General features: G+C 73.7%; 55 protein-coding genes and 1 pseudogene (1 of these 56 running past the window's edge). 24 read left to right on the forward strand and 32 right to left on the reverse strand.

Features of this window, described 5'->3' with window-relative positions; all coding sequences use genetic code 11:
* The 3 genes and pseudogenes from ACFW9Z_RS27900 to ACFW9Z_RS27910 form a co-directional block, all read right to left on the reverse strand.
* A pseudogene (locus ACFW9Z_RS27900) lies at positions 1-83 on the reverse strand (electron transfer flavoprotein subunit beta); the annotation flags it as partial.
* A gap of 205 nt (positions 84-288) precedes the next feature.
* The gene (locus ACFW9Z_RS27905) at positions 289-798 is read right to left on the reverse strand and encodes a flavin reductase family protein (RefSeq protein ID WP_384645334.1); all 510 of its coding nucleotides are present in this window, start codon (positions 796-798) and stop codon (positions 289-291) included.
* 196 nt (positions 799-994) lie between these two features.
* The gene (locus ACFW9Z_RS27910; RefSeq protein ID WP_384645335.1) at positions 995-1,321 is read right to left on the reverse strand and encodes a TlpA family protein disulfide reductase; all 327 of its coding nucleotides are present in this window, start codon (positions 1,319-1,321) and stop codon (positions 995-997) included.
* A 230-nt stretch (positions 1,322-1,551) separates the two neighbouring features.
* Between ACFW9Z_RS27910 and ACFW9Z_RS27915 the strand changes: the two genes are divergently transcribed.
* Positions 1,552-2,274, forward strand: a complete 723-nt coding sequence (locus tag ACFW9Z_RS27915; protein WP_384645336.1) for a lysophospholipid acyltransferase family protein — start codon at positions 1,552-1,554, stop codon at positions 2,272-2,274.
* 104 nt (positions 2,275-2,378) lie between these two features.
* Here the strand turns inward: ACFW9Z_RS27915 and ACFW9Z_RS27920 are convergent, their stop codons facing one another.
* The 4 genes from ACFW9Z_RS27920 to ACFW9Z_RS27935 all read right to left on the reverse strand — a co-directional run bounded on the left by ACFW9Z_RS27920 (position 2,379) and on the right by ACFW9Z_RS27935 (position 6,311).
* A complete protein-coding gene (locus ACFW9Z_RS27920; RefSeq protein WP_384645337.1) occupies positions 2,379-2,978 on the reverse strand; it encodes a transglutaminase family protein in 600 nt (199 codons plus the stop codon).
* 83 nt (positions 2,979-3,061) lie between these two features.
* On the reverse strand, positions 3,062-4,123 hold the full coding sequence (locus ACFW9Z_RS27925; RefSeq protein WP_384645410.1) for a threonine aldolase family protein: 1,062 nt from the start codon (positions 4,121-4,123) through the stop codon (positions 3,062-3,064).
* Complete coding sequence (locus tag ACFW9Z_RS27930; protein ID WP_384645338.1) at positions 4,120-4,887, reverse strand: SDR family NAD(P)-dependent oxidoreductase; 768 nt, start codon at positions 4,885-4,887, stop codon at positions 4,120-4,122. Before ACFW9Z_RS27930 ends, ACFW9Z_RS27925 begins: the two co-directional genes overlap by 4 nt.
* Positions 4,888-4,913: 26 nt before the next feature.
* Positions 4,914-6,311 carry a DUF6421 family protein gene (locus ACFW9Z_RS27935; RefSeq protein WP_384645339.1) on the reverse strand — a complete coding sequence of 466 codons (1,398 nt, stop codon included), beginning with the start codon at positions 6,309-6,311 and terminating at the stop codon, positions 4,914-4,916.
* A gap of 294 nt (positions 6,312-6,605) precedes the next feature.
* On the opposite strand from ACFW9Z_RS27935, the gene ACFW9Z_RS27940 reads away from it, so the two are divergent.
* Positions 6,606-7,289: a glycerophosphodiester phosphodiesterase gene (locus ACFW9Z_RS27940; protein ID WP_384645340.1), complete on the forward strand. Its 684-nt coding sequence runs from the start codon at positions 6,606-6,608 to the stop codon at positions 7,287-7,289.
* Positions 7,290-7,338: 49 nt separating this feature from the next.
* Here the strand turns inward: ACFW9Z_RS27940 and ACFW9Z_RS27945 are convergent, their stop codons facing one another.
* A complete protein-coding gene (locus ACFW9Z_RS27945; RefSeq protein WP_384645341.1) occupies positions 7,339-7,896 on the reverse strand; it encodes a GNAT family N-acetyltransferase in 558 nt (185 codons plus the stop codon).
* Between the two features lie 186 nt (positions 7,897-8,082).
* Here ACFW9Z_RS27945 and ACFW9Z_RS27950 point away from each other — a divergent pair, with 186 nt between their 5' ends.
* From ACFW9Z_RS27950 to ACFW9Z_RS27965, 4 genes are all read left to right on the forward strand, one after another.
* Positions 8,083-8,697, forward strand: coding sequence for a DUF5134 domain-containing protein (locus ACFW9Z_RS27950; RefSeq protein WP_384645342.1), 615 nt, complete (start codon positions 8,083-8,085; stop codon positions 8,695-8,697).
* 97 nt (positions 8,698-8,794) lie between these two features.
* Positions 8,795-9,730 (forward strand): M56 family metallopeptidase, encoded by a 936-nt coding sequence (locus tag ACFW9Z_RS27955; RefSeq protein ID WP_384645343.1) that lies wholly within the window; start codon positions 8,795-8,797, stop codon positions 9,728-9,730.
* 133 nt (positions 9,731-9,863) lie between these two features.
* Positions 9,864-10,580, forward strand: coding sequence for a phosphatase PAP2 family protein (locus ACFW9Z_RS27960; protein WP_384645344.1), 717 nt, complete (start codon positions 9,864-9,866; stop codon positions 10,578-10,580).
* Positions 10,581-10,669: 89 nt separating this feature from the next.
* Positions 10,670-10,849: a hypothetical protein gene (locus ACFW9Z_RS27965; protein ID WP_384645414.1), complete on the forward strand. Its 180-nt coding sequence runs from the start codon at positions 10,670-10,672 to the stop codon at positions 10,847-10,849.
* Positions 10,850-11,159: 310 nt separating this feature from the next.
* Here the strand turns inward: ACFW9Z_RS27965 and ACFW9Z_RS27970 are convergent, their stop codons facing one another.
* Positions 11,160-12,653, reverse strand: coding sequence for an LVIVD repeat-containing protein (locus ACFW9Z_RS27970; protein ID WP_384645345.1), 1,494 nt, complete (start codon positions 12,651-12,653; stop codon positions 11,160-11,162).
* Between the two features lie 160 nt (positions 12,654-12,813).
* Between ACFW9Z_RS27970 and ACFW9Z_RS27975 the strand changes: the two genes are divergently transcribed.
* Together ACFW9Z_RS27975 and ACFW9Z_RS27980 are read left to right on the forward strand one after the other, a co-directional pair.
* A complete protein-coding gene (locus ACFW9Z_RS27975) occupies positions 12,814-13,500 on the forward strand; it encodes a DUF305 domain-containing protein (RefSeq protein ID WP_384645346.1) in 687 nt (228 codons plus the stop codon).
* Between the two features lie 124 nt (positions 13,501-13,624).
* Positions 13,625-14,992: an FAD-dependent oxidoreductase gene (locus ACFW9Z_RS27980; RefSeq protein WP_384645348.1), complete on the forward strand. Its 1,368-nt coding sequence runs from the start codon at positions 13,625-13,627 to the stop codon at positions 14,990-14,992.
* A 26-nt stretch (positions 14,993-15,018) separates the two neighbouring features.
* Here the strand turns inward: ACFW9Z_RS27980 and ACFW9Z_RS27985 are convergent, their stop codons facing one another.
* Entirely contained in the window at positions 15,019-15,747 is a 729-nt protein-coding gene (locus ACFW9Z_RS27985) for a class I SAM-dependent methyltransferase (RefSeq protein WP_384645349.1), read from the reverse strand.
* Positions 15,748-15,839: 92 nt separating this feature from the next.
* A complete protein-coding gene (locus ACFW9Z_RS27990) occupies positions 15,840-16,244 on the reverse strand; it encodes a hypothetical protein (RefSeq protein WP_384645350.1) in 405 nt (134 codons plus the stop codon).
* 134 nt (positions 16,245-16,378) lie between these two features.
* Here ACFW9Z_RS27990 and ACFW9Z_RS27995 point away from each other — a divergent pair, with 134 nt between their 5' ends.
* The 5 genes from ACFW9Z_RS27995 (at position 16,379) to ACFW9Z_RS28015 (ending at position 21,058) form a co-directional block, all read left to right on the forward strand.
* Complete coding sequence (locus ACFW9Z_RS27995) at positions 16,379-16,951, forward strand: GNAT family N-acetyltransferase (RefSeq protein WP_384645352.1); 573 nt, start codon at positions 16,379-16,381, stop codon at positions 16,949-16,951.
* Positions 16,952-17,060: 109 nt separating this feature from the next.
* Positions 17,061-18,146 (forward strand): WD40/YVTN/BNR-like repeat-containing protein, encoded by a 1,086-nt coding sequence (locus ACFW9Z_RS28000; RefSeq protein ID WP_384645353.1) that lies wholly within the window; start codon positions 17,061-17,063, stop codon positions 18,144-18,146.
* 68 nt (positions 18,147-18,214) lie between these two features.
* Positions 18,215-18,892, forward strand: coding sequence for a uracil-DNA glycosylase (locus tag ACFW9Z_RS28005; protein WP_384645354.1), 678 nt, complete (start codon positions 18,215-18,217; stop codon positions 18,890-18,892).
* Positions 18,889-19,965 (forward strand): N-acetylglucosamine kinase, encoded by a 1,077-nt coding sequence (locus ACFW9Z_RS28010; RefSeq protein ID WP_384645355.1) that lies wholly within the window; start codon positions 18,889-18,891, stop codon positions 19,963-19,965. The genes ACFW9Z_RS28005 and ACFW9Z_RS28010 overlap by 4 nt, the downstream gene beginning before the upstream one ends.
* Positions 19,966-20,134: 169 nt before the next feature.
* Entirely contained in the window at positions 20,135-21,058 is a 924-nt protein-coding gene (locus ACFW9Z_RS28015) for a sirohydrochlorin chelatase (protein WP_384645356.1), read from the forward strand.
* 111 nt (positions 21,059-21,169) lie between these two features.
* Here ACFW9Z_RS28015 and ACFW9Z_RS28020 read toward each other — a convergent pair whose 3' ends face one another.
* From ACFW9Z_RS28020 to ACFW9Z_RS28040, 5 genes are all read right to left on the reverse strand, one after another.
* Positions 21,170-22,231 (reverse strand): lactonase family protein, encoded by a 1,062-nt coding sequence (locus ACFW9Z_RS28020; protein ID WP_384645357.1) that lies wholly within the window; start codon positions 22,229-22,231, stop codon positions 21,170-21,172.
* 147 nt (positions 22,232-22,378) lie between these two features.
* The gene (locus ACFW9Z_RS28025) at positions 22,379-23,458 is read right to left on the reverse strand and encodes an arylcarboxylate reductase (protein WP_384645358.1); all 1,080 of its coding nucleotides are present in this window, start codon (positions 23,456-23,458) and stop codon (positions 22,379-22,381) included.
* Positions 23,455-24,417 carry an ACP S-malonyltransferase gene (locus tag ACFW9Z_RS28030; protein WP_384645359.1) on the reverse strand — a complete coding sequence of 321 codons (963 nt, stop codon included), beginning with the start codon at positions 24,415-24,417 and terminating at the stop codon, positions 23,455-23,457. The genes ACFW9Z_RS28025 and ACFW9Z_RS28030 overlap by 4 nt, the downstream gene beginning before the upstream one ends.
* 280 nt (positions 24,418-24,697) lie before the next feature.
* A complete protein-coding gene (locus tag ACFW9Z_RS28035) occupies positions 24,698-25,051 on the reverse strand; it encodes a helix-turn-helix transcriptional regulator (RefSeq protein ID WP_384645360.1) in 354 nt (117 codons plus the stop codon).
* A 32-nt stretch (positions 25,052-25,083) separates the two neighbouring features.
* Positions 25,084-25,845, reverse strand: a complete 762-nt coding sequence (locus tag ACFW9Z_RS28040) for a thioesterase II family protein (protein WP_384645361.1) — start codon at positions 25,843-25,845, stop codon at positions 25,084-25,086.
* 691 nt (positions 25,846-26,536) lie between these two features.
* On the opposite strand from ACFW9Z_RS28040, the gene ACFW9Z_RS28045 reads away from it, so the two are divergent.
* Positions 26,537-28,390 (forward strand): BTAD domain-containing putative transcriptional regulator, encoded by a 1,854-nt coding sequence (locus ACFW9Z_RS28045; RefSeq protein WP_384645362.1) that lies wholly within the window; start codon positions 26,537-26,539, stop codon positions 28,388-28,390.
* Between the two features lie 138 nt (positions 28,391-28,528).
* Positions 28,529-29,191, forward strand: a complete 663-nt coding sequence (locus ACFW9Z_RS28050; protein WP_384645363.1) for a class I SAM-dependent methyltransferase — start codon at positions 28,529-28,531, stop codon at positions 29,189-29,191.
* A 63-nt stretch (positions 29,192-29,254) separates the two neighbouring features.
* Here ACFW9Z_RS28050 and ACFW9Z_RS28055 read toward each other — a convergent pair whose 3' ends face one another.
* The 10 genes from ACFW9Z_RS28055 to hemA form a co-directional block, all read right to left on the reverse strand.
* Positions 29,255-30,355, reverse strand: coding sequence for an HAD-IIIC family phosphatase (locus tag ACFW9Z_RS28055; protein WP_384645411.1), 1,101 nt, complete (start codon positions 30,353-30,355; stop codon positions 29,255-29,257).
* A 35-nt stretch (positions 30,356-30,390) separates the two neighbouring features.
* Positions 30,391-31,506: an acyl-CoA dehydrogenase family protein gene (locus ACFW9Z_RS28060; RefSeq protein WP_384645364.1), complete on the reverse strand. Its 1,116-nt coding sequence runs from the start codon at positions 31,504-31,506 to the stop codon at positions 30,391-30,393.
* Entirely contained in the window at positions 31,499-31,780 is a 282-nt protein-coding gene (locus tag ACFW9Z_RS28065) for an acyl carrier protein (protein ID WP_084752324.1), read from the reverse strand. Before ACFW9Z_RS28065 ends, ACFW9Z_RS28060 begins: the two co-directional genes overlap by 8 nt.
* Before the next feature lie 116 nt (positions 31,781-31,896).
* Positions 31,897-32,766 carry a 3-hydroxyacyl-CoA dehydrogenase family protein gene (locus ACFW9Z_RS28070; RefSeq protein ID WP_384645365.1) on the reverse strand — a complete coding sequence of 290 codons (870 nt, stop codon included), beginning with the start codon at positions 32,764-32,766 and terminating at the stop codon, positions 31,897-31,899.
* Between the two features lie 34 nt (positions 32,767-32,800).
* Positions 32,801-39,403 (reverse strand): type I polyketide synthase, encoded by a 6,603-nt coding sequence (locus ACFW9Z_RS28075; protein ID WP_384645366.1) that lies wholly within the window; start codon positions 39,401-39,403, stop codon positions 32,801-32,803.
* A gap of 31 nt (positions 39,404-39,434) precedes the next feature.
* Positions 39,435-50,072, reverse strand: coding sequence for an SDR family NAD(P)-dependent oxidoreductase (locus ACFW9Z_RS28080; protein ID WP_384645367.1), 10,638 nt, complete (start codon positions 50,070-50,072; stop codon positions 39,435-39,437).
* Positions 50,073-50,247: 175 nt separating this feature from the next.
* Positions 50,248-62,325 carry an SDR family NAD(P)-dependent oxidoreductase gene (locus ACFW9Z_RS28085; RefSeq protein WP_384645368.1) on the reverse strand — a complete coding sequence of 4,026 codons (12,078 nt, stop codon included), beginning with the start codon at positions 62,323-62,325 and terminating at the stop codon, positions 50,248-50,250.
* Positions 62,326-62,362: 37 nt separating this feature from the next.
* Positions 62,363-77,989 carry a type I polyketide synthase gene (locus tag ACFW9Z_RS28090; RefSeq protein ID WP_384645370.1) on the reverse strand — a complete coding sequence of 5,209 codons (15,627 nt, stop codon included), beginning with the start codon at positions 77,987-77,989 and terminating at the stop codon, positions 62,363-62,365.
* 16 nt (positions 77,990-78,005) lie between these two features.
* Entirely contained in the window at positions 78,006-92,603 is a 14,598-nt protein-coding gene (locus ACFW9Z_RS28095) for a type I polyketide synthase (protein WP_384645371.1), read from the reverse strand.
* 297 nt (positions 92,604-92,900) lie between these two features.
* Positions 92,901-94,145, reverse strand: a complete 1,245-nt coding sequence (gene hemA / locus ACFW9Z_RS28100; protein WP_384645372.1) for a 5-aminolevulinate synthase — start codon at positions 94,143-94,145, stop codon at positions 92,901-92,903.
* A gap of 212 nt (positions 94,146-94,357) precedes the next feature.
* On the opposite strand from hemA, the gene ACFW9Z_RS28105 reads away from it, so the two are divergent.
* Positions 94,358-95,920 carry a class I adenylate-forming enzyme family protein gene (locus ACFW9Z_RS28105; protein ID WP_384645373.1) on the forward strand — a complete coding sequence of 521 codons (1,563 nt, stop codon included), beginning with the start codon at positions 94,358-94,360 and terminating at the stop codon, positions 95,918-95,920.
* A gap of 7 nt (positions 95,921-95,927) precedes the next feature.
* A complete protein-coding gene (locus ACFW9Z_RS28110) occupies positions 95,928-97,505 on the forward strand; it encodes a long-chain fatty acid--CoA ligase (protein WP_384645374.1) in 1,578 nt (525 codons plus the stop codon).
* Positions 97,506-97,582: 77 nt separating this feature from the next.
* Here the strand turns inward: ACFW9Z_RS28110 and ACFW9Z_RS28115 are convergent, their stop codons facing one another.
* On the reverse strand, positions 97,583-99,088 hold the full coding sequence (locus ACFW9Z_RS28115) for an FUSC family protein (RefSeq protein WP_384645375.1): 1,506 nt from the start codon (positions 99,086-99,088) through the stop codon (positions 97,583-97,585).
* 238 nt (positions 99,089-99,326) lie between these two features.
* Complete coding sequence (locus tag ACFW9Z_RS28120) at positions 99,327-99,707, reverse strand: hypothetical protein (RefSeq protein WP_384645376.1); 381 nt, start codon at positions 99,705-99,707, stop codon at positions 99,327-99,329.
* 214 nt (positions 99,708-99,921) lie between these two features.
* Here ACFW9Z_RS28120 and ACFW9Z_RS28125 point away from each other — a divergent pair, with 214 nt between their 5' ends.
* The 3 genes from ACFW9Z_RS28125 (at position 99,922) to ACFW9Z_RS28135 (ending at position 102,703) form a co-directional block, all read left to right on the forward strand.
* Positions 99,922-100,407 (forward strand): Lrp/AsnC family transcriptional regulator, encoded by a 486-nt coding sequence (locus ACFW9Z_RS28125; protein WP_384645378.1) that lies wholly within the window; start codon positions 99,922-99,924, stop codon positions 100,405-100,407.
* A 110-nt stretch (positions 100,408-100,517) separates the two neighbouring features.
* Positions 100,518-101,228, forward strand: a complete 711-nt coding sequence (locus ACFW9Z_RS28130; RefSeq protein ID WP_384645379.1) for an HAD family hydrolase — start codon at positions 100,518-100,520, stop codon at positions 101,226-101,228.
* A gap of 251 nt (positions 101,229-101,479) precedes the next feature.
* A complete protein-coding gene (locus ACFW9Z_RS28135) occupies positions 101,480-102,703 on the forward strand; it encodes a serine/threonine-protein kinase (RefSeq protein ID WP_384645412.1) in 1,224 nt (407 codons plus the stop codon).
* 31 nt (positions 102,704-102,734) lie between these two features.
* Here the strand turns inward: ACFW9Z_RS28135 and ACFW9Z_RS28140 are convergent, their stop codons facing one another.
* Both ACFW9Z_RS28140 and ACFW9Z_RS28145 read right to left on the reverse strand, forming a co-directional pair.
* Positions 102,735-103,727, reverse strand: a complete 993-nt coding sequence (locus ACFW9Z_RS28140) for an aldo/keto reductase (RefSeq protein WP_384645380.1) — start codon at positions 103,725-103,727, stop codon at positions 102,735-102,737.
* A 113-nt stretch (positions 103,728-103,840) separates the two neighbouring features.
* A complete protein-coding gene (locus ACFW9Z_RS28145) occupies positions 103,841-104,722 on the reverse strand; it encodes a family 16 glycosylhydrolase (protein WP_384645381.1) in 882 nt (293 codons plus the stop codon).
* A 307-nt stretch (positions 104,723-105,029) separates the two neighbouring features.
* Here ACFW9Z_RS28145 and ACFW9Z_RS28150 point away from each other — a divergent pair, with 307 nt between their 5' ends.
* Complete coding sequence (locus tag ACFW9Z_RS28150) at positions 105,030-105,611, forward strand: DNA polymerase ligase N-terminal domain-containing protein (RefSeq protein ID WP_384645382.1); 582 nt, start codon at positions 105,030-105,032, stop codon at positions 105,609-105,611.
* A 12-nt stretch (positions 105,612-105,623) separates the two neighbouring features.
* Here the strand turns inward: ACFW9Z_RS28150 and ACFW9Z_RS28155 are convergent, their stop codons facing one another.
* On the reverse strand, positions 105,624-110,444 hold the full coding sequence (locus ACFW9Z_RS28155; RefSeq protein ID WP_384645383.1) for a HEAT repeat domain-containing protein: 4,821 nt from the start codon (positions 110,442-110,444) through the stop codon (positions 105,624-105,626).
* Positions 110,445-110,764: 320 nt separating this feature from the next.
* On the opposite strand from ACFW9Z_RS28155, the gene ACFW9Z_RS28160 reads away from it, so the two are divergent.
* Together ACFW9Z_RS28160 and ACFW9Z_RS28165 are read left to right on the forward strand one after the other, a co-directional pair.
* A complete protein-coding gene (locus ACFW9Z_RS28160) occupies positions 110,765-111,529 on the forward strand; it encodes a hypothetical protein (protein ID WP_384645384.1) in 765 nt (254 codons plus the stop codon).
* Between the two features lie 88 nt (positions 111,530-111,617).
* Complete coding sequence (locus ACFW9Z_RS28165; RefSeq protein WP_384645385.1) at positions 111,618-113,810, forward strand: TIR domain-containing protein; 2,193 nt, start codon at positions 111,618-111,620, stop codon at positions 113,808-113,810.
* Positions 113,811-113,819: 9 nt separating this feature from the next.
* Here the strand turns inward: ACFW9Z_RS28165 and ACFW9Z_RS28170 are convergent, their stop codons facing one another.
* Positions 113,820-114,287, reverse strand: a complete 468-nt coding sequence (locus ACFW9Z_RS28170) for a hypothetical protein (RefSeq protein ID WP_384645386.1) — start codon at positions 114,285-114,287, stop codon at positions 113,820-113,822.
* A gap of 282 nt (positions 114,288-114,569) precedes the next feature.
* Between ACFW9Z_RS28170 and ACFW9Z_RS28175 the strand changes: the two genes are divergently transcribed.
* Positions 114,570-115,343 carry the beginning of a translation initiation factor 2 gene (locus tag ACFW9Z_RS28175; protein WP_384645387.1) on the forward strand. It continues 876 nt past the right edge of the window, so 774 of the gene's 1,650 nt are visible here — the first part of the coding sequence; it begins with the start codon at positions 114,570-114,572; its stop codon lies off the right edge, out of view.

Here is a 115,343-nt window from a genome sequence, read left to right on the forward strand (position 1 = left end):
TCCAGCGTCAGGTCATCGGCGAAATGCCGGTCACCGGTCGCGTCGGGCACGTACTTCACACAGACAACGATCCTCAAGCTCACGCCGGCTCTCCTACTGCATCGTCATTTCTGGGCTGCCTTGTTGCACGCAGCATAGGCGCCTTACAGGGCCGTTTCCGGTCGGGCCGACCGAGCCCCCGACCGATATTACTCGTCAGTACACCCAGTCTCTTACCCCTGAGCAAGCGCTCCGCACTGTGACCTTGCCAACGGCGAAAACGTCCCTGCACCGACCACCTGCTCGCCCTCAGTCTCGCAGAGCCGTGAACCGCCCCTGGTGGTAGACCAGCGGACGGCCCGCCCCCGACGGGTCACCGGCCACGGCCTCGGCGATCACGATGCGGTGGTCCCCGGCCGGGACCCGGGCCACCACGCGGCAGACCAGCCAGGCGGAGACGTCGGCCAGCACCGGAACGCCCTCGGGGCCGCTGCTCCAGTCGGTGGACGGGCCGAAGCGGTCGGCGCCGCTGCGGGCGAAGGTGGCGGCCAGCTCCTGCTGGTGCTCGCCGAGTATGTGGACGCCGACGTACTCGGCCTCGGCCAGCACCGGCCAGCTGGAGGAGGTCGTGCCGATGCCGAAGGAGATCAGCGGGGGCTCGGCGGCCACGGAGTTGAGCGAGGTGGCCGTGAATCCGACCGGCCCGCCCTCACCGGTCGCGGTGATCACGGCGACGCCCGCGGCGTGGCGGCGGAAGACGGAGCGCAGGAGCTCGGGCGAGGCCACGAGAGAGGGGGCGAGGTCGGGCGAGGCCGTCATGGAGGTGTCCTTCTGCGGGAGGGGCGTACGGGGCCGTGGTTGCTCAGGCACCCGGACAGCGCGCACTCGCGTGGCGTGCGAGGTCCACATGGACCCGGCCGTAGAGAAGGAGTTCTGGCGGCATAGCGTCAGACTGACGATGCGTGGCGGGTGCAGTCAAGTGTGTTCCGCAATGTGGGAGATGCGTCACGGTCCGTCATATGGCCCGTCCCAGCGCCGCGACGACGTCGGCGGTGCGCGGCTGGCCGGAGGCTCGGCGGACCACCTCACCCGTGCTGTCGAGCACGAGCACGGTCGGCGTCCTCGTGATGCCGAGCTGCCGCACGAGCGTGAGATGCGCCTCGGCATCGATCTCGATGCTCGCGACCCCTTCGACCATGGCGGCCACCTCCACCAGCGTGCGGCGGGTGGCCCGGCACGGCTGGCAGAAGGCGGTGGAGAACTGGACGAGGGTCGCCCGTTCCCCCAGTTCCGCGCCGAGTTGGGACGCGTCCAGTCGCTGCCCGGGTGTTCCGCCGTCCACTGCCGCCTCCTGGTCCAGAGCTCTTCGCAAGGAGTCAGCACCGGCCGGCCGCAGGACATTCCCGCAGCTCGGAGGCGAGGCGCACGTGACGAGAATCTCGCGTTCCGGGCCCGCCGGGACTGGTCACGGGCCCGCACATGGGGCACCATCGCCACAATGCCGAAAACCTACGGCTGCGTAACTTCCGCCGGGAGAACCCTCCCCAGGCACTGAAGAAGGGTCTTCCCCAGATGCCAGAGCTCGTCTATCGACCGGTCGTCGGCGCCGCTCTCACTCTGTTCAAGGCGCTCGACCTGAAGATCGACACTCAGGGTTCGGAGCACATCCCGAAGACCGGCGGCGCGGTGCTGGTCAGCAACCACATCAGCTACCTCGACTTCATCTTCACCGGCCTGGGCGCCCTGCCGCAGAAGCGGCTCGTGCGTTTCATGGCGAAGGAATCGGTCTTCCGGCACAAGATCTCCGGTCCGCTGATGCGCGGGATGAAGCACATTCCCGTCGACCGCAACCAGGGCGAGGACGCCTACGCGCACGCGCTGCGGTCGCTGCGTTCCGGCGAGATCGTCGGCGTCTTCCCCGAGGCCACGATCTCGCAGTCGTTCACGCTGAAGAGCTTCAAGTCGGGTGCCGCGCGCCTCGCCCAGGAGGCCGGGGTCCCGCTGATCCCGATGGCGCTGTGGGGCACGCAGCGGGTCTGGACGAAGGGGCGGCCGCGCAACTTCAAGCGCAGCCACATCCCGATCACGATCCGGGTCGGCGAGCCCGTGGAGGCGCCCGCCGACCAGTACGCGGGGGCGATCACCCGGCGGCTGCGGGAGCGCGTGCAGGAGCTGCTGGAGGCCGCCCAGCGGGCCTATCCGGTGCGCCCGAAGGACGCGAGTGACACGTGGTGGGTCCCGGCCCATCTCGGCGGTACGGCCCCGACCCCCGCCGAGGTCCGCGAGCGCGGCTGACCGGCAGCCGGCCGACATCCTCTGGGCCCCCGGCGCACGCTGCCGGGGGCCCAGAGGTGCGTCCAGGGGCTCAGAGGTGTGTCCATGGGCGTGCGCCGGGGGGCTCAGAGGTGCGTGGGGAGCATCCGCCACAGCTCCGAGCGGTCGCGGGCGCTCCGCAGGACGTGGAGGATCGCGGCGGGCGGCGTGGCGTGGACGGCCGGATAGTCCACTTCGCCGATCCCCTCCCGTACCGCCCAGGCCAGCCGCTCCGCCCCGAGGGAGAACTGCGCGTCGACGCCCGGTTTGTTGCCCCGGGGGTCGATCCGGGCCCAGCGGTCGTGGCCGGGGAGCCGCAGCGCCACCAGGCCGTGCACCACCGGGTTCGTCCCGTCGTCGTCGGTGAGCCGCTGGTAGCAGAGCCCGGCCGGGACGCCGTGGGCCCTGAGCAGCGCGGTGAGCGCGATGGACTTGGCGTAACAGATGCCGTTGCGGGTGGTGAGGACGTCGGAGGCGCGCCAGGTGACGCGCGGATCGCCCGAATCCGCGGAGTGCGGGATGGTGTCGCGTACGTACTCGAAGGCGGTACGGGCGTATGTGTATGCGTCTTCGGCCTCGCGGGCCAGGTCGGCCGCGGTCTCCCGCACACGGGGGTGACGGTGGTCGATGGCCTCGTCGGCAGCCAGATAGGCGGCGATGTCCGGGGAGCGCTGGATCAGTTCCATGGCCCAGGAGCGTACGAAGCGGCCGACCGGAGATCAATTGATTTCCGGTCGGCCGCATACCCATGCAAAGCAGGGGGCGGGTGCTACCGCGCCATCTCTTCCTTCAGCGCCTGGAGGAAGGCGTCCACGTCGTCCTCGCGGGTGTCGAAGGAGCACATCCAGCGGACGTCTCCCGCGTTCTCGTCCCAGAAGTAGAAGCGGAAGCGCTCCTGGAGCCGTTCGCTGACCGCGTGCGGCAGCCGGGCGAAGACGGCGTTGGCCTGGACCGGGTAGAGGATCTCCACGCCGTCGATGGCCCGGACGCCCTCGGCGAGCCGCTGGGCCATGGCGTTGGCGTGCCGGGCGTTGCGGAGCCACAGGTCCTTGGCGAGCAGCGCCTCCAGCTGGACGGAGACGAAGCGCATCTTGGAGGCGAGCTGCATGGAGAGCTTGCGCAGGTGCTTCATCGCCCGGACCGCGTCGGGGTTGAGCACGACGACGGCCTCGCCGAAGAGGGCGCCGTTCTTCGTGCCGCCGAAGGACAGGACGTCGACGCCGACCGTGTTGGTGAACGTGCGCATCGGCACGTCCAGGGAGGCGGCGGCGTTGGCTATCCGGGCCCCGTCCAGGTGCACCTTCATGCCGTGCCCGTGGGCGTGGTCGCAGATGGCGCGGATCTCGTCGGGGGTGTAGACGGTCCCCAGCTCGGTGTTCTGGGTGATCGAGACGACCTGTGGCATGGCCCGGTGCTCGTCGTCCCAGCCGTACGCCTGCCGGTCGATGAGCTCGGGGGTGAGCTTGCCGTCCGGCGTGGGTACGGTGAGGAGCTTCAGGCCGCCCATCCGCTCGGGCGCGCCGCCCTCGTCCACGTTGATGTGCGCGGACTCGGCGCAGATGACCGCGCCCCAGCGGTCGGTGAGCGCCTGGAGGGCCACCACGTTGGCTCCCGTGCCGTTGAAGACCGGGAAGGCCTCGGCGGTGGGGCCGAAGTGGCTGTGCATGACGCGCTGGAGGTGGCCGGTGTAGTCGTCCTCGCCGTAGGCGACCTGGTGGCCGCCGTTGGCGAGGGCGATGGCCGCGAGGACCTCGGGGTGCGCGCCCGCGTAGTTGTCGCTGGCGAACCCGCGCACCTGGGGGTCGTGGTGGCGGCGCGCGTCGGTCCTCACGGTTGCGGGGTCAGCCACAGGCGCTTTCCGTTCACTTCGGGGGCGGGCTTGTCCCAGACGCCGGCGATGGCCTCGGCCAGCTCCGTGACGTCGGTGAAGCCCGCGAACTTCGCATTCGGGCGCTCGGCGCGCATGGCGTCGTTCACCAGTGCCTTGACCACCAGGATCGCAGCAGCGGCCGCGGGCCCGTCCTCGCCCCCCTCCTTGCGGAAGGCGTCGCCCAGCGCGAGGGTCCAGGCCTCGGCCGCGGCCTTGGAGGCGGAGTAGGCGGCGTTGCCCGCGGTGGGCTTGCCGGCACCGGCTGCGCTGATCAGCAGGTAGCGGCCCTTGTCGCTGCGCTGAAGGGGCTCCTGGAAGGCCAGCGAGGTGGACTGGACGGTGCGGATGAGCAGCTTCTCCAGCAGGTCCCAGTCCGCGAGGCTGGTCTCCTGGAACGTGGCGCTGCCGCGCCAGCCGCCGACGAGGTGGACCAGGCCGTCGATCCGGCCGAACTCGGCCTCGGTCCGCTTGGCCCACTCCCGGGTGGCGTCGACGTCGAGCAGGTCGACGGTCTCCCCGGTGACGGTCGCGCCGCCGTGGGCGTAGCGGGCGGCGTCCACCGCCTCCGCGAGCCGCTCGGGGTTGGCGTCGCAGCCGACGACGGTCGCACCGGCCTCCGCGAGCCGCAGCAGCGTGGCACGGCCCGCGGGCCCCGCCGCTCCGGCCACCGCGACCACAGCACCTTCGAGCACGCCTGTCCCCTCGCCCTTACTCGTTCCGTTCATGGCCACCGCCTCCTCAGGAGATGCGTTCACGCGGCTGCCTTCTCGGCGCTCGCGGCGGTAATTCCCTTGGCGGAGGCAATCACGTGCTTCAGCTTCTTGGCGAGCGCCTCATAGAACATGCTCAGGGGAAACTCGTCCGGAAGCACGTCGTCGACGAGCTTGCGAGGGGGCTGAGTGAGGTCCAGGGCGTCGGGCCCCTTGGCCCAGGTGGATCCGGGGTGCGGGGCGAGGTACGTGGAGACCAGGTCGTAGGCGGCGAACCAGTGGACCAGCTTGGGGCGGTCGATGCCGTCGCGGTAGAGCTTCTCGATCTCGGCGCAGAGCTGGTTGGTGACCTGCGGGGCACGCTCCCAGTCGATCTTCAGGGTGTTGTCCGTCCAGCGGACGACGTCGTGCTTGTGCAGGTAGGCGAAGAGGAGCTGGCCGCCGAGGCCGTCGTAGTTGCGGACGCGGTCGCCGGTGACCGGGAAGCGGAACATCCGGTCGAAGAGGATCGCGTACTGGACGTCACGGCCGTGCGCGTTGCCCTCGGCCTCCAGCTTCACGGCCTCCTTGAAGGCGGTGAGGTCGCAGCGCAGCTCCTCCAGGCCGTACATCCAGAACGGCTGGCGCTGCTTGATCATGAACGGGTCGAACGGCAGGTCGCCGTGGCTGTGGGTGCGGTCGTGGACCATGTCCCACAGGACGAACGCCTGCTCGCACCGGCTCTGGTCGCCGACCATCTCGCGGATGTCCTCGGGCAGCTCCAGGCCGAGCAGCTCGACGGATGCCTCGGTGACGCGGCGGAAGCGGGCGGCCTCGCGGTCGCAGAAGATGCCGCCCCAGGAGAAGCGCTCGGGGGCCTCGCGCACGGCGATGGTCTCGGGGAAGAGGACCGCGGAGTTGGTGTCGTAACCGGCGGTGAAGTCCTCGAAGGTGATCCCGCAGAAGAGCGGGTTGTCGTAGCGGGTGGCTTCGAGGTCGGCGAGCCATTCGGGCCAGACCATCTTCAGCACGACGGCTTCGAAGTTGCGGTCCGGGTTGCCGTTCTGCGTGTACATCGGGAAGACGACCAGGTGCTGGAGGCCGTCGACGCGGTTCTGCGCGGGCTGGAAGGCGAGCAGCGAGTCCAGGAAGTCCGGTACGCGGAAGCCGTCGGCGGCCCAGCGGCGCAGGTCGGCGACGAGCGCACGGTGGTAGGCGGCGTCGTGCGGCAGCAGCGGGGAGAGCTCCTCCACCGCGCCGATCACGCGCTCCACGACGCGCTCGACGGTCGCCGGGGACGGGGCGCCCTCGGCCTCGAAGTCGATGGAGCCGTCGGCGGACTGCCAGGGGCGGATCTCCTCGACGGCATCCCTGAGCGCGGGCCAAGCCGGGTGCTCGACCACCCGGGGGGCAGTAGCTATCGCGCCGTCGGCGGCATCGTGCACAAGAATTTCCGTCATAACACTTCCTCCACGGGAGAACCTCGCGTGGAGCCACCGTAGCCGCGCGGGGTTCCTTCACACAAGTGAAGTCCTGAAAATTATCCTGCGTACCCCCTAGGGTCACCGCTGTTTTTCCTGTCGTGCACCGGGTAGGCGCACACTTCTCACAGTCGTTGCGGCGCCCGACCGACCCGGCCCGCACGGCGGCAGACATCCACGGGCGCGGCCGTTACCCTCCCGGGAGCCGTAGAGCCGTAACCCCGCGCGGGCAGCAGCAGTTGGCGGTCGGACGCCGACGGAAACGAGGTCGCCTTGTCCTTTCTCACCCTGGGTCACCGCGGAGTGATGGGCGTCGAGCCCGAGAACACCCTGCGCTCCTTCGTCCGCGCGGAAGCGGCGGGGATGGACGCCATCGAGCTGGATCTGCACCTCACCAAGGACGGGGCGCTCGCGGTGATGCACGACGCGTCCGTGGACCGCACCACCGACGGCACCGGGCCGATCGCGGGCAAGACCCGGGCGGAGCTGCGGGAGCTCGACGCCGGGCAGGGGGAGCGGGTCCCGGTCTTCGAGGAGGTCCTGGACGCGGTGAAGGCCCCGCTCCAGGCCGAGATCAAGGACGTGGCGGCGGCGCAGGCCCTCGCGGAGGTGATCCTCGCCCGGGACCTGGCCGGGCGGGTGGAGGTCTCCTCGTTCCACGACGAGGCCGTCACGGAGATCACCCGTCTGGTGCCGGGGGTGCGCACGGTCCTGATCGCCAGCCGCTGGGGCGGGGACATCGTGGACCGGGCGCGGGCGGCGGGGGCGGCCACGCTCGCGCTGAACATCCGCCGGCTCACCCTGGAGGCCGTGGAGCAGGCGCACGCCGAGGGTGTGAAGGTGATCGGCTGGGTGGTGAACACCCAGGACCACCTGCGTCTCGCCCGGGCGCTGGGGCTGGACGGCGCGACCACGGACTTCCCGGAGATCCGCCGCGCGGGGCGCTTCACGGCCTGAGCCTGCGGGCCCGTGCCCCCGTGGCCCGCGCGCCCCTAAGAGGTGCCGATCAAGGGGTTTCGATGTTCTTGACCAGGAGCTCGAAGGCCAGGTCGTCGCGCTGCGGGATGCCGAAGCGCTCGTCGCCGTACGGGAACGGCGTGAGCTTGCCCGTACGGCGGTAGCCGCGCCGCTCGTACCAGGCGATCAGCTCCTCACGCACCGAGATCACCGTCATGTGCATCTCGGAGACGCCCCAGGTCTCCCGGGCCGTGCGCTCGGCCTCGGCGATGATCACCTTGCCGAGGCCGCCGCCCTGGGCGCCCGGGCGGACCGCGAACATCCCGAAGTACGCCGCCTCGCCACGGTGTTCGAGCTGGCAGCAGGCGATCAGCTCACCGTCGCGCTCGACCGCCAGCAGCCTGCCCGCCGGAGCGTCGATGACCTCGCGCACGCCCTGCTCGTCGGTCCGCTGCCCCTCCAGGAGGTCGGCCTCCGTGGTCCAGCCGGTGCGGCTGGAGTCGCCCCGGTAGGCGGACTCGATGAGCTCCACCAGTGCGGGGGCGTCCGCCCCGGTCGCGTCGCGGAAGACCAGGCGGGCCGAGCCTGGGGGCGTGGCGGTGTCCATGGGGAACGCTCCGTTCTCTGCTGCTCTCTGCATGCCGTACACACATGACACACGTGCGGATCGAGGGTAACGCGACCCGGAGCGCCCCTCCCGGGCCTCGATGCACCCCTTTCACGCCCCTGCGCGCCGGGTTCGGCCGCTCCGGCCCGGGCATCGATGGATCGACCGACTGGGGGGAGGTTCGGCGTGCACGGAGGGGCCCTGGCCGGGTGGCTGCTGATGGCGTTGTGCGCGGTGAGCGGCGTCTACTGCCTGCTGCGCACCCGTACGGGCACCCCGCAGGAGCGCAGAACCGCCCGCTCCGAGGCGCTGATGGGCTTCGGCATGGCGGCGATGGCCCTCCCGGCGGCGGTGCTGACTCCTCCGGAGTGGGCCTGGGCGGTGTACGCGGTGGTGTTCGGCGCCGCCGCGCTGCGGGCGCTCCGGTCGGCCCGGCGCGGGAGCCACCACCTGCACCACCTCGTCGGTTCGCTGGCGATGGTCTACATGGCCGTGGCGATGGCCCCGGGGGGCGGCGCGGGCGGGCACGGTGGGCACGGCGCTGCGGCGGGTGCCGGGGGCGTACCCCTGCTGACAGGGGTGCTGCTCGGCTACTTCGCGTTCTACGTACTGCGCTCGGCCGGACATCTCATACCGGCGGGCACGGCCGTCGCGAGCTTCGCGGGCGGCTCGGCGGAGGGGACCGTACGGGGCGGCCCGGGCGGCGTCATGGGCGGCGCGGCGGGCGGGCCGACCGAGCTGACGACGGCCTGCCGGCTCACGATGGGCATCGCCATGTTCGCCATGCTTCTCACTCTGTGAGACAGAACGCGAGACAGGGGCCCTCCAAACCGTGGTCTGCGTCACTTGCCGGGCACAGCCATACCCGTGGGTCGCCCGCCCCTCATAGGCTGGCACCATGCTGGTCTCCCTCGCGCTGCTGCTGCTCGGTGCACTGACCGCCCTGGTGACCCCGCGACTGATGGCGCGGGCCCGGTGGCCGGAACGGGAACCGGTGGTGGCGCTGTGGGTGTGGCAGTGCGTGGTCGCCGGGGTGCTCATGTCGTTCGCCCTCTCCATGACGTTCAGCGCGGCCGCCGCCTGGCAGGCGGTACGCGGCCATGTCTTCGCCCCCGCCCCGGCGGCCGTGGTCGAGGCTTACGCCCTGGCGGCGTACGGGCCCTGGTCCGCGGCCATCGCGGTCCTCCTGGCGCTGGGCGGTCTGTGGAGCGGCGCGATGCTCGTACGGGAGATCCGGCGGGCGCGGCAGCGGCGCAAGCGGCGCCGGGCGGAACTGCTGGTGCGCTCCCCGCTGCTGCCGGGCGAGGAGCCCGGTGCCGACCGTCTCGTGGTGCTGGAGGGCGAGCGCCCGGACGCCTGGTGGCTGCCCGGTTCGGCGCCCCAGCTGGTCATCACCACCGCTGCCCTCGGTCGGCTGAAGGGCCGTCAGCTGGACGCGGTGCTCGCCCATGAGCAGGGCCACGCGGAGGCCCGGCACGACTGGCTGCTGCACTGCTCGTCGGCGCTGGCCGTCGGCTTCCCACAGATCCCGGTGTTCGCCGCGTTCCGCGACGAGATGCACCGGCTGGTCGAGCTGGCCGCCGACGATGTGGCCTCGCGCCGCTTCGGCCGGCTGACGACCGCGCTCGCCCTGGTCGGGCTCAACGAGGACCGCGGGGTCTTCGGCCCCTGCCCCACCCCGCACGCCCAAGTGCCGTTGCGCGTCAACCGGTTGCTGTCCCCGGTCGAGCGGCTGACGGCGGGCCGGCGACTGCGGCTGACGGCGGCGGCCGCGCTGGTGCCGGTCGTTCCCCTGGCGGTGGCCTTCGTCCCGGGGCTCAGCGCGCTGGGTTAGCCACGCGGGACTCCGGACCGGACGGGCGGGGATACGGGATAGGGGCTCCGGGTTTTGCCACGCGGGGCTCCGGGTTTTGCCACGCGGGGCTTCGAGTTGGTCACGCGGGCCGCCCGTCCGGGAGTATCGGCCCATGTACTCCCCCCACTTCCCCCACTCCCCCGACACCCCCCGGACGGACCGCTCCCCCCGCCCCGCGGCCGCCCTGATCGCCGGAGCCGTCGGTACCGCCCTGTCCGTGGTGCTGCTCGCCCTGGTGGCGGCGCGATGGTCCCCCCTCATGACCCTGGACCGCACGGTCGCCGACGCGCTGCACCGGCACGCGGTGACCGATCCCGGACTGGTGCGGGTCAACCGGGTGCTGACGGACTGGGTCTGGGACCCCTGGACCATGCGGGCGCTGGTCGCGGCGGCCGTGGTCGCCCTGTGGTGGCGCGGGGCCCGGCTGCTCGCCCTCTGGGTCGCCGCGGCCAGCCTGCTCGGCTCCCTCCTCCAGCAAGGGCTGAAGGCCCTCATCGGCCGCGAGCGCCCCCGCTGGCCCGACCCGGTGGACACGGCCCACTACGCGGCCTTCCCCTCCGGGCACGCCATGACGGCGGTGGTGAGCTGCGGGCTGCTCCTGTGGCTGCTGCGGCTCCACGGCACGGGCCCGGCCCTGTGGGGCGGGGCGGTGGCCGTGGCGGTCCTCTCGGCGACCGGGGTGGCGGCGACCCGGCTCTACCTGGGGGTGCACTGGCTGTCCGATGTGGTGGGCGGGGCGCTGCTGGGCGTGGCGGTGGTGGCCTTCACCGCGGCCGGCTACCGCTGGAACCTGGCCCGCCGGACCTCGGCGGCCGCGCCCGGGGCGTGATCGGGACCCCGCCCCGTCGCCCTGCGGTGTGAGGGATATCCCGTCCCACAAGGGTCGGATCATCACATCGGGGCCGTAGCCTTGTATGCATGTCCCCGATGTCGTCGTCGTCCGTTTCCACGCGCCCCGCCACCGAGATCAACGCGGATATCCGCGACCTGTGGGAGCGTTCGGGCGGTTACCTGTCCCCGCAGGACGAGGCGGAGTACCAGCGGCTGCTGGTGGAGTGGGCCGCCGCGACCGGTGAAAGCGGCCGAACCGCCGTCTGAGCCCGGGCCCGGGGTTCTCGGAACGCGCCTGACTCCGGCGATCCCCCGCGTCGCCGGATGCCAGGCGCGCCCCTCGGCCGTGCCTGGAGGAGGCAGGGCCGGGACCGCGTCGGGGACCGGAGTTGCGGGGCCCGCCGACACAGGGATACAGCATGTCCCGGCCCGGCTCATCGGTCAATGAATATCTGCGGCGCACGTGCGGGGGCCGGCGCCTGCCGGGCGGCGGCAACCGCCCGGCGGACGCCGGCCCCGTGGTGCGTGACGGACGACCTCTCCTGCCGTTGGATCAGCGGGCGAAGTAGTCCGGGGATCAGCGGGCGAAGTAGTCCGGCTGGGTCTGCACGTTGAGCTCGTCCAGCTTGACCCGGTCCGCCGGGGCGGTGCGCTTGTCCGTCAGTTTCAGGACGTCCAGGCCCTTGGCGATGTCGCTGGAGTAGATGTGGCCGTTGTAGTAGTACGTCGACCAGGGGCCGGCCGTGGTGACCTGTCCGAGCGTGACCGGGCCGCGCTCGAAGAAGGCGATCTCCTTGGGCTTCTTCGAGTTGGTGAAGTCCCATACGGAGATGCCGCCCTGGTACCAGGCCTGGACCATCAGGTCCTTGCCCTTCACCGGGATGACCGAGCCGTTGTGGGCGACGCAGACCTCGACGTCGGCCTGGTGGCGGTCGATCTTGAAGTAGCTGCGGAAGACCAGCTTGCGGTTGTCGCCCTTGCCCACGATGTCGTAGATGCCGTTGGCACCCCGCTTGGGCCCGATCTCCTCGTTGCAGGTGGCCGCGCCACCGCCGCCCAGCTCGTCGGTGAAGACGACCTTCTTGGCACCCTGGTTGAAGGTGGCCGAGTGCCAGAACGCGAAGTTCACGTTGTCCTGGACCCGGTCGATGATCTTCGGGCGCTCCGGGTTCTTGATGGAGAAGAGCAGACCGTCACCCATGCAGGCACCCGCGGCCAGGTCCTTGGAGGGCAGGACCGTGATGTCGTGGCAGCCGGTCGTCTTGGAGACGCCCGGGTTCTCGGGCGCACCCGGGTTGCCGCCGTCCGGGAAGAGGTTCGTGAAGTTGACGAGCTTGGCCTTCTGAGGCGCCTTCAGCGGCACCTTGACGATGGAGATCCCGTCGTGCGGCGGCTGGCAGTCGGGGAACGTCTCGTTCGGCGAGTACGAGGAGACGTAGATGTAGATGTTCTTCTTGCCGTCCGGCACGAGGGTGTGGGTGTGCGAGCCGCAGGCGGTCTCGACAGCCGCGATGTACCGGGGGTGGCGCTTGTTGCTGATGTCGAAGATCTTCATGCCCTCCCAGGAGGACTTCTCCGTGGCGGGCTGGGTGGTGCTGGAGCAGGAGTCGTCGCTCCGTGAGGAGTCGGTCGACAGGAACAGCAGGTTCCCGGAGACCGAGATGTCGTTCTGCGCGCCGGGGCAGAGGACTTCGGAGACGGTCTTCGGCTTCTTCGGGTTGCTGATGTCGTAGATGACGAAGCCGTCGTAGTTGCCGACGAAGGCGTACTTCCCCTGGAACGCGAGGTCCGTGTTGGTGCCCTTGAGGGCGCCCTTCGGGACGTTCGTCAGGTGCTTGATGTTGGAGCTGTGGACGATCTCGTCCACGCCGGGTATGTCACCACTGCGGATCGCGGAGCGGGCCTCGGCCTGCTGACTCGTGGTCACGGAGCCGTGCTGGGTCGGGGCATCGCCCGGGTCGGGCGTCGCCGCTGCGGGTGCGGCCGTCAGCAGCGCGGCGAAGAGCCCGGCCGCGGCTACAGCCACGCCCAGACGTCTGCGCCGCACGCGGGTGGTGTGCAACGAGATCACTGCGTCCTCCCTTGTATCCGTTCGGGGTTCGAACGGTTCACGGACCCCGGCAGTATCGTCCCTCACATGTACACATCAACAGATGGCAACAGAGACGTAATGAAGTTTTTGATCTTTGCCCCCGCGGAAGCGTGCTAGGAACGGTCTGCAACACACCCATGTGGCACAGGAGGTCGCCGTGTTGATCCACCGCCCGTCCGCCCGTCCGCGCGCAATCGCCCTGGCGGCAGCGGCGGTTGCCGCCGTACTCGCCCTGGGTGGCTGCGACGGCGACGGCGACGATCCGAAACCGGCCGCGGGCAAGGACGCAGGTCCGGGGGTGATCGCCCCCGGCAGACCGGGCGAGCCGGCCCGCACGCTCACCGCCGAGGAGGCCGCGAAGGAGGCGAGCAGGGACACCGCGAACTCCGCGGACTTCCGGTACGCGCAGATGATGATCGAGCACCACGCGCAGGCCCTCGTGATGACCGAACTCGTCCCGGACCGGGCGTCGTCCTCGGCGGTGAAGAGGCTCGCCGAGCGCATCTCCGCAGGCCAGAAGCCGGAGATCGGCGCGATGGAAGGATGGCTGAAAAGGAACGGTGGCGAGGACCGCAAACAGCCCCACGACCACTCCGGGATGCCCGGCATGGCGACCGAGGCCCAGCTGAAGGAGCTGCGCGCGGCGAAGGGCAAGGCCTTCGACGAGCTCTTCCTGAAGCTGATGATCACCCACCACCAGGGGGCGGTGACCATGGCGACGGAGGCGCTCTCCGAGGGGAACGACGTGATCGTCGAGGAGATGGCGAGCGATGTCGTGGCCCAGCAGTCGGTGGAGATCAACCGGATGCGCGCGCTGATGACGTGACCGGCTCGCACGCGGCTTTCCGGTGCGGTGCCGGGCCCGCGTCTTCCCGTGCCGTGCCCGGCTCGCATGCCGTGTTCCGGTCGCCGGTGCGATGCTGGAAGCACCCTCCGGGAAGAGGTGCGCCGTGCTCCGTGTCGCCGTCGTCGGCTCCGGTCCCAGCGGGGTCTACACCGCCCAGGCCCTGCTGAACCAGTCGCTGGTGCCCGGGGTCCGGGTGCACGTCCTGGACCGGCTGCCCACCCCGTACGGACTGGTGCGGTACGGGGTCGCTCCCGACCACGAGAAGATCAAGTCGCTCCAGAACAGCCTGCGGGCCGTCCTGGAGGACGAGCGGGTCACCTTCGTCGGCCATGTGCAGATCGGCGGGGCGGACGGTGTCCCTCCGGCCCGGCTGGCGGAGCTGTACCACGCGGTCGTCTACTGCGTCGGGGCCGCCGCCGACCGCCCGCTGGCGGTGCCCGGGGAGGATCTGCCGGGGAGCTGGTCCGCCACCCGGTTCGTCTCCTGGTACAGCGCGCATCCGGACATCGCCCCCGACGACTTCGCGCTGGAGGCCCGCTCGGCCGTGGTGATCGGGGTCGGCAACGTGGCGGTCGACGTGGCCCGGATCCTGGCGCGCGGCGCCGAGGAGCTGCGCGCCACCGATGTGCCGAGGGCCGCGCTCGGGGCACTGGCCGGGAGCCGGGTGCGCGAGGTGACCGTGGCCGGGCGGCGGGGCCCCTCCCAGGCCCGGTTCACCACCAAGGAGCTACGGGAGCTGGGGGCGCTGCCCGGGGCGCGGATCACCGTCGACCCGGCGGAGCTGGCCCGGGACCCGGCGTACGCGGCCCCGGACGGGCTGCCGCTGCCCGCGGTGGTGCGGCGGAACCTGGAGGTGCTGCGCGGCTGGTCGGCGTACGGGGAACCCGCCGCCCCCGATGCCGTACGCCGGATCCGGCTGCGGTTCTTCCTGCGGCCGGTCGAGCTGCTGGAGCGCGGCGGCCGGGTGGCGGGGGTGCGGTTCGCCCGTACGGCTCCGGACGGTGCCGGGGGCGTACGGGACACGGGGGCGTACGAGGACGTCGAGGCCCAGCTCGTGCTGCGGGCCGTCGGCTACCGGGGGGTGGAGCTGCCCGGGCTGCCCTTCGACCCGGTGCGCGGGACGGTGCCGCACGAGGCGGGGCGGGTCCTGCGGGACGGGGTGCCCTCGCCCGGTGAGTACGTGGCGGGGTGGATCAAGCGGGGGCCGACCGGGGTGATCGGTTCGAACCGGTCCTGTGCGAAGGAGACCGTCGCCTCGCTGATCGAGGACGCGCCCCTGCTCGCCCGGCGCCCGGCGGCGGACGACCCGCTGGCGGTGCTGCGGGCGTGGGGGCTGCGGCCGGTGGAGTGGGACGGCTGGCTGTCGATCGAACGCGCTGAGGCGGAGCTCGGGCGCTCGCTGGGGCGGGGCCCGGTGAAGATCCCCGACTGGCAGGGACTGCTGGCGGCGGCGCGGGGCGAGGAGGGGTGAGCCGCCCGTCACTCCCGGGGCCACCGTCACTCCCGGGTCGCCACCACCAGCCGGGCGCGCGGGGAGCCGTCGGGGCGCTGTCCCAGGTCGGTCAGGGCGATCAGCCGCACGGAGAATCCGGCGTCGGTGAGGTCGTCGAGCACGTCGGAGAGCCGGAACGTGCGGTAGTACATGATGAATTTCGGGCGCCACAGGGCGTTGCGCACCCGCATCGCCGCGTCGAAGCCGAGGAACGACCAGTAGGCCCGCGAGCCCACGGCGGGCGGGGCGCCGATCGGGAAGACGAACCGGCCGCCCGGCCGGAGCGACCCGTACACCTCGGCGAAGAGCCCGAAGCGGTCGGCGGGCAGGAAGTGGCCGAACGCGCCGATGCTCAGGGCCAGGTCGAAGGCCGGGGCGAACGGGAGGGCCAGGGCGTCGCCCCGCACCCAGTCGACCACGGGCCCGTCCTCGGCGGGCTTGAGCGCCGCCCGGGCCTGGTGGAGCATGCCCGCGCTGAAGTCGACCCCGGCCACCCGGTCCCGGCACACCTGCCGCAGCACTCCCACGCCCGCGCCGGTCCCGCAGCAGACGTCCAGGCCGGTGCCGAAGGGGCCCAGCGGCTCCAGTGCCCGGGTGACGCTGTCGAGCACGTGGTCGGGTGTCCGGTAGGGCGTGTGGTCGAACTTCGGGGCGAGGAGGTCGTATCCGCGCTCGGTCGACGAGAGCGCCTGGACGGCCAGTTCGCGGAGGGTGGGGCCCTGTTTGGTGAACATCGCGGCCACCCTATCGAGGTGACGGGCGGGCCGGAGGCCGAAGCCGCCGCTCCTGAGGGCAGGATGGCGGACCGGACCTGCGGGCGGAGGCTTCAGCGGCTGCCGGACAGCCTGCGCCTGAGGGTGATCGCGGTGTCGACGTCGTAGCTCTGGGACCAGGTGCGGCCCGCCCCGGACCTCCAGGTGACATGGACCGTCGGCCCGTCGGTCCGTACGCCGTCCACCGTCATGGCCCGGTCGCCGTCCCGTACGTCACCGCGGCGCAGCTCCCCCGCCCCGACCGTGACGGGCCCGTCGGCGGACGCGTTCTCGCTCTCCTCGGCCGCCCGGACCAGCGCGGCGGCCAGCTCCCGGGCGGCGGCGGGGGTGCACGACCAGCGCAGCTCGCCCGCCGGGGGCGTCAGCGTCACGGAGACCCGGGGATCGGGCCCGGCCTCCCCGGGGGTCACCGCCACCGGCACGTCGTGACCGTCGGCGTCCGTGATCCCGCTGCCCATCGTCCGCTCCTCGCGCCCGGGTCCTGTGGTGTGTGCCGCTCCAGCATCGCAGCCGCCCCGGGTACCGCTCACACCGCCGTGACCAGGGGAATCCGGTTGTGCGGGTGGTACGGCCACCCGTAGCTTCACCCCCTGTGAACCCTCTGCTGCGCACCGACCGCCTGCTCCTCACCCCGTACACGCCCGCCGACGAGGAGGGTTTCGTCGCCCTGTTCCAGGACGTCTCGGTCTCCCGGTGGATGGGCGACGGGCCCGCCACGGAGGCCGAGGACCGGGCCCTCTTCGGCCGGATCTTCACCAAGGTCTACACCGAGGACCGCTTCGAGGTCTGGGCGGTGAAGGCCGACGGCGAGCTGGTGGGGCACGCCGAGATCAAGCCGACCGAGGCGTCCGGCGGGCACGAGATCATCTACGCGCTCGCCCCCGGGGCCTGGGGCCGGGGCCTCGGTACGGAGCTCGCGCTCGCCCTCGTCGGGCACGGGTTCGACACCCTCGGGCTGACGGAGGTGCACGCGACCGTGGCCGCCGGGAACGCCGCCTCGCTGGCCGTGCTCGGCCGGATCGGCTTCCGCCACGTCAGGGACATCCAGGAGGACGACGGCAGCACCACCCGGCTGCTGACCTGCACCCGCGCGTCCGTCCCGGCCTCGCGGGCCGCGCAGGTGCCTCAGGGATCCCAGGGGTCCATGGAGCCGTCGCGGGGGTGATTCGGGTGCCGACGGGCCGGGTGGGCACGGAGTGTGCGCGAGCCACTGTCAGTGGCCGGGTGCAGACTGGCTCACATCCGGCACAACGGCGTATCGGGAGGTCTCGACCATGACCGACGTACTCCTCACCGTAGGCACCCGCAAGGGCCTCTTCATCGGCCGCAGGCGCGAGGGAAACTGGAAGATCGAGGGACCGCACTTCAACGCGCAGGCGATCTACTCGGTCGCCATCGACACGCGGGGGCCCGCACCCCGGCTGCTGGCGGGCGGCGACAGCGCGCACTGGGGGCCCTCCGTCTTCCACTCCGACGACCTGGGCGAGAGCTGGGTCGAGCCGCAGCGGCCCGCGGTGAAGTTCCCCGAGTTCACCGGGGCGTCGCTGGAGCGGGTCTGGCAGTTGCAGCCGGCCGGGCCCGAGGCCCCGGACGTGGTCTACGCGGGCACCGAACCGGCCGCACTGTTCCGCTCCGAGGACCGGGGCGAGTCCTTCGAGCTGGTGCGCCCGCTCTGGGAGCACCCGACGCGCTCGAAGTGGGAGCCGGGCGGCGGCGGGGAGGGTCTGCACACCATCCTCACCGACCGCCGGGACGCCCGCGCGGTGACGGTCGCGGTATCGACGGCGGGCGTGTTCCGGACGAAGGACGGCGGGGAGAGCTGGGCCCCGGCGAACAAGGGCGTCTCGGCGGTGTTCCTGCCCGACCCGGATCCGGAGTTCGGCCAGTGCGTGCACAAGGTCACCCGGGACGCGGCCGACCCGGACCGGCTCTACCTCCAGAACCACTGGGGCGTCTTCCGCAGCGACGACGCGGGCGACAGCTGGAGCGACATCGGCGCGGGCCTCCCCTCCGACTTCGGGTTCGCCGCCGTCGCCCACCCGCACCGGGGCGACACGGCGTACGTCTTCCCGATCAACGCCGACGCCGACCGGGTTCCGGCGGAGCACCGCTGCCGGGTCTTCCGCACGCGCGACGCGGGGCGCACCTGGGAGCCGCTGACCGTGGGCCTGCCCGGCGGGGCGCACTACGGCACGGTGCTGCGCGACGCGCTCTGCACGGACGACGCGGACCCCGCCGGGATCTACTTCGGCAACCGCAACGGCGAGCTGTACGCGAGCGCGGACGACGGCGACAGCTGGCAGCAGCTCGCCTCGCATCTGCCGGACGTGCTCTGCGTCAGGGCGGTCGCTCTCGGCTGAGTGCGGACGGTGGGCCTCGGCTGACGGCAGTTGATCGCAATGGTCGTATCACCAGTAGAGTGCGGCGCGTGGCAGCACGACCGTTGAAAGAAATCATTGAGCCGGGGTGGGCCGATGCCCTCGAACCCGTGGCCGAACGCATCGCCGCTATGGGCGACTTCCTCCGCGCGGAGATCGCCGCGGGCCGTACGTACCTGCCCTCAGGGGCTCATGTACTACGGGCGTTCCAGCAGCCGTTCGAGGAGGTGCGGGTCCTCGTCGTCGGGCAGGACCCGTATCCCACCCCCGGGCACGCGATCGGACTGAGCTTCGCCGTGGCCCCCGATGTCCGGCCGCTGCCGGGCAGTCTGGAGAACATCTTCCGGGAACTGAACGCGGACCTGGGCCTCCCCCGGCCGTCCAACGGCGATCTCACCCCATGGACCCGGCAGGGGGTGCTCCTGCTCAACCGGGCGCTGACCACCGCGCCCCGGCGGCCCGCCGCGCACCGGGGCAAGGGCTGGGAAGAGGTGACCGAGCAGGCGATCAAGGCGCTGGTGGCCCGGGGCACCCCGCTGGTGTCGGTCCTGTGGGGGCGCGACGCCCGCAACCTCCGCCCGCAGCTGGGCAACTTCCCGGCCATCGAGTCCTCGCACCCCTCGCCCATGTCCGCCGACCGCGGGTTCTTCGGCTCACGGCCGTTCAGCCGCGTCAACGAACTGCTGGAGCGCCAAGGGGCGCAGCCGGTGGACTGGCGCCTGCCGTGACGGCCGGCCCGCCGGGGTCCTCCTCGGTCACCCCGGACGGGTATGTCCTCGGGGTCGACTCCGGCGGGTCGGGGCTGCGGGTGGCGCTGGGCCGGGTGGCTGTGGACGGGCCGCTGTTCACGACCGTCTGTGCCGAACCGGTGCGGACGGGGCCCGGAGGCATCGACGCGGCCCATCTGCTGGAGCAACTTCTGCCCGCGGCGGCGGAGTTGCTGGGCCGGGCGGCCTCGCACGATACCGACGGCACGGACAACGCCCCTGCGGTGGTGGCCGCGTTGGCGATCGGGGCCGCCGGAATGGCCACGCTCGGTGAGCGGTTGCGGGCGGAGCTGCCCGGTGCGCTCGCCGAGGCGCTGGGCGTCCGCCGGCTGGCGCTGGCCGCCGACGCGGTGACGGCGTACGCGGGGGCGGTGGGACAGCGGCCCGGGGCGGTCGTCGCGGGCGGCACGGGCATGATCGCCCTCGGCACGGACCTCACGGAGTGGCACCGGGCCGACGGCTGGGGTCATCTTCTGGGTGACAGCGGCGGCGGCGCGTGGATCGGCCGCGCGGGGCTCGAAGCGGCGATGCGCGCCCATGACGGGAGGCGCGGCGGCTCCCCCGCCCTGCTGGCCCGGCTCCATGCGGTGTTCGGTCCCGCCGAGGGGCTGCCGGGGCTGCTCTACCCGCGCTCCGACCGCCCGGCCGTCCTCGCCTCGTTCGCCCCGGAGGTGGCGGCGTGCGCCGGCGCGGACGAGGTCGCGGCGGGCATTCTCCGGGAGGCGGCCGTCCATATCGCCGAGGCGGCGGCCGCCGTCTGTCCGGCGGCCGGGGCGGAGGACGGCGAAGGCTGCGAAGTGGCCCTGACCGGTGGGCTGTTCCGGATGGGTGAGCCGCTGCTCGGCCCCCTGCGCGAGGAGCTGGCCGGGCTGGTTCCGCAGGCCCGGGTGACCACCGGTACGGGCGATCCGCTGACCGGCGCACTACGGATCGCGCGCGCTCTGGCCGTGGACGGGCTGCGGCTCCCGCACCACCCGACGATGCTGTTCGTGGATGCCGGGGACGAGCCCTCCTCAGGCACGGGGGCGGGGTAGCGGGTCAGGGGCCGGAGCCTGCCACCGTACCGCCGGAAGGGCTGGTGGACGGGGCGACAGACACGGACACTTCACCGGTAGGCCACTCATCGGACATAAGCGGATAGTTAACGCTCGACCGGGCCCTCCCCGAACGGAGGAGGACCCAAAACCAGTAGCATGCGGCGCCATGAGCACCCCCACTGGGCCCGCTTCCGGCCTGCCTGTACGAATGCCGCGACCTCGCCAGTCCGGACGGCACCGCCGCCCGGAGCCGGTGGTCGCACCTGAGGGCGCTGCCGCGCTCGTTCTCGCCGTTCCCGGCACCCCTTCCCCGGCCACGCGCAGCCTGGCCGAAGAAGTGATCAGCATCGCCCGTTCCGAGCTGCCCGGCCTCAACGCGCGGATCGGCTACCTCGACGGTGACGACGCCGAGTACCCCGCCCTTTCGACCGTTCTCGCCCACTCCGCCGCCGAGCGCGTCGCGCGCTACGAGCAGGCCGTCGCCGTCGGCCGTGAGGTCGCCGAGCCCACCGGTCCGGCCGCCGTCGTGGTCCCGCTGCTCGCGGGTCCCGACAGCACGCTGATCCGGCGGATACGGCAGGCCGTGATGGACAGCGGCACGCAGGTCGAGCTGACCGACGTGCTCGGTCCGCACCCGCTGCTCGCCGAGGCGCTGCACGTACGGCTCTCGGAGGCCGGTCTCGCGCGCGCCGACCGGGCCAGGCTGTTCACCGTCGCCACCGCCGCCGACGGCATCGTGCTGGCCACGGTGGGCGGCGAGGAGGCCGTACGGGCCGCCGGGATCACCGGCATGCTGCTGGCCGCCCGGCTCGCCGTGCCGGTGATGGCCGCCGCGCTGGACGTGGAGGGTTCCATCGCCTCGATCGCGGAGCAGCTCCAGGGCTCCGGTTCGGTGCAGCTCGCGCTGGCGCCGTACCTGGTGGGCCCGGAGGTGGACCCCGGTCTGCTGGACGCCGCCGCCAAGGAGGCGGGCTGCGCGACCGCCGAGCCGCTGGGCGCCTACCCGGCGATCGGCAAGCTCGTGCTCTCCCTGTACGCCACGGCCCTGGGCATCACGCCCGCGACCCCGCAGGGCGCCCAGGCGCACTGACCCGCGCAAGCGGACGTACGAGAGCGGATGTACGGAAGCCGCGGTACGGACCGGGTGGTGATTCATCCGGTCCGGGCCGCGGCTTCCGTGCGTCAGACGCGGTACGGGTGGTCAGCCGAGGACGACGCAGGAGGCCGCCGGGACCTCCACCGAGCCCGCGTGCCGCGGGACGCCCGTCTCGGCGTCCACGGCGAACCAGCTGACGTTCCCGGAGCGCTCGTTGGCCGCGTACAGCCACTGGCCGCTCGGGTCGAGGGTGAGGTCGCGGGGCCAGCGGCCGCCGCAGCCGACGGTGGCCACCAGGGCGGCCTTCTCGCCGGTCTCGTCGAGGGTCAGGACCGAGATGCTGTCGTGGCCCCGGTTGGCGGTCCACAGGAAGCGCCCGTCGTGGGCGACGACCACCTCGGACGGGTAGGACCGTACGGAGCTGTCGGCGGAGGACGAGGGCTCGGGCAGCACCGGCACCTCCCCCAGCGGCTCGATCCGGCCCGCCGCCGCGTCCCAGCGGCACACGGTGAGGGCCGGGACCAGCTCGTTCAGGACGTAGGCGTAGCGGCCCGAGGGGTGGAAGGCCAGGTGGCGCGGTCCGGTGCCCGGGCGCAGGGCGGCCTCGCTGTGCGGCTTCAGGGCGCCGGTGGCGGGGTCCAGGGCGCTCACCCGCACCGAGTCCGTACCGAGGTCCACGCCGACCACCCAGCGGCCGGAGGGGTCGGCCAGCACCTGGTGGGCGTGCGGGCCCTCCTGGCGTTCGCTGTCGGGGCCGCTGCCCTCGTGCCGGAGGACCGAGGCGGCCTCGCCGAGCGACCCGTCGGCGAGCACGGGCAGGACGGTGACGCTGCCGGAGCCGTAGTTGGCGGTGACCAGGTGGTCCGCGGCGAGCGCGAGGTGGGTGGGGCCGTCGGCGCCGACCGGCCGTACGGGGCCCAGGAGGGCCGGTACGGCGCCGCTGACGTCGAAGGCGGCCGCCACCCCCGGGGCGCTCTCACCGACCGCGTACAGGACCTCTCCGCCCGGTCCGAGCGCGAGGAACGACGGGTCCGGCACGGCGTCGGAGGACCCGAGCACGGTCAGCGCCCCGGTGCTCCGGTCCACCTCCGCGACGGTGACGCCCAGGCCGCCCGCCGAGGTGAACGACCCCATGAATGCCCGCCCGGTGCTGTTGCCGCCGCCCATCGCACTACCCCACTTCGCCGTCGCCCTGATCTTCGGAGCGACGGTAGCAGGCGGCCCGCTTCAGGTCTGGACCAATCCGCAGGACGGTCGTACAGGGTGCGCGGGGCAGTCGTACGGGGTTGGGGTCGGCAGGCCGGGGGCGGCGGTTCAGTAGAGGCCCTCGGGGGAGGAGTTGGTGGTCTGGAGGGGGCGGATGTTGGCGACGCCGTCGGTGGGCCAGTGGTCGGTCGGATGGCGGAGGGCCTGGTCGCGTTCCAGGATGTTGGGGAGGAAGAGGTCCTCGTGGAGGACGGTGAGCCGTACCCGGCCGACCGTGCCGGGGGCGACCGGGGTCGAGAGGTCGCCCTTGTCGACCACCGCCATGGTGACCTGCGGATAGTTCGGGACGTAGCTGATCAGTTCGCCGTCCTGTTCGATGTCCAGACAGGCCGCGTTGCCGAAGGTGTTGCCGTAGGTCAGTCCGCAGATCCCGCCCTGGAGGGCGGTGGTGAAGGTCCGGTACATGTCGGCGCTCATCTGGGTGCCGCTCAGGCGTACGCCGTCCAGGGCCGCGACCAGTTCGGGCCGGTGCCGGCAGAGGGCCTGGAAGAGGGCCGGGGTGGTGTTGAGGTAGTGGACCCGGCCCTGTCTGAGGACATCGGTGATCTGCTCCAGCAGGTGGGTGGTGTAGTCGTCGACCTCGGCCAGGCGTCCCGTCCGGATGAGGCGCTTGACCCACCGGGGGTCCATGTCCACGGCGTACACCTGCCCGGCGTGGAGTTCGGACACCTCCCGGACGCCGTTCCCGATCAGGTGCGGTCCGGTGGGGGTGGCCTGGAGCCAGGTGCGGCCCGGTGCGAATCCTTCCCGTACGAAGGACCAGCGACGCCAGAGCGCCCGGTGCAGCAGCATGTCAGGGGTGTAGAACGCCCGGCAGGGGGTGCCGGTGGTACCTCCGCTGTCCCAGACCCGTCCGGCCAGCGGCCTGGGCACCGACAGCGGGACGAGGTCTCCGGGGTCCTCCTCACGCAGCCGGTCGAGCGGGAACGGGCCGAAGGCTCCGAGCTGGTCGTAGCGGGTGATGTCGCGGGGGTCGAAGCCCAGCCGGGGGGCCTGCCCGAGCCAGTAGGGGCTTCCGGACACCGGGTCGAAGTGCCGTCGGACCACGGTGCGGGTCCACTCGTCGAGGTCGGTGTCCAGCCATCGCGCGATCCGGTCGTCCGGGGCGGTGCGGGTGGCGGCGGTCACGACAGGGCCGGGGCGCCGGAGAGGTCGATGCCGAGGTCGTAGGCGGTGGTCAGGGCCTGCTCGATGTGCTCGGGCCGCTCGATGTGCACCACCGGGAAGGGGAACGCGAGGATGCCCTCGGGGATCGAGGGGCCCATCACCAGCCCGAGCCGTACGCCCTGCTCCTTCATCCCGTCGTAGACGTCGACCAGGCTGATCGGGTCCGTGGAGTTGCGCTGGAAGAGGTCCCTGACGTCGGCCGCGGTGCGCAGGACCTTGGGCTCCAGGCAGGACAGCAGGGGGATCTCGGGGTCGGTGAAGGGGATCGCCTCGATGCGCGGGGCCATGAAGTCGCGGTAGGGCCGGCGCAGCGGGGTGTGGACGGCGATGGTGCGTCCGGGGAGCGGCACGACCGTTCCCGGTGGGACCTCGGCGGCGAGCGCGCCGAGTGCTTCGGCATGGCCCGCGAGCATCACGATGCGCCGGGTGCCGTCGGCCGTGGGGCCGAAGTCGCCTGCCAGGTGGATGCCGGGGACGTTCTCGCCCGGGTGGGAGGGGGCGCCGTCGGCGAGGGAGCCGAAGGCGATGGCTATCCCCTGCCGCGGGTCTCCGGCGGGCGGTTCCGGGGCGCCGCGGGAGCCTGCCAGCATCTCGAACAGTTCCCGTCGCCCCAGCGATCCGGCGAGACAGCTGGCGGTCATCGCGCCGAGGCTGAGGCCGCCGATGGCCGCGGGGCGCAGGTTGAACGAGGCGAGTACGTCGTGTACGCCGATGGCGAGGGCGGCTTCGCGGACGGTGCCGACGCTCTGGCGCTCCTCCTGGGCGGTCGGGAGGTCTTCCTCCAGGATCTGTCCGACCGTCAGCCCGGTCCACGCGGAGACCTGTTCGTACCAGCTCCGCACGACCTCGTAGGTCCGGTGGAGCTCCAGGCCCCGTGGCTCGGTCCCGACGCCACCGCCGAACAGGTACCCCAGACTCATGACAGCTCCTGTGAATTGGTGTGAAAGGAGGGGCGGCAGTGCAGCCCAGGCGTAGTAGAGCGGAGGTGTGCCCGACAGCGCAATGCCGCAGAATCCGGCGTTCGGCCGGACGGTCGATAACCTGTCTCATGGCGCGATATCGATACGATATCCAGGTCTGGGAAAATCTCCGGCAGCATACGGGCGGAGTGCATTTTCCGCCTTCGGGAGGGATTTTTCGGCCTTCCCTCCGGGAGTGATCTCACGGAGAGAGATCGGTTAACACTGCCCCCGCCCTCTTCTAGGACTCAAGGAATTCCGGGAGGACGCGGGGTGGCCATGCCCCGACGCTCAGCACACCGAGAGAGTGCGCCCGGGAAACCAGAGCAGGCCGGTTCGCGGCCTGGAAATGGCGCATCATCAGCCCGATGCGGTACTCGATGCCCTGCGGGCTCAGATAGAGCGATGCCGCCAGCCGGACGGTCGGGGTGCCGACCGCGACACCTTCCAGGATGCGGACGTCCACGGCGGTCAGCCGCCGGACGCCCGTGGAGCCGGACGGGTCCCCGCCCGCCGGACGGGCCTCGCCGGCGGGCTCGGAACTCGGCGGCCGCGGCGCGGGCTTGATCTTCTCGGAGGTCGCTGACGGTGCCACTTCCCGGTCCCCCTTCTCTGTCGTCCGTGGTCTCAGGTGCGCAGCGTGCCGGCGAGGTGGTCACGGAGCAGGCCGGTCACCTCGTCCGCCCGGCTGCTGAGGTAGAAGTGCCCGCCGGGGAAGACCTTGAGGTCGAACGCGGCCGTCGTGCGGTCGCGCCAGTGCGCGGCCTCGGGGACCGGTGTCCAGGGGTCCTGGTCCCCCACCACGGCGGTGACCGGGCAGGTGACCGCGGCGTCGCGGTCGGCCCGGTAGGCCCCCAGGGCCTGGTAGTCGCCGCGCAGCGCGGGCAGCACCATCCGCAGCAGTTCCTCGTCCTCCAGGAGCCGGGCGTCGGTGCCGCTCATGGCCCTGACCTCCGCCACGATGCCCTCGTCGTCGATCGGGTGGGAGAGCTCGGGCCGGTCCGTGGACGGACCCTTGCGGCCGGAGACGAAGAGGTGGTCGATCCGGCCGCCCGCGCGCTCGATCCGCCGGGCCACCTCGAAGGCGACGAGCGCGCCCATGCTGTGTCCGAAGAGAGTCAGGGGGAGGTCGTCCCAGCGGCGCAGCGCTTCGGACACTTCGTCGGCCATGCGGTGCAGGTCCTGGACGCCGGGCTCCTCCCGGCGGTCCTGCCTGCCGGGGTACTGCACGGCTAGGACATCGACCGGTCCGCGCAGTGCGGCGGATACCGGGAAGTAGAAACTCGCCGAGCCGCCGGCGTGCGGAAAGCAGACCAGTCGGCGCGTGGCCGTCGGCGAGGGATGGAAGCGACGGCACCACAGGTCGCTGTCTAAAGAGAGCGAGGTCATGTCGACCTTTCATTCCTTTCTCGAATATCCGCGCGGGCCGGCGAGCGGTGCTCGGTGATCACGTGGGACATCCTCCACACCGGTGGGCCGGCCAGTACGCGCTAATGCGGGGAGCGCCGAGCGACGATGATCGGCGAGTCACGGGCACCGCATATGACAGCCTGCCATGCCCCTCGGAATGTCAGCAAGTACGCATCTGAGGTTATCCGGCCACGCACGTCCGCGTTCAATTCCGGCTGTTTCTTCGGTAAATGGCGAGAACGTTGCGGTGCGGATCAATCCTGTGGGACTTACTCGCTCCGGCTCTGCGGCAACGGTCCGGCCGGACCCGTGACGGTGGCCCCGCTGTTCCCCCTGTACGGCTACGGCTTTCCCCCTGTACGGGTACGGCTTCCGGCCACCCGGGGCGGCGAACGCGGGGACGGCACCGGCCCCGGCGGAGGCCGCCGGGATGTGGTGGGCGGTCCGGTCCTGGCCTCTGCGCTCGTTCCGCGCAACGTAAACCCGGCATGAGCGCAAGGACCTCGCTCTAGGAATACATCTAGATACAACAGGAGCGCGTTGACCCTTACTTGGTCAGCTAAGACGCTGGAAGCAGTCTTGCCCACCGGTCGTGCGATGCAGAGGACTCCCCTTGAACTTCCTGTTGCTGGGCCCGCTTTCCGTCCGGTTGAACGCGCGTGAGGTACACGTGTCGGCGCCGAGGCAGCGCGTGGTCATGGCAGCGCTCCTCCTCAACGCCAACCGCGTGATCTCGGTCGACCGGATCACCGAGTACGTCTGGGACGGCGCCCCTCCGCCGAGTGCCGCCGCGACCGTCCGCACCTACGTGATGCGCCTGCGGCAGTCGCTGGGCGAGCACGCCTCCGCCCGCATCCTCACCCGGGCGCCCGGCTACCTCCTCGAACTCGGCGAACACGAGAGCGATCTCGGGCAGTTCACCGCCCACCGCAGGCGCGCGGCGGAGCTGGCCGAGCGCGGAGACCTGGAGGGCTCCTCCGCCGAGCTGGCCGAGGCACTCGCCCTGTGGCGCGAGGAGCCACTGGCGGACATCCCGTCGCGGACGCTGCGTGATGTGGAGGGCCGCTACCTCCAGGAGCTTCGCCTGCAGACCATGGAGCTGCGGTTCGACGCGGAGCTGGCGCTGCTGCGGCACGCCGAGATCGTGCCGGAGCTGGTGCGGCTGGTGCGGAAGCACCCCTTACGGGAGGCCCTGGTCGGCAAGCTGATGCTGGCGCTGTTCCGCTCGGGACGGCAGTCGGAGGCCCTGGACCTCTACCGGCGCACCCGGGTGCTGCTCGTCGAACAGCTCGGGGCCGAGCCGAGCGCCGATCTGCGCGAGGTCCACCGGCACATCCTCTCGGCCCACGACCGGGCCGACCGGGCCGACCGGGCCGACCGGGCCCGCAAGCCTGACGCGCTGGAGCAGCCCGTGGCGGCCCCGGAGGCAGCCGTCGCGCCGGTGCCGACCCCTGCCCGGGAAAGATCCTGCTGGCCCGATCCGGCGCAGCTTCCCTCGGTGCCGCTGCCGCTGTCGGCCCGCTCCGACGCGCTGGCGCGGCTCCGGCGCTTCCTCACGACCGGCACGATGCCCGCGGGCATGGTGGCGACGGCGGTGGTGACCGGCCGGGGCGGTGTCGGCAAGAGCGCCCTGGCCCTGCACGCGGCGCACGCCATGCGCGGTTCCTCGGTCCACGGCCAGCTCTACGCGGATCTCGGCGGAGCGGAGCGGCCGCTGACCGCCCGGGCGGTGCTGCCGCGGTTTCTGGCGGACCTCGGTGTGCCCCGGGACGAGATCCCCGGGGAGGAGTCGGAGCGGGAGAGCCTCTACCGCTCACTCACCGCGGGCCGCCGGCTGCTGGTAGTACTCGACAACGCCTCCAGCACCGCGCAGGTACGGCCGCTGATTCCGGGCAGCGGGGGCAGCAGGCTGCTGGTGACCAGCCGACGGCGGCTGGCCGATCTGGAGGGGGCGCGCACCCTTCTGCTCGGCCCGTTGGACGAGGCCGGGTCGCTGGAGCTGCTGGGCAGCATCGTCGGCCCGGCCAGGGTCGGTGGCGAACCACGGGCGGCCCGTACGGTGGTGACGCTCTGCGCGGGCCTGCCGCTGGCGATCCGGATCGCGGGGACCCGGCTGCTGGAGCGCCCGCACTGGAGCATCGGGCACCTGGCCCGGCGGCTCACGGAGGCCCCGCGACTGCTGGACGAACTGTGCGCGGGCGACTTCGGTGTCCGGCCCTGCCTCGACGCCGAGGCCGCCGGGCTCCGGCGGACGGCGCCGACCGGAATCGACCCTGCCGAGGTGTTCGCCGCGCTGGGGGCCGCCGGAGCGGGTTCGGTCTCCAGCAGCAAGGCCGCGGTGATGTTCGGCTGCTCCGAGGCGCAGGCCGAGGAGGCCCTGGACTCCCTGGTCGAGGCGAATCTGCTGGGTGCGCCGGCGGGGGGCCTCTACCGGCTGGACGCGCTGCTGCGGGCGTACGCGCGCGAGCGGGCGCAGGAGGTCTCCGTACAGCAGCGCGATCAGCCGTACATGCGCGCCGGGTGACCGTCCCGGTGGCCCAGCGGGCCTCCCTCCCCTGCCCCCCTTGCACTCGTCCATTCGGATTGCACTCGTCCATTCGGACCTGACCTCCTTCGACCCGACCTCCTTCGACCCGATCTCCTTCGAGAGGACCCCCGCGCCATGGCCGACCAGACAGCAGCCACCCACGACCTGCTCGCCTACGTCCGGGAGGTCTCCCTCCGTGACGACGATCTCCTCAGGGAGCTGCGGGAGACCACCGCTGGCCTACCGGGCGGGACCGCCCTCCAGGTGATGGCGGAGGAGGGCCAACTGCTGGCCCTGCTGGTCGGGTTGACGGGCGCGCGGGCGGTGCTGGAGATCGGTACCTACACCGGCTACAGCACCCTGTGCATGGCCCGCGCACTCCCGGCCGACGGTCTGCTGGTGTCCTGCGACATCGACGACCGGTGGCCCGCCATCGGCGCCGACTTCTGGAAGCGGGACGGGGTCGACTCGCGGATCGACCTGCGGATCGGCGATGCCGCCGCGACCCTGGACTCGCTGCTGGCGGAGCGCGGGCCGGAGAGCTTCGACCTGGTGTTCATCGACGCGGACAAGGCCAACTACGTCCGCTACTACGAGTCGTCGCTGGCGCTGCTGCGCGCCGGGGGTCTGATCGTGGTCGACAACACCCTCTTCTTCGGCCGGGTCGCCGACCCGGCGGCCGTGGACCCGGATACCGCCGGGGTCCGGGCTCTGAACCGGTTGCTGCACGAGGACCCCCGGGTGGAGCTGTCGCTGCTGGTGATGGCCGACGGGATCACCCTCGTACGCAAGCGCTGAAGGCTCGTACGCAAGCGCTGAGGGCGGCGGGCCGGAGCCCGGGAGCACTGGCCGCCGCCGCGGTCACGACGTTCCCGGGTCCCCTTCCGACCTGCTCAGGTCGGGGGCGTCCACGCTCATGACGGTGGACACCACGCGCGGGCCGGGGACCAGGTGCAGGCGCTCAAGTCCGGTGTCCTCCGGAGCCGGTACGAGGATGGCGGCGCACGGGCACGGGGCTTCGTCCAGGCCCTCGAAGCCCGCGAACCGGTAGGCGATCTCCATCATCCGGTTGCGTTCGGTCGCCCGGAAGTCCGCCACCAGGTGGACTCCGGACCGGGCGGCGGCGTCGGCCAGCCAGTTCAGCAGGGTCGCCCCGGCACCGTAGGCGACGACCCGGCAGGAGGTGGCGAGCAGCTTGAGGTGCCACAGGCCCGGGTGCCGCTCCAGCAGCAGGACGCCGACCGCGCCGTGCGGGCCGAACCGGTCGGTGAGGGTGACCACCAGGACCTCGTGCCGGGGGTTGGTGATCAGGCCTCGCAGCACGGTGTCCGGGTAGTGGACCCCGGTCGCGTTCATCTGGCTGGTGCGCAGGGTGAGTTCCTCGACCCGGGACAGCTCCTCACCGGTGGCCCGGCCGATACGCATCCGCAGGTCCAGGGAGCGCAGGAACTCCTCGTCGGGGCCGGGGGCGGCCGCCCGCTCGGCCTCGCGGCGGAAGCCCGCCTGGTACATCTCGCGGCGCCGCCGGGAGTCGACGGTGCTGGTCGCGGGGGTGAACTCGGGGAGGTCGAGGAGGGCGAGGACCTGCTCGGCCGGATAGCACCGTACGTCGGGCAGGTGGAAGGCCACTTCGGCCCGTTCGGCGGGCCGGTCGTCGACGAAGGCGATGGTCGTGAGCGCGAAGTTCAGCCGGTCGGCGATCCGGCGCACCGACGCGGACTTGGCGCCCCACCCGATCTCCGGCAGGACGAAGTACTCGGCCACGCCGAACGCCTCCAGCCGGGCCCAGGCGTGCTCGTGGTCGTTGCGGCTGGCGATGGACTGGAGGATGCCACGGGAGTCGAGCTCGATCACCACCTTGCGTACCTCGTCCGGCAGGTGCACCTCGCCGTCCTCCAGGAGGGTGCCCTGCCAGAGGGTGTCGTCCAGGTCCCAGACCAGGCACTTGACGGTCTCGGCCATGTCGTCCTTCCTCGTCGCGTCGACCGTGGGCCCGCTCATGGTGCCCCCGGAGCGGAGAGGGCGTGCTCGGCCAGCATCAGCCGGCACAGTTCGTTGCTGCCCTCGATGATCTCCATCAGCTTGGCGTCCCGGTACGCCCGGGCCACCGTGTGCCCGTCCCGGGACCCGGCCGAGGCCAGTACCTGGACGGCCGTCGCCGCGCCCCGGGCGGCCTGGGTCGCGCTGACGTGCTTGGCCAGTACGGTCGCCACCACCTGGTCCGGGGACCCTTCGTCCCAGCAGCGGGCGGCATGCTCGCAGGCCCGCGCGGCCACCTGCTCGGCCGTGTAGAGGTCGGCGATGTGCCCGGCGACGAGCTGGTGCTCCGCGAGCGGTCGGCCGAACTGCTCCCGTACGGTCGCGTGCGCGGTGGCCGCCGCGAGGCAGGCCCGCAGGATGCCCACGCACCCCCAGGCGACGGACATCCGCCCGTAGGCCAGCGCGGTCGTCACCAACAGGGCGGGCGGCAGCCCGTGACCGCCCAGGACGCTGTCGGCGGGCAGCCGCACCCCGTCGAGGTGGACGTCCGCGTGTCCGGCCGCGCGGCAGCCGAGTGGGTCGGCGATCCGCTCGACCCTGACGCCGGGCGTGTCGGTGGGCACCACGACGGCCACCGCGCCGTCCTCGTAGCGGCCGACGACGACCAGCAGGTCGGCGTAGTGGGCGGCGGTCACCCACTTCTTGTGTCCGTCGACGACGACCGTGTCGCCGTCGCGGCGGACGGTCGTCTCCATCGCCGCGAGGTCGCTGCCCGCGCCGGGCTCGCTGAAGCCGACCGCCGCCAGTCCGCCACCGGTCAGCCGGGGGAGGTGGGCGGCCGACTGCTCGGCGGTGCCCAGGCGCTGGATGGTCCACGCCGCCATACCCTGGGAGGTCATCACGCTCCGCAGCGAGCTGCACAGGCCGCCCACGTGAGCGGTGTACGCGCCGCCGCGCATGCTGCTGAGCCCCCAGCCGCCGTACTGCTCCGGGACTTCGGCGCACAGCCGGCCCTCGGCGCCCAGTTCGCGGAGCAGGTCCAGCGGGATGAGGCCGGTCCGGTCCCACTCCTCCGCCCGGTCGCCGACCCGAAGGGTGACGGAGGTCATGGCACCGCTCAGGTCCTCACCCATGCCGGCCCCCGGCGGCGGGCACCCGGAGCCGGTCCACCAGCTCCGCCATCCGCCGTACGGTGCGGAAGTTGTCCAGCCGCAGGTCGGCGCCGCGCACGGCGATGGCGTAGGTCTTCTCCAGGTGCACCACCACTTGCATGGCGAACAGGGACGACAGGCCGCCGGCGTCGAACAGGTCGGTGTCGGCGTCCCAGGCGGTGCCGGTGCGCTCCTCCAGGAATTCCAGCAGCTCCTTCTCCAGGTCATGGGTGTTGGGCGTGTTCGCTGTGGTCATGGCCGTCTCCTCGTCGGAGTGATCAGGTGTATCGGAGTGGTCAGGTGGAGTCAGAGTGGTCAGGTGGAGTCGGGGTGATCAGGTGTAGTCGGGGTGATCAGGTGTAGTCGGGGTGATCAGGTGTAGTCGTAGAAGCCGCGCCCGGACTTGCGGCCCAGCCGGCCCTCGCGGACCAGCCGGAGCAGCAGTCCGGTGGGGCGGCAGCCGTCGTCGCCGGTGCGTTCGTGGAGCACGGTGAGGGAGTCGACGAGGTTGTCGATGCCGATCAGGTCCGCGGTGCGCAGCGGGCCGGTGGGGTGTCCCAGGCAGCCCTGCATCAGGGCGTCGACGTCCTCGGCGGTCGCCGTGCCCTCCTCCACGACCCGGGCCGCGTCGTTGATCATCGGGTGCAGAATGCGGCTGGTCACGAAGCCGGGTGCGTCCCGGACGACCACCGCCCGCCGCCGCACCGCCGTGAGCAGGGCCGCCACGGCGGCCATCGCGGGGTCCCCGGTCCGGGCGCCGCGGACCACTTCGGCGGTTCCGATCAGGTAGGGCGGGTTCATGAAGTGGGTGCCGACCAGTTCCTCCGGCCGTTCCAGGGCCCCGGCCAGTTCGTCGACGGGGATGGAGGAGGTGTTGGTGATCAGCAGGGTTCCGGGCCGGACCAGTCCGGAGACCTCGGACAGGACGGCGGCCTTGATCGCGGCGTTCTCGGTGACCGCCTCGATGACGGCGGTGGCCTGGGCGGCGGCCTTGAGCGAGGTGCCGGTGGCCAGGGTGCCGAGGGGCGTCCCGGCGGGCAGGGCGCCCATCAGCTCGGCCAGCCGGAGTTCGCCGTCGATCAGGTCCGCGGCCCGGTCGAGCCGTTCCCGGTCGATGTCGACCAGGTGGACGGGCAGGCCGTGTCCGAGGGCGAGGACGGTGATGCCGACGCCCATCACCCCGGCTCCCAGCACGGTGAGGGCGGGTCGCGGGGGCGGGTCGTCGTACGGGGCCGCGGTCAACGGGTTCTCCTTCGTCTTCACAGGTCGTCCGTCTTCACAGGTCGTCGGGGGTTCGGAGGGTGGTGCCGAGCCAGTCGGCGACGGCGTCGCCGGTGGTCGCGACATGCTGTTCCATGATCGAGAAGTGGTCGCCGGGAACATCGACGACGGTGTCGGCTCCGGCCCAGGACGAGCGCCAGTCACCGGCTTCGGCGGACGGGCGGCCGAGCGGGGTGGAGGCGCGGACCAGCAGCAACGGGGCACGGACCGCCGGGGGGTTCCAGTCGTCGAGCAGCCGGAAATAGCCGCCCATCGCGGTCAGCCGGGTGCCGTCCATCGGGGCCGCCCGGTCCTCGCGGGCGAACATGCCGCCCAGCAGAACGTCGTTGAACTGGGTGATGCCCTGGTTGTCGGAGAGGTAGGTGTCCAGCAGCACCACGGCCGCCGGGCCCTGGCCGCGCTGTTCCAGCGCGGCGGCCACTCCGTGGGCGAGCGTGCCGCCGGAGGAGGAACCGGCCAGGACGAGCGTCCGTCCGGGCAGTTCCCGGAGCAGGGTCGTCGCCTGGAAGTCCAGCAGGGCCGGCATATCGGCGGGCAGTTCCTCCTCGGGGGTGAATCCGGGGGCGTCCAGGGCGGCTACGGCGTAGCGGTCCCGGAAGCGGGAGGCGAAGCGGGCGTACTGGTGGGCGCCGCCGAGGGCGACGATGGAACCGAAGCAGACGAGTACGGGGGCATCGGCGCGCTCGTTCAGGCGCAGCAGCCGTGGGCCGGTGCCGGCGGCCACGAGGTCGCCGCCGCTGTGGAAGGCCGGGCGGAGGGCGGAGGCGTTCTTGAGCAGGGCGATGCCCTCGTCGATCCGGCCGAGTGCGCAGGCCCGGCGGAACAGCACACTCACCGGGTCGGCGTCGGCGTCGGTGCCTGTGCTGGTGCCTGTGCCTGTGTCTGTGCTGGTGCCTGTGCCTGTGCCTGCGTCTGTGTCTGTGCTGGTGTCTGTGCCGGTGCTGGATGCGGTGGCGCCGGTCGCGGTCGCGGGCGCGGGGGCCGTTTCGGGCCGGGGGGTGTCTTCCGTCCGGGCCTCGGTGGCGAGGCGTGCCGCGAGCGCGGCGGGGGTGGCGCTGTCGAAGACGGCGGAGGGCCGTAACCGCAGTCCGGTGAGGGCGGCCAGCCGGTTACGGAGCTCGACCGCCGTCAACGAGTCGAATCCGACGGAGAGGAAGGGCACCGTCGCGGACAGCGCCCCGGAGTCGGTGTGGCCGAGGACTTCGGCGGCCTGGGCGAGGACGAGTTCGCGCAGGACCAGCTCACGTTCCTGTGCGTCGGCGGCGGTGTCGAGCCGGTGCCGCAGCGCCGCTGCGGCGGTCGGCGTCGTCTTCGCCCCGGTCGTCGCGGCCGGGCCGCGCCGGACCAGGGAGCGCAGCATCGGGTGGACCGGGCCGTCGCCGCGCACGGTGAGGTCGAGGTGGGCCAGGACGACGGGGCTCCCGTCTCCCGGCGGGGCGGCGTCCTCGCCGCACACCGTGTCCAGCAGGGCCATGGCCTCCTCGTCGGAAAGGCCGTGGGCACCGCGCCGGTCGATGCGCCGCCGTTCGGCGCCGTCGAGCTCCGCCGTCATCCCGCTGACCCGCTCCCAGGGCCCCCAGGCCAGGGACAGGCCGGGGAGCCCGAGCCGTCGGCGTTCCGCGACGAGGGCGTCGAGCGCGGCGTTGGCGGCCGCGTAGGACGCCTGGCCGGGGCTGCCCAGCACACCTGCGGCGGAGGAGAAGACGACGAACGCCGAGAGGTCCGCCCCGCGCGTCAGCCGGTCGAGGTGGTGGGCGGCGTCGAGCTTGGGCCGCAGGACGGCGGCCATCCGCTCCCCCGTCAGCCCGTCCAGCAGGCCGTCGTCGAGCACTCCGGCGGTGTGGACCACGGCGCACAGCGGATGGTGTTCGGGGACGGCCGCGAGAGCGGCGGCCAGTTCCTGACGGTCCGACACATCACAGCGTACGGAGGTCACTTCGGCTCCTGCCTGGGCCAGCTCCGCCGTCAGCTCCGGCAGGCCCGGGGCGTCGGCGCCGCGACGGCTCAGCACGAGGAGGTGGCGTACTCCGTGCTCGGCGACCAGATGGCGTGCCAGGACGGCCGCGAGAGCGCCGCCGCCGCTCAGCAGTACGGTCCCCTCGGACGGCCCGAACGGGCCGGTCGGCCGGGTCGCCGACGCGGGGGTGGGGGCGGGGGCGGGGGCCGTGGTGACGGTCGTGGCGGTGGTGGCCGGTGGCCGGATCAGTCGGGGCGCGTAGAGGACGCCGTCGCGCAGGGCCGCCTGTGGTTCGCCCGTGGCGAGGAGGTCGGCGAGCGCGTCGCCGAGACCGTCCGGGTTGGGCCCTTCGGTGTCCAGCAGCACGAACCGGTCGGGGTGTTCGAGCTGAGCGGCCCTGACCATGCCCCAGACGGCCGCCGCGCCGAGGTCCACCGGCTGCTGCCCTGGGCCGAGCGGGCCGGTCGCACCCCGGGTGAGTACCACCAGGGGCGTACGGGAGGTGCTGTCGTCGGCCAGGTGGGCCTGGAGGCGGTCCAGGACGCCGGACGCGACTGTGTGCACCGCCTCGGGATCCGCGTCCCGGGCGGGGGCGTCCCCGGTCGCACCGGCCGGGGGCCCGGTTTCGGTGGACGAGGGGCAGGTCAGCAGCATCGCGTCGGGGGTCGCGGACAGGTGTTCGGCGGGGAAGCCGACCGGCAGCAGCCGCTCGTCGCGCGGGCCGAGGAGGCCCCAGCGGGTGACCGGGCGCGGGCCGGGCCCGGCGGTGACCGGCGTCCAGCCGATGTGGAAGACGGAGCCGGAGGACGCCCGCAGCGCGGCGGTGGACGCCGTGCGCAGGGTGAGCGAGCCGACCGTCGCCACGGTACGCCCCGAGGGGTCGGTGATCCGCGCGGCGACGGTGTCGGGGCCGTCGGGGCGCAGCCGTACGCGCAGGACCGGCGCGTCGGAGGGCTCGATCGCGACGCGCTGCCAGGAGAACGGCAGGGGGACGCCGTCGGCGGGCTCCCCGCTCCCAGCGCCGGGGACGCCGTCGGCAAGCTCCCCGGCCCCGGCGCCTTCGCGCAGACCGGTCGTCTGGAGGGCCGCGTCCAAGAGGGCCGGGTGCACGGCGAAGCCGTCCGCTCCGGTGCCGGGGAGGTCGTCGGGCAGGGCCACTTCGGCGTGGATCGCGTCCGTGGTGCGCCAGGCGGCCCGCAGGCCTCGGAAGGCCGGGCCGTAGGCGACGCCCCGGGCTTCGAGCAGCCCGTACAGCTCGTCCACGTCCAGGGGGGCGGCGCCGGGCGGGGGCCACGCACCGGCCGGTCCGGCGGCCGTGTCGTTCCCGTCGGCCGTATCGTTCCCGTCGGCTGAGGGGTCCTGGGGGGCCTGGGGGGCGACCGTGCCGGTCGCGTGCCGGGTCCAGGGCGGGGTGGCGGCGCCGGGGGTGGCCTCGGGCCGGGAGTGGAACTCCACCGGGCGCCGCCCCGTACCGTCCTCGGCACCCACCCGTACGCGCAGGTGTACGGCGTGGTCGTCGGCGGCACCGCCGGGCAGCAGCAGCGGGGCGGCGAGGGTCAGTTCCTCCACGAGAGCGCAGCCGAGGCGGCGGCCCACGTGCGCGGCCAGCTCCACGAGGGCCGCGCCGGGCAGGATCACGGCTCCGGCCACGGCGTGGTCGGCGAGCCAGGGGTGGGTGGCCACGGAGAGCCGGCCGGTGAAGAGCGTGCCCGCGTCGTCGGGCAGTTCGACCTCGGCGCCGAGCAGCGGGTGGTCCACGGCACACTGGCCGGTGGCCGCCGGGTCCCGGTCGGCCGGCAGGGCGTCGAGCCAGTAGCGTCGTCGCTGGAAGGCGTAGGTGGGCAGGTCCACCCGCTGGGCGCCGGTTCCCGCGAACAGCCGCTCCCAGTCGACGCGCAGGCCCTGGACGTGTGCCTCGGCGAGGGCGGTCTGAAGCCGTCGGAGTCCTCCGGCCCCGCGCCGCAGGGTGTCGAGCACCACCGTCTCCGGGGCGCCCGCGTCGGCGGCCGTGTCCTCGATCCCGTACATCAGGGCGGGCTGCGGGCCGGCCTCGATGAAGACGCGGTGCCCGGCCGCGAGGAGCGAGCGGGTCGCCCGCTCGAACTCGACCGGCTGCTGGAGGTTGCGGTACCAGTACTCGGCGTCCAGGGCCTTCGTGTCCAGCAGGCCGCCGGTGACGCTGGAGTAGTACGGCACCGTCCCCGAGAGGGGGGTGATGCCGTCCAGGTCGGACAGCAGGCGCTCGCGGATCTCCGCCACGTGGGAGGAGTGCGAGGCGTAGTCGACCTCGATGCGGCTCGCCCACACCCCTTCCTCCAGGAGTTCCTCCACCAGTGCCGTGACCGGGTCCGCATCACCCGAAACCACCGTCGACGAGGGGCCGTTGACGGCGGCCACCGACAGCCGGCCCGCCCACGGGGCGGTGCGCTCCCGCACCACGTCCACCGGCAACGGGATCGACGCCATGCCGCCACGGCCCGCCAGCGCCGCCACCGCACGGGACCGCAGCGCGACCACGCGGGCCCCGTCGTCGAGGCTCAGACCACCCGCCACGCAGGCGGCCGCGATCTCGCCCTGGGAATGGCCGACCACGGCGTCCGGAACGACGCCGAACGCACGCCACACCTCCGCCAGCGACACCATCACCGCCCACAGCACCGGCTGCACCACATCGACCCGCGCCAACAGCCGTTCCGAGCCCAGTGCTTCGGTCAACGACCAGTCGACGTAAGGCGCCAGGGCCCGCCCGCACCCCGCCATCCGTTCCGCGAAGACCTCCGACTCACCCAGCAGCTCCGCCGCCATCCCCACCCATTGCGAGCCGTGGCCCGGGAAGACGAGCACCGAACGGCCCGGGAGCTGCCCACTTCCGGTCACCACGTCCGCCGAGCGGGCGCCCCGCGACAGGGCGGCGACACCGGCCAGCAGCTCGCCCCGGTCCGCCCCCACCACCACGGCACGCTCCGCGAACCGCGAACGCCCCACCGCCAGCGAATGGCCCACGTCCACCACGCTCAGGCCCGGTTCCGCCACCACCCGCTCGTGCAGCGCCGCCGCCTGGGCGCGCAGCGCGTCCGGAGTACGCGCCGACAGGATCCAGGGGACGGCGGCGGGCACCGGTTCCGGCGTGGCGGTCGGGTCAACCGGCTTGCTGGGGACGGCCGTTGGTCCTCCAGTCGCTGCGGTGGGGACGGTGGGGGCGGTGGGGACTGCTGGGGCGGTAACGACCGTCGCGCCGGTCGCTGCTGTGGGGGCCTGTTCGAGGATGACGTGGGCGTTGGTCCCGCTGGCTCCGAAGGAGGACACCCCCGCCCGGCGCGGCCGCCCCGTCTCCGGCCACGGGGTGGCCTCGGTGAGCAGGGAGAGGGCTCCCTCGGTCCAGTCGATACGGGGCGAGGGGCGGTCGACGTGCAGGGTGCGCGGCATCACGCCGTGCCGCATCGCCAGCACCGACTTGATCACCCCGCCGACGCCCGCGGCGGCCTGGGTGTGGGACAGGTTGGACTTCAGCGATCCCAGCCACAGCGGGCGGTCGGCGGGCCGGTCCTGACCGTACGTGGCCAGCAGCGCCTGGGCCTCGATGGGGTCGCCGAGCACGGTGCCGGTGCCGTGCGCCTCCACCATGTCCACCTCCGCCGGGGCGAGTCCGGCACGGGCGAGCGCCTGGCCGATCACGCGCTGCTGCGCGGGCCCGTTCGGGGCGGTCAGTCCGTTGCTGGCACCGTCCTGGCTGACGGCCGAGCCCCGGATGACGGCCAGAACGGGATGCCCCGCGCGCCGGGCGTCCGAGAGCCGTTCCAGCAGGAGCAGGCCCAGGCCCTCCCCGAACCCGGCTCCGTCCGCCGCGGCCGAGAAGGACTTGCTGCGCCCGTCGGGTGCCAGGCCGCGCTGGCGGCTGAATCCGACGTACAGGCCAGGGGTGGACATCACGGTCACCCCGCCGGCCAGGGCGAGGGTGGTGTCACCGGAGCGCAGCCCCTGGCAGGCGAGGTGGACGGCGACCAGGGAGGACGAGCAGGCGGTGTCCAGGGTGACCGCCGGGCCTTCCAGGCCCAGGGTGTAGGAGATCCGGCCCGAGGCGACGCTCGGGATGCTGCCGGTGCCGAGGAAGCCCTCCACCTCGTCGGGCACCCGGTCGAGCCGGGACGCGTACTCACCGTAGATCACTCCGGTGTAGACGCCGGTACGGCTGCCGCGCAGGGTCGTCGGGTCGATGCCCGCGCGCTCCACCGCCTCCCAGGACGCCTCCAGCAGCAGCCGCTGTTGGGGGTCCATGGCCAGGGCCTCGCGCGGGGAGATACCGAAGAAGCCGGGGTCGAAGCCTGTCGCGTCGTGGAGGAAGCCGCCTTCACGGACGTAGAAGGTGCCGGGGGTGTCGGGGTCCGCGTCGAAGCCGCCCTCGACGTCCCAGCCCCGGTCGGTGGGGAACGGCGAGACCGCGTCGCGTTCCTTGACCAGCAGCTCCCACAGGTCTTCCGGGGTGCGCACACCGCCGGGGTAGCGGCAGCTCATCGCCACGATGGCGACGGGCTCGGCGGAGTCGTCACGGAGCCGTCGGTTCTCCTGTCGCAGGCGCTGGTTCTCCAGCAGCGAGGCGCGCAGGGCGGCGACCACCTGATCCGTGTCGGTGTCGGTGGGCATGGGGTTCGGCTTCTCCTTCTGCGGCTGTCGGTCAGTCACGTTCGCCGCCCAGGGCCACCCGGACGAGTTCGTCGACGGCCATGTCCTTGATGTCGTCGGCGGTGGGAGTGCCGGTGGCGTCCGCCGGTGCCTCCGGCCGGTCGGCGAGGTCCAGGAGCGCGGCGGCCTTCCCCGTGGCCTTCCCCGTGGTGGCGGGGCCGCCCGGCCCGTCGGGTACCAGGCGCCCGCTGAGGTAGGCGGCGACGGCGGCCGGGGTGGGGTGGTCGAAGACCAGGGTCGCGGGCAGCCTGCGGCCGGTGGCGGTGCTGAGCCGGTTGCGGAGCTCGACGGAGGTGAGCGAGTCGAAGCCGAGGTCCTTGAACGGCTGGTCCGGGTCGATGCTCCCGGCTCCGCCGTGGCCGAGGATGTCGGCGCCCCGGCTCCGTACCAGGTCGAGCAGGGTGGCGAGGCGTTCCTCCGGGGGCAGGCCGGTCAACCGGCGGCGCAGCGAGTCGGCCTCGGCGGCGTCCGCCCCGGAGGCGGGGCGGCGTACGGTGCCGGGGACCAGGGCGGAGAGCAGGGCCGGGACAGGTGCGGTCCGGGCCGCCGCCCGGAGCCGGCCGAGATCGATCCTGACCGGCACGAGCAGCGGTTCGTCCAGGGTGAGGGCCGCGTCGAACAGCGCCAGCCCCTCTTCGCTGCCGATGGCCGCGGTGCCTCCCCGGGACATGCGCCGCAGGTCGGCGGCGGTGAGCGTGCCGGTCATGGTGCTGCGGCGTTCCCACAGGCCCCAGGCGAGTGACTGGGCGGGCAGTTCGAGAGCCCGGCGATGCTGGGCGAGCGCGTCGAGGAAGGCGTTGGCGGCCGCGTAGTTGCCCTGACCGGCGTTGCCGACCGTGGCGGACGCGGAGGAGAACAGGACGAAGGCCGACAGCGGCAGATCACGGGTGAGGGCGTGCAGGTGGAAAGCCGCGTCGACCTTGGGCCGTAGTACGTGGCGCATCCGCTCGGGGGTCAGCGACTCGACCGTACCGTCGTCCAGGACGCCTGCCGCGTGGACGACCGCGCTCAGCGGGCGGTCGGCGGGGATGCCGGCGAGCAGGGCGGCGAGCGCGTCCCGGTCGGCGACGTCACACGCCTCCACGTCCACCCGGGCGCCGAGGCCGCGCAGTTCGGCGGCGAGGTCGGCCAGACCCGGGGCGGCCGCGCCGCGCCTGCCGACGAGCAGCAGGTTCCGTACGCCGTGCGCGGTCACGAGGTGCTGGGCCACCAGACCGCCGAGCGCGCCGCCCGCTCCGGTGACGAGGACGGTTCCGCCAGGCGCGGCGATACGGGACGGTGTGTACGGGGCCGGGTCCGAGGCCGAGGCCGGGGCCGGGCCCGCGAGCGCGTCCGTGCCCGGGTTCGGATCCGTGGTGGGGTCCGGGCTCGGGTCCGTGGTGATGGTGGCCCTGGTGAGGCGGGCGGCGAGGAGTTGTCCGGCGCGTATCGCCAGTTGGGGTTCCGTTCCGGCCAGTGCCCGGGGCAGCAGGCCGGTCACGGCGGCCGGGTCGTCGGTGTCGATCAGCAGGAAGCGGTCCGGGTGCTCGGACTGGGCGGAGCGGACGAGGCCGCGGACGGCGGCTCCGGTGAGGTCGGTGACCTCCTCACCGGCTGCCGTGGAGACCGCGCCCCGGGTGACGAGTACGAGCCGGGTGCCGTCGTCCCAACGCGGGTCGGCCAGCCACTCCTGGACGAGCCGCAGGGCGTCGTCCAGTGCGGTGTGTACGGATGCGGCGTCGGGCGGGGACGCGAAGCGCGGGGTGGGGTCGCACCAGGCCAGTACGGCGGCGGGCGACGGCGCTCCCCCGTCCAGCGCGGCACCGAGCGCGGCCAGGTCCGGATGGCTGTCCGGGAACAGGTCCCGGCCGCCGAGGACGGCCCAGGGCCCGAGGGGACCGGCGGGTGCGGTGTCGGGCACCGCCGACCACTGGAGCCGGTAGAGGGATTCCGGGCCACCGCCCGGGCGGAGGGCGTCGAGATCGATCGGGCGGACGGCGAGTGCCTCGACCGACGCGACCGGGAGGCCGTTCGGGTCGGTCGCGTCGATCGCCACCGATCCGTCCGGCCGGAAGCCGAGCCGTACCCGGAGCGCGGTGGCCGCGGAGGCGTGCAGCCTGACCCCGCTCCAGGAGAACGGCAGTCCGGCGGACGGCCGGTCCGGGCCCGGTCCGGTCTCCGGCCGGGCGCGCAGGAACAGCCCCTGGAGGGCGGCGTCCAGGAGCGCGGGGTGCACGCCGAAGGCGGCGGCGGACCGGTGCTGGCCCTCGGGCAGGCGTACCTCGGTGAAGATCTCGTCGCCTCGGCGCCAGGCACTGGTGAGCCCTCGGAAGGCGGGTCCGTAACCGTAGCCGGAGGCGTGGAACCGCTCGTACAGGTCGTCGACGGGGATCGGGACGGCGCCGGGCGGGGGCCAGGAGCCGACGTCGTCCGGTCCGGGTGCGGGCGGCGGCTTACGGGTCGAGGAGTCGGCGGTGAGTACGCCGGTGGCGTGCGCGGTCCAGTGCGGGACCGTCGCGTCCTCACGGCAGGAGAACAGGTCCAGGGAGCGGCCGCCGTGCGCGTCCGCTGCACCGACCCGTACTTGCAGGCGTACGGCGGTGTCGGCGGGGATCAACAGCGGCGCCTGGAGCGTCAGTTCCTCCACCGTGTGGCATCCGGCCTCATCTGCGGCGCGTACGGCGAGTTCCGCGAAGGCCGCGCCGGGCAGCAGGACCGTACCGGCCACGGCGTGGTCGGCGAGCCAGGGGTGGGTGCGCAGCGACAACCGACCGCTGAGCAGCAGTTCACCCGTATCGGCCAGCTCGATGGCGGCTCCGAGGACGGGGTGGTCGGCGGGGTCGAGCCCGGCCGAGCCCACATCGGCCGCCGTGGTGGGCGCCGGCTCGGGCCAGTAGCGGCTGCGCTGGAAGGCGTACGTCGGCAACTCGACCCGCCGCGCCCCCGGGAACGCCCCCGACCAGTCGACCCCCAACCCCCGCTCCCACCCACGACCCACCGCACGCAACACCTGCTCCGGACCACCCTCATCACGCCGCAGGGTCCCCAGCACCGCAGCCTCCACACCAGCGGCCTCCACCGACTCCCCCACCGCCACACCCAGCACCGGATGCGGACTCGACTCGATGAAGAACCGGAAACCATCGGCCAGCAGCGTCTCCGTCGCCTTCCCGAACTCGACGGTCCGACGGAGGTTTTGGTACCAGTACTCCGCGTCCAGCCCCTTCGTATCCAGCCAGCCACCCGTCACCGTCGAAAAGAACGGCACCGACCCCGAACGCGGAGTGATGTCCTTCAGGTCGGCGAGCAACCGCTCGCGGATCTCCTCCACATGGGAGGAATGCGACGCGTAATCCACTTCGATCAACCGCGCCCGCACACCTTCAGCGGTGAGCTCCTCAACGAGCCCGGCAACGGCATCCGCGTCACCCGAAACCACCGTCGAAGAAGGCCCGTTCACCGCCGCCACCGACAAACCCCGGGAAGCACACCGCTCCCGCACCTCCTCCACCGGCAACGGAACCGACGCCATACCACCCCGGCCCGCCAACACCCCCACCGCACGAGAACGCAACGCCACCACCCGCGCCCCGTCCTCCAAACTCAAACCACCCGCCACACACGCCGCAGCAACCTCACCCTGCGAATGACCCACCACCCCATCCACCGCCACACCGAACGACCGCCACACCTCCGCCAACGACACCATCACCGCCCACAGCGTCGGCTGCACCACATCAACCCGCGCCAACAACTCCTCCGAACCCAACGCCTCCGTCAACGACCAGTCGACGTAAGGCTCCAGAGCCCGTTCGCACTCACCCATCCGCCCCGCGAACACCTCCGACCCACCCAGCAACTCCGCAGCCATCCCCACCCACTGCGAACCCTGACCCGGAAACACCAACACCGAACGGCCGTCGACCGTGCGGCCGCCGTCCCACGCTCCCGAGTCGTCGTCGGCCATCCGGCCCAGCAGGGTAGGGAGTTGGTCCCGGTCTCCGATCAGTGCCTTCCGGTACTCGAAGGCGGTGCGGGCGTGCAGGGCGGACCCGATGTCGCGCGGGTCGGGCACGGGGCTGCCGCCGTCCAGGTGGCGGCGTAAGCGGTCGGCCTGGGAGCGCAGTGCCCCCGGGCTCTTCGCCGACAGCAGCCAGGGCACCGCCGCCGGCAGGGGGATGCGCTCGGCCGTCGGGCCATCGTCTTCCAGGGGTGCGTGTTCGAGGATGGTGTGGACGTTGGTGCCGCTCAGGCCGAAAGAAGACACTCCGGCCCGGAAGGGGCGGCCGTGGAGCGGCCAGGGCTGCTGCTCGGTCGCGAGGGCCAGCGCCCCGCGTGTCCAGTCGACGTGGCCGGAGGGCGTGCCGACGTGCAGGGTGCGGGGCACCTGTCCGTGCCGCATGGACAGCACCGTCTTGATGACCCCTGCCACCCCCGATGCCGCTTGGGCGTGGCCGAGGTTGGACTTGAGGGAGCCGACCAGCAGGGGTCGGTCGGCGGGCCGGTCCTGGCCGTATGTGGCCAGCAGCGCCTGGGCCTCGATGGGGTCGCCGAGGGTGGTGCCGGTGCCGTGCGCCTCCACCACGTCCACCTCGGACGCCACCAGCCCCGCGTCCGCCAACGCCGCCCGGATAACCCGCTGTTGGGAGGGGCCGTTGGGGGCGGAGAGGCCGTTGCTGGCTCCGTCCTGGTTGACGGCGGAGCCGCGTACCACCGCCAGGACCGGGTGTCCGTTGCGGCGGGCGTCCGACAGCCGCTCCAGCAGGAGGACGCCGACGCCCTCGCCCATGCCCATGCCGTCCGCGTCGTCCGAGAACGCCTTGCAGCGGCCGTCCTCGGCGAGTCCCCGCTGACGGGAGAAGCTGATGAGGGCGCCGGGGGTCGCCATCACGGCGACGCCGCCGACCAGGGCGAGCGAGCAGTCCCCGCCGCGCAGCGCCCGGCCTGCGAGGTGCAGGGCGACGAGGGAGGAGGAGCAGGCCGTGTCGATGGTCACCGCGGGGCCTTCGAGGCCCAGGGTGTAGGCGACCCGGCCGGATACGACGCTGGGTGCGCTGCCGGTGAGCAGGTGGCCGTCTCCTTCTTCCGACTGGGCGACGACCGCCGCGTAATCGGCGTAGTTGACCCCGGTGAACACTCCGGTGGGGCTGCCGCGCAGGGCGTCCGGGTCGATGGCCGCGCGCTCGATCGCCTCCCAGGTGGTTTCCAGGAGCAGCCGCTGCTGGGGGTCCATGGCCAGGGCCTCGCGCGGCGAGATGCCGAAGAACTCCGCGTCGAAATCAGCCGCGTTGTGCAGGAAGCCGCCACGCCGGGTCGTGGAGGTGCCGGGGTGGTCGGGGTCGGGGTCGTAGAGGGCCTCGATGTCCCAGCCCCGGTCGGTGGGGAGGTCGGAGACGGCGTCGCCGCCGTCGGCGAGCAGGCGCCACAGGTCTTCGGGGGTGCCGATGCCGCCGGGGAAGCGGCAGGCCATGGACACGATCGCGATCAGGTCGTCGTCGGGTGCGGGCGGATGCACGGCGGTGTCCAGGCTGGAACGGTCCGGCCCTGAGCGGTCCAAGTCCGGTTCGGAGGAGCCCGTTTCGGAGGAGCCCAGTTCGGAGGAGCCCGTTTCGGAAGAGTCCGGTTCGGAGGAGTCCGGTTCGGTGGCCTGTCGGCCGAGCAGTTCGGTGCGGATCTCCTGAGCGAGCGCGGTGGACGACGGGTGGTCGAAGATCAGGGTGGACGGCAGCCGCAGTCCGGTGGCGGTGTTGAGCCGGTTGCGGAGTTCGACCGCGGTGAGGGAGGCGAAGCCCATGTCCTGGAAGGCCTTGCCGGGCCGGATCGCGTCCACCGTGGCATGGCCGAGGACGGCTGCGGCGTGGGTGCGGACCAGTTCGAGCAGCAGGCGGTGTTGTTCGGATTCACCGAGGGCGGCGAGCCGTTGGCGCAGCAGTGCGGCGGCGGGTGCCTCCGTGTCCCCGGTCGCGGCCTCCAGGGCGCGGCGGGCCTCGGGGATGCCGGTGAGCAGCGGGCTGGGACGGGTGGAGGTGAAGACGGCGGCGAACCGTTCCCAGTCGACGTCGGCGACGGTGAGGACGGTCTCGTCGTCGTCGAGCGCCTGGCGCAGGGCGTGGACGGCGAGGTCGGGGGCGATCCGGGGGAGGCCGTGCTGCTCCAGGTTGAACAGGTCGGCGTCCTCTCCGGCGACGCGGTCCTGCCAGGGGTTCTCGGCCTGCCAGATGCCCCAGTCGACGGTGGTGGCGGTGAGGCCGCGGGCCCGGCGGTGCTGGGCCAGGGCATCGAGGTAGGCGTTGGCCGCGGCGTAGGCGCCGTGGTCGCCGCTGCCCCAGACTCCGGCGATCGAGGAGAACAGGACGAAGGCGTCGAGTTCGCGGTCGAGCAGGGCGTCGAGGTGTTCGGCGCCCGTGGCCTTGGCGGCGACGATCTGTTCGAACGCGGACATCGGTGTGCCGTCCAGGGGGGCGAGCGCGACGAAGGCGGCCGCGTGGACGACCGCGGCGACCGGGTCGCCCGCCGCCTCCAGGTCGGTGAGCAGCGCCGCCACCGCCTGACGGTCCGCCAGGTCGCAGACGGGCAGGGTCAGTCGTACGCCCAGGGCGGCAAGCTCTGCGGTGAGTTCGGCCGCGCCGGGCGCCTCGGGGCCTCGGCGGCCGGGCAGGACGAGGTGGGTGGCGCCGCTGCGGGCCAGCCAGCGGGCGAGGTGCGGGCCGACGGCTCCGGTGCCGCCGGTCAGCAGGACGGTGCCACGGGGCTTCCACTGCTTCGTACGGCTCGTACGGCTCGTACGGCTGTCGCTCCGGGGGGCGCGCCGGAGTCGGCGGGCCAGGATGCCCGTGGGGCGCAGGGCGAGCTGGTCCTCGCGGCCGATGCCGTCCGTGCCGATGCCGTCCGTTCTGGGGCCGTCCGTGCCGGGGCCGTAGGCCGTCAGTACGGCGGTGAGCCGGGTCCGGGCGCAGGCGTCGAGGTCCGGCGGCAGGTCGATGAGTCCGCCCCAGCGGGCGGACAGTTCCAGCGCGGCCACCAGTCCGGTGCCCCAGACCAGCGCCTGTCGGGGGCGGGTGACCGGGTCGTCCGGGCCCGTGGACACCGCCCCGGCGGTGGCGCACCAGAGGGGTGCCGTGAGGGCAAGGTCGCCCAGGGCCTGCACCAGGGCGACAGTGAGTGCCGTCCCGGTGGGCAGGGCCGGGTGGTCGGGGTGGGGCAGGTCGGCGGCGGCCAGCAGCGACAGCACGCCCGTCGGGACGAGGTCGCCGAGGGCGGTGGCGAGCGTGTCCGCGAGGTCCGTGCGGCGGACGGCGTCGGCCGTGAGTTCCGCCGTGACGACGGTGGCACCCGCTTCGGCGAGGGCGAGCAGCGGGCCGCGTACCTGTGCGTCGTCGTGTCCGGCGGGCAGGACGACGAGCCAGGTGCCGACGGCGGCGGGGGTGGCGGCAGGCGGGTCGGGCAGGGCCTGCCAGCCGATGCGGTAGCGCCAGGAGTCGATGACGCTCTCCTCGCGCCGCTGTTCGCGCCAGCCGCGCAGGGCGGGCAGTACGGGGGCGAGGGCGTCCTCGTCGACGGCGAGGCGGGCGGCGATCTCGGCCGGGGCGTCGTGGTCGACCATGTGCCAGAAGGCCGTGTCGTGCGGGTCGGCGGCGGCCGGTCCGCTGTCGGGCGCCGCCTCCGGCTCCAGCCAGTAGCGCCGCAGCTGGAAGGGGTATCCGGGCAGGCCGGTCGGGCGGGCGCCGGTACCGGCGTACACGGCGGACCAGTCGACGGCCGCGCCCGCCACCCACAGTTCGGCGGCCGAGCGCAGGGCCCGGCGCAGTCCGCCGTCGTCGCGGCGCAGGGTGCCGACGACCACGGGCGGTTCGGCGGCTCCGGTGGCCTCGGCGGTGTCCTGGAGGGCCATGGTCAGCACCGGGTGCGGCGACACCTCGACGAAGACCTCGTGGCCCTGCTCGACCAGGGAGCGTACGGCCGCGTCGAAGCGGACGGTCCCACGGAGGTTGCGGTACCAGTAGTCGGCGTCCATGGCCGTGGTGTCGAGCCGGTCGCCGGTGACGGTGGAGAACAGCGGTGTCCGGGCCGGGAGCGGGCGTACGTCGGCCAGCGCGGCCAGCACCTCGGACCTGATCCGTTCGACCTGGGCCGAGTGCGAGGCGTAGTCCACGGGTACGGACCGGGCCCGTACGCCCCGTGCGGCGCAGTGGGCGAGCAGTTCGGCGAGGGCCTCCGGCTCCCCCGAAACCACCACGGCGGCGGGCCCGTTGACGGCGGCCAGCGACAGCTTCTCGCCCCAGGGGGCGATCGCGGCGCGGGCCTCGTCCTCGGGCAGGGACACCGCGACCATGCCGCCGAGTCCGGCCAGCGCCCGGATGGCCCGGCTGCGCAGGGCGACGACCTTCGCCCCGTCCTCCAGGCTCAGCGCTCCCGCCACCACGGCGGCGGCGATCTCTCCCTGGCTGTGCCCGACCACGGCGTCGGGCCGGACGCCCCAGGACTCCCAGTGCGCGGCCAGTGACACCATCACCGCCCACAGCACCGGCTGCACCACGTCCACCCGTTCCAGGGAGGGGACCCCGGGCGCGCCCTCCAGGACGGCGGGGAGCCGCCAGTCGACATGGGCGGAGAGGGCGGCGTCGCAGGCGGCGAGGCGGTCCCGGAAGACGGGGCTGGTGGCGAGCAGATCCTGTGCCATTCCGGCCCACTGGGAGCCCTGACCGGGGAAGACCAGCGCCGTCCGGCCCTCGACGACCCGGCCGGTGCCGGTGACGATGTCGGCGGTGGTGGCCTGGTCGGAAGCCGGGACCACGTCGGAAGCCGGGGACGGGCCGGGAGGCAGGCCCAGGTCGGGGGCCGGAGCCTGGCCGGTGAGCAGGTGCATGCCCGGTGCGGACACGGCGGCGAGCCCGTTCAGCAGTGCGTCGTACCCGTCGCCGATCACCACGGCCCGGTGTTCGAAGGCGGACCGGGTGGTCGCCAGCGAGAACCCGATGTCGGCAGGCCGTGCGGGCGCGTCCGTGGCGAGCCGGGCGCGCAGCCGGGCCGCCTGGTCCCCGAGCGCGGACGCGGTGCGGCCGGACAGCACCCAGGGCATCGCGGCCCCGGGCGCGCCCGCCGACTCCACCGACGGCCCGGCCCCGGGCACCGGACCGGTCATCGTGCTCGGCCCGGGCTGCGGACCGGTCATCGTGCTCGGCCCGGCCACGGCGTCCGGCTCCTCGGTCGCGGTATCCGGAGCGCCGGACACCGCTTCCGGCCCGTCGGCTGGTTCCGGCTCCGACCCCTCGGCCGACTCCGACTCCGACTCCGGTGCCTGTTCGAGGACGACGTGCGCGTTGGTGCCGCTCATGCCGAACGAGGACACCCCGGCCCGGCGCGGCCGGTCGACGGTGGGCCAGTCGCGGGCCTCGGTGAGGAGTTCGACGGCGCCCGAGGACCAGTCGGCGTGCGGAGTGGGCGCGTCCACGTGCAGGGTGCGCGGCAGGACACCGTGTCGCAGCGCGAGGACCGTCTTGATGACCCCGGCGACCCCGGCGGCGGCCTGGGTGTGTCCGATGTTCGACTTCAGCGACCCCAGCCACAGCGGGCGGTCGGCGGGCCGGTCCCGGCCGTACGTGGCCAGCAGCGCGTCGGCCTCGATCGGGTCGCCGAGGGTGGTGCCGGTGCCGTGCGCCTCCACCGCGTCCACTTCCGACGCGGTCACGCCCGCATCCGCGAGCGCCGCCCGGATCACCCGCTGCTGGGAGGGACCGTTGGGGGCGGTCAGGCCGTTGCTGGCACCGTCCTGGTTGATCGCCGAGCCGCGCAGTACGGCCAGTACCGTACGGCCGTTGCGGCGCGCGTCCGACAGCCGCTCCAGCAGCAGCATCCCCACGCCCTCGCCCCAGCCGGTGCCGTCCGCGGCCGCCGCGAACGGCTTGCAGCGGCCGTCGGGGGACATCGCGCCCTGCCGGCTGAACTCGACGAACACCGCCGGCAGCGCCATCACGCTGACCCCGCCGGCGAGCGCGAGCGAGCACTCACCGGCCCGCAGGGCCCGCGCCGCGAGGTGCAGCGCCACCAGCGAGGCCGAACAGGCGGTGTCCACGGTGACGGCGGGACCTTCGAGACCGAGCGCGTAGGACACCCGCCCGGACATCACGCTCATCGAGTTCCCCGTCATCAGGAACCCCTGGACGGCTTCGGCGGCGCCGGGGCCCAGCGTCGCGTACCCCTGGTCGATGGCCGCGGCGTACACCCCGGTACGGCTGCCCCGCAGCGTGAGCGGGTCGATTCCGGCCTGCTCGACGGCCTCCCAGGAGGCCATCAGAAGCAGCCGCTGCTGTGGGTCCATCGCGACCGCCTCACGAGGCGAGATGCCGAAGAACTCCGGGTCGAAGTCCGCCGCGCCGTCCAGGAACGCCCCCCGTCCGGGGACCGTGCCGCCGGACGGCCAGGCGGTCTCCCAGCCCCGGTCGCCGGGGACGGCCGCGACGGTGTCGCGGCCGTCGGCGAGCAGGTCCCACAGGTCTTCCGGGGTGCGGACACCGCCGGGGAAGCGGCAGGCCATGGACACGATCGCGATCGGTTCGCTCGTACGGGCCTCGGCCTCCCGGAGCCGCTGCCGGGTGTTCCGCAGGTCGATGGTCACCCGGTTGAGGTACTCGCGCATCCTCTGGTCGCTCACTGGACACCGCTGCTTTCGTCTCGGGCTGCTCGGGTCTCGTATCGGGATGCGCGGAGTGCGCAGACGGCGCGGACGGCGCGGGGCACACGGCGTACGCGAGGTGCGCGGACGGCGCCGGACGCACGGCGTACGCGAGGTACTCGGACGGCGCGAGGTACGCGGACCGGTGCCCTGGTCATCCGGCCCCCAACTGCCGGTCGATGTAGTCGAACATCTCGTCGTCGCTGGCCGCCTCGATCAGCTCGGGAGCCAGGTCGTCCGCGTCGTCCGTGGGGCGGGCGACGGCGGTGGACGGTGTCCCACCGGGCAGCGGGCGGGTCAGTACGTCCCGTATCCGGGCGGCGAGTTCGTCGCTGACGCCGCCCGGCGGCAGGGCGTCGAGCAGGGTCTCCAGGGTGTCGAGCCCGGCCCGGACCGCCGCGTCGCCCGTCGGGCGGGCGGCGGTGGCCCGCTCGGCGAGGTGGCGTGCCAGTGCCTCCGGGGTGGGGTGGTCGAAGACGAGCGCGGCAGGCAGCCGCAGCCCGGTCGAGGAGACCAGCCGGTTGCGGAGTTCGACCCCGGTGAGGGAGTCGAAGCCGACGTCCTTGAACGGGCGGGCCGGACGAATCATGTCCGGCGAACTGTGGCCGAGCACCGCCGCGGCGGTTCCCCGCACCAGGTCGAGCAAGGTCCGGTGCAGCTCGGCCTCGGGCAGCTCGGCGAGCTGCCGCGCCATCGAACGGGCCGGTTCAGCGGCGGAGCCGGTACCGGCGCCGGTACGGGCGGGACGGACCAGGCCGCGGAGCACGGCGGGCAGCCGGTCGTCCGCCCGCAGCGCGGCCGGGGCGATCCTGGCCGCGAGCAGGTAGGCGTACGGGGAGTTCAGCGCCGCGTCGAACAGGGCGAGGCCCTCCGCCGAGGTCAGCGCGCCCGCCCCGGCGCCCCGGCCCGCGGTGACCGCGGCGGTCATCTCGCTGCGCTCCTCCCACAGGCCCCAGCCGATGGACAGGCCGGGCAGCCCCTCGGCCCGGCGTTCGGCGGCGAGGGCGTCGAGGACCGCGTTGGCGGCGGCGTAGTTCGCCTGCCCGGCCGCGCCGAACTGGGCGGCGCCCGAGGAGAACAGGACCAGCGCCGCGAGGTCGAGGTCCCGGGTGAGTTCGTGCAGGGCCAGCGCCGCGTCCGCCTTGGGCCGCAGGACGCGGTCGAACCGGTCCGGGGTCAGCCCGGTGACCGTGGCGTCGTCCAGGACACCGGCCGCGTGGACGACGGCGGTCAGCGGGTGCGCGGCGTCCACCGACCCGAGCAGGGCGGCGAGTTCGGCGCGGTCGGCGACGTCACAGGCGGCGACGGTCACCGACGCCCCGAGCCCGGTCAACTCCCGTACCAGCTCCGGCATTCCGTCGGCGGAGCCGCCCCGGCGCCCCGCCAGCAGCAGGTGCCGGGTGCCGTGCGCGACAACCAGGTGCCGGGCCAGGAGCCGCCCCAGGGTGCCGGTGGCCCCGGTGACCAGGACGGTCCCTTCGGGGTCCGGCGGAGTGGGCAGCAGCAGGACGTTCTTGCCGACGCCTTGGGCCCGGCTGAGCGAGCGCAGGGCGGCCGGGGCCTGCCGTACGTCCCAGCAGGTGACGGGCAGAGGCCGCAGCGCTCCCTCCCCGAACAGGCGCAGGACGTCGGCCAGCATCTCGCCGATCCGCTCCGGACCAGCCTCCATCAGGTCGAACGCCCGGTAGCGCACCCCGGGGTGCTGCCGGGCGACCGCCTCGGGGTCGCGGACATCGGTCTTGCCCATCTCCACGAACCGGCCGCCGTTCGGCAGCAGCCGCAGACCGGCGTCGACGAACTCCCGTGCCAGGCTGTCGAGTACGACGTCGACGCCCCGCCCGCCCGTGGCCGTCAGGAACTTCTCGGCGAAGTCGGTGGTCCGGGTCGAGGCGATGTGCGCGTCGTCCAGTCCCCCGGCCCGCAGGACATCCCACTTGGGAGGCGAGGCCGTCGCGAACACCCGCGCACCGGCATGCCGGGCGAGCTGCACCGCCGCCATGCCGACGCCACCGGCCCCGGCGTGGACCAGTACCGATTCCCCGCGCCGCAGCCCCCCGAGGTCGAACAGGCCGTAGTAGGCGGTGAGGAACACCACCGGCACGGATGCGGCCCGGGCGAAGGACCAGCCCTCCGGTATCCGGGCGACAGTACGGCGGTCGGCGACGGCGGTCGGGCCGAACGCGCCCCCGAAGATCCCCATCACCCGGTCCCCGGGCACCAGGTCGTCCACCCCCGGGCCCACCTCGATGACGGTCCCGGCGCCCTCGCTGCCCAGGCCCTGCTGTTCGGGGTCGGGGTCCAGGCCGAGCGCGGCGATGACGTCGTGGAAGTTCAGCCCGGCCGCGCGCACCGCGATCCGTACCTCGCCCTTGCCCAGCGGGGCGAGGGCCTCGGGAGCGGGCTCCGCCGTGATGTCCTCCGGGGAGCCCCGGCCATCGGTGGTGAGCCGCCAGGCGGCGCCGTCCGGGAGGGACAGCGTGCCGTCCGCCCGGCCGCCGCGAACGAGCCGGGGCAGCAGTGGCAGCGGGCCGGTCCGCAGCGCCAGCTCGGGTTCCCCGGCGGCGAGCGCCGCCGACAGGGCATCCGCCGGTTCGCCGGTCCCGGCCACGTCGATGAGGACGAAGCGCCCGGGGTGCTCGGCCCGCGCGCTGCGCACCAGGCCCCACAGGGCGGCCTGGGCGGGGTCGACAGGACGGTCGGCCGGTCCGGTACGGACCGCGTCCCTGGTGAGCAGGGCCAGCCTGGCCGCAGCGAACCGCTCGTCGGCCAGCCACTGCTGTACGAGGGCGAGGCCCTGGTGCGCGGTGGCGCGGACCCGGTCGGCGGCGTCGGGCAGGTCGGCGGTGGTGACGGCCGCCACGATCACCTCGGGAAGAACGGCGCCCGCTTCGAGGGCGGCCCCCAGGGCGTCGAGGTCCTGCCACGACACCGCGTCGGGGACGGCCCCGCCGAGGGTGCCCCAGGTGGGCACGGCGGGGGCGTCCGGTTCAGTGGCCGGGGTCCAGTCGAGGCGGTACAGCAGGTCTGCGTGGGCGGTCGCGGAGAGCGGCCCGCCCTCGGCCGGAGGCCGCAGCAGCAGGGACTCCACTCCGAGCACCTGCCGCCCGGACAGGTCGTGGGCGTGCAGGGTCACGGCGTCCGGCGCGTCGGCGGCGAGCCGTACACGCAGCGTGGTGGCCCCGGTGATCCCGCAGGTCACACCGTTCCAGCTGAAGGGCAGCCGGGCCCGGCCGTCCTGGTCGGGCAGCAGCGCGGCGGTCTGGAGGGCCGCGTCCAGCAACGCGGGGTGCAGCGCGCATCCGGCGGCGTCGGCGTGCTGCGCCTCCGGCAGCACCACCTCGGCGAACACCTCGCCGTCGCGGAGCCACGCGGCACGGATGCCGCGGAAGGCGGGGCCGTAGTGGTGACCGGCCTCGGCGAAGCGCTCGTAGAGGTCGCCGGTGTCCACGGGTTCGGCACCGGACGGCGGCCAGCTCAGCAGACCCGCCTCGGCCCCGGCCGGATCCCCGGCGGGCCGGGGTGCCAGGGTGCCGGTGGCGTGCTCGGTCCAGGGCTCGTCGGCGTCCCGTGCCGTACGGGCGAACACACTGAGCCTCCGCCGACCGTCACCGTCGGGCGCGGTGACCCGGAGCTGTAGGTGGACGGCGCCCTCGTCCGGGAGGACGAGCGGCGATCCGAGGGTGAGTTCCTCGACCACCGGGCAGCCCGCCTCAGCCCCGGCGCGCAGCGCGAGTTCGAGAAAGGCCGTGCCGGGGAAGAGGACGACGCCCGACACCGCGTGGTCGGCGAGCCAGGGGTGGGTGACCGACGAGATCCGGCCGCTGAGCAGCAGCTCGTCGGAGTCCGCGACCTGCATCGCCGCACCGAGCAGCGGGTGCCCGGTCGTGGCGAGCCCCGCCGAGGCGACGTCCCAGCTGGTGGTCGGGACGTCGAGCCAGTAGCGGCTGCGCTGGAAGGCGTACGTCGGCAACTCGACCCGCCGCGCCCCCGGGAACGCCCCCGACCAGTCGACCCCCAACCCCCGCTCCCACCCACGACCCACCGCGCGCAGCACCTGCTCCGGGCCGCCTTCTTCACGCCGGAGCGTCCCCAGCACCGCAGCCTCCACACCAGCGGCCTCCACCGACTCCCCCACCGCAACACCCAACACCGGATGCGGACTCGACTCGATGAAGAACCGGAAACCATCGGCCAGCAGCGTCTCCGTCGCCTTCCCGAACTCGACGGTCCGACGGAGGTTCTGGTACCAGTACTCCGCGTCCAGCCCCTTCGTATCCAGCCAGCCACCCGTCACCGTCGAAAAGAACGGCACCGACCCCGAACGCGGAGTGATGTCCTTCAGGTCGGCGAGCAACCGCTCGCGGATCTCCTCCACATGGGAGGAATGCGACGCGTAATCCACTTCGATCAACCGCGCCCGCACACCTTCAGCGGTGAGCTCCTCAACGAGCCCGGCAACCGCATCCGCGTCACCCGAAACCACCGTCGAAGAAGGCCCGTTCACCGCCGCCACCGACAAACCCCGGGAAGCACACCGCTCCCGCACCTCCTCCACCGGCAACGGAACCGACGCCATACCACCCCGCCCCGCCAACACCCCCACCGCACGAGAACGCAACGCCACCACCCGCGCCCCGTCCTCCAAACTCAAACCACCCGCCACACACGCCGCAGCAACCTCACCCTGCGAATGACCCACCACCCCATCCACAGCCACACCGAACGACCGCCACACCTCCGCCAACGACACCATCACCGCCCACAACACCGGCTGCACCACATCAACCCGCCCCAACAACTCCTCCGAACCCAAAGCCTCCGTCAACGACCAATCGACATAAGGCCCCAGAGCCCGCTCACACTCACCCATCCGCCCCGCGAACACCTCCGACCCACCCAACAACTCCGCAGCCATCCCCACCCACTGCGAACCCTGACCCGGAAACACCAACACCGAACGACCGGAGACCAACCCGCCCCCGGACACCGCAGCACTCTGTGACAGCGCGGTCAGGTGCTCGGCAAGGTTCTCCTCCGTGCCCACCAGCGCCGCGCGGTGTCCCAGCGCGCTGCGGCCCGTGGCCAGGGAGAAGGCCACGTCCGCCGCGCGGACGCCCGACCCGTCTCCGATCCGGGCCGACAGCGCCACGGCCTGGGCGCGCAGCGCCTCCGGAGTCCGCGCCGAAAGGAGCAAGGGGACGGTCTCCGGTGTCCCGGACCCCTCAACGGGCCGGTCTGCGAAGGCTGTCGGGGCGGCCGGGGCCTGTTCGAGGATGACGTGGGCGTTGGTGCCGCTGACCCCGAAAGAGGAGACGCCCGCCCGGCGCGGACGGCCCGCGTCGTCCCACGTACGGGACTCCGTGAGCAACCGCCCGGCCCCCGCCGACCAGTCCACCTCAGGCGTCGGACCGTCCACGTGCAGCGTCTTCGGCATCACCCCGCGCCCCAGGGCGAGCACCGACTTGATGACCCCCGCCACACCGGCTGCTGCCGAGGCGTGTCCGATGTTGGACTTCAGCGAGCCGATCCAGACCGGACGGTCCGCCGGGCGGTCCTGACCGTACGTGGCCAGCAGCGCCTCCGCCTCGATCGGGTCACCCAGTCTCGTCCCCGTACCGTGCGCCTCCACCACGTCCACCTCGGACGCCGACAACCCCGCGTCCGCCAACGCCGCACGGATCACCCGCTGTTGGGACGGACCATTCGGCGCCGTCAGGCCGTTGCTCGCACCGTCCTGGTTGACGGCCGAACCACGGATCACCGCCAGCACCGGATGCCCGTTGCGGCGGGCGTCCGACAAGCGCTCCACCAGCAGCATGCCCGTACCTTCGCCGAAGGCGGTCCCGTCGGCCCCGGCGGCGAAGGACTTGCAGCGGCCGTCCGGGGCGAGACCGCCCTGACGACTGAACTCGACGAACAGTTCGGGGCTGCACATCACGTTGACGCCGCCCGCCAGGGCCAGCGAGCATTCGCCCGACCTCAGCGCCCGTACCGCGAGGTGCAGGGCCACCAGCGAGGACGAGCACGCCGTGTCCACGGTGACCGCAGGGCCTTCCAGGCCGAAGAAGTAGGCCAGACGTCCGGAGACGATGCTTCCCGAGTTGCCGGTGCCGAGGAATCCTTCGACGTCCTCGGGGATGTAGGGCAGCAGCCGGGCGGCGTAGTCCTGCTGCATCAGGCCGACGTACGTGCCGACCGGGGCACCGCGCAGGGTGGACGGGTCGATGGCCGCGCGTTCGAAGAGCTCCCAGGTGGTTTCCAGGAGCAGCCGCTGCTGGGGGTCCATCGCCGCGGCCTCGCGCGGCGAGATGCCGAAGAACTCCGCGTCGAAATCAGCCGCGTCGTGGAGGAAGCCGCCCTCGCGGGTGATGGAGGTGCCGATGCGGTCGGGATCGGGGTCGTAGAGCGTGTCCAGGCTCCAGCCCCGGTCGGTGGGGAACCCGGAGATGCCGTCGCGGCCCTCGGCCAGCATCCGCCACAGGTCCTCGGGGGAGCGGACACCGCCGGGGAGACGGCAGGCTACGGAGACGATCGCGATCCGGTCGTCGTCCGCGTCCCGGTTCCGGTCGGCCGGGCTCGCGGGTACGGAGGGTACAGCGGCCGTGGACGGGGACGTGGTCGTGGATGTGGACGTGGCCGCTTCCGGGGCCGTGAGTCCGGCGCCCAGGAAGTCCGCGAGCGCCGCCGGGGTCGGGTGGTCGAACACCAGGCCGGCGGGAAGCCGCAGGCCGGTGGCGGCGTTCAGGCGGTTGCGCAGTTCCACCGAGGCCAGCGAGTCGAACCCCAGCTCGCGGAAGGCCCGTACGGGATCGAGGGCGTCCGGGGAGGTGTGGCCGAGGACGGCTGCCGCGTGGGTGCGGACGAGGTCGACGAGCAGCCGGGTCCGTCCGCCGGTGTCGAGGGCCGCGAGGCGCCCGCGCAGGGCGTTGTCGTCGGCCGCCGCCTCCGTGGCCGCGGCCGCCCGGCGCGGCGGTGTGCGGACCAGGCCGCGCAGCAGCGGCGGCAGGGTGCCGTCGGCGGCTGCGGACCGCAGGGCCGCGGTGTCGAGGCGCATCGGGACCAGGGCGGCCCGGTCCACGGTGAGGGCGGTGTCGAAGAGCGCGAGTCCCCGTTCGGTGGAGAGCGGCGGCATCCCGGACCAGGCGAGGCGTCGTACGTCGTCCTCGTCCAGGTGTCCGGTGAGGGCGCTGGGCTGCTCCCACAGGGTCCAGGCCAGGGACTGCCCGGCCAGCCCAGCCGCCCGGCGCTGGGCGGCGAGGGCATCGAGGAAGGCATTGGCGGCGGCGTAGTTGGCCTGTCCGGGACCGCCGAAGGTGCCCGCCGCCGAGGAGAAGAGCACGAAGTGCGTGAGGTCGAGGTCGCGGGTCAGTTCGTGCAGGTGGAGGGCGGCCTCGGCCTTGGGGCGCAGTACGGCGTCCACGCGTTCGGGGGTGAGTGCGGTGACGACGCCGTCGTCGAGCGTGCCCGCGGTGTGGACCACGGCGGTCAGCGGGTGCGCGGGCGGCAGGTCCGCGAGTACGGCGGCCAGGGCGGCCCGGTCGGCGGCATCGCAGGCGACGATGGCGGTCTCGGCCCCCAGCGCGGCGAGTTCGGCCCGCAGTTCCCCTGCTCCGGCGGCGGCCGGGCCGCTGCGGGAGAGCAGCAGCAGGTGGCGGACGCCATGCCCGGTGACCAGGCGGCGGGCGATGTGGGAGCCGAGCAGGCCGGTGCCGCCGGTGATCAGGACCGTACCGTCCGGGTCGAAGGACGGGAGGGACCCGGCCGCGTCATCCGGGGAGCCCGGGTCGTTCCTGAGGACGCGGACCAGCCGGGGTACGCGGATGTCGTCGCCCCGGACCGCGCACTCCGGTTCCCCCGAGGCAAGGGCCGCCGTGACGCCCCCGGAGGTGCCGTGCTCGTCGTCGGCGTCGAGGTCGAGCAGGGCGAAGCGCCCGGGGTGTTCGGAGCGGGCCGAGCGGACCAGCCCCCAGAGCGCGCTGTGGGCGGGGTTGCGTACGGCCTCCCCCTCCCCCGTGCTGACCGCGCCCCGGGTGGCGAACACCAGGCGCGCGTCGGCGAAGCGGTCGTCGGCGAGCCAGGTACGGATGTCGCTGAGGGCCTGGTGGACGGCGGCGCGGACCGCCTCGGCCGGTCCGGCCGCGTACCCGGGCTCTGTCGGCTCTGTCGGCTCTACGGGCTCCGCGCAGGTGAGCAGGACCGTTTCGGGCACCGGGGCCCCGGCGTCGACGGCGGCCAGCAGCGTGGCCAGGTCCGGGGTGCGGTGGACGGGTGCGCCGCTGCCGCGCGGGGGTGTGGTGACCCACTCCGTCGCGTAGAGATCCTGGTGGCGGCGGCCCTGAGGGGTTCGGTCGGCGCCGAGGGAGAGGGTGCCTGCGGGGCGCAGGACCAGCGCGTCCACGGTCGCCACGGGGGCGCCGGTCGCGTCGGCGATGGCGAGCGTCACCGCGTCGGGTCCGGCCGGGGCGAGCCGGACGCGGATCACCCCGGCGCCGGTTGCGTGCAGGGTCACACCGTTCCAGGAGAACGGCAGCCGCCCCTCGGGGTGGGCGTCCGCACCGGGGGCGCCGGGCACTCCGGTGGCGTGCAGGGCCGCGTCCAACAGGGCCGGGTGCAGGCCGAATCGGTCGGCGTCGGGGGCGGGTACGACGGCCTCCGCGAACAGCTCGTCGCCGCGCCGCCAGGCCGCGCGCAGGCCCTGGAAGGCGGGGCCGTACGAGAATCCGCCCGCCGCGAAGCGCTCGTACAGTCCGTCGAGGGCGAGGGGTTCGGCGCCGGGCGGCGGCCAGGGCATCGGCCCGTCGGCCTCGGTGTCTTCCGCGCCGCCCTGGGCCAGGACGCCTTCGGCGTGCCGGGTCCACTGCTCGTCGCCGGAGTCGTCGGGGTCGCCGTCGGCGGGGGTGTCCGGCCGGGAGTGCAAGGTGAGCGGGCGATGGCCCCGGAAATCGGGGGCGCCCACGGTGAGGCGCAGGACGGTGCCGCCGTGCTCGGGCAGCACCAGGGGGGCTTCCAGGGTGAATTCCTCGACCCGGGGGCAGCCGACGCGGGCTCCGGCCTGGAGCGCGAGTTCCAGGAAGGCGGTGCCCGGGAGCAGGGCCCGGCCGCCGACGGCATGGTCGGCGAGCCACGGGTGCGTACGGACCGACAGGCGGCCGGTGAGGAGCAGGCCGTCGCTGTCGGCGAGGACCACGACGGCGCCCAGCAGAGGGTGGTCCGCCGGGGCCAGTCCGGCGGAGGTGACGTCGGCGGCGGGCGCGGCGCCGTCCTCGAGCCAGTACGGGGCGCGCTGGAAGGCGTACGTGGGCAGTTCCACCCGTCCGGGGCGGCGTCCGGCGAAGACGGTGTCCCAGTCCGGGGAGACTCCGCGCAGGTGGAGTTCGGCCAGGGATTCGGTGAAACGGCGCGGGCCGCCGTCGTCGCGGCGCAGGGTGCCCAGGGCGGTGGCGTCGGCGCCCGCGTCCTCGACGGTCTCCAGCATGCCGACGGTGAGGACCGGGTGCGGGCTGCTCTCCAGCAGGACCTGGTAGCCGTCCGCGAGCAGGGCGCGGGTCGCCTGTTCGAAGCGGACGGTCCCGCGCAGGTTCCGGTACCAGTAGTCGGCGTCCAGGGCGGAGGTGTCCTCCAGCAGGGCGCCGCTGACCGTGGAGTAGAAGGGGACGGCGGACGAGCGCGGGGTCACCCCGTCCAGCCGGTCGAGCAGTTCCGTACGGATGTCCTCGACGTGGGCGCTGTGCGAGGCGTAGTCGACGGGGATGCGCCGACTGCGGATGTCCAGGGCCGTCGTCCGGTCGAGGAAGGCGTCGAGCGCGTCGGTGTCGCCGGAGACGACGGTGGAGGCGGGTCCGTTGACGGCGGCGACGGAGAGCCGGCCGTCCCAGGGGGCGAGGTGTTCGGCGACCTGTGCGGCGGGCAGGGCCACCGAGGCCATGCCGCCACGACCGGCCAGGGCGCGGATGGCCCGGCTGCGCAGGGCGACGATCCGTGCGCCGTCGTCGAGAGAGAGGGCTCCGGCGACGCACGCCGCGGCGATCTCGCCCTGGGAGTGGCCGATGACGGCGCCGGGGGTGATGCCGTAGGAGCGCCAGAGTTCGGCGAGGGAGACCATGACGGCCCACAGCACCGGCTGCACCACATCGACGCGTTCGGCGGGCGGGGTGCCGGGGGCGCCGCGCAGGACGGCTTCCAGGGACCAGTCGACGTAGGGGGTCAGGGCGGCCTCGCACTCGGCGACGCGGGCGGCGAAGGCGGGGGCGGAGTCGAGGAGTTCGACGGCCATGCCGGTCCATTGGGACCCCTGTCCGGGGAACACCAGGGCGACCTGTCCGCCGCTTCCGGCGGTGCCTTGGACCAGGCCGGGGGCGGTGCGGCCGGCCGCCAGGGCGTCGAGGCCGTCCCGGAACTCGTCGGGGTGGGCCCCGATCAGGACCGCCCGGTGCTCGTGCGCGGCGCGGGTCGTCGCGAGGGCGTGGCCGACTTCGGCCGGGCTGGGTCCGGGGTGGGCGCCGAGATGGTCGCGGAGCCGTACGGCCTGGGCGCGCAGGGCTTCGGCGGTGCGTCCGGAGAGCACCCAGGGGAGGACGGGTGGGGGTGTGGTGTCCGGGTCCGGGGCGTGCCGGGCCGCGTCCTGTACGGCGGGGGCGTCGGCGTCCTCGGGGGCGGCCGGGGCGGCTGAAGCGGCCGGTTTTCCTTGCTTGGCGGGGCCGGTGGAGGCGGCCGAAGCGACCGGTTCCCCCTGCTGGACGGGGCCGGTGGGGGCGGCCGAAGCGACCGGTTCTCCCTGCTCGGCGGGGTCAGCGGGGACTGCGGAGTCGGCGGCGTCTTCGGGGTCCCCGGGTTCGTGCGCCCGTTCTTCGTCCGCCTGCTCCAGGACGACATGTCCGTTGGTGCCGCTGACGCCGAAGGAGGAGACCGCCGCCCGGCGCGGCCGTCCGGTCTCGGGCCAGGGGGTGTTGGCGGTGACCAGGCGGACCGCGCCCGCCGTCCAGTCGATCTGCGGGGACGGGTCCTGCGCATGCAGAGTGGGCGGGACGGTGCCGTGCCGCAGGGCGAGGACGGTCTTGATGACGCCGCCGACACCGGCCGCCGCCTGGGTGTGCCCGATGTTGGACTTCAGCGAGCCGAGCAGCAACGGCTGACCCTCCGCGCGGTCCTGCCCGTAGGTGGCCAGCAGGGCCTGGGCCTCGATCGGGTCGCCCAGCGGGGTGCCGGTGCCGTGCGCCTCGACCACGTCCACGTCGGCGGGGGTGAGTCCGGCGTTGGCCAGGGCGTGGCGGATGACGCGCTGCTGGGCCGGGCCGTTGGGGGCGGTGAGTCTGCTGCTGGCGCCGTCCTGGTTGACGGCGGTGCCCCGGATCAGGGCGAGGACCGGGTGGCCGTTGCGCCGGGCGTCGGAGAGGCGCTCCAGCAGGAGCATGCCGACGCCCTCGCCCCAGCCGGTGCCGTCTGCGGTGGCGGCGAAGGACTTGCAGCGGCCGTCCCGGGCCAGGCCGCCCTGGCGGCTCATCTCCACGAACGGCACGGGTGTCGACATGACCATCGCGCCCCCGGCCAGGGCCAGGGTGCAGTCGCCGGACCGCAGGGCCTGGGCGGCGAGGTGGATGGCGACCAGCGAGGAGGAGCAGGCGGTGTCGACGCTGACCGCCGGGCCCTCCAGACCGAAGGTGTAGGCGACGCGGCCCGAGGCGACGCTGTCGGAGCTGCCGCTGCCGACGTAGCCCGCCACGTCGTCGGGGACCTGGCGCAGCCGTACCGCGTAGTCCTGGTACATCACCCCGGCGAAGACACCGGTCCTGCTGCCCCGCAGGGTCGCGGGGTCGATACCGGCCCGTTCGAACGCCTCCCAGGTGGTCTCCAGGAGGAGCCGCTGCTGCGGGTCCATCGCGAGCGCTTCGCGCGGGGAGATCCCGAAGAATCCGGGGTCGAAGTGGCCGACGTCGTCGAGGAATCCGCCCAGGGCGGTGTGGCTGGTGCCCTCGCGCAGCTGGTCCGGGTCGTCCAGGTGGTCGAGGTCCCAGCCCCGGTCGCGGGGGAAGCCGGTGATGGCGTCGGTGCCGTCGGTGACCAGGCGCCACAGGTCCTCGGGAGACCGTACGCCGCCGGGGTAGCGGCAGCTCATCGCGGTGACCGCGATGGGTTCACGGCCCGCTTCCTCCGCTTCGGTCAGGCGCCTGCGGGTGCGGTGCAGGTCCGCCGTCACGCGCTTGAGGTAGTCCCTCAGCTTGTCGTCGTTCACCATCGGGAGCCGCCGTCCTGGTTCGCGTATCGGGTCGGTGTCATGACAGGCCGAGCTCGTTGTCGATGAGGTCGAAGAGTTCGTCGTCGCTGGCGCCGTCCATGCGGTTTTCGAGGGAGTCGGCCGCCGTACCGTCGCCGTCGGCCGCGGTGGCCGCCGGGTCGAGGCGCCCCAGGAGTTCCCGGAGCCGGGCGGCGAGCCGTTCGCGGTCCGCCGGGTCGTCGACACCGCCGTCGAGGGCGCCTTCCAGGCGGTCCAGTTCGGCGAGGCCGGGGACCGGGCCGGGCCCGGCGTCGGGGACCAGTTCGGCGGCGAGGTGTGCGGCGATCGCGGCCGGGGTGGGGTGGTCGAAGAGCAGGGTGGCGGGCAGGGGGTGGCCGGTGGCGGCGCGCAGCCGGTTGCGCAGTTCCACTGCCGTCAGCGAGTCGAAGCCGACCTCCAGCAGACCGCGGCCGGGCTCGACGGCGGCCGGGCCGCTGTGGCCGAGGACCAGGGCGGCGTGGGAGCGGACCAGGTCGAGGAGGACCCGGCCGCGCCGGGTCTCGTCGAGGGAGCCCAGGCGCTGCTTCAGCGCTTCGGGCCCGTCGGGGCCGGTGCCGGTGGCGGGGCCCGCGACGGTGCGCCGGGCGGCGGGGCGCACCAGGCCGCGCAGCAGGGCGGGGACGCCTCCGGTGGCAGCCTGGGCGCGGACGGCCTCGGTGTCGAGCCGCAGCGGGAGGACGACCGGCTCGTCGAGGGCGCCTGCCGTGTCGAACAAGGCCACCCCCTGGGCCGGTTCGAAGGCGACGATCCCGCCCCGGGCGATCCGTCGCAGGTCCGCCTCCGTGAGCCCGCCGGTCATCCCGGTGCTGTTGGCCCACAGGCCCCAGGCGAGGGAGCGGCCGAGCAGGCCGTCGGCGCGGCGTCGGTGGGCCAGTGCGTCCAGGAAGGCGTTGGCGGCGGCGTAGTTGCCCTGCCCCATGCCGCCGAAGACCCCGGCGATGGACGAGAACAGGACGAACTCGGACAGGTCCAGGCCTGCGGTGAGTTCGTGCAGGTTGATCGCCGCGTCCACCTTGGGGCGCAGGACGAGGTCCAGTTGCTCGGGCGTCATGGTGGCGACGACGCCGTCGGCCAGGACGCCCGCGGCATGCACCACCCCGGTCAGGGGGTGTGCGGGAGGCAGGGCGGCCAGCAGGGCGGCCAGGGCGTCGCGGTCGGCGGCGTCGCAGGCGGCGATCTCGGCGTGCGCGCCCAGGGCGGCGAGTTCGGCGAGGAGTTCCGCCGCGCCGTCGGAGGCGGGGCCGCTGCGGCTGGTCAGCAGCAGGTGCCGGACGCCGTGCTCGGCGGCCAGGTGGCGGGCGATGTGGGCGCCGATGGCGCCGGTTCCGCCGGTGATCAGGACGGTCCCGTCGCCGTCCCAGCCGGGGGTGCGGTCGGTGGCGGCCAGCGGTACGCGGGCGAGCCGGGCGATGTGGACGGCCCCGGCCCGGATCGCGAGCTGGGGTTCCCCGGACGCGAGGGCTTCGGCGAGTACGGCGGGCGGGACCGCGTGGGCGTCCAGGTCCAGCAGGACGAAGCGGTCGGGGTTCTCGGTCTGCGCCGAGCGGACCAGGCCCCAGAGCGCGGCCAGGGCCGGGTCCGGGACGTCGTCGCCGGTCACCGGGACCGCGCCCGCGGTGACCAGGACCAGTTGGGAGCCGGTCAGGCGCTCGTCGGCCAGCCAGCCGCGCAGCAGGGCGAGGACCGCGCCGAGGCCGCCGTGAACCGCGTCGCGGAGAGTGCCGGGCGGGGCGTGCGGGGCGGGTCCGGGCGGGCAGGGGGCCAGAACCAGCCGGGGCGGCTGCTCGCCCGCGTCGAGCCGTGCGGAGAGCGCGGCGAAGTCGGTGACCGTACGGCCGGGGAGCGGCGCGGCGCCGGGGTGCAGGGGGGTCCCGGTGCCGAGCACGGTCCAGGATTCCGGGCCCGGGACGGCGCCCGCCGCCGTACCGGCGCGCTCGGGCAGGGGCTGCCACTCGGGGCGGAACAGTTCCTCGTGGTGTCCGGCGCGGGTGGCCCGGAAGCGGTCGGGCGAGACGGGCCGCAGGACGAGGGAGCGGGCCGAGACCACGAGCCGCCCGGTGGCGTCGGTCGCCCGCACGGCGACGGCATCGCGGCCGGTGGGGGTCAGCCGCAGCCGGAGCTCGGTGGCCCCGGAGGCGTGCAGGCGCACCCCGTTCCAGGAGAACGGCAGCCAGCCCTGTGCGGGGCCCTCCAGTACGTCGAAGACCAGCGCGTGCAGCGCGGCGTCCAACAGGGCCGGGTGCAGGCCGAACGCGGCGGCGTCCGACCGCTGCTCCTCCGGCAGGCTCGCGACGGCGTACACCTCGTCGCCGAGCCGCCAGGCCGCGCGCAGGCCCTGGAAGGCGGGGCCGTAGGCGAACCCGCCGTCCGCGAAGCGGTCGTAGAGGCCTTCTGTGTCCAGGGGGACGGCGCCGGGCGGCGGCCAGGCCTCGGAGTCCGCCGGGTCGACCAGGTCCGCCGGGTCCGCCGAGCCGGGGCCTTCGGCGGAGGTGAGCAGGCCGCTCGCGTGCCGGGTCCAGGGGGCGTCGGGGCCGTCGTCGGCGGCCCGGGCGTGGACGCTCAGCGGGCGGGTGCCGGAGGCGTCCGGGCTTCCGACGGTGAGCTGAAGGGCGACGGCTCCGCCCGGCGGGAGCACCAGCGGTGCCTCCAGGGTCAGTTCCTCGACCTGGTCACAGCCGACCTGGTCGCCCGCGCGGACCGCGAGTTCCAGGAACGCGGTGGCGGGGAACAGCACGCCCTCGTAGACGCCGTGGTCGGCCAGCCAGGGGTGGCTGAGGACCGAGAACCTGCCGGTGAAGAGGAAGCCGTCGGAGTCGGCGAGTTCCGTTCCGGCGCCGAGCAGCGGGTGGTCGACCCTCCGGAGTCCGGCGGCGGGCAGGTCGGCGGTGGCCGGACCGGCCTCCAGCCAGTAGCTGCCACGCTGGAAGGCGTAGGTCGGCAGGTCGACGGCGGGGCGGGACGGGCCGCCGGAGTGGACGGCGCTCCAGTCCACGGGGACGCCCGCGACGTGCAGCCGGGCCAGGGCGGCCGTCGCGGCGGGCGCTTCGGGCCGATCCTTGCGCAACAGGGGCAGCAGCAGGGGGCTGTCGGTGGTGTCTGCGGTGTCGATGGCACCGATGGTGTCGGTGGCGCCGGTCAGGCAGTCCTGGCCCATGGCGGTGAGCGCGCCGTCGGGTCCGAGTTCCAGGAACGCGGTGACGCCGTCGCGTTCCAGGTGACGTACGCCGTCCTGGAAGCGGACGGTGCCCCGCACATGCTCCACCCAGTAGTCCGGTGAGCCGAGTTGCTCGGCGGTGGCCGGTTCGCCCGTCAGGTCGGAGATGACGGGGACGGTGGCCTCCCCCGGGACGATCCGCGCCACGACCTCGCGGAACCCGGCGAGCATGGGCTCCATGAGGGGCGAGTGGAAGGCGTGGGAGACGCACAGCCTACGGGTCTTGCGCCCACGCGCGGCGAGTACGGCGGCGATCTCGTCCACCGCCGCCGCGTCGCCGGAGATCACGGTCGAGGCCGGGCCGTTGACCGCGGCGAGCCCGACGACGCTCTCGCGGCCCGCGAGCAGCGGCAGCACCTCTTCCTCCCCGGCGGCGAGGGCGGCCATCGCACCGCCCGCCGGGAGGGCCTGCATCAGCCGTCCCCGCGCGACCACCAGCTGCGCGGCGTCGGGCAGGGCGAACACACCGGCGACATGGGCGGCGGCCAGCTCTCCCACGGAGTGGCCGAGCAGCCGGTCGGGACGTACGCCCCAGTGCTCGACGAGCCGGAACAGTGCGACGCCGAGGGCGAACAGGGCGGGCTGGGTGTACTCAGTACGGTCCAGAAGTCCGTGGCCCGGGTCGCCGGGGCGCGCGTCGATCACCTCCCGCAGCGGGAGATCGAGCAGCGGGTCGAGTTCCGCGCAGACCGCGTCGAAGGCGTCGGCGAAGACGGGGAACCGCGCGTACAGTCCGGCGCCCATGCCGGTGCGCTGGCTGCCCTGTCCGGGGAAGAGGAAGGCGGTCTTCGCGGCAGGCCCGGTGACCCCGCTCACCAGATCCGCCGACGGCTCGCCGGAGGCGAGGGCGGTGAGCCCCTGGAGCAGGGCCTGCCGGTCCGTGCCGGTGAGGGCGGCCCGGTGCTCGAAGGCACTGCGGTTCAGCGCCAGGGAGCGGCCCAGGTCCGCGACGGCGAGGGCCGGGTGGCGCTCCACGTGCCGCAGCAGCCGGGCGGCCTGCCCCCGCAGCGCGTCCGCACTGCGGGCGGAGAGCAGCCAGGGCAGGGCGGGGGTGGCGGGGGCGGTCGCCGGGGTCGGCGCAGGGGCGGCGGCTGCGGATGCGGCTGCGGCTGCGGCTGCGGATGCGGATGCGGATGCGGATGCGGCGGGGATGGTCGCCGGAGTCAGCGCGGGGGCGGCGGGCCGGTCCTGGCCAGACGCGTCGGGGAGGGCGGGGTCGGCGTCCCGGGCCGGTTCGGACGCGTCAGGGATGGCGGAGGCGGCGGAGGCGGCTGCCTGGGCCGGGCCGGACGCGTCGGGGACGGCGGGGGCGATGGCCTCAGCCGGTTCCGTTGCATCAGGCACGGCAGGGGCAGCGGCCCAAGCAGGCCCGGACGCCTCGGGGTTGGCAGGTGCAGCGGCCCCAGCCGGTTCCGTGGGCTGTTCGAGGATCGTGTGGGCGTTGGTGCCGCTGACGCCGAACGACGACACGGCGGCCCGCCGGGGGCGCCCGGTCTCCGGCCACGGGGTGTCGTCGGTGAGCAGCCGGACCGCGCCGGCCGACCAGTCCACGTGGGGTGTCGGCGTGTCGACGTGCAGGGTGCGCGGCAGCGCCCCGTGTCGCATGGCCTGCACCATCTTGATGATGCCCGCGACTCCGGCGGCGGCCTGGCTGTGCCCGATGTTCGACTTCAGCGACCCCAGCCACAGCGGCTCCCGCGCACCGCGTTCCCGGCCGTACGTGGCCAGCAGTGCCTGGGCCTCGATCGGGTCGCCCAGCCGGGTCCCGGTGCCGTGCGCCTCCACCGCGTCGACTTCGGACGCCGTCAGCCCAGCATCCGCCAACGCCGCACGGATCACCCGCTGTTGGGAGGGGCCGTTGGGGGCGGTCAGGCCGTTGCTCGCGCCGTCCTGGTTGACGGCGGAGCCGCGTACGAGGGCGAGCACCGGGTGGCCGTTGCGCCGGGCGTCCGAGAGGCGTTCCAGGACGAGCAGTCCGGCGCCCTCGGCCCAGGAGGTGCCGTCGGCGGCGGCGGCGAACGGTTTGCAGCGGCCGTCCTCGGCCAGCACCCGCTGCCTGCTGAACTCCACGAACGCACCCGGTGTCGACATCACGGTCACCCCGCCCGCGAGCGCCAGCGAGCATTCGCCGGACCGCAGCGACCGGGCCGCGAGGTGGACCGCGACCAGCGACGAGGAGCACGCCGTGTCGATGGTCACCGCGGGCCCTTCGAGGCCGAGGCTGTAGGAGATCCGGCCGGACGCCACGCTGCCCGCGCTGCCGACGCCGAGATAGCCCTCGAACTCCTCGGAAGGTTCGGTGACCCGCGACCCGTAGTCGTGGTGGCTGCATCCGACGAAGACGCCGCTCGCGCTGCCCTTGAGCGACAGCGGGTCGATACCGGCCCGCTCGAACGCCTCCCAGGAGAGCTCCAGCAGCAGCCGCTGTTGGGGGTCGATGGTCAGCGCCTCACGCGGGGAGATCCCGAAGAAGGCCGGGTCGAAGCGGTCGGCGTCGTGGAGGAAGCCGCCTTCCCGCGCGTAGGTGCTGCCGACCCGGTCCGGGTCGGGGTCGTAGAGGCCGTCCAGGTCCCAGCCCCGTCCGGTGGGGAAGCCGGTGATCGCGTCCTGCCCGCCCGCGACGAGCTCCCACAGCTCCTCGGGGGTGCTGACGCCGCCGGGGTAGCGGCAGCTCATGGCGACCACGGCGATCGCCTCGTCCTCGGGCACCGCGACGGCCGCGGCCGCCTGCCCGGGAGCATCGGGTGCCTCGGTGGCGGGCGCCCCCGGCAGTTCGGTGCGCAGGTGTCCGGCCAGGTCCGTGGCCGTGGGGTAGTCGAAGGCGAGGGTCACCGACAGGCGCAGGCCGGTGGCCGAGGCGAGCCGGTTGCGCAGTTCGACGGCGGTCAGCGAGTCGAAGCCGATGTCCTTGAACGCCTGGTCGGGTCCCACCGCCTCGGGCCCGGAGTGGCCGAGCACGGCGGCGACCTCGCGGCGGACCAGGTCCAGCAGCGCCCGGTCCCGTTCCGCCGGGGGCAGTGCGGCCAGCCGCAGGGCGGGCGGCTCGGCGCCGTCGGCCGTGCTCCGGGACCCGCCCGGGGCGGCGAGCACCTCCCGTACCTCCGGCAGATCCCCGAGGGCGGGGCTGGGCCGGAGCGCGGTGTACGCCCGGGTGAAGCGGTCCCAGGCGAAGTCGGCGACGAGGACGGCCGTGTCGTCGTGGTCGAGCGCCTGGCGCAGCGCGACCGTGGCCGTGGCGGGGTCCATGGCGGGCAGGCCGTCGCGGATCAGCCGTTCGGCGACCGCTCCGGAGGCGAGGCTGTCGCCGCCCCACAGGCCCCAGGCCACCGAGGTGCCGGGCAGTCCGAGGTCGCGGCGCTGCCGGGCCAGGGCATCGAGGTAGGCGTTGGCGGCGGCGTAACTGCCCTGGCCGGTGCCGCCGAGCGTCCCGGCGAGCGAGGAGAACAGTACGAAGGCGGTGAGGTCGAGTTCCCGGGTGAGCGCGTCGAGGTTGCGTGCGCCGTCGAGCTTGGGGCGCAGGACCCCGGCCGCGCGTTCGGGGGTGATCGAGTCGATCACCCCGTCGTCGAGGACGCCCGCGGTGTGCAGCACGGCGCGCAGCGGGCGCTCGGCCGGAATACCGGCGAGCAGTTCCGCCAGTGCGTCGCGGTCCGCGACGTCGCAGGCCACCGCGGTGGCGTCGGCGCCGAGGTCGCGCAGTTCGGCCAGCAGGGCGTCGGCCCCCGGGGCCTGTGCGCCGCGTCGGCTGGTGAGCAGCAGGTGCGCGGTGCCGGTACGGGCGAGCCACCGCGCGATCTGGGCGCCGAGGCCACCCGTACCGCCGGTGATCAGGACCGTGCCCTCGGGCGTCCAGTCGCGTACGGGGGCGGTGTCGCCCAGTCCGGCGTGGACGACCCTGCGGCCGTAGAGGCCGGTGGCGCGTACCGCGAGCTGGTCCTCGCCGTCGGGGCCCGCCAGCGCTTCGGCGAGCCGGGTCGCGGCCCGGTCGTCGAGCCGTCGCGGCAGGTCGACCAGTCCGGCCCAGCGCTGCGGGTACTCGACGCCCGCGACCCCGCCGATCCCCCAGACCAGGGCCTGGAGCGTGCTGTCGATCCGGTCGGAGCGGCCGACCGACACCGCGCCCCGGGTGGCGCACCAGAGCGGGGTGTCGGTGCCGAGGTCGCCCAGGGCCTGGAGGAGGGCGACCGTCAGGGTGAGGCCGCGGGGCAGCGCCGATCCCTCGCCGTGGGGTTCTTCGGCCAGGGCGAGCAGCGACAGGAGCCCGGCGGGCGGCCCGGCAGTGTGGTCGTGGGCATGGGCGTCGCGGAGCAGTGCGGCGAACCGGGCCCGGTCGGTCGCGTCGGGGCCCGCCTCGACCAGGACGGGGGTGGCGCCGTGTCCCCGCAGGGAGTCCACGGCGAACGTGACGGCCGGATCGTCGGCGGCTCCGGCCGGGGCGACGACGAGCCAACTGCCGGTGAGCCGGGGCGGCTCGGGGGCGGGCAGGGGCTCCCAGGCGACCCGGTAGCGCCAGCTGTCGGCGGTCCGGTCGTCGGCCCGGCCGCGCGCCCACGCGGCGAGGGTGGGCACCAGGGAGGCGAGGGAGGCCCTCAACTCCCCGTCCTCGACCCGCAGGGTGGTGGCGAGGGCGTCCAGGTCCCCGTGGTCGACGGCCTCCCAAAAGCCGGAGTCGGCCGGGCCTGAGCCGGTCATGGCGGTGGCGGGCCGGTCGGGGTCGGTGGCGGTGGCGGTGGCGTCCAGCCAGTAGCGCTGCTGCTGGAAGGCGTACGTGGGCAGGTGCCGCTTACGGGCACCGGTTCCGGCGAACACCGTGTCCCAGTCCACCGGCAGTCCCCGTACCTGGAGTTCGGTGAGCGCGGCGAGGAACCGGCCGGGGCCGCCCTCGGTACGGCGCAGGGTGCCGACGACGGCTCCGCCACCGGCCCCGGCCGCCTCGACGGCCTGCTGGAGCCAGACGGTCAGCGCGGGGTGGGTGCTGCACTCGACGAAGGTGTGGTGTCCGTCGGCGATGAGCGCGTCGACCGCCCGTCCGAACTCCACGGGGCGGCGCAGGTTCTCGTACCAGTACGCGGCGTCCAGGCCCAGGGTGTCCACGGGGCCGCCGCTGACCGTGGAGTAGAACGGGATGTCGGACGTCCGGGGCGCGGTGGGGCCGAGGAGGGTGAGCAACTCCTCGCGGATCTCCTCCACTTGGGGTGAGTGCCCGGCGAAGTCCACGCCGGGGACGGGCCAGGTCAGGACGCCTTCCTCGGCGTACCGCTCGCTGAGCCGTTCCAGCGCCGCCGGGTCGCCGGAGACCGTCACCGACGTGGGCCCGTTGACGGCGGCGATGTCGAGTGCCCCGTCGTGGGCGGAAAGTGCTTCGCGTACGTCTTCGACGGGCTGCGGCACGAACAGCATGCCGCCGCGGCCGGTCAGGGCCAGCAGGGCCCGGCTGCGCAGGGCGACGATCCGGGCCGCGTCGTCCAGCGAGAGCGCCCCGGCCACGCAGGCGGCGGCGATCTCCCCCTGGGAGTGGCCGACCACGGCGTCGGGGACGATCCCGTGCGCCCGCCACAGCTCGGCCAGCGACACCATCACGGCGAACAGCACCGGCTGCACCACGTCCACCCGGTCCAGCGGGGGCGCGTCGGGCTCCTCCCGCAGGACCGCGAGCGGCGACCAGTCCAGGTGCGGGGCGAGGGCGCGTTCACAGGCCGCGATCCGGTCGGCGAAGGCCGGGGCGTGGTCGAGCAGTTCCCGGGCCATACCGGCCCACTGGGAGCCCTGGCCGGGGAAGACGAAGACGGTCCTGGCCGATCGGGCGACAGTGCCTTCGACCAGGCCGGGTGCGCGGTCTCCGGCAGCCAGCGCGGCCAGGCCGCCCAGCAGGGCCGTACGGTCGTCACCGACGACGGCCGCGCGGTGTTCGAAGGCGGTCCTGGTGGTGGCCAGGGAGTAGCCGACGTCGACGGGCGACAGCTCCGGATGCTCCGTCAGGTACGTGTGCAGCCGCTCCGCCTGGGCTTTCACCGCCTCGGCGGTCCGCCCGGACAGGACCCACGGGACGGCGGCGCGTGCGGTGCCCGCGTCCTTCGCACCGGACCCGGCGGACGGTCCGGCGGTGAGTACGGGTACGGGTACGGCGAGCGCGTCGGGCACGACGGCGGGGTCGGACGCTGCCGGTACGGCGAGTACGGCAGGCACGCCGGACACGACGGCGGATGCGGACACGACGGCGGGTTCGGACCCGGTCGGCACGGCGAGTACGGCCCCGATCGGCCCGGCGGGCGACGGAAGCGCGGGCTCAACAGGCGGCTGCTCGATGACGACATGGGCGTTGGTGCCACTCAGGCCGAATGAGGAGACCCCGGCCCGGCGCGGGCGGCCGGTCTCCGGCCAGGGCGCGGCCTCGGTCAGCAGCTCGACGGCGCCCGCCGTCCAGTCGACGTTCGGGGACGGCCGGTCGATGTGCAGGGTCCGCGGCAACTCGCCATGCGCCATGGCCAGCACCATCTTGATGATGCCGCCGACCCCGGCGGCGGCCTGGGTGTGCCCGATGTTCGACTTGAGCGACCCGAGCCGTACCGGCCGGTCGGCGGGCCGGTCCTGGCCGTATGTGGCCAGCAGCGCGTCGGCCTCGATCGGGTCGCCCAGCCGGGTACCGGTGCCGTGCGCCTCGACGGCGTCCACGTCGGCGGCCGTCAGCCGGGCGTTCGCCAGCGCGTCGCGGATCACCCGCCGCTGGGCCAGGCCACTGGGCGCGGTCAGCCCATTGCTCGCGCCGTCCTGGTTGATCGCCGAGCCGCGCAGCACCGCGAGCACCGGGTGGCCGTTGCGGCGGGCGTCCGAGAGGCGTTCCAGGACCAGCAGGCCCACGCCTTCGGCCATGCCGAAGCCGTCCGCCGAGGCGGCGAAGGACTTGCAGCGCCCGTCCTCGGCGAGCCCGCGCTGCCGGCTGAAGCCGGTGAACGACAGCGGGGTGCCCATCACCGTGACGCCGCCCGCCAGTGCCAGCGCGCATTCGCCCGAGCGCAGCGACTGCGCGGCGAGGTGCACCGCCACCAGGGACGAGGAGCAGGCCGTGTCCACGGTCACGGCGGGCCCCTGGAGGCCGAGTTGGTAGGCGACCCGCCCGGACAGGACGCTGGTGGAGATGCCCGCGATGAACAGGCCCTCCACTTCCTCGGGGACATCGCGCAGGGTGCCGCCGTAGCCCTGGTAGGAGGCCCCGGCGAAGACCCCGGTCGGGGTGGAGTGCAGGGTCGTCGGGTCGATACCCGCGCGCTCGATCGCCTCCCAGGAGGTTTCGAGGAGCAGTCGCTGCTGTGGGTCCATGGCCAGGGCCTCGCGCGGTGAGATCCCGAAGAATCCGGGGTCGAACCGGTCCGCGTCCTGGATGAATCCGCCTGCGGCGGCGTAACTCCTGCCGGGCCGGTCGGGGTCCGCGTCGTACAGCGCGTCGAGGTCCCAGCCCCGGTCGGACGGCAGCCCGGAGACGGCGTCGCGCCCGTCGGCGACCAGGCGCCACAGGTCCTCGGGGGTGCGTACGCCGCCGGGGTAGCGGCAGCTCATGGAGACGATCACGATGGGGTCGTCGTCCACGGCGGGTACCGCCGACGGGGGCTGCCGGACGGTGGCGGGCTCCTCGGCGGCGCCCAGCAGTCCGGTCTCCAGGTGCCGGGCGAGCGCGGCCGCCGACGCGTAGTCGAAGACGACGGTGACCGGAAGCCGCAGACCGGTGGCGGTGTTGAGCCGGTTGCGCATGTCCACGGCGGTCAGTGAGTCGAAGCCCAGGTCGCGGAAGGCACGGCCGGGGGCGACCGCGTCCGGCGAACCGTGGCCGAGGACGGCGGCCGCGTGGGTCCGGACCAGGTCGACCAGCACCCGGGTCCGCTCGGCCGCGGGAAGCGGTTCCAGCCGGTCGCGCAGCGCCGAGGACAGCTCCTCGGCCCCGGTCCCGGCGGTCGCCGGTTCGGCGGCCAACGCAGTACGTACCTCGGGGAGTTCACCGATCAGCGGGCTGGGACGCGCCGAGGTGAACACCGTCGCGAAGCGGTCCCAGTCGATGTCCGCGACCACGACCACCGTCTCGTCGTGGTCCAGGACCTGCTGGAGCCCGGCGATCGCGGCGGCGGGCGGCATGAAGAGCACGCCGTGGCCGCGCAGGGTCTCCTCCGCCAGTTCGGCCGCCATCCCGGCCCCGCCCTCGGGGTCCCAGATCCCCCACACCACGGAGGTCGCGGCGAGACCACGGCTCCTGCGGTCCTCGGCGAGGCCGTCGAGATGGGCGTTGGCGGCGGCGTAGGCGCCATGGACGGCGCTGCCCCACACCCCGGAGATGGAGGAGAACAGCACGAACGCGTCGAGCGTGTCCCGGTCGAAGAGCAGGTCCAGGTTCCTGGCCCCGCCGGTCTTGGCGTGGAGGGTGTCGGCGACCTCGTCCAGGTCGGTGTCGGGCAGGGGCACCAGCAGCCCGGCCCCCGCCGCGTGGAAGACGGTGCTGATCCGGTGGCCGTCCTGTTCGAGGCCGTCCTTGAGTGCGCGCAGGGCCTCCAGGTCGGCGACGTCGCACGCGGCCAGGGTGGTCCGGGCGCCGAGGGCGGTCAGCTCCTCGGAGAGCTCCGGCGCACCCGGCGCGTCCGCGCCGCGTCGGCTGACCAGCACCAGGTGCCCGGCCCCACGCCGGGCCAGCCAGCGCGCGATCTGTGCGCCGACACCGCCGGTACCGCCGGTGATCAGCACGGTGCCCTCGGGCCGCCAGCTCCGCCTCGGCGCGGTGTCGCCCAGCGCGGACCGGACCAGCCGTCGGCCGTGGCAGCCGGTGGCCCGTACGGCCACCTGGTCCTCGTCCCCGGCCGCACCGGCCAGCACCCGGCACAGCCGGGGGGCGGTGTCCGGGTCCAGGACCTCCGGGAGGTCGATCAGACCGCCCCAGCGCTGCGGGAACTCCAGCGCGGCGACCCGGCCCAGACCCCAGAGCAGACTCTGCGCGGCGCTGACCGCACTCCCGGTGTCCGTGCCCCCGACCGACACCGCGCCCCGGGTCGCCCACCACAGGGGCGCCTCGATCCCGGCGTCGCCGAGGGACTGCACCAGGGCCAGGCTCAGCGCGGTGCCCAGCGGGACGGAGGGGTGCGCGGAGTGCGGGCGCTCGTCGAGGCCCAGCAGCGACAGCACTCCCGTCACCGGGCCGGGCAGCGCGTCGAGGGAGGCGCGGACCCGGTCGGCCAGCACGGCGCGGTCGGCCTCCGCCTCGGTGAGCCGTACGTGGACCACCGAGGCCCCGGCCTGCTCCATGACCTGGACGGTCGCCTCCGACCGGCGTACCCCGTCCTCGGGCTGACCGTCCGACGACAGTACGAGCCAGTTGCCGTCCAGTGCGACCGGAGGGCCTTCGGGCAGGGCTCGCCAGGTCACGCGGTAGCGCCAGGAGTCGACCACCGAACGCTCGGTGCGCTCGGCGCGCCAGGTGGCGAGCGCGGGGAGCACCACGTTCAGCGGGTCCTCGGGCGCCACCCCGAGGGTGCTGGTGAACCGGTCCAGGTCACCCCCGCCCAGGGCATCCCAGAAGTCGTCGCCCTCCGAGGACGTCCCGGAAGGACCGCCCGCCGCCGGGCCGGTGTCCTCCAGCCAGTACGGGCGGCGCTGGAAGGGGTAGGTGGGCAGGGAGACTCCGTACGGACGGTGTCGGTGTCCGGCGAACACCCGGTCCCAGTCGGGCGACAGACCGCCCGCGTGGGCCTCTCCCAGGGATGTCAGGAAGCGGTCGAGGCCGCTCTCGCCGCGCCGCAGCGTGCCGACGACCACGGCGGGTCCCTGAGCGGAGCCGGCGGTGTCGGCCTGGTCGGCGGTCTGCTGGACACCGAAGGTGAGCACGGGGTGCGGGCTGGCCTCGACGAAGAACCGGAAGCCCTCCCCCAGCAGCGCCTCCGTCGCCCGCCCGAACTCGACGGTCCGACGAAGGTTTTGGTACCAGTACTCCGCGTCCAGCCCCTTCGTATCCAGCCAGCCACCCGTCACCGTCGAGAAGAACGGCACCGACCCCGAACGCGGAGTGATGTCCTTCAGGTCGGCGAGCAACCGCTCACGGATCTCCTCCACATGCGAGGAATGCGAGGCGTAGTCCACCTCGACCAGACGCGCCCGCACACCCTCCCCGACAAGCCCCTCCACCAACTCCGCGACCGCGTCCGCGTCACCCGAAACCACCGTCGAAGAAGGGCCGTTCACCGCGGCGACCGACAGACGGCCACTCCACCCGGCAAGACGCCCAGCCACCTCCTCCACCGGCAACGGCACCGACGCCATACCGCCCCGGCCCGCCAACACCCCCACGGCGCGAGAGCGCAACGCGACCACACGGGCCCCGTCATCGAGGCTCAGACCACCCGCCACACAGGCGGCGGCAACCTCACCTTGGGAGTGGCCGACCACCGCATCCGGAACGACACCGAACGACCGCCACACCTCCGCCAACGACACCATCACCGCCCACAAAACCGGCTGCACCACATCAACCCGCGCCAACAGAGCCTCAGAACCCAACGCCTCCGTCAACGACCAGTCGACGTAAGGCCCCAGAGCCCGTTCGCACTCACCCATCCGCCCCGCGAACACCTCCGACCCACCCAACAACTCCGCAGCCATCCCCACCCACTGCGAACCCTGACCCGGAAACACCAACACCGAACGGCCCGACGACACCCCGTCGCCCCGCACCAGCCCGGGCACCGACCGCCCCTCGGCCAGGGCTTTCACACCGTCGATCAGCTGGTCCTGATCGGTTCCCACGACCACGGCCCGCCGCTCGAAGGCGGTACGGGTGAGGGCGAGGGCGCGGCCGGTGTCGGCGGCCCGCAGGGGTCCGGGGCCAGCAGCGCCCAGGTGTGCCAGCAGCCGGGCCGCCTGGTCGCGCAGCGCCTCGTCGGTACGCCCCGACAGCACCCAGGGCAGCGGGTACGTATCGCCGTCGGCAGCGGGTTCGGCCACCGGTTCGGATTCCTCCGCCGGGGCCGCCGGGGCCACCGAGGCCACCGAGGCCGCCGGGGCCTGTTCCAGGATCAGATGGACGTTGGTGCCGCTGACGCCGAAGGCGGACACCCCGGCCCGGCGCGGACGGCCCGCGTCGTCCCACGTACGGGCCTCGGAGAGGATTTCCACGCCTCCCGACGACCAGTCCACCATGGGCGTCGGCCGGTCCGCATGCAGGGTCCTGGGCAGTTCGCCGTGTGCGATCGCCTGCACCATCTTGATGACGCCGCCCACCCCGGCCGCCGCCGAGGTGTGGCCGATGTTCGACTTCAACGAGCCCAGCCACAGAGGCCGGTCGGCGGGCCGGTCCCGGCCGTACGTGGCCAGCAGCGCCTGGGCCTCGATGGGGTCTCCGAGGGTGGTGCCAGTGCCGTGCGCCTCCACCACGTCCACCTCGGACGCCGACAGCCCCGCGTCCGCCAACGCCGCACGGATCACCCGCTGTTGGGACGGACCGCTCGGGGCCGTCAGGCCGTTGCTCGCACCGTCCTGGTTCGTGGCCGAACCGCGGATGACGGCCAGCACCGGGTGCCCGTTGCGCCGGGCGTCCGACAACCGCTCCAGCAGCAGCACGCCGACACCCTCGGACCAGCCGGTTCCGTCCGCGTCGGCCCCGAACGCCTTGCAGCGGCCGTCGGCCGACAACGCGCGCTGGCGGCTGAACGCCACGAACGCGTCGGGCGTCGCCATCACCGACACCCCGCCGGCCAGGGCCAGCGTGCAGTCGCCCGCCCGCAGGGCCCTGATGGCCAGGTGCAGGGCGACCAGAGAGGAAGAGCAGGCCGTGTCCACGGTCACCGCGGGCCCTTCCAGGCCCAGGGTGTAGGCGATCCGGCCGGAGACGACACTGCTCGCGGTTCCGGTGTCCAACAGACCCTGGACATCGGGGAGATGGCGCGAACCCGCGCCATAGCCGTTGCCGATCGCCCCGAGGAAGACGCCCGTGCCGGTGCGTCGCAGCGTGCGGGGGTCGATCGCGGCCCGCTCGACCGCCTCCCAGGCGGTCTCCAGTGCCAGCCGCTGCTGGGGGTCGGTCGCCAGGGCCTCGCGCGGCGAGATACCGAAGAACTCCGCGTCGAAATCGGCCGCGTCGTGGAGGAAGCCGCCGTGCCGGGTGTAGGAGGTACCGGGCTTCTCTGGGTCGGGGTCGTAGAGGCCCTCCAGGTCCCAGCCCCGGTTGACCGGCCAGGCGGAGATCGCGTCGGTGCCCCGGGAGACCAGGTCCCACAGGAGTTCGGGCGTGTGGGCGCCGCCGGGATAGCGGCAGGCCATGGAGACGATGGCGATCGGTTCGTGGCGGGCCTGCTCGGCCTCGCGCAGCTGCTTCCGGGCGTCACCGAGGTCTGCGGTGGCGCGCCTGAGGTAGTCGAGCAGCTTCTTGTCGTCGGAGTCGGACATCAGTGCCAGCTCTCTCTCAGGCGTTGCCGAAGTCGTTGTCGAGCAGGGCGAACAGCTCGTCCGCTGTCGCCGTTTCCGTGACCGTTTTCGTCGCCGTTTTCGTCGCCGTTTCCGTGACCGATTCCGTGGCCGTTTCCGTCGCCGTGGCGGTGTCTTCCATCGGGCCGGGCGGTGGTGCCTCGCCGCCCGATACGCCGACGCGCCGACCCCAGCCGCGCAGCAGGTCGTTCAGCCGTGCGCCGACCGCGTCGGTGTCGGCCGCTCCGGGCGGGACGGCCGCGAGGAGCGCGGACAGCCGGTCCAGCTCGGCCAGGAGTGGCGAGGGCGGTTCGGGCGCGGCGGACAGCTCCGCGTCGAGGTAGTCGGCGAGCGCATCGGGCGTCGGGTGGTCGAAGACGACCGTCGGCGGGACGGGCAGCCCGGTGGCCTCGCACAGCGCGTTCCTGAACCGCACCGCGAGCATCGAGTCGAAGCCGACCTCGGAGAAGGAGCGTTCCGGGCGCACCGGACCGGCTCCGGAATGGCCGAGGACCGCCGCCGCGTGCCGGATGACCAGGTCGAGTACCGCTTGACGGCGTGCCTGCCGGTCCAGCGGGGCCAGCCGGGCGGCCAGTCGTACGGCGGGGGTGCCGTCGTCGTCGCTCGCGGCCTCCGTCGTGTCCTCGGCCTGCACCGGCACCGGCACCCTGGTGGCGGCCGCGGAGGCCGTCCGGCCCGGTGTGGGCAGCCAGTACCGGTCGCGCTCGAAGGCGTACGTCGGCAGTGGGAGGGGGGACGGGGCATCCGGCCCTGAGGTCCCCGTCCAGGGCGACCAGTCCACCGGGCCGCCACCGGCCGCCCATGCCTCGGTCAGGGAGGCCAGCAGCCGGTCCCGGCCGCCGTCGCCGCGCCGCAGCGTCCCGACCGCCGACACCTCCCGCCCGGCCTCCGCGGCCACCGCCTCGATCCCGGCGAGCAGCACCGGATGTGGGCTGACCTCGACGAACAGGGTGTGACCCGCGTCCAGCAGGGTGCGGGTCGCTCCGGCGAAGTCGACCGGCTCGCGCAGGTTGCGGTACCAGTAGGCGGCGTCGAGCGATTCTCCGGCGACGGGTTCGCCGGTCACCGTCGAGTGGAGCGGGACGGCCGAGGCCCGGGGGCGTATCCCGGCGAGGGCTGCGCGCAGTTCGTCCTCGATCTCGGCGACCTGGGCCGAATGGGCCGCGTAGTCCACCGGGATCGCCCTGGCCCGTACGCCTTCCCGGTCGCAGGCCGCGAGCAGGGCGGCCAGCTCCTGGGGCTCCCCGGCGACGACCACGGCTTCGGGGCCGTTCACCGCGGCCACGCACGCGCGTCCGCCGACGGGCAGCAGGCTCGTGGTCCGCTCGGCGGAGGCGGCGACCGACACCATGCCGCCGCGTTCCGCCAGCCTCAGCAGCGCCCGGCTGCGCAACGCCACCACGAGGGCCGCGTCGTCGAGCGACAGCGCTCCGGCGACGCAGGCGGCGGCGATCTCGCCCTGGCTGTGTCCGACGACCGCGTCCGGGGTGACCCCGGTCTCGCGCCAGTGCGCGGCCAGCGCGACCATCACGGCGAAGAGCACCGGCTGGACGACGTCGACGCGGTCGAGCGTCGGTGCGCCGGGCGCGCCGCGCAGCACCTCGGTAAGGGACCAGTCGGTGTGGGGGGCGAGCGCCCGTTCACAGTCGGCGATGGCGGTGGCGAACGCCTCGGAGGTGTCGAGCGCGGCCACGGCCATACCGGCCCACTGCGAGCCCTGGCCGGGGAAGACGAAGACCGTACGGCCGCCGCGCGCCCGGTCCCGTACGGCGTCGGGCGCGGGTTCTCCCGCCGCGAGGGCGTCCAGCCAGCCGAGGAGCGTGTCACGGTCGCGGCCGGTGGCGGCCGCCCGGAAGGGCAGGGCGGGGCGGGTGGTGGCGAGCGCGCGGGCCGGTCCGGCGGCGTCCCCATCGGGGTCGGCCCGCAGGTGCTCACCCAGCCGGCGCGCCTGTCGGCGCAGGGCGGCGGGGGTCATGGCGGAGAGCAGCCACGGAACCGTGGTCCCGGTGCCCTCGGCCGGTTCGCCGTACGGGCCGTGGGGCGTCGGGGTGTCCGGGGCGCCCTTCAAGATGGAGTCGGCAGCCGGTGCTTCCTTCAAGATGCGGTCGGCAGCCGGTGCTTCCTCCAGGACGGCGTGGGCGTTGGTGCCGCTCATGCCGAACGCGGAGACTCCGGCCCGGCGCGGCCGGTCCCCGTCCGGGGCGTCCCAGGGGCGGGCGTCGGCGAGCAGCCGTACGGCACCGGCCGACCAGTCCACCCGGCTGGACGCCTCCTGTGCGTGCAGGGTGCCGGGGAGCACACCGTTCCGCAGCGCGAGGACCGTCTTGATGACCCCGGCGACCCCGGCGGCGGCCTGGGTGTGCCCGATGTTCGACTTCAGCGACCCCAGCCACAACGGCCGGTCGGCGGGCCGGTCCTGACCGTACGTGGCCAGCAGCGCCTGCGCCTCGATGGGGTCACCGAGCACGGTGCCGGTGCCGTGCGCCTCGACCAGGTCGATGTCGGCGCCGGACAGTCCCGCCGTGGCCAGCGCGGCCTTGATCACCCGCTGCTGTGCGGGGCCGCTCGGGGCGGTGAGGCCGTTGCTGGCACCGTCCTGGTTCACTGCGGTGCCCCGTACGAGGGCGAGGACCGGATGCCCGAGGCGGCGCGCGTCGGAGAGGCGTTCCACGAGCAGGACGCCCACCCCTTCGCCCCAGCCCGTACCGTTCGCCCCTTCGGCGAAGGAGCGGCAGCGGCCGTCGGGCGACAGGCCCTGCTGACGGCTGAACTCGACGAAGACGTCCGGGCTCGCCATCACCGCCGCGCCGCCGACCAGGGCGAACGAGCAGTCTCCGGCGCGCAGTGCCTGACCGGCCAGGTGCAGTGCCACCAGCGAGGACGAGCAGGCCGTCTCCACGGTCACGGCGGGCCCGCCGAGTCCGAGGGTGTAGGCGACACGGCCGGAGGCGACGCTGGTGACCGTGCCGCTGAGGAGGTGCCCCTCGACCTCGTCGGACGGGTTCTGCGGGCCGGTGCCGTAGCCCTGGGCGGCGACACCGACGTAGACGCCGCCCTCGCTGCCGCGTACCGACGCGGGATCGAGTCCCGCCCGCTCCAGCGCCTCCCAGCTGGTTTCGAGCAGCAGTCGCTGTTGGGGGTCCATGGCCAGTGCTTCACGCGGGGAGATGCCGAAGAACTCCGCGTCGAACTCGGCCGCCCCGTCCAGGAATCCGCCCCCGGTGGTGTAGAAGGTGCCCGGGTGCAGGGGGTCCGGGTCGTAGAGGGTGTCCAGCGACCAGCCCCGGTCGGCGGGCAGCGCGGTCACCGCGTCCACTCCGTCGGCCACCAGCCGCCACAGGTCGTCGGGCGAGCGGACGCCGCCCGGGAATCGGCAGGCCATCGAGACGATCGCCAGGGGCTCGTCGGCCACCGCGGGCCGGACCGCGCCGCTGACGGCGGCGGCCGCGGAGTCGGTCGCGGCCGTACCGGTCATGCCAGTCTCGGCGTCCGGTTCCGTGCCGCTCAGCCCCGCGTAGAGGTGCGCGGCGAGGGCGGCTGCCGTCGGGTGGTCGAATACGGAGGTGAGCGCGAGCGGAAGGGCGGTGGCCGCGACCAGCCGGTTGCGGAGTTCGACGGCGGTCAGCGAGTCGAAGCCGACCTCACGGAACGGGCGGTCGGCCGCGAACCCGGCGGCCGAATCATGGCCCAGCACGGCGGCCGCTTCGCTCCGGACCAGCTCCGTCAGCAGTTTGCGGCCCTCGGGCTCGGAGAGCCGGTGCAGCCGGTGCCGCCACGGCGGTTCGCCGCCCGTACCGGGTCCGGACCCGGCGGAGGCGTCCGCCGCCCGGGGCTCCGGGGCGGTCGGCAGGCCGCGCAGCAGCGCGCTGTCCCGCACCGAACCGAAGGTGGGCGCGAAGCGGCTCCAGTCCAGCTCGGCGACGACCGGTTCGCCCTCGTCCAGGGCGAGCGCCCGGCCGAGCGCGGAGAGCGCCGCCTCGGGGGCCATCGGCACCAGCCCGTGGCGGCGCAGTCCTTCGCCCACGGCTCCTGCCGCCATGCCCGCACCGGCCCAGGGGCCCCAGGCCACCGAGGTCGCCGTCAGGCCCCGGCCGCGCCTCGCGGCGGCGAGGCCGTCCAGGTAGGCGTTGGCCGCCGCGTAGGCGCCCTGGCCGCCGCTGCCCCAGGTACCCGAGATCGAGGAGAACAGCACGAAGGCGTCCAGGGGTTGGCCTGCGAACAGGGCGTCGAGGTGAGCCGCGCCGCGCGTCTTGGCCGCCGTACGCCGGGCCAGTTCCTCGGGCGTGCAGTCCATCAGCGCGGTGTCCGAGGTGAGTCCAGCGGTGTGCACCACGGCCCGTACGGTGTCGCCCGCCTCGCGCAATTGCTCCAGGACCCGTTCCAGCGCGGCGCGGACGGCAACGTCGCAGGCCAGCAGGGTACTTCGGGCACCGAGCGCCGCCAGAGCGTCGGTCAGCCCGTCGGCTCCGGGGGCCTTGGGGCCCCGTCGGCTGAGGAGGACGAGGTGTTCCGCCCCGCGCTCCGCGAGCCAGCGCGCCACCTGGGCGCCGAGGCCGCCGGTGCCGCCGGTGACGAGGACCGTGCCGCGCGCCGTCCACGGTGCGGGCGCGGGGGTCGCGGGCTCAGGCGCGGGCACGAGCCGGCGGCCCAGCGGTACCGGCGTACGTACGGCCACCTGGTCCTCGCCGTCCTGTCCGGCCAGCACCGCGCACAGCCCGTCCAGTGCGGGCCCGTCCAGCAGCTCCGGCAGGTCGACCAGGCCGCCCCAGCGCAGCGGGTGCTCCAGTGCCGCCACCCGGCCCAGGCCCCACACCTGGGCCTGCTCGGGGCGGACCTCCTCCGTTCCGTCGGCCGCCACCGCGCCACGGGTGGCGCACCACAGGGGTGCGTCGATACCGCTGTCACCCAGTGCCTGGAGCAGCAGCAGGGTGCCGGTCAGGCAGGCGTCGGGCGTCCGCGTGCCCGGGTGGGGTCCCTCGGCCAGGGCCAGCAGGGACAGAACGCCCTCCAGTACGCCGAACTCCGGCAGCAACGAGGCCAGTTCAGCGCGTTCGACGGCGGCCCCGACCCGGATCACGACCACATCGGCGCCGTGTCCGGCGAGGGCCTGTTCACAGGCAAGTACGGTGTCCTCGGCGCCGGGCCCGTCCGGGGTGACGAGCAGCCAGCGACCGGAGAGGCGGGGCTCCGCCGGTACGGTGAGCGGCTCCCATGCGATGCGGTAGTGGCGGGGACCGGCGGGGACTGTGGTTCCCCGGCGGCGCCAGGCGGCGGGGGCCGGGTCCGGAGCGGCTTCCGGCCAGAAGCGCCTGCGCTGGAACGCGTAGGTGGGCAGATCGACCCGCCGTACGTCGGTGCCGCTCCAGCCCGCCGACCAGTCCACCGGTACGCCGCGCAGGTGCAGCGAGGCGAGTGCGGTACGGACCGCGTCCGGCTCACCGCGGCCGTCGCGCAGCAGCGGCACCGTCCCGGTGTCGCCGGGGTCAGGAGCGGAGGTGGGGGCGGAGGTGGGAGTGGGGGCAGAGGCGGGGTCGGGGTCGGAGAGGCAGGCGTGGAGCATGCCGGACAGGACGCCGCCCGGTCCGAGTTCGAGGTACGTCGTCGCGCCCTCGGCCCGCAGCCGACGGGCCCCTTCCAGGAAGCGCACGGTGTCCCGGACGTGGCGTACCCAGTGATCGGGGGAGCGGAGCTCCTCTGCCGTGGCCGTACGCCCGGTCAGGTTGGAGACGATCTCGATGCCGGGAGCGTGGTACGTCAGCGACTCGGCCACGTCCCGGAACGCGTCGAGCATCCCGTCCATCCGGGCGGAGTGGAACGCGTGGCTCACGCTCAGGCGCCGGATCCGCCGCCCCCGGGAGCGGAACGCCTCGGCCAGGCGGTGCACCGCGTCCGCGTCACCGGACAGGACCACCGAGGTGGGCCCGTTGACGGCGGCGATGTCCACCGCGTCCTGATCCGGGTCCCGGCCCGGGTCCGCGTCCCGGTCCTGGGCGGGGTGCCCGGTGCGGTCGTCCAGCAGGGCCTGGCGCACCTCGTCCTCGGTGGCCTCCACCGCCACCATCGCCCCGCCCTCGGGCAGTTCGTCCATCAGCCGTCCCCGGGCCGCCACCAGCGCGCAGGCGTCGGGCAGGTCCAGCACGCCCGCCGCGTGGGCGGCGGCGAGTTCGCCGATGGAGTGCCCCATCAGCAGGTCGGGCCGCACCCCCCAGTGCCGTACGAGCCGGAACAGCGCCGTCTCCAGGGCGAACAGCGCGGGCTGGGTGTACCGGGTGCGGTCGAGCAGATCCGCACCGGGCGTTCCGGGCCCGGCGAACAGGATGTCGCGCAGGCGGAGATCGAGGTGCGGGTCCAGGCCGGTCAGCACCTCGTCGAGGGCGTCGGCGAACACCGGGTCGTCACGGTAGAGCTCCGCGCCCGCTCCGGCCCGCTGGCTGCCCTGTCCCGGGAAGAGGAAGGCGGTCCGGCCGGAGCGTACGGCGCCGCCGGTGAGCAGTCGGCCCGCCGACGTGCCGCGCGCGAGCGCGGTGAGCGAGCGCCGGACGGCCGCCCGGTCCCGTCCCAGCACGGCGGCCCGGTGTTCGAGCGGGGCTCGTCCCGTGGCGAGCGAGTAGGCGACGTCCGCCAGTTCGAGGTCCGGGTCGGCATCGAGCCGGCTCACCAGCCGGCCGGCCTGCGCCCGCAAGGCCTCGGGGGTCCTGGCCGAGAGCAGCAGCGGCACGGGCGGGCCGGTACGGCGGGCGGTGGGGGTGGCGGTGACCGCCGCGATGGCCATGGCGGCGGCGGTGTCCGAGGCGGCGGCGTCCGAGGTGGGCACGTCCGGAGCATCGACCCGGACCAGAGCGTCGACCCGGTCCGAGGCATCGACCCGCTCCAGGGCAGGCACGACCGCGATGGCGGGCGCCTGCTCGATGATCACGTGCGCGTTGGTGCCGCTGATGCCGAACGACGACACGCCCGCCCGACGCGGGCTCCCCGTCTCCGGCCACGGCGTACGCACGGTGAGCAGGCGGATGCCACCGCCGGACCAGTCGACGTGGGGGCTGGGCGTCCCGGCGTGCAGGGTTCCCGGCAGTTCGCCGTGGCGGATGGCCAGCACCATCTTCATCACCCCGGCCACCCCGGCCGCCGCCTGGGTGTGCCCGATGTTCGACTTCACCGAGCCGAGCCACAGCGGGCGGTCCGCCGGGCGCGCCGGTCCGTGGACGGCCTGGAGCGCCTGCGCCTCGATGGGGTCGCCGAGCCTCGTACCCGTACCGTGGGCCTCGATCGCGTCGATCTGGTCGGCTCGCAGCGCGGCGTCGGCCAGGGCGGCGCGGATGACCTGCTGCTGGGACGGGCCGTTGGGGGCGGTGAGCCCGTTGCTGGCGCCGTCCTGGTTCACGGCGGTGCCGCTGATCAGCGCGAGGACGGGGTGGCCGTGGCGCAGGGCGTCGCTGTGGCGCTCCAGCAGCAGCACCCCGGCGCCCTCGCCCCAGCCCGTACCGTCCGCCTCCGCCGAGAACGCCTTGCACCGTCCGTCGGCGGCGAGCCCGCGCTGACGGCTGAACTCCACGAAGAGCCGCGGGGTGCTCATCACCGACACCCCGCCCGCGAGGGCCTGTTCGCAGTCGCCGCGCCGCAGTGCCTGCACGGCCAGGTGCAGCGCCACCAGCGACGAGGAGCACGCGGTGTCGACGGTGAGCGCGGGCCCCTGGAGGCCGAGGACGTAGGACAGCCGCCCCGACAGCACGCTGGCCGTGTTCCCGGTCAGCAGATGGCCCTCGGAGATCCCCTCGGCACCCTCCAGCAGCGCGGAGTAGTCCTGGCCGTTGGTACCGATGTAGACGCCGACCTGCCGGTCCTTCAGCGCGGTCGGGTCCTGCCCGGCGCCCTCGACCGCCTCCCAGGCGGTTTCCAGGAGCAGCCGCTGCTGGGGGTCCATGGCCAGCGCCTCGCGCGGCGAGATGCCGAAGAACTCCGCGTCGAACTCGGGGACATCGTGCAGGAAGCCACCCTGCCTGCTGTACGTCGTACCGGCGCGGTCGGGGTCGGGGTCGTACAGCCCCTCGGTGTCCCAGCCCCGGTTCGACGGCCAGGCGCCGACGGCGTCGATGCCCTTCGAGACCAGGTGCCAGAAGTCCTCGGGCCGTACGACCCCGCCGGGGAAGCGGCAGCCCATGCCGACGATCGCGATCGGCTCGCCGCTGCCGGGCTCCGCCGCCCGGCTCGCCCCGGTGCCGACGGGGCGGGCGGACCCGGCGGTGTCGCTCGCCGCGTCCGGCAGGTCCAAGTCCAGGTCAAGGCCCAGGTCCAGGTCCGCGAGCAGCCGGTCGGCCAGTGCCGACGGCGTGGGGTGGTCGAACAGGACGGCGGCGGGCAGGGCCAGTCCGGTGGCGGCGGCGAGCCGGTTGCGCAGCTCGACCGCCGTCAGCGAATCGAAGCCGAGCGCGGAGAACGCCTTTCCGGGCTGGACCGCGTCGGCGTCGGGGTGGCGCAGGACCGTCGCCGCGTGGGTGCGTACCAGTTCGGTGAGGGCCCTGACCCGGTCCTCGTGGCGCGGCAGTACGGCGATCCGCTGCCGCAGGGCGTCGGCGGAGCCACCGCCTTCCCGGGCCGCCGACGGTACGGGGTTGCCGGGGGCCAGGTTCGCGGCAGCCGGGTCCGGTATCCCGTCGAGCAGGGCGGCGGACCGCAGGCCCAGGCCCGTGGTGAAGCGCCGCCAGTCGACATCGGCGACCACGACCAGCGTGTCATCCTCCGCGAGTGCCCGGCCGATCGCGGTGACGGCCGTCTCGGGCTCCATCACCGGCATGCCGAAGTCCCGCAGCCGCGCGGCGACTTCGTCCGCCAGCATGCCCGGCCCGGCCCAGGCTCCCCAGGCCACGGACGTGCCGGGCAGCCCGGCCGCCCGGCGGGCGGCGACGAGTGCGTCGACGGCGGCGTTGGCGGCCGCGTAGTTGCCCTGCCCGGCGTTGCCCACGACGCCCATCACCGACGAGAACACCACGAAGGCCGACAGGTCGAGATCCGCGGTGGCCTCGTGCAGGTTGCGTGCGGTGGTCAGCTTGGCGCGCAGCACCACGGCGAGCCGCGCGGGGTCCAGCGCGTCGAGCACACCGTCGTCGAGGACGCCCGCCGCGTGGATGACGGCGGACAGCGGGTATCGCGCCGGGATGTCGGCGACCAGTGCCGCCAGTGCGGCCGGGTCGGCGATGTCGCAGGCCGCGAAGGCCACTTCGGCGCCCAGCGCCGTCAGTTCGGCTCGCAGCGCGTCCGTACCGGGTGCGTCGGCGCCACGACGGCTGACCAGCAGCAGCCGCTCCGCGCCCTGGCCCGCGAGCCAGCGCGCCGTGTGCGAGCCGACGCCACCGGTGCCGCCGGTGACGAGGACCGTACCCTGCCACGACGGGCGCGTACGTGCCCGGCCGACCGCGCCCCCTTCACCGGCCTTCGGTAGTACGGGGGATGGGGCGGGCCGGAGGCGGCGCCCATGGACCCCGGTGGAGCGCACCGCCACCTGTTCCTCATCGGCCACGGCTCCCGCGAGCACCGCGCACAGGCGGCGGGCGGCCCGTGCGTCCAGCACCTCGGGCAGGTCGATCAGACCGCCCCGGCGGTGCGGGTGCTCCAGCGCCAGCGTCCGGCCCAGGGCGGCGGACGCGGCCTGACCGACGTGCCCGGGCCGCTCCGCGCCGCCGAGGACCGCCGTTCCCTTCGTCAGCGTCCAGAGCCGGGCGTCGATGCCCGCGTCCTCCAGCGCCTGGGCCAGCGCGAGGGTCAGCGCCGGACCGCCGGGCAGGTCGGGGTGGTCGGGATGGGGGCGCTCCTCCCAGGACAGCAGGGAGAGCACTCCGGCGATCGGCTGCTCCCCGACGGTCTCCGTGAGCAGAGCGGCCAGTTGTTCGCGGGTCGCGCCCGGATCGGCGACGACGCACGGGAGGAGGCCGGCTCCGGCCTCGCCGAGGGTGTCCAGGACGGCCGACGCCTCGTCGCCCTCGGGACGCAGGGCGAGCCAGCGACCGGCGAGGCCGTCCGCAGGCGCGACCGACAGAGGTGCCCAGGCAACGTGGTAGCGCCAGGAATCCGCCCTCCGTTCACGGCTTCTGACAGAGCGCCAGGTGGCCAGGGCAGGCAGGACTTCGTCCAGGGCCGCACGGCCGACCCCGAGGGTCTCGGCGAGCTGGGCGGGGTCCTGTGATTCCAGATCGTCCCAGCGGTCCTCGGCGGGGGCGGCCGGGACGGCGGCGGGGGCCGTCAGCCAGTAGCGCCGCCGCTGGAAGGCGTACGTCGGCAACTGGACCCGCCGCGCTCCCGGGAACGCCCCCGACCAGTCGACCCCCAACCCCCGCTCCCACGCACGCCCCACCGCACGCAACACCTGCTCCGGACCACCCTCATCACGCCGCAAGGTCCCGAGCGTCGCAGCCTCCACACCAGCGGCCTCAGCCGACTCCCCCACCGCAACACCCAGCACCGGGTGCGGACTTGCCTCGATGAAGAACCGGAACCCCTCCCCCAAGAGCGTCCCCGTCGCCTGCTCGAACTCGACCGTCTCCCGCAGATTCCGGTACCAGTACTCGGCATCCAGGGCCTTCGTGTCCAACAGCCCACCGGTCACGCTCGAATAGAACGGCACCGCACCCGAACGCGGGGTGATGTCCTTCAGATCAGCGAGCAACCGCTCACGGATCTCCTCCACATGCGAGGAGTGCGACGCGTAATCCACCTCGACACGACGGGCCCGCACACCCTCACCGTTGAGCTCCTCCACGAGCCCGGCAACCGCATCCGCATCACCCGAAACCACTGTCGAAGAAGGCCCGTTGACCGCCGCAACCGACAACCGACCAGCCCACACACCCAGCCGCTCACGCACCCCATCACACGGCAACGGCACCGACGCCATACCACCACGCCCCGCCAACACCCCCACCGCACGAGAACGCAACGCCACCACCCGCGCCCCGTCCTCCAAACTCAAACCACCCGCCACACACGCCGCAGCAACCTCACCCTGCGAATGACCCACCACCCCATCCACAGCCACACCGAACGACCGCCACACCTCCGCCAACGACACCATCACCGCCCACAACACCGGCTGCACCACATCAACCCGCCCCAACAACTCCTCAGAACCCAACGCCTCCGTCAACGACCAATCGACGTAAGGCCCCAGAGCCCGTTCGCACTCACCCATCCGCCCCGCGAACACCTCCGACCCACCCAACAACTCCGCAGCCATCCCCACCCACTGCGAACCCTGACCCGGAAACACCAACACCGAACGACCCGAAACCAGCCCCGACCCCGGTGCCGACCGCCCCTCCGCCAGCGCCTTCACCCCGCCGAGCAGCTCACTCCGGTCCCCGCCCACCACCACCGCACGGTGCTCGAACGACGCGCGCCCCACCGCCAGCGAGTACCCCACGTCCGCCACATCGAGCCCAGGCTCCGCCACCACCCGCGCCGCCAACGCGCCCGCCTGCGCCCGCAGAGCCTCCGCGCTGCGCGCCGACACCGGCCACACCACCGCCCCAGGACGCCGAGCATCCTCCACCGCCCCGGCCGGAGCCTCGGCCGGGGCGGACTCCAGGATCACGTGAGCGTTGGTCCCGCTGATGCCGAAGGAGGACACACCCGCCCGGCGCGGACGGCCCGCGTCGTCCCACGTACGGGACTCCGTCAGCAACCGCCCCGCCCCCGCCGACCAGTCCACCTCAGGCGTCGGACCGTCCACATGCAGCGTCTTCGGCATCACCCCGTGCCGCATCGCCAGCACCGACTTGATGACACCGCCCACACCCGCCGCGGCCTGGGTATGGCCGATGTTGGACTTCAGCGAGCCGATCCACACCGGCCGGTCCGCCGGACGGCTCCGCCCGTACGTGGCCAGCAGCGCCTGCGCCTCGATCGGGTCACCCAGTCTCGTCCCCGTACCGTGCGCCTCCACCACGTCCACGTCCGACGCCGACACCCCCGCATCGGCCAACGCCGCACGGATCACCCGCTGTTGGGACGGACCGCTCGGCGCCGTCAGACCGTTGCTCGCACCGTCCTGGTTCGTGGCCGAACCCCGTACCACCGCCAGCACCGGATGCCCATGGCGCCGCGCGTCCGACAAGCGCTCCAGCAGCAGCATCCCCACGCCCTCGGCCAGGCCGAAGCCGTCGGCGGCTGCCGCGAATGCCTTGCAGCGGCCGTCCGGGGCCAGACCGCCCTGACGGCTGAACTCCACGAGCATGCCGATCGTGGACATCACGGTCGCGCCGCCTGCCAGGGCCAGCGAGCATTCGCCCGACCGCAGCGCCCGTACCGCGAGGTGTAAGGCCACCAGCGAGGACGAGCACGCCGTGTCCACGGTGACCGCCGCCCCCTCCAGACCGAGGGTGTAGGCCAGTCGGCCCGACGCGACGCTTCCGGTGTTGCCGGTCAGCAGGTGGCCGCCCTCGTCGGCGCCCTGTTCGAGAGGGGGGCCGTAGTCCATGGTCATCGCGCCGACGTAGACGCCCGTCGGGGTCCGCCGCAGGGTGGCGGGATCGATCCCGGCCCGCTCCAGGACTTCCCAGGTCGTCTCCAGCAGCAGCCGCTGCTGGGGGTCCATCGCCGCCGCCTCGCGCGGCGAGATACCGAAGAACTCCGCGTCGAAATCGGCCGCACCGGCGAGCGAACCCGCCTCCCGCTGGTAGTACCGGCCCGGCGTCCCCGGTGCGGGGTCGTACCGTCCGGCGGTGTCCCAGCCCCGGTCGTCGGGCAGCGCGGAGACGGCGTCGGCGCCTGCCGACACCAGCTCCCAGAGTTCGTCGGGGCTGCCGACACCGCCGGGGTAGCGGCAGCCCATCCCGACGATCACCACGGGGTCGTCGTCCACGGGCCGCCGCACCGGATCGGCCGCGTCCGGGTCCGGGTCCGCGTCGGGCCGGTCGCCGCTGATCTCGGCGCAGAGGTACGCGGTCAGGGCCTCCGGGGTCGGGCAGTCGAAGACGACCGTCGCCGGGATGCGCAGCGCCGTCGCCGCGCTCAGCCGGTTGCGCAGCTCCACGGCGGTGACGGAGTCGAATCCCAGGTCGAGGAAGGCCAGTTCGGCGGGGACGGGGTCGGACCGCCCGGTCAGTGCGGCGATCTCCTCGCCCACCAGCCGTGCCAGCGCGGCGCGCCGCTCCCGTACGTCCATTCCGGCCAGCTCCGCATGGAACGCGGTGGCGGCATCCCCGTCACCGCCCGTGCCGTCCGGCCCGTTCGCGTCCGCCGCCGGGCCGGTCTCCGAGAGCGCCGCCAGGACAGCCGCCGGGAGGTCCCGCACCATGGCGTGCTCCGGGGCGGACAGCGCTTCCCGTTCCGGGGTGACACCGTGCACGTACAGGTCACCGAGCGAGGTCAGGAACCGGCCCGGACCGTCCTGGTCCCGGCGCAGCGTCCCGAGGACGGCGGTCTGCGCGCCGTGTTCCTCCACGCAGTCCGTGAGGGCGGAGGTCAGCACGGTGTGCGGGCTGACCTCCAGCAGGACGCCGTGTCCGTCCCGCAGCAGGGCCCCGGCCGCCTGGTGGAACCTGACCGTGTTGCGGAGGTTGCGGCACCAGTAGTCGGCGTCCAGTGCCGGGGCGTCCAGTCGTCCGCCGGTCAGTCCGGAGTAGTACGGCAGCTGCGGCGTACGGGGGCGGATCGGGGCGAGATCGGCGCGCATCCGGGGGATGATCGCGTCGATGTGGGGGGAATGGGCGGCCAGGCCCACGGCGATCCGCCGGGCGTGCACCGCGTCGGCGGCCAGGTCGGCGAGGAGTTCGGCGGCGGCGTCGCGGTCGCCGGAGACGATCACGGAGCGCGGGCCGTTGTGCGCGGCGACGACGAGGCGGCCCTCCCAGCGGCGCAGCCTCGGCTCGACCTCGTCGGCCGGGGCCATGACGGAGACCATGTCGCCCTGCCCGGCCAGGGTCGCCTGGGCCTGGCTCCACAGGGCCACCACCCGCGCGGAGTCGTCCAGGGACAGCGCGCCGGAGACCGCGGCGGCGGTGACCTCGCCGACGCTGTGCCCGAGCACGGCAGCCGGTTCCACACCGTGGGAGCGCCACAGTTCGGCGAGCGACACCGTCACGGCGAACAACAGGGGCTGCACCACGTCGGCCCGGTCCCCGGCAGGTGCGCCCGGCGCGTCCGGGGCGCGGAGCACGTCGATGGGCGACCAGTCGACGAAGGGTTCCAGGGCCTGCGCGCACGCGTCCATCCGGTCGCGGAACACCGTGGAGGTGTCCAGCAGGTCCACCGCCATCCGGGGCCATTGCGCGCCCTGTCCGGGAAACACGAAGGCGACCCGGCGGTCGGCCCCGGCGGCGCCCTCCACCAGACCGGGCATGCTCCTGCCCTCGGCGAGCGCGTCCAGCCGGCGCAGGAATCCGTCACGGCCGTCCGCCACCAGTGCCGCCCGCCGGCTCCCCTCGGAGGCGGTGCGCGCGAGGGTGAGCGCGATGTCCTGGGGGCTCCAGTCGTCACGACCGGCCAGGTACGCGTGCAGGCCGCGCGCGCCGGCCGCCAGCGACTCCTTGCCGCTGCCGGCCAGTGTCCACAGCAGCGGTGCTTCCGTACCGTCGGGGTGCGCCATCGTGTTTTCGGACTCCTTCACGGCGAGCAGGACCATCAGTCACCGGGCGGTGGCGGGGTGCCCGCTCCCACGGGTCGCGCGTCGGCCGGTACGCCTTCGTCATGGCCGACGGGTACCGCCACCAGACCTGCGACGTCGATCTTGCCGACGTCGCATAGCGGCCCGATATCGCAGGCCGCGACAGGATGCGGGTACGGGGAGCGGGCGGGGTGGGGAGCGGCGGAAGAGCCAGCCGCGCGCTCCGCGTGGGGCAGGTCGCGGAGCAGCGGAGGAGCCACGCGCAACCCGTGGGGCGGGTCAGCCGTCCGTTCCGGGCGACCGGTGCGGGCCAGGAGCTCGCGTCACCCCCAGTTCCCGCCAGATCCCGTCCAGTGCCGCGACGAACTCCTCGACCTCCGCGGGCTCGTGGACGGCGCCGGGTGCGCTCCTGAGGATCTCCTGGCCCGCGCGGACGCTCGGCGCGTTGATCGCCTGTACGTAGATGCCATGGCGTGCCAGCAGCAGGGCGGAGATCCGCCGGGCGAGCGCGTCGTCCCCGACGAAGATCGAGACGATGTGGGACCCGTCGGAGACGAAGGGGATGCCGTGTTCCGTGAGCAGCCGGTGCGTCAGCCGCGCGTTCTCGCGGAGCCGGTCGCGTTCCTCGTCCGAGGTGCGCAGGTGCCGGACCGCGGCGAGCGCGCCTGCCACGACCGCCGGTGGCAGGGCGGTGGTGAAGATGAAGGAGCGGGACAGGCCGCGCACCGCGTCGACCAGATCGGCGGGACCGGCGATGTATCCGCCGGTGGTGCCGAATCCCTTGGCGAGTGTTCCCATGATGACGGTGAACTCGTCCGCGAGGCCCAGGCTCGCGGCGATACCGGCTCCCTCCGGCCCGTACATCCCGACCGCGTGAACCTCGTCGAGGAAGGTCATCGCGCCGTGCTTGCGGGCGATCCGGGCGATCTCGGCGAGCGGGGCGATATCACCTCCCATCGAATAGACCGACTCCATGACGATCATCTTCGGCCGGTCGGGGTCGGTGGCGGATATCAGCTCTTCCAGATGTGCCGTGTCGTTGTGGCGGAAAATGTGTTTCTCGGCGCCGCTGTGGCGGAGTCCGTCGATGATCGAGGCGTGGTTCATCTCGTCGGAGAAGACGACGCAGTTCCCCAGCCGGCCGGCGAGGACCGTGAGGGCTCCGTCGTTGGCGGTGTACCCGGAGGTGAAGAGAAGGGCGTCCGCCTTGCCGTGCAGATCTGCCAGTTCCTTTTCCAGCAGCACGTGGTAGTGGTTGGTCCCGCCGATGTTCCGGGAGCCGCCCGAGCCCGCGCCGTACTCGTCGAGGGCCTCCCGGGTCGCCGCCAGTACCAGCGGGTGCTGGCCCATTCCCAGGTAGTCGTTGCTGCACCAGACACTGATCTCCGAGGCGACCCCGTCCCGCACGCTCCGGGCCGCCGGAAACTTCCCGGCGACCCGGCCGATCTCAAGAAACTCCCGTTTCGCCTCCGGTGACCCACCTTCCCCCATATGCCGTGAGAAGAGTTCCAGGTAATGGTTCATGACGACCCTTTTCTCCGAAGACTTAAGCCGATGCGGGGGCCGAACCGGTAGAGGGTATTGTCTCAGGGCGGAATATCACTTCGATGGCGCGGGCTGCGACAATTCAAGGCCTCCCGCACATCCGTTCCTTCAATTCACTCTCCTGGTAATACCCGATCTGCGTGTTGTAGGCTCTGCGGAAATTCCTCGACACGGCACCACTGGAGTTTCCTATGCCGTCGAACGAAACGTATGTCAGCCAGATCCTTGAGGTAATCTCCGCAGAACCGGAGAAAGTCGTCCTGTCCTGGCGCGACAGGACGCTCACCGCGGCGGAGCTGACCACCCTGGTCCGGTCAGCCGCGCAGGCCCTGCACCGGCACTCCAACGGGACCGACGACGGGGCCGACGGGACCGACGGGACCGTGGTCGCCATCCTGACCGTCACCAACACCGGCCCGACCCTGGTCCTGCGGTACGCCGCGAATCTGGTCGGGGCCACGGTGGTCCATCTGCACACCACCAACGCGGTCGACCCGGCGGACCACCTGGCCGCCGACGCCAAGCTCAAGATCCTCCGGGAGACCGGTGCGACGTACCTGGCCGTCGACGCGGAGACCGTCGCGACCGCCCGTGAGCTGCGCGAGCGGCTGGACACTCCGCTCGCCCTCGTCGCCCTGGGCGATCTCGGCCCCGATGTCCTGGACCTGACGGCCGGGGACCCGGACGCGCTGGATGCGGACGCCGTCGGGATCGGACTCGACCGGACGGCGGTGGTGACGTACACGAGCGGGACGACCGGTGAGCCGAAGGGCATCGCCTTCGACTTCCGGGCCCGCAACGGTTTCATCTCCGCCGGACTCCAGATGGGCTGGCGGTCGGTCTATCTGGCCTGCCTGCCGCTGAGCCACTCCAGCGGCGCCACGGCCGACGACTCACTCGCATCCGGTGGCTCGGTGGTCCTGCGGGACGGCTTCGACCCGGGAGACGCGCTGCGCTGCGTCGAGCGGTACGGGATCACCCGGATGCTGCTCTCCCCTCCCCAGCTGTACCTGCTCATGGACCATCCGGAGGTGGGCTCGACCGACCTGGCCGGCCTCCGGATGGTCACGTACGTGGGCTCCCCCGCGTCCCCCGAGCGCCTGGGCGAGGCGGTCAAGGTCTTCGGCGATGTGCTGATCCAGGTGTACGCCACCAGCGAGGCGGGCTTCGTCAGCATGCTCTCGCCCGCCGAGCACCTCGATGCCCGGCTGCGGGTCACGGTCGGCCGGCCGATGCCCGGCTGGGTCCGGATCACCGATCCCGACGACCACCGCGACCTGCCGCCCGGCGAGACCGGCGAGGTCTGCGTACGGTCGCCGTTCACGATGAGTGAGTACGTGGCCGAGCCCGAGCTCACCGCCCGGACCGTACAGGACGGCTGGGTGCACACCGGTGACCTCGGCTCCGTCGACGGTGACGGCTACCTTCACCTGCGCGGCCGGATCGGCGAGGTGATCAAGACCAATGGCATCAAGATCCATCCGGTGACCGTGGAGAACGCCCTCCTGGCCCATCCCGCTGTCGTACAGGCCGCCGTCTTCTGCGTCCGGGACCAGGACCGGATCGAGCACCTGCACGCCGCCGTGGTGCTGCGCGAACCGGGCACGGCCGACCCCGGCGGACTGGCGGAACACATCCGGGCCACCATCTCGCCCAAGCACGTTCCCGCACGGATCCACATCCGCTCCACGCTGCCCCTGACCGGCGTCGGCAAACCGGACAAGGCACGCCTCGCCGTGGAAGCGAGCGGGTGAAACCCCCGTGACCCTCTCCGTGGCGTCCATACTCGCCGAGTCCGCGCTACGGCGACCGGAGCACCCGGCGGTCGTGTCCGGTACGCGGAAGATCACCTACCGCGAACTGTGGGACGAGGCACGGAGGTACGCGGCGGCGCTGCGCGCGCGGGGCATCGGCCCCGACGACAGGGTGGCGCTGCTGCTGCCCAGCACACCGCACTTCCCGTCGGCCTACTTCGGTGTGCTCGCGCTCGGCGCGATCGCGGTCCCGGTCCACGCCCTGCTCCGGGCGGACGAGATCGCGTACGTCCTCAAGGACTCCGGGGCGGCGGCGCTGATCTGCGCCGCCCCGCTCCTGGCCGAGGGCGGCAGGGCGGCGGAGGTCGTCGGCACGCCCGTACTCACCGTCATGGAAAAGGAGAGGTCCTCCGCGCCACGGCTGGACGCGCTCGCTGCGCGGAGCACCCCGATCGACCGTCAGGTGCCGCGCACCCCCGAGGACATCGCGGTGATCCTCTACACCTCCGGCACCACCGGGCGCCCCAAGGGCGCCCTGCTCACCCATCTCAACGTGGTGATGAACGTCGACACGACCATGCTGTCGCCGTTCGACTTCACCGAGGACGACGTCCTGCTCGGCTGTCTGCCGCTGTTCCACACCTTCGGCCAGATCTGCGGTATGAACACCTGCTTCCGGGCGGGGGCGACCCTGGTGCTGATGCCCCGGTTCGACGGGCCGGGCGCGCTGGACCTCATGGTGCGGGAGGGCTGCACCGTGTTCATGGGGGTCCCGACGATGTACACGGCACTCCTCGACGCCGCCCGCGCCGACCCGCGCAGGCCCGCGCTCGACCGCGCGTTCTCCGGCGGCGCCGCGCTGCCGGTGGCGGTCCTGGACGCGTTCCGGGAGGCGTTCGGCTGCCCGGTCCTCGAAGGGTACGGACTGACCGAGACGTCTCCGGTGGTGGCCTACAACCAGAAGGCGTGGCCGCTCAGACCGGGCACGGTGGGCCGGCCGATCTGGGGCGTCGAGGTCGAGATCGCCCGAGCCGAGGTGGAGGGGAGGATCGAGCTGCTGCCCGTCGGCGAGGTGGGGGAGATCGTCATCCGGGGGCACAACGTGATGGCCGGCTACCTGAACCGGCCGGAGGCGACCGCCGAGGCCATCGTGGACGGCTGGTTCCGCTCGGGCGACCTCGGCGTCAAGGACGACGAGGGCTATCTGTCCGTCGTCGACCGCAAGAAGGACGTGGTGCTGCGCGGCGGGTACAACGTCTACCCGCGCGAGGTGGAGGACGTCCTGGCCCGCCACCCGGCGATCGCCCAGGCAGCCGTCGTCGGGCTCCCCCACCCCGTCCACGGCGAGGAGGTGTGCGCGGTGGTGAGGGCCCGCCCCGGCACGGCGCCGGGCCCGGCCCTGGGCGCCGAGATCGTCGCCTGGAGCAGGGAGCGGATGGCACCGTACAAATACCCGCGCCGGGTGGAGTTCGTGGACGCCTTCCCCCTCGGCCCCAGCGGCAAGGTGCTCAAACGGGAGCTGGTCGCGCGGCTGAGCCCGGCGGATCCGGACAAGCCGCAGGACGGCCCGCCACGCCCGCGCTGAGCGCGAGCCCGAGCCCGAGTCCGAGCTCGATCGGTCGGGGGCCCTGTCCTCCGCCCCGGTTCAGGAGCTTGCCGACTTCACGAGTTCGTCGACGCCGCGTAAGGAGCGTGGCTGAGCGGGCTGGCAAGTTCGGCGAGGGCACGTTCCAGACCGTGGAGGTGGGCGAGGGCGGGCTCGGCCGCGGTGGAGCGATGCGGGTGGACGGGCGCTGCCGGGACCGTGCCGGGCCGGGGCGCGGTGAGGGCCTCGACCGCGGACTGGACCCGCCAGCAGGCGGCCGCGAGGCGGGCGTCGTGCGAGGCGTCGGGGTCGGCGGCGGCGAGGGCCAGGCTGCGCACCTCACGGGCACAGTCGTCGAGCAGGGCCAGCACCCTGCGGGCGCGGGCCTTGCGGGCGCGAAACGGATTGAGCGGGTGGACCAGGGGTGCGAGGGAGAGCCGTACCCGCCCCAGCAGAAGTTCGAGCTCGGCGATGTGCGGCTCCGGGTCGGCGCCCGGGGTGCCGGCCATACGCGCGGCGGCCTGGGCGGTGCACGCGTGGACACAGCTCAGTGCGCGCTGGATCCAGGAATGGGTCGTCGCGTGCGTGGTCACGGGAAGGACCAGCAGCACCGCGAGGGCGGCCCCCAGCGCCCCGACCCCGGTCTCCGCCAGCCGCAGCACGAGGAGTCCGGGGTTCAGGACTCCGAGCAGGCCGTAGAGGAGGGAGACCATCAATGTGACGGCGAAGATCATCCAGGAGTACGACACCGCGGCTGTGTAGAAGATCCCGAAGACGCATACCGCCACCAGGACCGCCGTGCCCGTGAGGTTTCCCTGGAGGGGAATGGCGATGAGCAGCCCGGCGGGAATCCCCAGGACCGTGCCCACGACCCGGCGGAAACCCCGCACCAGGGTCTCGCCCCGCGACGTGGTGTTCACGAAGATCCACCAGGCGGTGCCCACCGCCCAGTACCAGCGATCCTGCGACAGCACCTGCCCCGCCCCCAGAGCGAACCCGCACGCCACAGTCGCCTGCATCGCCTGGCGGGTGGTCGCACGCTCCAGACCTCGCCCTCCTGCCGGAGCGGGCGCAACCGTGGCCGGAGAGCGGCGTTCGAAGCACCACAGACCGAACCGAACCGCCGATGAAGCCAACAGGGCGAGGACGACAGCGGCGAAGAGTCCGGGCAACTGAGTGGGCGTGGCGTGCAGGAACTGGGCGATGAAGAACATCATGAACGCGAAGATCCCCAGCGCGTTCCCGCGCGGCCCCCAGCGCCGGGCGTAGACGCCCACGCCCGTGACGGTGAGGAAGACCAGGTCGCGGGCGACGGGCTGGTCGTGCAGGAGGGCGGCGACGGCGAGGACCGGGAGCCCGGCGACGGGGAGCAGCGCGGTGGTGACCATCTGCTGCCGGACCGTCGTGTCGGTCACCGTGAAAAGGGCGAGCAGCGCCGCGAGACCGCCGGTGATGGCCGCGCCGAGCGAGTGGCCGACGAGTCCGCACAGCGCGACCGCGAGCGCGACCCCGATGACGGCCCGGCCGGCGGACCGCAGCCGTACCCGTCCCGGGTCCGGTGCCACGAACACCCTCTTCAGCACACTGTGCCCTTTCCGCGTCTCCGCGAGGATCCGCGCTCTCCGCATGAAAAAGGCGCCGCGGAGATCCGCAGCGCCATCGACATGAGTATCAGAGCATCCAGGGAGCCCGTGGATCAAACGATGAGGAAAAACCTGTGCCAATGGCACAGCCCCTTCCTCGCCCTGTCGGCCAGGAGGGGGCCATCGGACCACCGAAGGCCGGGGCTCCCGGCCCGGGCCTGCTTCGGACCGGCCCGGCCTACTCCAAGGAGACCGCCTTCAAGGAGACCGCGAACAGGAAGGAGAAGACACCGGCGGAGAGCCCGAGCGCCAGGACCGCCGCCGTGCCGGGCACCCGGCCCAGGAACCTCGTGACCGCGAACAGGGGGAGGAAGGACCAACAGGGGCTCACCACGAAGGCGACCACATGGAACCCGTCACCCACGTATCCGCCGAGGGCCGTTCCGGCGACGGACGCGAGCACGATGACAGCCACGGACACCCAGCGGATCGGAAGAAGGCCTTTTTCGGCCTTCGGCGCGCCCGCGTTCACCGCCTTCCGGTCCCGGTACTCCGCCGCCGCGAACAGCACGGCGCTCAGGAGAAACGGAATGATGATGAGAAAAGTAGGTATGCGCATGTGAAAGTTCCCCGCCCTCGCCCCCGCGCGACCATCACGATGACCGCCGCCACAGGCCGCCACCGGTCACACCGGTCCGCCGCCGCCACGCGATCTTCACACATCGCACACGAGCCGCCAAGAGCCTTTGCCCCCGCTCGCGCGGTGCTGTGCCATCGGTACAGTCACAGTGGCATCGCAGGGACCGGAAGGACCAGAAGGAGACCGACGGACCATGGCCGTGGACGCTCTCGACACCCGGATCCTGCGTCTGCTGATCGAGCAGCCGCGTACCAGCGTGCGGGAGTACGCCCGCATCCTCGGGGTGGCCCGCGGCACCTTGCAGGCGCGGCTCGACCGGCTGGAGCGGGACGGTGTGATCACCGGGACCGGGCCGGTCCTCTCCCCCGCCGCCCTCGGCCACCCCGTCCTCGCCTTCGTCCACCTGGAGGTCACCCAGGGGCATCTGGTGGAGGTCGGCGACGCGCTGGCGGCGGTGCCCGAGATCATCGAGGCGTTCTCGACCACCGGCGGCGGGGATCTGCTGACCCGGGTCGTGGCCCGGGACAACGGGCACCTGGAGGACGTGATCCAGCGGCTGATCCAGCTGCCGGGCGTCGTACGGACCCGGACGGACGTGGCACTGCGCGAGCGGGTGGCCCACCGGGTGCTGCCGCTGGTCGAGGCCGTGGGGCGGGCGGCCGGGAGCCGGGCCGACTGAACCGGCCGGGCAAGGGGTGGCCGGGCCGACCGAACCGACCGGGCAAAGGGTGGCCGGACGGGCAAGGGGTGGCCGGGCCGGCCGAACCGGGCGGGCGGGCTCGTTGCGGCATGCTGGAGCCCATGACCTCGCGACCCACCCCTCACGTGATCTTCGACCTCGACGGAACACTGGTGGACAGCGAACCCAACTACTACGAGGCGGGGCGCCGACTGCTCGCCCGGTACGGCGTGACGGACTTCGGCTGGGACGACCACACCCGCTTCATCGGCATCGGCACACGCGAGACCCTGGCCACCCTGCGTGCCGAGTACGGGATCGACGCCCCGGTGGACGAACTGCTCGCCGGGAAGAACGCGCTGTATCTGGAGCTGGCAGGGGCCTCCACCGAGGTGTTCGGGCAGATGCGGGTCTTCGTGGAGCGGCTGCACGCCGACGGGGTTCCGATGGCGGTGGCCTCCGGCTCCTCCAGGGCCGCGATCGAGGCGGTGCTCGCGGTCACGGGCCTTGACGCGTACATCCCCCTGTACGTCTCCGCCGAGGAGGTCGCGCACGGCAAGCCGGAGCCCGACGTGTTCCTGGAGACGGCCCGGCGGATGGGGGCGGAGCCGGCCCGGTGCGTGGTGCTGGAGGACGCACCTCCGGGGGCCGCCGCCGCACACGCGGCCGGGATGCGCTGCATCGCCGTCCCCTATGTGCCCGCGACCGCCTCCGACCCGGCGTTCAAGGCCGCCGGTCTGCTGTTCGCGGAGGGGCAGTCCGCGTTCACGGCCGAGGCCGCGTACGGCTGGCTGCGGAACGGCTCGGCACCGGCGGTCTGATCCGCCGCGACCGGTACGCGCTCCTGGACGTGCCGGACCGTCAGCCCCGCGGCGCCGGAGGGCCGTCGGGGCATGGGCCGCCCTGCGGACCGATATCCTGATCATGTCGTTCACTCCGCCGTGCCGGACTCCTCAGGGGGCAAGCCGAGGCGCGGTGGACCGGCAGTCGGAGCGGGCCACGATTCGAGTTAGGTGAACAGGTGCTGGTAGCTGGTCGGTACCGGTTGATATCCCCCATCGGCCGCGGCGGCATGGGTGAGGTGTGGCGCGCCGCGGACGAGGTGCTGGGCCGCGCCGTGGCCGTGAAGCTGCTGCTGGGGGACCAGGCGGACGCCTCGTCCACCGCCCGGTTCCGGCTGGAGGCCCAGACCGCCGCCCGGCTGAGCCACCCTCATCTGGTGGCCGTCTTCGACTTCGGGGCCTGGGAGGACCGGTTCTTCCTGGTGATGGAGCTGGTCGAGGGCCAGAGCCTCGGTGATCTGCTCGCCTCCCAGGAGCGGGTCCACCCCGAGCAGGTCGCGCGGATCGCGGGCCAGGCGGCGGCCGGTCTCGCCGCCGCGCACCGCCAGGGCATCGTCCACCGGGACATCAAGCCGGGCAACCTGATGCTGGACGCGGACGGTTCGGTGAAGATCGGTGACTTCGGCATCGCCCAGTTCGTCGACGACCCCTCGACCGCGCTGACGACGGCCGGGCACATCGTGGGCACCAGCCTCTACCTGGCCCCCGAGCGGGCTCTGGGACGTACCGCCGACTCCGCGTCCGACATGTACTCGCTGGGCTGCGTCGTCTATCAACTCCTGCTGGGGGATCCGCCGTTCACGTCCGACACGGCGACCGCCACGCTGTACCAGCACGTCGACACCCCGCCGGTCCCGCTGCGGCAGCGGGGCGTGGACATCTCGGCGGCCTTCGACTCGTACCTCCTCGGGCTGCTGGCCAAGAAGCCCGAGGAGCGGCCCACCGCGCAGCAGGTCTCCGACTGGTTCCGCACCGACGCCTGGCGCGGCCGCGCGGAGCCCCTCCCGGTGCAGACGCCCGCACCGCGCAGCCGCCGGGCGCCCTCGCCCGCCCCTTCCCCCTCGGCCCCGGCGGTCCCGCCCGCCCCGCCGACGTACCGGCTTCCGCAGCCCACGGGCCGAAGACGGAACACCACGTCCCGGTCCGCCCCGGCCCGCCGCCGCAGTACGCGTGAGGCGATCCGTCGGCGTCCGAGGGTGGCGAGCGCCATCGCGGGTACGGCGACGTTCCTGGCGGCCGTGTATCTGGGGATGATCCTGTTCTCGCCGGACTCCAGCTCCGCCGACACCCCCGATCCCGGCTCCTCCTCCGGCCCGGCCTCGCAGGACGTCAACGAGGACGGACAGGGACAGAACCAGGAGCAGGGACAGAACCAGGGGCAGGGGCAGGAGCAGCAGGACGGGGAGCAGCGGGAGCAGGACGACCAGGAGGACGACGAGCGGGACGACGACTGAGTCCCGCCGCGTCCCGCCGCCCGGCCGCCGGTCACCAGCGGTCGTGGACCTCCGGGCGGATCGACCGGTCGTACAGCTCCCGTACGGCGTCCAGCGTGGACTGCGGCAGCGGCGGCAGGGAAGCGGCAGCCGCGTTGGCGCGGGCCTGTGCCACCGAGCGTGCGCCGGGGATCACGCTGGTGACGCCGGGCTGCTGGATGATCCAGCGGAGCGCGGTCTGCGCGGGGGTGGCGCCCTCGGGGGCCAGTTCGGCGAACTCGGCGGCCGCGGCGACACCGGTCGCGAAGTCGATGCCGGAGAACGTCTCGCCCTGGTCGAACGCCTCACCGCGGCGGTTGTACGTACGGTGGTCGTCGGGGCCGAAGACCGTGTCCTTGGTGTACGTGCCGGAGAGCAGCCCCGAGGCGAGCGGGACCCGCGCGATGATGCCGACTCCCGCCGCTGCCGCCGCCGGAAGGACCTCGTCCAGGGGCTTGAGGCGGAACGGGTTGAGGATGATCTGCACGCTCGCGACGCCCGGCCGGGCGATGGCCGTGAGCGCCTCGGCGCAGGTCTCGACGCTCACCGCGTAGGCGGCGATGCGCTGCTCGTCGACCAGGGTGTCCAGGGCGTCGTACACGGCGTCGGAGGAGTAGACGGCGCTGGGCGGACAGTGCAGTTGTACGAGGTCGAGCGTGTCGGTCCCGAGATTGGCGCGGGAACGGTCGTTCCAGGTACGGAAGTTGTCCAGGACGTAGTTCTCCGCCACCTGGTCGGCGCGCCGGCCCATCTTGGTGGCGACGAGGACGTCCGCGTCCGGGCGGTTCTTGAGGTAGCGGCCGATGAGCTGTTCGCTGCGGCCGTCTCCGTACACGTCCGCGGTGTCGAAGAAGGTGACGCCGGAGGCGACGGCCGCGTCGAGGACGTCGAAGGCGTCGCTCTCCTCGACCTCTCCCCAGTCCCCGCCGAGCTGCCAGGTGCCCTGTCCGACGACCGAGACGTCACGGCCGGTCCTGCCGAGTGTGCGCTGTTCCATGAGGATCATGCTATTCCGCTTCTTCCGCCGAGGGGGGTGGGCGGCGGCAGGAGCACCGCTGCCGCCGTCCACCGTTCATGGGCCGCCCGCGCCCCGCCGGTCAGTCGCCGGTCAGTCGCCGGTCAGTCGCCGGTCGTCACGCGGACGTAGTCGACGACGAGTTGCGAAGGGAAGGGGGTGGAGGCGTCGGGATCGCCGGGCCAGTAGCCGCCGACCGCCAGATTGAGGATCAGGAAGAAGGGCTTGTTGAAGACCCACTCCCGGCCGCCCAGGTCGGCGGGGGTGCGCCGCTGGTAGACCGTGCCGTCGACGGACCAGGTGATGGAGTCGGGGGCCCAGTCGACGGCGAAGGTGTGGAAGTCGTCGGCGAAGGCGGCTCCGCCCGGCAGGGTGTACCCGGCGCCGATGCCGTCGGCGCCCGAATAGCCGGGGCCGTGCAGGGTGCCGTGGACGGTGCCGGGTTCGAACCCGACGTTTTCCACCACGTCGATCTCGCCGCTCTGCGGCCAGCCGACGTTGCCGAAGTCGTCGCCCAGCATCCAGAACGCGGGCCACATGCCCTGTCCGCGCGGGACCTTCATGCGGACCTCGACGTGTCCGTAGGCGGCCGAGAACTTGCCCGCGGTGTTGAGACGGGCCGAGGTGTACTCGCAGGTTCCGTACCAGCACTGGTAGTTGCCGGGGTTCTCCTTGCGGGCGGTGATCACGAGGTTGCCCTGGCCGTCGAGGGCGGCGTTGTCGTTGCCCCCGGTGTAGTACTGCCGCTCGTGGTTGTTGACGTTGTCGCCGGTCTCCAGCCGCCACTTGGAGCCGTCGACCGCCGAACCGGCCGGCCCGTCGAACTCGTCGGCGAAGGAGACGGCCGCCGGGGAGGGGGCCGGTGCCGCGGAGGCTCCGCCGGGGAGGGCGGTGAGGAGGACGGAACAGCAGAGCAGGGAGGCCGCATAGAGGGCGGTACGGCGGCGGCGGGGGCGTACGGCTTGGCGGGGCACGGGCACGGTCATCACATCACTTTGCGTGGGGGGACATGCGCATGACAGATCGACACCGAGAGGTGAACGGTTGGGGCGATCACCTCGGGCGCATATTTCACTTCTTGATTTAAGGGAGTGGCGCGAGGGCCGTCAATAACCTGGTCCGGACCGCAGAGCGAACGGGGCGTGCCGGGGTCATATGCGACTGAAGGCGGCCGGGCCCGCCGTGCGCATCCCGTCGTACGGCGGCAGAGTGGAGATACCGACCCGGTGGCGCGGCTGGACCGCCCGGACAGTGCGGTGTGTTTCCGGGCGGTGCGGGCGGAGGGAGCACGACGTGGAGAACGACGGCGTACCGCGGCCCCGTTTCGACGGCGTACCGCGACCTCATTTCGTCGTGCAGATCCATGACGCACGACGCATGCACTTCGACTTCCGCCTGGAGGTCGACGGCGTACTCAAGTCCTGGGCGGTGCCCCGGGGACCTTCGGAGAACCCGAGCGACCGGCGTCTCGCCGTGGAGACGGAGGACCATGCCCTGGAGTACCGCGAGTTCGAGGGGGTCATCCCCCAAGGCGAGTCCGGCAGCGGCACGGTCATCGTCTGGGACCAGGGCACCTACGAGCCGCTCAGCCACGACCGGGAGGGCGGCGCCGTCCCCTTCGCCGAGTCACTGGCCCTCGGCCACGCCACGTTCTGGCTCCACGGGACCAAGCTGCACGGCGAGTTCGCGCTGACCCGCTTCCGCGTGGGCGACGAGCCGGAGAGCGGGGGCCAGGAGGCGTGGCTGCTGATCAAGGCCAACGACCGCCTGGCCGTACGCGACAGGCCGGGCTCGCCGGACCCGTACCACGCCCGCTCCGCCCGTACGGGACGGACGCTGCACCAGGTCGCGGTGGCGGCGGCGCGGGGGGACTAAATCTAGAGGCGCTCAGGGGCTCACGCCCGTGCCCGGGCCGGTGAGGGCAGCGAGGATGTCGGTGTAGAGCGGGCGCCGGTCGGGGCGGGCGTGTGCCGCCGCCCGGCGCAGCGGCGGGACCGCTGCCGCGCCGAAGCCGGTGACCGCCTCCCGCGCGGCGCCCCGGACGACCGGCTTCGGGTGGCCGAGGAGCCGGATCAGCTCCGGCAGGGCGGGCTCCCAGCGTGCCCGGCCGAGCGTCCGCGCCGCCATGCGCACCACGTCCGGGAGCGGGTCGGACAGCAGGAGCACCGTCGACCGGGCGTGCGTGGCCCGGTCGAAGAGGGCGCGCGAGACCCGGTGCGCGTGCAGGCGCACCCCGGCTCGCGGGTGGCGCAGCAGCTCCTCGATCACCGCGTGCACCGCCAGGTCCGGCTCCCTGCCGGGCCTCGGCGCGTGCTCCTCCACGAGGCGGCCGAGGGCGCGGCGGATCTGCTCGGGTGTCCCCCTGCGGGTCAGGTCGAGCAGGTCCGGCAGGGCCGGGCGGTGGACCTGCGTCTCCGGTGCGCTCGGGGCTGCCTCGCGCAGGGCGTCGAACGCGGCGGCGTCCTCGGCCCGGCCGCCGGGCCCGCGCAGGGGGCCGTCCACGAGGACCGGGACGGCGCGCCCCTCGTCACGCAACCGGCTGCGGAGCCGGGCCAGTTCGGGCGTACGCAGCAGGCTCCGGCCCGCCAGCAGGTCCAGGAGGCCGTGGTCGCCCGCTTCTATGCGCGGGCCCAGCAGTTGCGCCAGGACATCGGCGTCCACCTGATCCAGCACCGTACGGGCGGCCGCGTGCACGGCGGGCGGGCCGTGCTGCCACCGGTCCAGCAGCATCGGGACGAGCGGCGCCAGCTCCCAGGGGCCGAGCCGCCCGGCACAGCGCAGCGCCCGCTCCGGCAGCACCCCGTCGGCGCCCAGCTCCGCCGCATCCAGGCCCGCCGGCGTACGGGCGAGGCGGTCGACGGCGGCGTCGGGGACCCGGTCGACGCGGCCGCGCAGATAGGCCCGGACCACGGCGAGCGCCACCTCCGGCTCGGGCCACCCGTCCAGGGCCCGGGCCGCGCTGTTCCGGCGGTCCGGCTCGGCGTCCTCCAGCTCGGCCAGCAGCCGGGCCCGGCGGGCGGCCGAGCGCGGCTCTGCCGGAATGTCCGTACGCGGCCGCGCGACGGTACGGGCCGCGCGGGTCTCGGCGACGGTCCACGGCGGTGCGCCGAGCGGCTGGAGCTCGGTCATCCAGTCCAGGAGCGGCCCGCGTACGCCGGGCCCGGCGACGGGGTGCGCATCGATGAGCGCGGCGAGGAGCCGCCGGGAGTCCAGGGCGTCGGTGCCGTGCGCAAAGGCTCTCCTGACTCCACCGCCAATGCCGCCGCCGATACCACCGCCGAAGCCGCCGTCGATGCCGCGCCGGAACTCCACCAGGGCGGCGGGTGTCCGTACGGCTTCGCGCAACGCGGCCGTTCCGTCGGCGGGTGCGGCGGCCGTCCCCTCCGGTACGCCGAAGGCCTCGCGCAGCACGCCCGGCACCGTACGCCAGGGATCGGCGCCCAGGTCGGCGGCGGTGAGTGCCCGTTCGACGTCGGTGCGGACCAGCACCGCCCCGCACCGCCGGAGCAGGGACAGCGGCAGGGCGGCGGGTACGGGAGGTTCCCGCCGCGCGACGGCTTCGGGCGGGAGCGCGCGGAGCCCTTCGACGACGGTGAAGCGCTGGACGGCGGACAGCTCCGGGGCGAGGGCGTCCAGGACGTCGAGCAGCTCCACGGCAAGCTCCTCCGGCTCTCCCCCGATCACGGCCGCCGTCCCGAACGCGTCGGTCACCAGCTCCGCGTACCGGGCGAGGACGGCCACTTCGTCGGCCGACCACGGGCCCGGGCACAGACGCAGCCCGCACCGGAGCAGCCGGCTGCGGAGCGCGGCCGGGCGGGAGCCGTCGGCCAGGGTCAGCCAGCGTTCCAGCAGGGCGCGCGACTCCGGGAGTTCGCGGTCCGGGGCGGGAGCTGGGGGCGCGGGGCGGTGGGCGATGCGCAGGGCGAGCGACGGGTCCCAGCCGCCGCGCAGCAGGGCTGCCACCTCCTCGTCGGCCGTGTCCGGCCGCTGGGCCGGGAGGTCGCGGGGCACCGGGACGCCCAGCCCGGCGAGCGGTTCGGCCAGGTCCTGGACGGATCCGGCGGAGAGGCGGACGGCACGATCGGCGGCGAGCGCCAGCAGAACGGGCGCGACCGGCGATCCCTGGGCATGGAGGGCGAGCACCGAACGCGCCGACGGTATGCCGTCGAGGCCCGTCAGCAGCAGACGGCGGGCCCGGGCGTCCCGGCTCTCCTCGGCGGCGGCAAGAAGGGTGGCGGCGTACGCCTCGCCCAGGACGGCCCGCAGCGCCCGCGTCAGCGCGTCCCGGAGGCCTGGATTGTCGTCGCGGCCGAGCTGCCGGAGGAGCCCGGGAACGGCTGCGGGGGCGCCCGCGTGGACCAGGACCTCGGCGGCGGTCTTCCGGATGTTCATGTTCGGGTGGCCGAGGCAGTCGGCGACCGGTCCGGCCGCCCAGTCGGCCCGGGCCGTCCCCAGCGCCAGGAGCGCCTGCCGTACGGTCCGGATGTCCGGCGAGGCGGTCAGCGGGAGCAGCGTCGCCGACAGGGCCCGCGCGTCCTCCCCCGAGGTGTCGTGGGCCAGCAGGGCGATGACGTGTTTGCGTACCTGCGGGTCGCGGCTGCGCAGCAGGGGGTGTACGCGGGGCCGGGTGGGCACGGTGGCGGGGACGCGGAGCAGGGCCTTCAGCAGCACCGCCTGTTCGCCGCCGGTCAGCCCGGGCCGGTCCAGGAGGCCGAGCAGCATCGTGGCGAGGAGCGCGTGGCCCGCGCCGGTGGCGTCGGTGGCGTCCAGGAGGCAGACGGGGCGCAGCCGCCGCCGCGCGTACAGGCGGCTTCCGAGGGCCTCGACGGCGTGCGGTACGCCGTCGGGGAGTTCCGGCTCCCCGCCCGGACGGGGCTCTTCCTCGCGCGGCCTGATCCGCCGGTCCACGGAGGGGTCGGACTCCCGGGCCTCGGCGAGGTCGCGCACCACGCGCAGGAGCAGGTCGGCGACGAGGGGCACGGTCCCCGTGCCCGCGTGCTCCGCGATCCGGCAGAGGGCCGCCACGGGGTCGGACTCGTCCGGGCGGGAGCGCAGGACGGCGAGCTCCCGCTCGTCGGGGGCGCCGAGGTCGGCCGCGATACGGGGCGGCAGATCGGTGGGGTCGAGCCGGGCGAGGAGGCGCCGCCGTCGGCCGGGCTCGGTCGTGAGGTGCCACAGGAGTTCCAGTGCCCGGCCGCGTACGGCGCGGAGCGCGGGGGCGATGTCTGCCCGGGCCTCGGCCGCCCAGGGTGCGTAACGGGCCACGTCGCTCCCGTACTCCCCCACGCCGAGCCCTCGGGCGAGCGCCGCCTCCGTACGGTCTCCGCCGATCGCCTCCAGCGCGGCCAGCGCCTCGACGGGGGCCGTGGGCAGCAGGGCCAGTACCGCTTCCTCGGCGTCCGCCGGGCGCAGGGCCCGGATCGCTTCGAGGAAGGGGCGCGGGGTGGGCGCGGTCGGCAGGAGCCGGGTCACGGCCTCGCCCACCGGCACGTCGGCCGCGCCCTGACCGGCCAGGGCGACCAGGAGCTCCAGGCGGCGCGGCCAGTCGGGGGCGGTGGGCGGTGCGTCGATGAGTGCGTCGAAGAAGGTCCGGCGGCTGGTGTGGAGCACGGTGGCGATGTGCTCGGCCGGAAGCGTGTGGTCGGCCAGGGCCAGGCCGAGGACCGGTCCGACGTCGGGCGCGGTGGGGAAGTGGCCGCGCCGGTGCAGGCCGCGCAGGCAGGTCAGTACGGGGGCGGCGAAGAGCAGCGGGTCGGGGGCGGCCGCCCTCAGGATGCGGCCGATGTCGGTGCGTTCGGCCAGCTCGCCGAGGAGCTCCAGGGCCTGTCGGCGCAGGGCGGGGGCTGCCCGTTCGTCCTCGGCGGTGGCTAGGAGCAGATCACGGTGACCGTGCCGGGCGGCGGTGGCGAGGGCGGCGGCAGCGACGGCTTCGTGGCCGGGCGAACCTTCGTCGGCCGGAGCCACGGCGGGAACGCCCGTACCCCACCCCCACGCCCCCACGAGCCCGTCCAGAACCGACGTGTCCAGCGGCACCACCGCCGCCCAGGGCTCGGCCAGTTCGCGCAGTGCGCCGGTCACCACCTCTGCGTCAGGGGCGTCGAGCAGCCCGATCAGCAGGCCGCGCACGGAGGCGGGGGCGAGGAGTCCCGCGTGCAGTCCGGCGCGGGCCAGGCGCAGCGCCTCGTCCTGGAGCACCGGGTCGCCGGTGGCGGCGAGTTCGGCCATGAGCCGCCCGGGGTCGTGCGCGTCCAGGGCCTCGGTGGAGCGGACGGCCTGGTGGAGCAGCTCTCCGGCCGGTTCCGTGGAGACCACGGCGGGGTCGGCGAGCAGTTCGGTCCGCAGCCAGGCGATCCGTACCCGGGTGGGCCACGCGCCCGTCCGCCAGTCGGGCAGCCGACGGCGGCCCGGCGCCGGGCGCAGCCGCCCATGGAGCTCCGCCAGGGCCAGGGACTCCTCCGGGGTCGCCCCCGCCGAGTCGGGCAACAGCCTTGCCAGCAGCTCCTGTTGATCCGGCGCGGCGGCGGACGGGGCGCTCGCGCGCTCGGCGAGGAGGCCGAGGCCGAGATGGCGTATGCGGGGATCGGTGTGTCGGACCAGCCGGCCGAGCAGTTCGGGGGCGCAGCTCCGGGCGTCGAGGTGCCGGGCGAGGAGGCCGGCGTCGGCGTGGGCGAGGGCGGCCTCGATCGGCTCCGGCGGAGGTGTCGTCACCGGGGGATCGTAGGCACACAGCCCGTACGGCGGTCCGGGCAGGGCTCCAGGCCCGGCAGCCGCGCCCGGTGACCTCGGAGCCGTACTTCTGGCCTCGGAGCCGCCGCCCCGGCCTGGGAGCCGTACTCCCGGCCCCGGAGCCGTACTCCCGGCCCCGGGCCGTACTTCATGATCACCGGTTCCGCCAACAGCGCCCGGTGGCCGCCCCTTTGCGGGTAAATTCCCCAACGGGGGCGGAAGAGCCGCGCGACCGCGGAACCTACGGAGGGGCACATGGAGAAGGCCGGAACAGGGCGTTCGCACGGGTCGCGAGGACGGTGGTGCGGGCGCTGCTCGCCGGGGTCATCGGTGCGCTCGCGGGGATCGTCGCCTACTCGGTCAGCCAGACGGGCGGCCAGCGGCTCTCCATTCTGGTCGGTGGGCTGATCGGTGTCGCCGCGGTGCTCGGGGCGGACCAGTACCGCCGGTCCGTGCAGCTCACCGAGGTGCGGCTCGTCCTGCCGGGCAGCGAGATGACGTTCGCCGCCAACACGGACATGCGCCAAGCAGCCCTGCGGATGTTCTTCCAGGCCTCGACCCGGGTGGCGACGCGGCCGCTCGACGACGACAGCGGCAGCCTCCGGGAGGCCCTCACCTCGCTCAAGGCGCTGTTCGACCTGTACCGGGAGCCGCTGGAGTCCGGCTCCGCCCCTCCCCCGCCGGCCCGGGGCGACTCCGTCCACGAGCTGGTCCTCGACATCCTCAACTTCGAGCTCGCCCCCTTCCTCGCGAAGTGGCACCCCCGGCTGAAGGCGTACGAGGACGCGCACCCCGGCGCGGGGGACTCCGCGTGGCCGGAGAACGCCGCGTTCCGCGAGGAGCTGCGGGCCCTCCAGCGGAATCTGCGCCCCTACGTCCTGGGGCTGGGCAAGATCGCCGGGCTCCGCGACCCCGAGCGCCATCTGCGGCGCTCCGCCTGGCACGCGGGCCACATCGCCCCCTCCGTGCCCGGACACCGGCCGCCCGGTGACGACGCGCCCGGCGGCCCGGCGGCGGGGGACGGCACGCCCGGTCACCGCCCCGGCCGGGACGGTTCGGCCGGTTGAGAGGCCCGGAGTCGCCCAGCGGGGTCATGTCGCATGATGGGAAGGTGACGATCTTCCTTCCGTCTGCCGCCCGATGAGGACCACGCCGATGCCCCGCCCGAGAAACGCCTCCGCAAGCCGGCCTCCCCAGCCGGAATGGGACGTCTTCCTCAGCTACAGCCGCTCGGACGCGGAGAAGACCGGCGTGCTGGTCTCCGCGCTGCGGGACCAGGGGCTGCGGGTCTTCGTCGACGACACCGCCGTGGACGACTTCACCTCGATCACCGCCACGATCATCCGGGGCCTCGCCCACTCCAAGGTGCTCGTCGCGCTCTACTCGGCGGACTACCCCCGCCGGCGCGCCTGCCAGTGGGAACTGACGTACGCCTATCTGTCGGGGCAGCGCGAGGGCGACCCCCGGCGGCGGACGCTCGTCGTCAACCCCGAACACGGCACCAACCATGTCCACCCCGTGGAGCTGCGCGACGCCCGGCACTGGCCCTGGCCCGGCGTACCGGAGGACGCGGACCGGCTGGCGGCCCGCGTCGCCGCGCACACGGCCACGCTCACGACGCCGATGGGGCACGGCTCCGCCGGGCCGCAGGTGCCGTGGCTGCCCGCCCCGGCCCGCACCGGAACGGTGCACTTCGTGGGCCGCCTCACCGAACAGTGGCACCTCCACACGGCCCTGCACCGGCACCGCGCCCCGCTGGTGGACCGGTCGGGCACCGGACGCTCCGCCCAGCTGCGGGGCATGCCCGGGATCGGGAAGACGGCGCTGGCCCAGGAGTACGCCCTGGGGTTCAGCTCCGCCTACCCGGGCGGGACCTTCTGGTTCGACCTCCAGGCGAGCCAGGACTCGACCGGAGCCCAGCCCATGGAGCTGTACGCGGAGCAACTGGCCACCGTGGTCTCGGCCCTGGGGCTGGGCACCGAGGAGCTGGCCGTCCCCGACCTGCTCAGCCGGCTGGCCGTCTTCCTCGGGGAGCGGAACGCGCCGTGCCTGTGGGTCGTCGACGGGGTCCCGGACGGCCTGACGGAGGAGGAGCTGCACCTGCTGCGCGGACCGCACCTGCTGGCCGCCACGCTCATCACCACCCGGTCCCTGCGCTTCTCCGCCTTCGCCGAGCCGATCGACCTGGCCCCGCTGCCCGACGCCGACAGCTACGTCCTCATCAGGTCCCTGCGCGATCCGCGCGACGACCTGGACCGGGCCGCCGCGCTCGCCCTGGTCCACGACGTCGGCGGCCACCCCCAGGCGCTCGGGCTGATCGCCCGTCTCGCCGCCACCACGGACTTCCGCCACGTCCGCAACCGGCTGCACGCCTCCGGAACCGACGTCCTGTCCACCACGCCCGTCGCCGCGGACCACTGGGGCAGCGCGTTCGCGGAGACCGCCCGGCCGCCCCTGGCGTCCGTCCTGCTCGAACGGCCGCTGTCCGGACACAGTCCCGTCAACGACGTCCTGCGGCTGTTCGCCCTGGCCTGCCCCGCCCCGCTCTCCCAGGCCACGCTGGAGAACGTCCTCTCCACCCTCGATCCCTACGATCCGTGGGAAGCGGCCCCGCTGGTCGCCGAGGCGGTCGACACGCTGCTCGGCTCCGGTTCGCTGCGCCCCGACCCCGACCGGGACCGCTGCTGGACGATCCATCCGCTGCTCGCCCGAGCGGTGCGGCGGCACGACGTGTCCACCGCCCGTCAGGAAGACCTCCGCCGTATGTTCCTGCACGCCCTCGGGTCGCCCCCGGCAACGGCACCGGCCCCGGCCCCGGCCCGTACGCCCGTCGTCGGTCCGGTGGTCCGTCACCCCCGCCCGGTACCGGTCCCGCCGGGTGCAGGTGCGGTCCGTGCGGCCGGTGGTCCCGGGCCGGTCGAGCGGGCCGCCGCCTTCGATCTGCAGGTCGAACTCGTCACCCGGGTCGGTGTCCAGCCCCTCGAACCGGGCCAGGGTTCCCTGCGCGAGGCCCTCAACTCGCTGCACTCCCTGTTCTCCACCACCCGTGAGGTGCTGCACCGGGTGGCCACCGAGACCACGGCACCGCTCACCCTTCCCGTCATCGCCTCCGGCCTCGCCAACCGCCATCTGCGGCCGTTCCTCTCGGCCTGGCACCCCGCCCTCCAGGAGCACGAGGCGGCCCGCCCGCCGGGAACGAGTCCCACCGAGCACGAACGGCACTGGGAGCGCTCGGCGCAGATGCGTAAGGACCTGGCCGAACTGCGCACCCCGCTGACCCTCACCGTCCGGGAGCTGGCCACGGTCTGCGGGATCGACCTGCTGGCCCCGGTGGACCCTCCGGTGTGAAGCGGCGCTCTACTCCCCTTCGGGCCCGGGGCGCAGGCACCGCTGGGCGGCCGCGATGAAGGCCTCCTTCGCGTCCTCCAGATCGTCGGGCCGCGCGTTCCTGCGGAGGCCGTCGGTGATCTGCCGCGCGGCCGCGTACACCTCGGGCGGTCCCTCCAGGGCGACTTCGGCGAGAGCCGTCGGCAGGGCGACCGCCTCCTCCTCACCGCCGACTCCGGTCCGGGCAGCCGTGACAGCGCGCTCGGCCGCGTGGAGGAACCGTACGTAGGTCTGCCGACGCAGATCGAGTACGCGGACCGCGGCCTGGTCCCGCAGGGTCATACGGACCGTCTCCAGCGCGGCTTCGGCCTGCCGCTCACCGGCCAGCCGGGCGGCGTCGGCCTGGCGGATCCCGGCGCTGCGGCTGTACCAGCCGGTGACTGCGCCGCCCACGATGGCCGCGCCCGCCGTCATCAGTGCGATCACCCATTCACTCATGCCCGGCATTGTCACGCCCGGCCGTCGGCGGCCGCCGCCCACTGCTCCGATTGGGACCTGGATCACGTGCGGCCGGGGCGGGGAAGGCGCCGAGGATACGATTCCCGTATGCCGTCCGAACCGAAGAGAGGGGCTCTGGTGTGGCAGAACTTCCCCTCCCCGCCCAACTCCCACGGTAGAATTCATGATTGAAGCGACGGGCGACGGGCGACGGGCGACGGGCGACGGGCGACGGGCGACGGGCGACGGGCGACGGGCGACGGGCGGACAGTTCTTTTTGCCGTGAGGTCTGCGGTGGCGCTGTACCGGCTGCTCGACGTGCTGCCCGTATTCGCCGGTGACGACCGGATCAGCACCTCCTTCACCCTCGTACCGGGCTCGGAGTTCAGCGCCGACGCCCTGGCGGCGGTCGACGGTTCCGGGGCGCGCATCGTCCCGTGGGAGCAGGCGCTCTCCACCGCCTACGACCTCGTGCTGGTGGCCAGCCCGAAGGGTGATCTGCGCCTGTTGCACGGCCACCGGGTGCTCCTCCCGCACGGTGCCGGTTTCAGCAAGACGATCCGTGGCGAGGGTTCGCCCGGTTCCGCCTCCGGTCTGGATCCGAAGTTCCTGCTGCCCGGCGAGGACACGGGGGAGGACACCGGGAAGGCGACGGCCGAGGGCCGGTGGGCGACCGTGCACGCCCTCGCCCACCCCCACCAGGTCGACCGCCTGCGCGCCGCGAGCCCGCGTGACGGGGAGCGGGCGCGGGTGGTGGGAGATCCCACCCTGGAACGCCTCCTCGTCTCGCGCTCCCTCCGCGACCGCTACCGCGCCGCGCTCGGCACCGGAGCACGGCAGCTGGTCGCGATCACGTCCACCTGGGGCCCCCGGTCGCTGCTCCGGCAACGCCCGGGCCTCCCGGCGGAGCTGGCCGCCGTGCTGCCCCACGACACCCATCAACTGGCCCTGGTCGTGCACCCCAACGAGCGTGCCCGGGCCGGTGACTTCGAGCTGAGGGAGCATCTGGCACCCGCTCTCGACGCGGGCATGGTGTTCGTCGGTGCTCATGAACAG

Source organism: Streptomyces sp. NPDC059452 (genome assembly GCF_042750035.1).
Taxonomy (GTDB): Bacteria; Actinomycetota; Actinomycetes; order Streptomycetales; family Streptomycetaceae; genus Streptomyces.

What these genes read in the sequence shown, in the direction of transcription:
- ACFW9Z_RS28135 (WP_384645412.1), top strand. Translation starts at nt 101,480, where the DNA reads ATGGGTGAGGTGTGGCGCGCCGCGGACGAGGTGCTGGGCCGCGCCGTG.
- ACFW9Z_RS27965 (WP_384645414.1), top strand. Translation starts at nt 10,670, where the DNA reads ATGTCCCCGATGTCGTCGTCGTCCGTTTCCACGCGCCCCGCCACCGAG.
- ACFW9Z_RS28165 (WP_384645385.1), top strand. Translation starts at nt 111,618, where the DNA reads ATGCCCCGCCCGAGAAACGCCTCCGCAAGCCGGCCTCCCCAGCCGGAA.
- ACFW9Z_RS27935 (WP_384645339.1), bottom strand. Translation starts at nt 6,311, where the DNA reads ATGACGGAAATTCTTGTGCACGATGCCGCCGACGGCGCGATAGCTACT.
- ACFW9Z_RS28060 (WP_384645364.1), bottom strand. Translation starts at nt 31,506, where the DNA reads ATGGGTGAGGACCTGAGCGGTGCCATGACCTCCGTCACCCTTCGGGTC.
- ACFW9Z_RS28130 (WP_384645379.1), top strand. Translation starts at nt 100,518, where the DNA reads ATGCTGGAGCCCATGACCTCGCGACCCACCCCTCACGTGATCTTCGAC.
- ACFW9Z_RS27985 (WP_384645349.1), bottom strand. Translation starts at nt 15,747, where the DNA reads ATGTTCACCAAACAGGGCCCCACCCTCCGCGAACTGGCCGTCCAGGCG.
- ACFW9Z_RS28170 (WP_384645386.1), bottom strand. Translation starts at nt 114,287, where the DNA reads ATGAGTGAATGGGTGATCGCACTGATGACGGCGGGCGCGGCCATCGTG.
- ACFW9Z_RS28120 (WP_384645376.1), bottom strand. Translation starts at nt 99,707, where the DNA reads ATGCGCATACCTACTTTTCTCATCATCATTCCGTTTCTCCTGAGCGCC.
- ACFW9Z_RS27945 (WP_384645341.1), bottom strand. Translation starts at nt 7,896, where the DNA reads ATGGACACCGCCACGCCCCCAGGCTCGGCCCGCCTGGTCTTCCGCGAC.
- ACFW9Z_RS28125 (WP_384645378.1), top strand. Translation starts at nt 99,922, where the DNA reads ATGGCCGTGGACGCTCTCGACACCCGGATCCTGCGTCTGCTGATCGAG.
- ACFW9Z_RS27930 (WP_384645338.1), bottom strand. Translation starts at nt 4,887, where the DNA reads ATGAACGGAACGAGTAAGGGCGAGGGGACAGGCGTGCTCGAAGGTGCT.
- ACFW9Z_RS28090 (WP_384645370.1), bottom strand. Translation starts at nt 77,989, where the DNA reads ATGTCCGACTCCGACGACAAGAAGCTGCTCGACTACCTCAGGCGCGCC.
- ACFW9Z_RS28105 (WP_384645373.1), top strand. Translation starts at nt 94,358, where the DNA reads ATGCCGTCGAACGAAACGTATGTCAGCCAGATCCTTGAGGTAATCTCC.
- ACFW9Z_RS28095 (WP_384645371.1), bottom strand. Translation starts at nt 92,603, where the DNA reads ATGGCGCACCCCGACGGTACGGAAGCACCGCTGCTGTGGACACTGGCC.
- ACFW9Z_RS28015 (WP_384645356.1), top strand. Translation starts at nt 20,135, where the DNA reads ATGAGCACCCCCACTGGGCCCGCTTCCGGCCTGCCTGTACGAATGCCG.
- ACFW9Z_RS27960 (WP_384645344.1), top strand. Translation starts at nt 9,864, where the DNA reads ATGTACTCCCCCCACTTCCCCCACTCCCCCGACACCCCCCGGACGGAC.
- ACFW9Z_RS27955 (WP_384645343.1), top strand. Translation starts at nt 8,795, where the DNA reads ATGCTGGTCTCCCTCGCGCTGCTGCTGCTCGGTGCACTGACCGCCCTG.
- ACFW9Z_RS28065 (WP_084752324.1), bottom strand. Translation starts at nt 31,780, where the DNA reads ATGACCACAGCGAACACGCCCAACACCCATGACCTGGAGAAGGAGCTG.
- ACFW9Z_RS27905 (WP_384645334.1), bottom strand. Translation starts at nt 798, where the DNA reads ATGACGGCCTCGCCCGACCTCGCCCCCTCTCTCGTGGCCTCGCCCGAG.
- ACFW9Z_RS28085 (WP_384645368.1), bottom strand. Translation starts at nt 62,325, where the DNA reads ATGGTGAACGACGACAAGCTGAGGGACTACCTCAAGCGCGTGACGGCG.
- ACFW9Z_RS27990 (WP_384645350.1), bottom strand. Translation starts at nt 16,244, where the DNA reads ATGGGCAGCGGGATCACGGACGCCGACGGTCACGACGTGCCGGTGGCG.
- ACFW9Z_RS28145 (WP_384645381.1), bottom strand. Translation starts at nt 104,722, where the DNA reads ATGACCGTGCCCGTGCCCCGCCAAGCCGTACGCCCCCGCCGCCGCCGT.
- ACFW9Z_RS27920 (WP_384645337.1), bottom strand. Translation starts at nt 2,978, where the DNA reads ATGGAACTGATCCAGCGCTCCCCGGACATCGCCGCCTATCTGGCTGCC.
- hemA (WP_384645372.1), bottom strand. Translation starts at nt 94,145, where the DNA reads ATGAACCATTACCTGGAACTCTTCTCACGGCATATGGGGGAAGGTGGG.
- ACFW9Z_RS28000 (WP_384645353.1), top strand. Translation starts at nt 17,061, where the DNA reads ATGACCGACGTACTCCTCACCGTAGGCACCCGCAAGGGCCTCTTCATC.
- ACFW9Z_RS28075 (WP_384645366.1), bottom strand. Translation starts at nt 39,403, where the DNA reads ATGCCCACCGACACCGACACGGATCAGGTGGTCGCCGCCCTGCGCGCC.
- ACFW9Z_RS28140 (WP_384645380.1), bottom strand. Translation starts at nt 103,727, where the DNA reads ATGATCCTCATGGAACAGCGCACACTCGGCAGGACCGGCCGTGACGTC.
- ACFW9Z_RS28040 (WP_384645361.1), bottom strand. Translation starts at nt 25,845, where the DNA reads ATGACCTCGCTCTCTTTAGACAGCGACCTGTGGTGCCGTCGCTTCCAT.
- ACFW9Z_RS28030 (WP_384645359.1), bottom strand. Translation starts at nt 24,417, where the DNA reads ATGAGTCTGGGGTACCTGTTCGGCGGTGGCGTCGGGACCGAGCCACGG.
- ACFW9Z_RS28020 (WP_384645357.1), bottom strand. Translation starts at nt 22,231, where the DNA reads ATGGGCGGCGGCAACAGCACCGGGCGGGCATTCATGGGGTCGTTCACC.
- ACFW9Z_RS27915 (WP_384645336.1), top strand. Translation starts at nt 1,552, where the DNA reads ATGCCAGAGCTCGTCTATCGACCGGTCGTCGGCGCCGCTCTCACTCTG.
- ACFW9Z_RS28050 (WP_384645363.1), top strand. Translation starts at nt 28,529, where the DNA reads ATGGCCGACCAGACAGCAGCCACCCACGACCTGCTCGCCTACGTCCGG.
- ACFW9Z_RS28055 (WP_384645411.1), bottom strand. Translation starts at nt 30,355, where the DNA reads ATGGCCGAGACCGTCAAGTGCCTGGTCTGGGACCTGGACGACACCCTC.